This is a genomic window from Streptomyces sp. NPDC012827 (assembly GCF_042900905.1).
Lineage (GTDB): Bacteria > Actinomycetota > Actinomycetes > Streptomycetales > Streptomycetaceae > Streptomyces > Streptomyces gulbargensis.
Genome location: NZ_JBIBBY010000002.1, coordinates 341,763 through 452,765 on the forward strand (window position 1 = coordinate 341,763; position 111,003 = coordinate 452,765).

Genomic DNA, 111,003 nt, shown 5'->3' on the forward strand with positions numbered 1-111,003 from the left:
GAGCGGCTCGCCCTGCACCCGTACGACGTGCTCGTCCTCGACCGCGACCTGCCCCGCGTGCACGGTGACGAGGTGGCGCGGCGGCTGGTCGCCGGCGGGTCGGCCACCGGCATTCTCATGCTGACGGCCGCCACCACCACGGACGACCGCGTCACAGGCCTCGACCTCGGCGCCGACGACTACCTGGGCAAGCCCTTCGAGTTCCCCGAGCTCGTCTCCCGCGTCCGCGCCCTGCGCCGCCGTTCCGCCCGCGCGCCCCTGCCCCCGCTGCTGCACCGGGGCGGCCTCGTCATGGACACCGTCCGCCGTACCGCCTGCCGCGACGGCCGCCCGCTCGACCTGACGCCCAAGGAGTTCTCCGTCCTCCAGATCCTCCTGGAGGCGGACGGCGCCGCCGTCTCCGCCGAGGAACTCCTCGCCCGCGCCTGGGACGAACACGCCGACCCCTTCACCGGCGCCGTCCGCGTCTGCCTGAGCAAGCTCCGCGCCAAACTGGGCGATCCGTCCCCCATCCGCACCGTCCAGGGCGTGGGGTACCAGCTGTGATCGGCGCCGGTTCCACGATCCGTACCCGCATCGCCCTCGTGTACGGGGGCGTCTTCCTGGTCCTCGGCGGGTCGCTGCTGCTGATCGTGAACCTGCTCGTCCGGGCCGGGACGGACGTCGAGACCGCCGAGGTCGTGGCCCGCGCCGACGACCTGGCCGTCGTCGAGGCCGCCCGCATCGGCGACGACGTCAGCCGCGCCGCGGGCGACCAGATGCTCATGTGGTCCGGCCTCGGCCTGCTCGTCATGGCCTGCTGCGCCGTCGTCGTCGGCTGGTGGACGGCCGGCCGCGTCCTGCGGCCCGTCCACGAGATGACCGCCCGCGCCCGGCGCCTCTCCGAGCGGACCCTGCACGAACGCCTCGCCGTCCGCGGCCCCGACGACGAACTGAAGGAGCTCGGCGACACCGTCGACGCCCTCCTCGGACGCCTGGAGACGGCCTTCGACAGCCAGCGCCGGTTCATCGCCAACGCCTCCCACGAACTGCGCACCCCGCTCGCCACCCAGCGCGCCGCCCTCCAGATCGGGGTCGACGACACCTGCGAGGTCAAGCAGATCCTCCTCGACACCAACCGGCACAGCGAGCGCCTCATCGACGGCCTGCTGCTCCTCGCCCGGGGCGAACGGGGCCTCGCCGAGCGGGAGGACGTGCGCCTCGGCGAGGTCGCCCGCGAGGAGTACGAGGACACCGTCGTCGTCACGGACGGGGTCGTCAGCGGCAGCCGCGTGCTCCTCGGGCAGCTCGTACGCAACCTCGTCGCCAACGCCCGCGCCTACAACGTGCCCGGCGGCCTCGTCGACGTCCGCGTCGACGGCGGCGTCCTCACCGTGACCAACACCGGCCCCGTCGTCCCCGAAGCCGACGTCCCCGGTCTCTTCGAACCCTTCCGGCGCGGTGAGGGACGCGACCGGACCGGCCCCGGAGCCGGCCTCGGCCTCTCCATCGTCCGGTCCGTCGCCCACGCCCACGGCGGCCACGTCACCGCCCGCGCCCGCGACGCGGCGGACGGCGGCGGCCTGGTGGTGACGATGACCCTTCCGGTCACCGTCACCCCTCCTACAGCTCCGTGAGGTCCGCCAGCAGCTTCCGGTAGAACGTGGTGTGGGCGGTGGCGGACGGTTCCGGGCCGGCGAAGTACGTGGCCGTACGGGGCGACTCCAGCTTGCGCAGGTAGTCGAAGGCCTTGTTGTCCTCCTCGCCCCAGGCCACGAACCGCCAGTGCAGCGGGCGGTCCGCCGCCGCGGCCAGGGCCTCCGTGGCGGCCGTCTTCGACTCCGGCGCGCCGTCCGTCTGGAAGATCACCAGGGCCGGGGCGGCCGGGTCCGTCTTCCCGTGGTGCGCGAGCACCTCCTCGACGGCCCGGTGGTAGTTCGTACGGCCCAGGCGGCCGAGCGTCCCGTTGATCTCCTCCACGCGGGTGGGGGAGGTGGTGGCGGGCGTCAGTTCCACCGTGCCGTCGACGTCCGTCGAGAAGAACACGGCCGTCACGGTCGCCTCCTCGTCCAGGTGCGCGGCGAGCGCGACCGCCTGCTCGGCGAGGCGCTGAACCGACCCGTCCTTGAAGTAGCCGCGCATCGACCCGGAACGGTCCACGACCAGGTACACCCGCGTCCGGGCCCCGGCCAGCCCCTGCTTGCGCAGGACGCCACCCGCCGCCTTGTACGCGTCCGTGAGGTGCGGCGCCGCGGCCTTCACCTTCGCCAGGGTCATGGCGGGACCCGCCTCGCGCGGGGCCGCGGCGGGCGCGTCGTCCCCGGCCTCCGAGCTCGCCGGGGCCTGCTCCTCGGCCGCCCCGGTGTCCTCCGCCGCTTCCGGCGCCTCCGGCTGCCGCTCCTCGGCCGCTGCCGGCTCCTCGGGCGCTGACGGTTCCTCGGCCGCCTCGGTGTCCTCCGTCGCTTCCGGCGCCTCCGGCTGCCGCTCCTCCGCCTCGGCCTTCTCCTCGGCCCGCTCCCGCTCCTCTTCCTGAGCCTGCGGTGCGGCCTCCGCCGGTACGTCCGCCTCGGCCTGCGGCTCCTCGGCCGCGGCCGGAGCCGGGGCCTCGTCCCCCGCCGGTGTCCCGTCCTTCGCCGTGGTGTCGGTCTCCGCCGCCGCGGTGGTCTCCAGCGGCTCCTCGGCCGCCTCCGGCTCCTCCGGCCGCTCCTCCTGCCGCGGGCCGGGGACCCCCGCCTCACCCTCCGGTTCCGGCTGCGTCGCAGCGGGCTCCGCGCTCTCCTGCGTCTCCCCGTCGACCGTCCGCGCCTTCGGGATCTGCGGGTTGTCGAAGGCCGCGGCCACCAGGTCGTCGGCCGACCGGCGGGCCGCCTCCTCCGGGGGCTGGGGGGCGGGACCCGCGCCGGGAGCCACGGGCTCCGTGACGCGCTCCTCCGCGGGGGCGGTCACGGCGGCGGGCTCGCGGGTCTGGGGCGGGACGGAGGGCGCCGTGGTCTCCTCGTGGTCGCGGTCGCGGCCGAACACCTTGCGCAGCAAGCTCCGAATACCCATGGGCGAACCCTTTCGCATGAGTTGGTGCGGTATGCGTCCTTCATCCCTGGCCAGGGCGGACACGTAAGGTTAGCGGCCCGCGGCCCCCGATTCCGGAACCCCGGGCTCCTCGGTTTCCGCGCATTCATCGGGCGTTCACTCCTACGCCTCCCTCGTGCAGAGGTGCGCACATAGCGTCACGGTCGAACGAATTCCCGACAGCTTGTCGGCGCACTGCTGCGCCGGAGGAGGACGAAGTGCGCAAACTGCTGCCGCTGCTGAGCTCGAACCCGCACGGAGGCGGCCGTTCCGCTCTCACCTGCCGGTTCCGCTGCGGTGACGCCTGTTTCCACGAGGTGCCGAACACCAGCGACAACGAGTACGTCGGCGACGTCATCGCCGGTGCCCTCTCGCGCCGCTCGGTGATGCGCGCCGCCGCCGTGGTCACCGTCGCGTCCGCCGTGGGCGGGGCCGCCGTGCTCGGTGACGCGCCGGCCGCCGAGGCCCGCCTGTACCCCGGCGGCAAGGCGGACGGCGCCCGCGGTCTGCGCTTCACGCCGGTCGCGCCGAACACGGCCGACCAGGTGACCGTCCCGGCCGGGTACGCGCAGGACGTCGTCATCCGCTGGGGCGAGCCGATCCTCCGCGGCGCGCCCGCCTTCGACGCCGACAAGCAGACGGCCAGGGCGCAGGCCGGGCAGTTCGGCTACAACAACGACTTCCTCTCCCTGCTGCCGCTGCGCGGGGAGCCGGGCCGGCAGGTGCTCGTGGCGAACCACGAGTACACCGACGAGGTCCTGATGTTCCGCGGCTACGACGCGGAGAACCCGACCCGCGAGCAGGTCGAGATCGCGTGGGCCGCGCACGGCCTCTCGGTGGTCGTGGTCCAGGAGGAGCACCGCTCAGGGCGTCTCACCCTGGTCACCCGCCACCCCCTCAACCGGCGCCTGCACACCACCAGCGAGTTCGAGCTGACCGGCCCGGCCGCCGGCAGCGACCTGGTGCGGACGAGCGCCGACCCCGAGGGCCGTACCGTCCTCGGCACGCTCAACAACTGCGCCGGCGGCACCACCCCGTGGGGCACCACGCTCCACGGCGAGGAGAACTTCAACCAGTACTTCGCGTACGGGAGTTCCGCGACCGACAAGCGGTACGGCATCGGCACCGGCGCCTCCGAGCGCAAGTGGGAGCGGTTCGACAAGCGCTTCGACCTGCGCCAGGAGCCGAACGAGGCGCACCGCCAGGGCTGGGTCGTGGAGCTCGACCCGTACGACCCGGACTCGACGCCCCGCAAGCGCACCGCGCTCGGCCGGTTCAAGCACGAGGCGGCGCAGCCGCGCCTGACCGCCGACGGCCGCCCGGTCGTCTACATGGGCGACGACGAGCGCTTCGACTACTTCTACAAGTTCGTCTCCTCGAAGCGGATGATGAAGGGCTCCTCGCGCAAGGCGCGGGAGCACAACCTGACCCTCCTCGACGAGGGCACCCTCTACGTCGCCAAGCTGACCGGGGACTCGCCGGCCGCCGAGATCGACGGCAGCGGGAAGCGCCCGGTGGACGGCGAGTTCGACGGTTCGGGCGTGTGGATCCCGCTCGCCACGGCCGGTGCGGACGGGGCCGTCTCGCACGTGCCGGGCATGAGCGCCGAGGAGGTGTTCGTCTTCACCCGGCTCGCCGGTGACAAGGTCGGCGCCACGAAGATGGACCGCCCGGAGGACGTCGAGCCCTCCCCGCGCACCGGCCGCGTGTACGTCGCGCTGACCAACAACTCCAACCGCGGCAAGGGCACCAACCCCGGCGCCGACGAGGCCAACCCGCGCAACCTCAACAAGCACGGGCAGGTCCTGGAGCTGGCCGAGCACTGGGACGACCCGGCCTCCGACGGCTTCGCCTGGCGTCTGTTCCTCGTCGCCGGCGACCCCGGCGACCCGGCGACGTACTACGCGGGTTACCCGAAGGAGAAGGTCTCGCCGATCTCCTGCCCCGACAACATCGCCTTCGACCCGCACGGCAACCTGTGGCTGTCCACCGACGGAAACGCCCTCGGCTCGCACGACGGCCTGTTCGGCGTGGCCACGCACGGCGAGCGGCGCGGTGAGCTGAAGCAGTTCCTGACCGTGCCGAAGGGCGCCGAGACCTGCGGTCCGATCATCCAGGACCGGCGCGTCCTGGTGGCCGTGCAGCACCCGGGTGAGGTGGACGGCGCCTCCGTGGAGAAGCCGGCGTCGGTCTGGCCCGACGGGCCCGGCCGGATCGTACGGCCCGCCGTCGTCGCCGTCTGGCGCAAGGACGGCCGGGACATCGGCGTCTGACCCGAGGGCGGAGCGGGGCGCCCGGGGCGGGTCTCCGGGCGACCGGCCGAGCCGGGGCGTCCGGAGGGGCGGCGGGGGTGCCAGGCGCGGCCCGTCAGGCCATCCCCAGGCCCTCCCGGAAGCGGAGGAACTGTTCCTCCGGGTCCCCGGTGTACGCCCACGGCACCCACGCCGCCCGGGCGCCCAGCATGCCGAGGAGTTCCCGGGCCAGTTCCGCCTGGCCTGCGTGACAGGCGGCGTGCGCGAGGAAGTTGAGGTCCGCGACCTCCTCGGGGGCGACCGGGCGGCCCGGGTCCCGGCCGCCGATCCAGCGGGCGTGGGTGCGGCGCAGTTCGGTCACCGCCAGCTCGTGCTTCCAGTGCTGGTCGAAGCCGCGCACCGGGCCACGGCCGAGCGCCCCGTCCGCGATGTACCGGTACTCCTCGACCCGGGCGACCTGCACGAGGACCGGCAGCGGGGTGCCGGGCGGTGCCACACCGGCCGCGTCGCGCGCGAAGTCGTACATGCTGCCGTGGGTGCCGTGCCAGCGCGCCGACAGGTAGCGCAGGACCTGGACGTGGCCCTCGGTGTTGTACGGGTCGCGGCGCCGCAGCTCGTCGAACCAGTGGCGCAGTTCGCGGCGCGGCACCCCGCCCTCGTACAGCCGGGCGACGGACAGCAGCGACACCCACGGCATGGGGTCCTCGGGCGCGGCGTCGGCGGCGGCGCGGCAGGCGTCGACGGCGGCGTCGATCCGGCCGCGTTCGAGCGCGGCGCCCCGGCCGGCGGCGATGGCCGCGTCGAAGACGCGGACCACCTCGGTGGCGGCCCGCAGCACGGCCGCGTCGGGGTTGCCGGGTTCGGCGGCCCGCCAGGTCTCGACGGTGGAGCTGCCGGCGGCGGCGTGCGAGAGGAGCCGGAGCCGGTGGGTGCGGCGGGCCCAGTCGTCACCGGTGGCGGCGAGCAGGTCGCGGACGCCCTGCCAGCGGCCGATGACGATGTCGTGGCGGGCCTCGGTGAGGGCCCGGTCGCCGAAGTCCGGGTCGAAGTCGGGGACGAAGCGCTCCGGGCGGGACGACCGGCCCGTCCGTCGGGCGCGGCGGCGTACGGCCATCGGGGCCTCCTTCGGGGCTGTGCGGGGTCCTTGCGGGGTCCTTCGGTACGGCGGCGGGGTGTCTGTGCGTCGGTCTGTGCGGGTGCCTCGGGCGGAGGCCGGGACGGGGGCGGGAGGGGCCGGTGGTGCCGCGCCCGGGGAGGGTCAGAAGTCGGTGGCGTAACTCTTGTCGCGGAAGCGCGCTCCCGGCCCGGCCGGGGCCGACTCCTCCGTCGCCGCCAGGACCCGCGCCGCGTCCAGACGGGCCGGGCGCCGGTAGTAGTCGGTGCCCTTGCGCCAGTAGACGAGGAGCGGGACGAGGCCGAGGAGCAGACCGCCGAGACCGATGGTGAGGGCGGTGGAGGAGAGTTCGCCGAGCGATTCGACGAAGGCCCACAGCATGAAGGCGGAGCCGAGCGCCGGCCACACCCCGCCCAGGAGCAGGTTCCGTACGGAGCGCAGGAGCAGCGACTTGTAGGCGACGACGGCGGCGATGCCGGCGAGGCCGTAGTAGAAGGCGATCTGGAGCCCGATCGCGGCGACCGCGTCGTTGAGGACCCCCTGGACGGTGCCGGCGGCGGCCGCGCCCGCGAACATCAGGAGCGCCGCGCCGCCGACGGCGGCGATCGCCACCCACGGGGTGTTCCAGCGGCGGTGCACGCTGCCGAGGGCGGCGGGCAGGGTCCGGTCCCGGCCCATCGCGAAGAGGGAGCGGGTGACCTGGATGAGGGTGGTCTCCAGGGTGGCGACGGTGGACAGGAGCACGGCGGCGACGAGGAGCTTTCCGCCGACGCCGGGCCAGATCTCGTGGCCGAGGACGGCGAGCACGTTCGGCCCGGCGGCCCGGATCTCGTCCGCGCTGAGCAGCACGTTCACGGCGACGGTGAAGGCCTCGAAGAGGAGGAAGACGAGCCCGACCCCGACGAGCGCGGCGAGCCCGGCGGTGCGGCGGCTGTCGCGGGTCTCCTCACTGAGGTTGCTGGTGACGTCCCAGCCCCAGTAGTAGAAGGCGGCGATCAGGGCGCCGGCGGCGAATCCCTCGGGGCCGGCGAAGTGGCCGAGGCCGAACCAGGACCAGTCGAAGGCGGTGGCGTGCCCCCGGTGCAGCACGGCGGCCAGGACGAAGACGGCGAGGACGAGCATCTCCACGCCCGTCATGAGGAGTTGGGCGCGTACGGTGAGCCGGGCGCCGCCCAGGACGACGAGCAGCATGACGAGGAACCAGCAGGCGCCGACGGCGGCGGCGAGCGGGGTCTCGTCGGCGAGGTCCTGGTCGATCAGGGCGAGGGTGAGGGATCCGGCGGGGAGCGAGCCGGCGACCATGAAGACGGTGGCGGCGAAGACCAGCGCCCAGCCGGAGAGGAAACCGAGGAAGGGGTGGAGGGTGCGGCCCACCCACGAGTAGCCGGCGCCCGCGTTGACGTCGATCCGGCCGAGGCGGGCGTAGGCGAGGACGATGCCGAGCATCGGGACGGCGCAGTAGAGGAGGGCGGCGGGCCCCGCGAGGCCGACCGCGCCGAAGAGGACGGCGGTGGTCGCGGCGAGCGAGTAGGCGGGTGCGCTGCCGGCGACGGCCATCACGATCGTGTCGAACGTGCCGAGGACATTGGGCTGGAGCCCTCTGCCCGGGGTGGTGGTGCGCATGGCGTGTCCTCGGGGCGCGGGGGGTGGGGCAGGACGAAGTGCCCGCGCCGCCGGGCCGGTTGCGGACGGTGGCGGGTGCGAACACGGTGAATCGAGGCGCATCGTAGTCGCACCGGTGGATTCCGGTAACGGCGGTGGGAGGGTTCCGTTCCGTGACCGCCGGTAAGTCCGCCCGTACGCCCCCCGGCGGGGGTTTAGCCCAGGTCGGGACCGGCGATGGCGCGGGCCGCGCGCACCTCGTGGCGCAGCGGCGCCAGGACTCCGTTCTCGTCGCCGGGAAGGTCGCTGCGGACCTCCACGAGCGTCTCGGAGGAGCGCAGCCCCTCGGCGAACTCCCGCAACTCCCGTTCGACCGCGGCCACCTCGGCCGGGTCCGGGGGCGGTGCGCCGTGGTCGACCCGGATGCGGGCGGCGGTCGTGGCGTCCACGATCCTTTCGACGGCGACGACCAGCGGCCACCAGGCGGAGGCGCGGGTGCCGGTGGGCGGCGGCTCGGTCAGGGCCCGCTGGAACTCGGAGCGTACGGTCGACAGGTCGCGGTACAGCGCGCGCCGGGCCCGCAGCCGCGCCCCCCGGTCGCCGCCCACCGCGGTCGCCCCCGTCCCCGGCCGCGCCGTCGCGGCCTTCCGCTCCGGCGTTCCGGCGGGGGCGAAGGCGAGGGCCACGTACGCGGCGGTGTCGGCGACCGCGGCCGCGAGGCGGTCCCCGATGCGGGCGTGCCAGGACTCGGGCCAGAGCAGGTAGCCGGCGACCAGGGCGATGCCGCAGCCGATGAGCGAGTCGTACAGGCGGGGCAGGACCAGGCCGAAGCCCTGGTGGTTGAGGAGGTCGGAGAGCAGCAGGATCACGGGGGTGATGGCCGCCGTCTGGAAGACGTACCCCTTCGCGGAGAAGGCCGGGATGAGGGCGGCGAGCAGCATCATCACCGGGATGTCCCACCAGCCGCGCGGCACTTCGGAGAGGACCAGGGCGGCCAGCACGAGGCCGAGGGCGGTGCCGAGGGCGCGGAGCACGGCGCGGGAGAAGACCGAGCCGAAGTCGGGCTTCATGACGAAGGTGACGGTGAGCGCCACCCAGTACGAGCGGGGCACGGCGATCAGGGACACCAGGGCCTGGGCGAGGCCGATGCAGAGCGCGAGGCGCAGCCCGTACCGCCAGGACGCCCCGGAGAAGAGGACCGCGCGGGCGGTGCGCCGGACGCGGACGCGCAGGGCGGCGGGCCTGCCGAGCCGGTCGTCGACGTTGTACGGGTCGGGCTCGGCCTCGTGGACGACGTCGGCGGCGTGGCGCAGGGCGTGGTCGACGGCCTTCTCGGAGGGCCGCCGCGGGGCGGGGAGGTCCAGGTCCGGGCTGCCGGTGCGGCCCTCCTCGACGGCGGCGGCGAGTTCGCGCACGGCGGCCGGGACGGAGGGGTGGACCGGGCCGTGGTGGCGGGCCCGGAGATGGGCGGCGGGGGCGGCCTCGACGAGCGGGATGAGGACGTTGAGCTGGGCCAGGAGGCGGACTTGGGTGGGCGCCCTGCCGTGCTCGCGGGCCCGGCGGGCGAGGACGAGGTCGTAGGACTGGTTCAGGGAGGCGGTCACGGCCTGGCGCTGTTCGTCGTACGCGTCGGTGCCGGCCGCCTCGTACAGCGCGGCGGCCGCCCGGTAGGCGGCGGCCACGGCGGTGCGTTCGGGTGCGGCGCGGCGCAGCGGCCAGCCCAGGAGCGTGAGGGCGAGGACGAACAGCCCGCCGAGGGTGAGCAGCAGGGGCGCCTTCCACCACGGGCCGGGCATGGGGAGTCCGGCGCCGACCACCGCGTTGAGGAGGAGCAGCAGTCCGGAGACGGAGGCGACCGCGCCGATCGAGGAGATCATCCCGGAGACGAGTGCGACGAGGGTCAGGGCGGCGACGGCGGCCCAGCCGTGGCCGAAGGCGAGGGTGCCGAGGGTGACGCCGAGGGCGCCGAAGAGTTGCGGGACGGCGATGTTGAAGATCCGCATCCGGTAGGAGTCGGCCGTGTCGCCGATGACTCCGGAGAGGGCGCCCATGGAGACGAGCGCGCCGTAGGCGGGCTGCCCGGCGGCGAGCCCCGCGGCGAGCGGCGCGGACAGGGCCACGGAGGCGCGGGCGACGGCCGCCCACGGGATCGGCGCGGACGCGGGCCGCAGCCCGGCGGTCAGCCAGGCGGGCGGAACGAGCCGTGAGGGGCCCGGCCGTGAGGGTCCTGCGGGGTGCGTCGCCATGCCTCCCAACGTAGCGGCCGGGCCGCGCGGCGGCGGGGGCGGTCACGGGGCCTGGGCGTGGCTGCGGGCCGGGCCGGGGCGGGGCTTCGGCGCGGTGAGGGCCGGGGCCGGGGCGCGTACGGGCTCTGCGGGTGCCGGGGCGCGCCCCGCGCGACCGTCCGCCGACGGGCGTACGGCACCGCCCGGGCGCGCGTGTTCCGGCGCCGGACAGGGCCTGTCGGCACCCCGGCCCGGTGCTTCGCCGTGCTCAGCTGCGGTACGACTCCACCTGGGCCGCCGGGCGGACCGCCGCGCTGTCCGGGTCCTCACCGAACTCGGCCTTGGCCCGCCGCTGCCGCAGCAGGTCCCAGCACTGGTCGAGCCGTACTTCCAGTTCGGCGAGGCGTTCGCGCTCCTCGGGAAGGAGCCCGCCGGTGCGCTGCCGCAGGGCGCGCTCCTCCTCGACGAGGGCGCCGATGTCGTCCAGGATCTCCTCGTTGTCCATGCCTTCCAGCGTGGCCGATCAGCGCCCGTCGTGCAGGTCGAGATCGGTGAGGACGGCCCGGTGGTCGGAACCGGCGAGCCCGGGGAAGCGGACGGCGCGCACGGTGAAGCCGTCGCTGACGAGCACGTGGTCGATCTGCACGTAGGGCGGCAGCGGCCCCTCGGCGGGCCACGTCGGGGTGCGGCTCGCGCCGGCCAGCCGGGCGGCGTCCTGGAGGTGCCCGGCGTCGAGGATCCGGCGGAAGGCGGCATGGTCCTGGGAGGCGTTGAAGTCCCCGGCGACGATCCGGTGGGGGCCGTGGGCGGGTCGTGCCACCGCGTCCCTGATCCGGCCGAGCTCCTCCTTCCACAGGCCGGTCCGCCCGGGCAGCGGCGGCATCGGGTGGGCGAGCTGGAGGTCCACGGGCCGTCCGGCGATGACGGCGGTGGCGCCCGGCATGCCCATCGTGCCGGGGACGACCCGCCGGTCGCGCAGCGGATGGGCGCTGAGCAGGACCGACCCGGCGGAGCCGTCGGCCTCGACGGAGGCGTGGTGGGGCAGCTCGGCGGCGAACGTGGTGGTGAGGGTGCGTCCGCAGGCGCGGTCGCACTCGGAGACGTACACGAGGGTGGGCCGCTCGCGCCGGATCGTCGCGACGAGCGCCCCGGTGGCCTCGCCGAACTCGACGTTGGCGGCGAGGACCCGGACCCGGGCCTCGGGCGGGGCGACGAGGGTGACCGGGTCGGGGACGTACGGCAGGGAGGCCCAGGCGGTGGTGCCGAGGACGGTCACGGCCACGAAGGAGAGGACGCGGCGGCGGGCGGCGGCGGCCAGGAGCACGGCGAGCCCGGCGGGCACGGTGAGCCACGGCAGGAAGGACAGCAGCTGCGGTACGGGCGTGACGGCGTCCGTGTCGAGGGCCCGGCAGGCGGCGACGACGGCGGGGACGGCCAGGAGCAGCACGGCGGCCCGGGCGGCGGGGCGCCGCACGGGCCGGAGGGGTGGCGGCCCGGCGGGCGCCGGGCCGGAGTCGCCGGAAGGGGGGAGGGGCGGGGTCGCCCGGGGCTGCGGTTCGGATGCTGCGGCAGGGGCTCGGTCCACGCCGCTCAGTGTCGCACCGGGCGGTGACGCGGGGCCGGGGCCCCTCGGTGCCGCCGGGAGCGCCCGTGGTGCCGGACGGCTCAGTGCCGCAGGGCGCGGGTGACCTCCGCGGTGGTGCCCCCGGGGAGCGAGCGGTTGCTGCGGGCGGTCCCGGTCTTCGCCTGCTTCGGGGGGACCGCGTCGAGGGTGACGACGACGGTGTCGACGACGTTCCCTTCGCCGTCGTGGAAGGTGACCATGACGGTGTAGTCGGCGGCGGAGTCCTTGGGGTTGGTCGCGGTGACGTCGGCGGCGGTCCGGTCGCCGTCGGCACGGGCCTTCCCGGCCTTGACGTCACCGGTGGCGTTCACCCCGTCCTTGACCTCGTTCATCTTCTCCTGGGCGGCGGAGGCGACCGCGGCGGTGGCGGAGGAGACGATGTCGCCGGCCGCGTCCTTCGCCGCCTCGCAGCCGGTGAGGGCGAGGAGCGCGGCGGCCGTCGCGAGGGCCGTGCGGTGCGGTCCCATGGGCGCCTCAGAACGTCTCGCCGGGGCGGCGGTCCCCGTCCGAGGCGAGCGCCCAGATCACGAAGATCGACACGGCCATGGAGAAGAGGGCCCACCACGGCTGGTAGGGCAGGAAGAGGAACTGCGCCAGGATGTTGAGGGAGGCGAGGGCGATGCCCGCGACGCGGCCCCACTCGGCGCCCTTGAGGATGCCGTAACCGGTGACGGCCACGAGGACGCCGAGGACGAGGTGGATCCAGCCCCAGGTGGTGAGGTCGAACTCGTAGACGTAGTCGCCGACGCGGGCGTAGATGTCGTTCTCGGCGATGCCGGCGATGCCCTGGAAGATGTCCATCAGGCCGGTGACGAGCATGAGGACGCCGGCGAAGAGGGTGCCGCCGGCGGCCCAGGCGCCGGACGTCCCTGCCTTGCGGGGTGCGGTGTGCTGGCTCATGGGCCCATCGTCGGCCGGTTCGCGCCGGTGCGAACGCCGGACTGCGCCGGGCGGGTGAGCGGCCGCCGGCCCGGGGCGTCCACCCGGGCCGTACTGGGCCGTCCACCCGGGCCGTACCGGGCCGTCCGCCCGGGCCGTACCGGTGCGGCCGCGTCGGGGCGGACGGCGGCCGGGGCCCGGTCCGGTTGCGGCCACCGGCGCGGGGGTGTGCCCTGGAGGGTGCGGACACGGTCGCGGGGGGCGAGAGACGAAGGAGCTCCTGCGATGGGCGCACACGCAGCGGTACCCGCCCGGCGCCGGCGCCGGGCCGCCACGGGCGGGCACGGAGGGGCACTCCCCCTCGTCCTCGGCGTCGTCTACGGCCTGTACGCGTCGACCGTCGAACGCCACGGTGGCCCGCTCAGCTGGGGCCAGCTCTGGCTCGGCCTGATCTCGGCGGTGGTCCTGGCCGGGGCGGTGCACGGGCTCCGCCGGACCGGCCGCGCCCTGCCGCGCGAGCCACGGGCCGCCGCCTGGGGCGCGCTGGCCGGGCTCGCGGTCGGGTTCCTCTTCAGCCTCTCCGGCGCCAGTGTCCTGTCGGCGGCGGTGCTGGGCCTGGTGGTCGCCGCCGCCGTCTCCTGCGCCGCCTTCTACCTCTTCTACACGCACGAGGACGCCGCCGGGCGCCCCGCGCCCTACTGACCGAGGGCGCCGGCCCGCGCGCCCGGTGCGGTGTGGCGGCGCCGGTGGTCCACGGCCACGGCGGCGAGCAGCACCGGCCAGGCGAGCAGCGGCGCGTAGCAGACGAGCACCAGCGCCTCCTGCGCCGGTGAGGCCGGTATCCCGGGCCCGAGGCCGGCGGCGGAGGCGTAGACCCCCCAGGCGGCGAGCGCGCACAGGCCCGCGACCCCGGCGAACGCGGCCCGCCACGCGAGCGCCGGGTTCACCCGCCGGCCGCCGAGGAACGGGATCCGGCGCGGGAGGACCTCGCCCCACGGGCGGACGAGCCCCAGGGTGAGGAAGGCCAGCAGTTCGGACACGACGCTCAGGGAGACCACGTACACCGCCTCCGCGGTGCTCATCACCCCGCCCGGACCGTGGTGCCAGGCGTCCTGGGTGACCGGCAGGCCGGCGACGAGCGCGAGGCGCCACAGGCCGGACGGCAGAGTGAGGAGGGGCACGGCGTGGGCGGCGAGGACGGCCCAACGGGGCACGCCCGCAAGGGCCTTGATGCTCATCATGGGATCAGGTTCGGCCGGGCCCGGGGTACGGGTCGTCGCCCCGGCGTACGGTCCGCCTCCGCCGCGCGGCGGAGCCGTCGTACACCCTCCGCGCCGCCGTCCGGCGGCGGTGGCGGGCCGGCGGCTCCCGCAGCAGACTGGGAGGAGCGCCCCTCGGGGCCCCCGCGCCACGGCGCGCCGCGCGACCGGCCCGGAGGCGCGGCGGAAGCCGGAGGACACGGCAGGACGGACCGGCACGAGGACACGGCATGACCGACGACCACGAGCGAACCGCGCGGACCGGCGGCCGGAAGCGGCCGGTCCGAAACGGCCGGCACGCCACCCGTCGTCCCCCCACCGGCCGCCGCCGCACGGAGCCGGACGGCCCGCCCGGCGCGGACGGCGGGGGCGCGGCATGAGCGGCGGCGGGCTCGCCGTCGAGACCGAGGGCCTGGTCAAGGTCTTCGGCACCAACCGCGCCGTCGACGGCGTCGACCTGAGGATCCCCGCCGGCACCGTCTACGGGGTCCTCGGCCCCAACGGCGCCGGCAAGACCACGACCGTCAAGGTCCTGGCGACCCTGCTGCGCCCGGACGGCGGCCGCGCCCGTGTGTTCGGCCGCGACGTGGTCACCGACGCGGACGCGGTACGCGGCCGGGTCAGCCTCACCGGCCAGTACGCCTCGGTCGACGAGGACCTGACCGGCACCGAGAACCTGGTGCTGCTCGCGCGCCTGCTCGGGCACACGCGGGCGGCCTCGCGGGACCGGGCCGCGCGGCTCCTGGCCGCTTTCGGGCTGTCGGAGGCGGCGGGCCGGCAGGTGAAGACCTACTCGGGCGGCATGCGGCGCCGGATCGACATCGCGGCCTCCCTGCTCAACACCCCGGACCTGCTGTTCCTGGACGAGCCGACCACCGGTCTCGACCCGCGCAGCCGGAACCAGGTGTGGGACATCGTGCGCGCGGTCGTCGAGCAGGGCACGACCGTGCTGCTCACCACGCAGTACCTCGACGAGGCGGACCGGCTGGCCTCCCGCATCGCCGTCATCGACCACGGCCGGGTGATCGCCGAGGGCACCAAGGGCGAGCTGAAGGCCTCGGTGGGCGCCGGTTCCGTGCACGTACGGCTCCGGGACCCGGCGCGGCGCGCGGACGCCGAACGGGTCCTCGCCGGCGCCCTGCGCACCTCCGTCCAGCTCGACGCGGACCCGGTGGCCCTCACCGCGACGGTCGACGGGCGGGGTACGGAGCGGGGTGCGGCGGAGCAGGCGGCGCGGGCGCTGGCGGAGCTGTCGCGGGCGGGGATCGCCGTGGACGACTTCGCGCTCGGGCAGCCGAGCCTGGACGAGGTGTTCCTCGCCCTGACGGAACGGAAGGGACCGCCGGCATGACCACCGTCACCACGGGCAAGGACAAGGACCCGGCGGCCGGTCCGGCCGGGGCCGCCGACGCCACGGACTTCGTCGCCCCGCGCGCCGAGGACCTCGCGGAGTTCCTCGCGGGCCGCGACCGGCCGCCCCGCCCCAGCGCGCTCGGCGCCTCCCTGACCTTCGGCCGGCGGGCCATGTTGAAGATCAAGCACGTGCCGGAGCAGCTGTTCGACGTGACCGCGTTCCCGATCATGATGGTGCTGATGTACACGTACCTCTTCGGGGGCGCGCTGGCCGGATCGGTCTCCTCGTACGTGCAGTTCCTGCTGCCGGGCATCCTCGTGATGAGCGTCGTGATGATCACGATGTACACGGGCGTCTCCGTCAACACCGACATCGACAAGGGCGTCTTCGACCGCTTCCGCACCCTGCCGGTGTGGCGGCCTGCCCCGATGGTCGGCTACCTGCTCGGTGACGTCGTCCGCTACCTGATCGCCTCGGCCGTGATGATCGGCGTGGGCCTCGCCATCGGCTACCGCCCGGCCGGCGGCCCGGTCGGTGTGGTCCTCGGGGTGGTGCTGCTCATGGTCTTCTCGTTCGCGTTCTCGTGGATCTGGACCATGTTCGGCCTGCTGCTGCGCAGCGAGAAGTCGGTGATGGGCGTCTCGATGATGGTCATCTTCCCGCTCACCTTCCTCTCCAACGTCTTCGTCGACCCCCGCACCATGCCGGGCTGGCTCCAGGCCTTCGTCAACAACAACCCGGTCACCCACCTGGCGACGGCGGTCCGCGAGCTGATGGCCGGCCACCGGCCGGCGGCGGACATCGGCTGGACGCTGGGATGGTCGGCGCTGTTCGTGCTCGTCTTCGGCTGGGTCACGATGCGTCTCTACAACCGGAAGTGACGCGGCGGGGGCGTCCGCCCCGCCCCGTCGTGCCCCCGAGCCGCCCCGCCCCTGGGCCGTCAGCCGAGGCGCAGGTCCGCCCACTGCTTCTCGAAGGGGACGAGGCCGTCGTCGTCGCCGCCGTCGCGGGCGGGCCGGGCGGCCACGGTGTCGGCGAACTCCTGGCCGGCCCGGGTGATCCGGGCGGGCAGCCCGTCGGTGTACTCGTCGCCGCCGGAGCCCCAGTCCTCCGAGGCCGCGTAGACGGCGGTCGGGACGACGAGGGCCCGCAGGTAGGCGAAGAGGGGCCGCAGGGCGTGGTCGAGGACGAGCGAGTGGCGGGCGGTGCCGCCGGTCGCGCCGAGGAGGACGGGCGTGCCGGTCAGCGCGGCCGGGTCGACCAGGTCGAAGAAGGACTTGAACAGGCCGCTGTACGAGGCCGTGAAGACGGGCGTGACGGCGATGACGCCGTCGGCGCCCGTCACCGTGTCGATCGCTTCCCGGAGCGCCGGGGAGGGGAAGCCGGTGACGAGGTTCTTGGCGATGTCGACGGCCAGGTCGCGCAGTTCGACGACCTGGACGTCGACCGCGTACTCCTGTTCGGCCAGCCGGTGCCGGGCCGCCTGGAGGAGGCGGTCGGCGAGCAGCCGGGTGGAGGAGGGGGAGCTGAGGCCGGCGGAGACCGCGACCAGTTTCGTCGTCCGCATGGCGTCAGACCTCCCGGGTGGCGAGGACGGCGGGGTGGAGCGGGGCGGTGGCGGGGACGCCGGCCGGGCGCAGGGCGGCGAATTCCTTGCGCAGGACCGGGACGACCTCCTCGCCGAGGATGTCGAGCTGCTCGAGGACGGTCTTGAGCGGCAGTCCGGCGTGGTCGATCAGGAACAGCTGGCGCTGGTAGTCGCCCACGTAGTCGCGGAAGGACAGGGTGCGCTCGATGACCTCCTGCGGGGAGCCGACGGTCAGCGGGGTCTCGCGGCTGAACTCCTCCAGGGAGGGGCCGTGGCCGTAGACCGGCGCGTTGTCGAAGTACGGGCGGAACTCCCGTACCGCGTCCTGCGAGTTCTTCCGCATGAACACCTGGCCGCCGAGGCCGACGATCGCCTGTTCGGGGGTGCCGTGCCCGTAGTGGGCGTAGCGCTGCCGGTAGAGGCGGACCATCTTCTCGGTGTGCTGCTTGGGCCAGAAGATGTGGTTCGCGAAGAAGCCGTCGCCGTAGTAGGCGGCCTGTTCGGCGATCTCGGGGGAGCGGATGGAGCCGTGCCAGACGAAGGGCGGGACGCCGTCGAGCGGGCGCGGGGTGGCGGTGAAGCCCTGCAGGGCGGTGCGGAACTTCCCCTCCCAGTCGACCACGTCCTGTCTCCACAGCTTGTGGAGGAGCGCGTAGTTCTCGATGGCGAGCGGGATGCCCTGGCGGATGTCCTGTCCGAACCACGGGTAGACCGGGCCGGTGTTGCCGCGGCCCGTCATCAGGTCGACGCGGCCGTCGGCGAGGTGCTGGAGGGTCGCGTAGTCCTCGGCGATCTTCACCGGGTCGTTGGTGGTGATCAGCGTCGTGGAGGTGGAGAGGATCAGCTTCTCCGTGCGGGCGGCGATGTGCCCGAGGAGGGTGGTGGGGGAGGAGGGGACGAACGGCGGGTTGTGGTGCTCGCCCGTCGCGAAGACGTCCAGGCCGACCTCCTCGGCCTTGAGCGCGAGGGCGACGGTGTTCTTGATCCGCTCGTGCTCGGTCGGGGCGCGGCCGGTGGTGGGGTCGGTCGTCACGTCGCCGACGGTGAAGATCCCGAACTGCATCGTGCTCACCTCTCGCGGGGGTGCTCCGGGGGCGCCGCCCCGAAGCTCTTGGTTGAATCTTAAACCATCCTGTGCAACGGCGCACCCCTCCCGGTTGTTCCCCCGTGGTCCGGGCCCGCCGTCCGCTCCCCTGCCCCGGGACACCCTCCGACCGGTCCCGCGGCCTCCGTCCCGGGCGGGCGCGGGCCGGAAGGAGCCCCTCCCGTAGAGTCCCCGACGTGAACGCTGCGATATCGGTCGTCGGAATCGGCGCGGACGGCTGGGACGGGCTCCCCGAGACCTCCCGCCGCGTCCTGCGCGCCGCCGAGGTGCTCATCGGCGGCCCCCGCCAGCTCGGCCTGCTGCCCGCCGCCGACTGCCCCGGCGAGCGCGTCCCCTGGCCCTCGCCGCTCCGCCCCGCCGTGCCCGGCCTGCTCGCCGCCCACGAGGGCCGCGCCGTCGCCGTCCTCGCCAGCGGGGACCCCTCCTTCCACGGCATCGCCCGCACCCTCGCCGAGACCGTCGGCGCGGACCGCCTGCGCGTCCTGCCGCACCCGTCCTCCGTCTCGTACGCCTGCGCCCGGCTCGGCTGGCCCCTGGAAGCCGTCGAGACCGTCTCCCTCGTCGCCCGGCCGCCCGCCGCGCTCGCCGCCGCCCTCCACCACGGCCGGCGGATCCTCGTCCTCAGCGAGGGCGCGGCCACCCCGGAGCGGGTCGCCGCCCTGCTGCGCGACCGGGGGTACGGGCCCAGCCGGCTGCGCGTCCTCGAACAGCTCGGCTCCGACCGCGAGCGCCTGCTCGACGGCACCGCCGACACCTGGGCGCACGCCCCCGGCGACCCGCTCAACGTGATCGCCGTCGACTGCGTCCGCGCCCCCGGCGCCCTCCGCCTCGGCGCCGCGCCCGGCCTGCCCGACGACGCCTACGAGCACGACGGCCAGCTCACCAAGCGGTACGTCCGCGCCGCCACCCTCGCCGCGCTCGCCCCCGCCCCCGGCGAACTGCTCTGGGACATCGGCGGCGGCTCCGGCTCCATCGGCATCGAATGGATGCGGACCCACCGCTCCTGCCGCGCCGTCGCCGTCGAGAAGTCCCCCGAACGGGCCGAGCGGATCACCCGCAACGCCGACCGGCTCGGCGTGCCCGGCCTGAGCGTCGTCACCGGGCCCGCGCCCGCGGCCCTCGCCGGGCTGCCCGTCCCCGACGCCGTCTTCATCGGCGGCGGGCTCACCGCCCCCGGCCTGGTCGACGCCTGCTGGGACGCCCTGCCCGCCGGCGGCCGGCTCGTCGCCAACACCGTGACCCTGGAGTCCGAGGCGCTGCTCGCCGAACGCCACCGCCGCCACGGCGGCGAACTGATCCGGCTCTCCGTCTCCGCCGCCGTACCCGTCGGCGGCTTCACCGGCTGGCGCCCGGCCATGCCCGTCACCCAGTGGTCCGTCACGAAAGGTTCCGAAGAGGGATGACCGTCTATTTCATCGGCGCGGGCCCCGGCGCCGCCGACCTCATCACCGTGCGCGGCGCGCGGACGCTGGCGAAGTGCGGCGTCTGCCTCTACGCGGGCTCGCTCGTCCCCACCGAACTGCTCGCCGAGTGCCCGCCGGACGCGCGGCTCGTCGACACGGCCCGGATGGACCTGGACCAGATCGTCGCCGAGATCACCGCCGCCCACGAGGCGGGGCAGGACGTGGCCCGGCTGCACTCCGGCGACCCGTCCGTCTTCAGCGCCGTCGCCGAGCAGATGCGCCGCCTGGACGCGGCCGGCGTCCCGTACGAGGTCGTGCCGGGCGTCCCGGCCTTCGCCGCGGCCGCGGCGGCGCTCAAGCGGGAACTGACCGTGCCGACCGTCGGCCAGACCGTCATCCTCACCCGCGTCGCCCAGCAGGCCACCCCCATGCCGGAGGGCGAGGACCTCGCCACCCTCGGCCGCAGCGGCGCCCTGCTCGTCCTCCACCTCGGTGCCCGTTACGTCGACCGGATCGTCTCCGAACTCGTCCCCCACTACGGCGCGGACTGCCCCGCCGCCGTGGTCGCCATGGCCAGCCGCCCCGACGAGGTCATCCTGCGCGGCACCCTGGAGGACATCGCCGGCCAGGTGAAGGCGGCCGGGATCACGAAGACCGCCGTCATCCTCGTGGGCCGCACGCTCGCCGCGTCCGAGTTCCGCGACAGTCACCTGTACGACCCGGCGCGGGACCGCCACACCTGCTGACGGCCCCGCGCGGCCACCACGAGGCCCCGGGACGGGCGTCCCCGGGGCCCGCCCTCAGGTGTTGGGGCGCTTGCCGTGGTTCGCGCCCTTCTTCTTCCGCGCCCTGCGCTTGTTGCCTCGCTTCGACATGGCGTCTCCTCCCGGTTCGTGAGGGTATGTGCCCTGTCGAGCCTAGGGCGCGGGGCGGTGGCCCGCACGGTGGTCGTCCGATATCGGCATGTCGGTAGTGACACGTACTACATGGAAACCACGGCTCGAGAGTTCAACCGGAAGTCGTCGCAGGTCCTGGCTGCGGCCGCTGCCGGTGAGACCGTCACGGTGACGAAGAACGGCGTCGCCGTCGCACGCGTGGTCCCGATCGGGTCGGACGTCCCCCCGTACCCCTCCGATCCGATGGGCGAGATAGACCTGCCCGTCCTCGACCTTCCCGATCTCGACAACGACGAGATCGATGACGTCCTCGGGGAAATGGGAGGGGCGGAGTGATCGCTGTCGCCGACACCAACGCCCTCTACCGCTTGCTCGCCCCCGCCTCACGGGCCACGACGAGCACGGGAAGGCACTGGGCGCGATCAGCCATCTCGTGATCTCCCCACTGGTGCTGGCCGAACTCGACCACCTGATCTCGGCGCGTGCCGGGGCCCGCAAGGCGCTGGCGGCGGCCCGGTTCGTCGAGCGGTACACCGCCACCCGCCGGTTCGAGGTGCCTCCGGTCGCCGCGCACCTGTCCACGGCGATCGCCGTGGCCGAGGGCTACGCGGACGCCGACGGAGGGAAGGGCGTCGGGATGAGGGACGCCATGAACGTCGCCCTGGCCGCCGCATACGGCACCGACGTCCTGTTCACGACCGACCGGCACTTCCGCATGATCAGGCCGCTGACGGGCCACCCGGCCTTCCGGTTGCTGCCCGACGACCTCTGAGGCGGCACCGGGTCGCCACCGGCCGGGGCCCGCCCGCCTCACACCCCCGGCCCCGCCACCGCCGACCGCCCCACCACGACCCCCGCCCGGTCGACGCAGACCACGTCCACCGCCACCGGGGCGCCCCGCAGGACCGTGAGGGCCTCGTCGCGGGCACGGGCGGCGACGAGGTCGCCCAGGGGGACGCCCGCGGCTTCGCAGAGGCGGAGGGCGGCGAGGCCCGTGTTGGCGCCGGCGATCTCGGCCGTCAGGTCCTCGGTGGCGCCGCCCGTGCGGGCGAGTCCGGCGAGGAAGGCCTTGTCGACCTGGGAGCGGGCCGAGTGCAGGTCCAGGTGGCCCGCGGCCAGCTTGGAGAGCTTGGCGAAGCCGCCGCAGACGGTGAGCCGGTCCACCGGGTGGCGGCGGAGGTACTTGAGGACGGCGCCCGCGAAGTCGCCCATGTCGAGCAGGGCGATCTCCGGCAGGTCGTAGAGCTCCGTGACCGTCCGCTCGGAGGTGGAGCCCGTGCAGCCCGCGACGTGGGTGAGGCCGCCGGCACGGGCCACGTCGACGCCCCGGCGGATGGAGTCGATCCAGGCCGAGCAGGAGTACGGCACGACGATCCCGGTCGTGCCGAGGATCGACAGGCCGCCGAGGATGCCGATCCGCGGGTTCCAGGTGGAACGGGCGATCTCGGCGCCGTTGTCGACGGAGACGGTGATCTCCACGTCCCCGGTGCCGCCGTGCGCCGCCGCGACCTCGGCCACGTGCGCGCGCATCAGCTGCCGGGGCACCGGGTTGATCGCGGGCTCCCCCACGTCGAGCGGCAGCCCCGGCAGGGTGACCGTGCCGACGCCCTCGCCCGCGCGGAAGACGACACCGGAGCCGGGCGGCAGGAGCCGTACCGTCGAGCGGATCACCGCCCCGTGGGTGACGTCCGGGTCGTCGCCCGCGTCCTTCACCACGGCGGCCATGGCGGCCCCGGCCGTCAAGGACTCCGCCGCCAGCGCGAAGGACGGGGTGTGGCCCTTCGGCAGGGTGATCGTCACGGGGTCCGGGAAGTCCCCGGTGAGCAGCGCGGTGTACGCGGCGGTGGTCGCCGCCGTCGCGCAGGCGCCGGTCGTCCAGCCCGGGCGCAGACCGGTGTGCTTGAGTTGGGCCTCGCGCCCGCCGCCGGAACTCATGTAAGGACTCCCATGCACGTACTCATCCTCGGGGGTACCGCCGAGGCCCGCGCCCTGGCCGGGCTGCTGCACGGGCGGGTCCGGGTCACCAGCTCCCTCGCGGGGCGGGTGGCGAACCCCCGGCTGCCCGCCGGTGAGGTGCGGATCGGCGGGTTCGGCGGCGCGGACGGCCTCGCCGCCTGGCTGCGGGAGCACGGCGCGGACGCGGTCATCGACGCCACCCATCCCTTCGCCGCGCGGATCAGCTTCAACGCGGCCCGGGCGGCCGCCGACGCCCATGTTCCCCTGCTGGCCCTGCGCCGCCCCGGCTGGGTCCCTGAGGAGGGCGACGACTGGCGCCCGGTCGACTCCCTGGAGGAGGCCGCGGCGGCCCTGGACGGCCTCGGCGACCGGGTCTTCCTCACGACCGGGCGGATGGGCCTCGCGGCCTTCGCGGACCGCCCGGAGTGGTTCCTGGTCCGCTCGGTCGACGCCCCGGAGGCCCCGATGCCCGCACGCACAGAGGTCCTCCTGGACCGAGGCCCGTTCACCGTGGAGAGCGAGCGGGAGCTGCTCGCCCGCCACGGCATCGACGTCCTCGTCACCAAGGACAGCGGCGCCGCCGCCACCGCCCCGAAACTGACCGCCGCCCGCGAGGCCGGCGTCCCGGTCGTGATCGTCCGCCGCCCCCCGGTCCCGCCCGGCGTCCCGGTGGCGGCGACCCCGGAGGAGGCCGCCGCCTGGGTGCGGGAGCGCTGAGGACCGCCGCGGGCCCGGGCGCCGCTCAGCCGTAGCGGCGCGGCGTCCAGGTGATCGTGCGGCCGTCGGCGCGCTCGACCGCGCGGGTCTGGGTCGAGCCGATCAGGAGGAGGGTGCGCATGTCGACCTCCGCCGGGTCCAGGGTCTTCAGGGTGACGACCCGGACCGACTGCTCCGGGCCGCCGACGTCGCGGGCGACGACCACCGGGGTGTCGGGCGAGCGGACCTCCAGGAGCAGGTCCCGGGCGGCGGCGACCTGGTGGGTGCGGGACTTCGAGCCTGGGTTGTAGAGGGCGAGGACGAGGTCGGCCTCCGCCGCGGCGCGCAGCCGCCGGGAGATGACGTCCCAGGGCTTGAGCCGGTCGGAGAGCGAGATCGTCGCGTAGTCGTGGCCCAGCGGGGCGCCCGCCGCCGCGGCGGCCGCGTTGGCGGCGGTCACGCCCGGCAGGACCCGTACGGGCACGTCCGTGTAGGCCGGTTCGCAGGCCACCTCCAGGACCGCCGTCGCCATGGCGAAGACGCCCGGGTCGCCGCCGGAGACGACCGCGACCCGCCGGCCGCGCCGGGCCAGGTCGAGCGCGAACTCGGCCCGCTCGGACTCCACCTTGTTGTCGGAGCCGTGGCGCCGCTGCCCGGGGCGCAGGACCGGCACCCGGTCCAGGTAGGTGGTGTAGCCGACGAGGTCGTCGGCGCCCTGGAGCGCGCCGCGCGACTCGGGGGTCAGCCAGGGCGCCCCGGCCGGTCCGGTGCCGACGACGACGACCTCGCCGCCGGTCTCCCGGGACTCGGGAACGACGGCGTCGATCCGGGAGGGCAGGACGGCGACGGAGAAGTACGGGACGGTCGACGGGTCCACGCCGGCCAGCGTCTCCGTCCGCTCGCCGGGCATGAACGCCCGCTCCACGTACCGCGCGTCCTCCAGGCGTCCGGCCCGCTCCAGGGCGCGGCGCACGGTGGGGAAGGTGCGGCCGAGCTTCATCACGACCGCCGAGTCGGTGCCCGCGAGGCGGGCCGCCAGCTCGTCCTCCGGCAGGGTGCCGGGGATGATCGTGAGGACCTCCTCGGCCTCGCACAGGGGCGTGCCGAGCCGGGCCGCGGCGGCGCTGACCGAGGTGACGCCGGGGATGACGGTGGTGTCGTAGCGGTCCGCGAGCCGCTTGTGCATGTGCTGGTACGAGCCGTAGAACAGCGGGTCGCCCTCGGCGAGGACGGCGACCGTGCGGCCCGCGTCGAGGTGGGCGGCGAGGCGCGCCGCGGCCTCCTCGTAGAAGTCGTCCAGGGCGCCCCGGTAGCCGCCCGGGTGGTCGGTGGTCTCCACGGTGAGCGGGTACATGAGCCGCTCCTCGACGTGGTCCTCGCGGATGTGCTCGGCGGCGATGGAGCGGGCGATGGACCGGCCGTGGCGGGCCGAGTGGTAGGCGATGACGTCGGCCTCGGCGATGGCCTTCACGGCGGCGAGGGTCAGGAGGTTCGGGTCGCCGGGGCCGAGGCCGACCCCGTACAGCTTGCCGGTGGTGGTGCCGCTCATGCCTGGATCTCCGCTTCGTGCGCGAGCGCGTTGAGGGCGGCGGCGGTCATGGCGCTGCCGCCGCGCCGGCCCCGGACGACGAGGTACTCGAGGCCGAGGGTGTTCTCCGCGAGGGCGTCCTTGGACTCGGCCGCGCCGATGAAGCCGACCGGTATGCCGAGGACGGCGGCGGGCTTCGGCGCGCCCTTCGCGATCATCTCCAGGAGGTGGAAGAGGGCGGTGGGCGCGTTGCCGATGGCGACGACGGAGCCTTCGAGGCGGTCGCGCCAGAGTTCGAGGGCGGCGGCGGAGCGGGTGGTGCCGAGTTCGGCGGCGAGCCCCGGCACGGCCGGGTCGGAGAGGGCGCAGATCACCTCGTTGTCGGCGGGCAGCCGCTTGCGGGTGACGCCGCTGGCGACCATCTGCGCGTCGCAGAGGATCGGCGCGCCGGCGCGCAGGGCCTCGCGGGCGCGGGAGACGGCCCGGGGCGAGAAGGCGATGTCGCGGACGAGGTCGGTCATGCCGCAGGCGTGGATCATCCGGACCGCGACCTGCGCGACGTCGGCGGGCAGCCCCGCGAGGTCCGCCTCGGCGCGGATCGTGGCAAAGGACCGGCGGTAGATCTCCGTCCCGTCCTTCTCGTAGTCGAACATCCTGGTGCTCTCGCTCATCTCGTGGTCGTCGTCGGGGTCGGGGTCGTGCGGGCCGTGGCGACCGCGCCGGGCAGGGAGGTACGGGGGGTGGGGGCGCCGTTCACCCGGTAGGCGTCGTCACCGGTGGCGAGCACGTCCACCCAGGTGCCGCGCGGGTGCCCGCACCGGCGCTCGCAGCCGGAGAAGTGGACGGGGAGGAGGGGGCCGGGGGAGCCGGCGCGCGCCTCGCCGGTGCCGGGGGAGCCGGCGTGCGCCTCGCCGGTGCCGGGCGCCGCACCCGCACCGGGCTCCGGGGCCGCGGCCGTCCCCGCCGTCGCGTCCCCCCGTACGTCCGCCAGGGACTTGGCGCAGCCGGGGCGGCCCGTGCAGGCCGTGACGCCCGCCCACGGGGAGTCGGGACGGGTGATCAGCCCGAGGGCCGCGAGGGCCGGGAGCCGGTCGGCGGCGCGGTCGGCCGTCCGGTCGGTGACGACGACGGCGCCGCGCCAGGGCGTGAGCCGCACCTCGGCGGCGCCGTCCGCGAGGCCCCGCAGCTGCGCGGCGGTGAGCCGGCCGAGCGGCGCCAGGACGTACAGGCCGTGGTCGCCGAGCGGCCCCGGCGCGGGCGGTGCCCCGTGCGGGAGGGCGGGAGCGGGTACGGGCTCCGCCGGGATCCCGGCCCGGGCGAGTGCGCCGGCCACGTCGGGGGTGTGGCCGGGCGGCAGCTCGGCCACCCGCCAGGCACCGGTCCCGGCGGCCCGGGCGGCGGCCAGGAACGCCCCGGCGGCGGCGACCGCGGCCCGGGGCGCGTCCGCCCCGGCGACCCGGAGGGCCTGCCCGCCGGACCACAGGAGGGCGCCCCGGGGCGCTCCGTCCGCCACTGCGACCAAGGTCACATCCGCGCCGAGCCCGGTCATGTCCCCGCGGCCGTCGTCGAGGGCGAAGAGGAACCGGCCCGAGAGGGCGGCCGTCCACGGCTCCGCGCAGAGCAGCGTGTCCAGTTCGCGCGCCCACAACTGGGCGTCGGCGGTGCCGAGTCCGTCCAGGCCGGCGGCGGGGGAGGCCACGATGTTGCGGATCCGCTCGTGGCGGGGGGAGGGCAGCAGACCCGCCCCTGTCAGGAGTGCGGCGAGCTCCGTGCCGCAGCCCTCGCCCAGGCCCCGCAGCTCGGCGTTGCCGCGCGAGGTGACGCTGATCCGCCCGTCGCCCAGGCGCTCCGCCGCGTCGGCCAGCACGGCGGCCTGACGGACCGTCAAACGTCCTGCGGGCAGCCGGAGCCGGGCCAGGCGGCCGTCGTCGGCCGGATGCAGGCGCAGCGCTCCGGGGCAGGCGTCGCCACGGTCCCGTACGCGGGTTTCACCCGGTCCGGGCGCCGGGGGTGGGGTGGGCGGCATGGCGGCGAGCATACCCACGGCGCACCGCCCGGCCACGTGGTGTGATCGGGCCGACTCCGCCGCCCCCTCGGCCGCCCCGGCGGCACGATCTAGGATGCGAAGCGGCATGGGGTCCCAGGACCCCGGGGAGGAAGCCCGGTGAGAATCCGGCGCGGTCCCGCCACTGTGAGCCCGTACCGGCGACGGAACGGGTGAGTCAGGAACTCCCTTCCCCTCGCTCCCGGCTCCGTCCGGGCAGGGGAGGCCCCCACCCACACGACCACCCGGGGCGCGGACAACCCCGAGGAAGGCCTGAGCTCGCCATGCTCCTGCTGCTGTCGCACTCCGACACCGACCTGCTCAGCGCCCGGGCGGCCAACGCCGCCGCGCCCGACGGCCCGGTCGCGTACCGCTTCGCCAACCCCTCCCGCCTGCCGCTGGACGAGCTGCCCGCCCTCCTCGACGGCGCCGACCTGGTCGTCGTCCGCCTCCTCGGCGGTGTCCGTTCCTGGCAGGAGGGCCTGGACGCGGTCCTCGCCGCCGGGAAGCCGGTGGTCGTCCTCAGCGGCGAACAGGCCCCCGACGCCCAGCTGATGGCCACCTCCACCGTGCCGATCGGCGTGGCCACCGAGGCCCACGCCTACCTCGCGCACGGTGGCCCGGCCAACCTGGAGCAGCTGGCCCGCTTCCTCTCCGACACCGTCCTGCTCACGGGCCACGGCTTCGAGGCCCCGGCCGCCGCCCCCACCTGGGGCCCGCTGGAGCGGACCGCGCGGAACGCGGCCGGCCCGGTCGTCGCGGTGCTCTACTACCGCGCCCACCACATGAGCGGGAACACCGCCTTCGTCGGCGCCCTGTGCGACGCGATCGAGGACGCCGGCGGCCGGCCGCTGCCGCTGTACGTGGCCTCGCTGCGCGCCCCCGAGCCGGAGCTGATCGACACCCTCCGTACCGCCGACGCGATCGTCACCACCGTCCTGGCCGCGGGCGGCACCAAGCCCGCCGAGGCGCAGGCGGGCGGCGACGAGGAGGCGTGGGACGCGGGCGCGCTGGCCGCGCTCGACGTGCCGATCCTCCAGGCGCTGTGCCTGACCGGTTCGCGTGCCGCGTGGGAGGAGAACGACGAGGGCCTGTCGCCGCTGGACGCGGCCGGGCAGGTGGCCGTGCCCGAGTTCGACGGCCGCCTCATCACCGTCCCGTTCTCCTTCAAGGAGATCGACGCCGACGGCCTGCCCGCGTACGTCGCCGACACCGAGCGCGCGGCCCGCGTCGCCGGCATCGCCGTCCGGCACGCCCGCCTCCGGCACATCCCGAACGCCGAGAAGAAGCTGGCGCTCGTGCTGTCCGCGTACCCGACGAAGCACTCCCGCATCGGCAACGCGGTCGGCCTGGACACCCCGGCCTCGGCCGTGGCCCTGCTGCGCCGCCTGATGGCCGAGGGCTACGACTTCGGGCCCGAGGACGAGATCCCCGGCGTGGTCTCGGGTGACGGCGACGAGCTGATCCGCGCCCTGATCGAGGCCGGCGGCCACGACCAGGACTGGCTGACCGAGGAGCAGCTCGCCAGGAACCCGGTCCGCATTCCGGCCGCCGACTACCGGCGCTGGTACGCGACCCTCCCCGAGGAACTGCGGTCGCACGTCGAGGAGCACTGGGGCCCGCCGCCCGGCGAGATGTTCCTCGACCGGTCGCGGAACCCGGAGGGCGACATCGTCCTCGCCGCCCTGCGCCGCGGGAACCTGCTGATCCTCATCCAGCCGCCGCGCGGCTTCGGCGAGAACCCGATCGCGATCTACCACGACCCCGATCTGCCGCCGTCCCACCACTACCTCGCCGCCTACCGGTGGATCGCCGCCCGCGCCGACGACGGGGGCTTCGGCGCCGACGCCATGGTGCACCTGGGCAAGCACGGCAACCTGGAGTGGCTGCCCGGCAAGAACGCCGGCCTGTCCGCCGCCTGCGGCCCCGACGCGGCCCTCGGGGACCTGCCGCTCGTCTACCCGTTCCTCGTCAACGACCCGGGCGAGGGCACGCAGGCCAAGCGGCGCGCCCACGCCACGCTCGTCGACCACCTGGTGCCGCCGATGGCCCGCGCCGACTCGTACGGAGACATCGCGCGCCTGGAGCAGCTGCTCGACGAGTACGCGCAGATCTCGTCCATGGACCCGGCGAAGCTGCCGGCGATCCGCGCCCAGATCTGGACGCTGATCCAGGCCGCCAAGCTGGACCACGACCTGGGCCTGGAGGAGCGGCCGGAGGACGACGGCTTCGACGACTTCCTGCTGCACGTCGACGGCTGGCTGTGCGAGGTCAAGGACGCCCAGATCCGTGACGGTCTGCACGTCCTCGGCGGCGCGCCCGCCGGCCCGGAGCGGGTCAACCTGGTGCTGTCCATCCTGCGCGCCCGCCAGATCTGGGGCGGTACGCAGGCGCTGCCGGGCCTGCGCGAGGCGCTCGGCCTGGACGAGTCGGCCGCGACCCGGGTCACCGCCGACGAGGCGGAGGCGAAGGCGCGCGAGCTGGTCGAGGCGATGGAGGCGGCGGACTGGTCCGTGGACGCGGTCGAGAGGGTCGCCGCCGGTCACGGCCCCGACGTGGCCGCCGTGCTGCGCTTCGCCTGCGAGCAGGTCGTGCCGCGCCTGGCCGCCACGACGGACGAGCTGACGCACGCGGTGCACGCCCTGAACGGCGGCTTCGTGCCGGCCGGTCCGTCCGGTTCGCCGCTGCGCGGCCTGGTCAACGTCCTGCCGACCGGCCGGAACTTCTACTCGGTCGACCCGAAGGCGGTGCCGTCCCGCCTCGCCTGGGAGACGGGGCAGGCGCTCGCCGACTCCCTCCTGGAGCGCTACCGCACGGACAACGGCGACTGGCCGACCTCCGTGGGCCTGTCCCTGTGGGGGACGAGCGCGATGCGGACGGCCGGTGACGACGTGGCCGAGGCGCTCGCGCTGCTCGGCGTGCGCCCGCTCTGGGACGAGGCCTCGCGCCGCGTGAACGGCCTGGAGCCGATCCCGCTGGAGGAGCTGGGCCGCCCGCGCATCGACGTCACCCTGCGCATCTCGGGCTTCTTCCGTGACGCCTTCCCGCACGTCATCGGTCTGCTGGACGACGCGGTACGGCTCGTGGCGGGTCTCGACGAGCCGGCCGACCAGAACTACGTGCGGGCGCACGCGCAGGCCGACCTGGCCGAGCACGGCGACGAGCGGCGTGCCACGACCCGTATCTTCGGGTCGCGGCCGGGCACGTACGGCGCGGGCATCCTCCAGCTGATCGACTCGCGCGACTGGCGGACGGACGCGGACCTCGCCGAGGTGTACACGGTCTGGGGCGGTTTCGCGTACGGGCGCGGCCTGGGCGGCCGTCCGGCGCGGGCCGAGATGGAGACGGCGTACAAGCGGATCGCGGTCGCGGCGAAGAACACGGACACGCGTGAGCACGACATCGCGGACTCCGACGACTACTTCCAGTACCACGGCGGCATGGTGGCGACCGTCCGCGCGCTGAAGGGCACGGCCCCGGAGGCGTACATCGGCGACTCCACCCGCCCGGAGACGGTCCGCACCCGCACGCTGGTCGAGGAGACGTCGCGGGTCTTCCGGGCGCGGGTGGTCAACCCGCGCTGGATCGAGGCGATGCGGCGCCACGGCTACAAGGGCGCGTTCGAGCTGGCGGCGACGGTGGACTACCTCTTCGGGTACGACGCCACGACCGGCGTGGTCGCCGACTGGATGTACGACAAGCTGACGCAGGAGTACGTGCTCGACCCGGAGAACCAGGCCTTCCTCAAGGAGGCCAACCCGTGGGCGCTGCACGGCATCGCGGAGCGTCTCCTGGAGGCGGAGTCGCGCGGCATGTGGGAGAAGCCGGACCCGGAGACGCTGGCCGCCCTCCGCCAGGTGTTCCTGGAGACCGAGGGTGACCTGGAGGGTTCGGGGGACGAGGCGTAGGCCGGCCGGGCCGGGACCGGGAGCGGCGCGGTGTGCGCGCGTCCCGGTGCCCGGCCGGCGTCCTCGCGCGGGACCGGGTCCCGGCTCACCGGTGGGTGAGGGTGCGGTCCGGTGACAGGGCGAGCCGGCGGCCCGGGAAGGACGCCCGCAGCCGGCGGTCGTGGGTGACCACGACCAGCGTGCCCCGGTAGGCCGCGAGCGCGGCCTCGAACTCCTCCACCAGTCCCGGTGACAGGTGGTTCGTGGGCTCGTCCAGGAGCAGCAGGTCGGCCGGTTCCGTCACCAGGCGGGCCAGCTCCAGCCTGCGGCGCTGTCCGGCCGACAGGAGCCGGACCGGGGTCGCGAGGTCCCGGGCGGGGAACAGGCCGAGGCGGAGCAGCTCCTCCTCGCGGCCCTCTCCGAAGGCCTCGCTCACCGTACGGGGGTCGGTGGGCGGGGCCGTGTCCTGCCGCAGCAGTCCCACCCGGCCGGGTGCGCGCACCGTGCCCGCGTCCGGGGTGATCTCGCCCGCGAGGACTTTCAGGAGGGTGGTCTTGCCGGCGCCGTTGGGGCCGGTGACGAGGAGCCGTTCGCCCGGTTCGAGGTGGAGGGCGTCGAGCCGGAGCCGGCCGTTCACCCGTACCCCGGTCAGGTCGACGGCCGCGCCCTCGCCGGTCAGGTCCGCGTGGAAGCGCAGCGGGTCCGGGGGCGGCGGCACGGGGTCGGCGGTGAGCCGGGCGAGCCGTTCGCGGGCGGCGCGGATGCGGCTCATCGCGCCGTGCGCCCGGGACCGGGCCCGGAAGGCGCCCGCCCCGCTGAAGGAGGCGGGGGCCTTGCGGGGGATCGCCGAGAACCGGTCGATGTGGGTGTCCGCGAGCGCGGTGTGGCGGGCCAGTTCGGCCTTCCACTCCTCGTACGCGCGCTGCCGGCGGGTGCGTTCGGCGGCGCGGCCGGTGAGGTAGCCGGCGTAGCCGTCGCCGTAGCGGCGGACGGTGTGGCGGTCCTCGTCCACCTCCAGGACGGCGGTGGTGACCCGTTCGAGGAACGTCCGGTCGTGGGAGACGGCCACGACCGTGCCCCGGTGGGCGCGCAGCCGTTCCTCCAGCCAGCCGACGGCCTCGTCGTCCAGGTCGTTGGTGGGTTCGTCGAGCAGCAGGAGTTCGGGTTCGGCGGCGAGGACGCCGGCGAGCGCGAGGCGGGAGCGCTGCCCGCCGGAGAGGGTGCCCAGGGTGCGGGCGCGGTCGAGGGGGGCGGGTTCGCCGAGGCGTCGCAGGACGGTTTCGACGCGCCGGTCGGCACCGGCGCCGCCCCGCGCCTCGTAGGCGGCGAGGAGCCGGGCGTAGCCGTCGAGGTCGCCGGTGTCGCCGAGGGCGGCCTCGGCGGTACGGATGGCCCGCTCCAGTTCCCGTACCTCCGCGAGCGCGTGGTCGACGGCCTCGCCGACGGTGGCGGTGGGCGGGAGGTCGAGGGTCTGGGCGAGGTGGCCGAGGCCGCCGGGGGCGTCGACGGTCACCGTGCCGTCGGTGGGGGTGTCGAGTCCGGCGAGGAGCCGCAGGAGCGTCGACTTCCCGGAGCCGTTGTCCCCGACGACGCCGAGCCGTTCGCCGGCGCGGACGGTGAGGGAGACCCGGTCGAGGACGGTGCGGTGGTGGACGTCCCGGTCGTCGAAGCGCCGGGTGACGTCGGTGAGTTGTGCACGGAACAAGGGCGCCTCCCGGGCCGTAGAATACGAGACGAGACGTCTCGTCTTTTTGAGAGTACGGGAAGGTCCACGCCCGGGCAAGACGCTTCGTCTCGTCGGCGGGTGTCCGTCCTCCGTGGAGGAGGGCCGGTTCGTGGAGTGGGTTGCCCGTCGAGCTTGTTCTAGTAGAGTGCAAACAAGTGGAACAGGTGCCCGGGCCGTCCGGTCCGGAGGAGGGGGAGACCATGACCCACGACACGACCGAACCGAGCCGCCCCGCCCGCACGGGAGCACGCCTCCGGGGCAGCCGGCCCTGGGCCGCCCTGCCCTTCCTGCTCGCCCTCGCCGGGTACGCGGTGGCCCTCGCGCTCTGGTGGGAGCGGCTGCCGGACCCCGTGGCCACGCACTTCTCCGGGGCGGACGGCCGCGCCGACGGCTGGACCTCCCGCACCGGCACGGCCGTGACCGGCGCGGTCCTGCTGGCCGTGGCGGGCGCGGCCTGGACGGCGTTCGTCCGCGGGCCCGCGCTCGCCGGCGCCTGGGCGACGGCCGGATTCCTCGGCGCGCTGCCCGTCCTGATGCTCCGCGCCAACCTGGACGCGACCGGTCCGGACCCCGCCACCCTGCCCCCCGGCCACCTGGTGGCCGGCGCGGCCGTCGCCGGCCTCGCCGCGCTCGCCGGGTGGGCGGTGAGCCGGCTCGTGGTCGACGAGGAGCGGCCGGGTGCACCCGCCCCGGAGGGCGAGCCGTACGAGCGGCTGCCGCTCGGCCCGGGCGAGGTGGCCGGCTGGTCCCGCCACACCGGCTCCCCGGCGCTGACCGTGCTCGGCGCGGGCCTGGCCCTGGCGGGCCCGGCCGTCCTGACCGCCGGGTGGTGGCCGGTGGCGCCGTTCCTGGTGGCGGCCGGTGCGGCGGGGCTCGGGCTCGCCCGCGTCCGGGTCACGGCCGACCGGCGCGGCCTGACCGTCGCGCCCGCCGTGACCGGCCGGCCCCGCCTCCGTGTCCCGCTCGACGAGATCGAGGGCGCGGACGCGCGGGACGTGCGCGCGGTGGCCGACTTCGGTGGCTGGGGATACCGGGTCCGGGCCCACCGCACCGCTCTGGTGCTGCGCTCCGGCGAGGCCCTGGTGGTCCGGCGCGCGGGCGGTCGCGAGTTCGCGGTCACCGTGCCCGACGCGCGGACCGCCGCCGCCCTGCTCAACACGCTCACCGCACGGCATGGGAAGGTCTGACGGTGCTTTTCCGGGTCGATCCAGCCTCCTCCGTCCCCCTCGGCGACCAGATCGCCGCCTGCGTCCGCGGCGCGCTCGCCGACGGCTCCGCGGCGCCCGGCGAGCGCCTCCCGGCCGCCCGCGACCTCGCCGACTCCCTCGGCGTCAACGTCCACACCGTCCTGCGCGGCTACCAGCGGCTGCGGGAGGAGGGCCTGATCGAACTCCGCCGGGGCCGCGGCGCCGTCATCGTCCCCGGCGCCACCGCCCCCGACCGCGCCCGCCTGCTCGGCCGCCTCCGCGAGGCGGCGGCGGAGGCCCGCGAACTGGGCCTCAGCGAGGCGGAATTCCTCGAACTGGCCCGGACCTCACTGGCGTGACCCGCCCGCCCGGCGGATTTTGCCGAACGGTCGACCCGTCGCCGCCCCGGCTCCCGTAGCGTCCTCGGCGTATCCGTCGACACGCACCGCGGGCGGCCTCCCACCCGGGCGGGCCGGGCCGCCGGGGAGGTATGCCATGCACCAGCTCGACCTGCCGGCGACGGCGTCCGCGCTGCCGGACGCCTGGAGCTCCCACCTGCTGGCGCGGGTGGGAACGGCCGGGGTGAAGGTCCTCCGCATGGACGGGCGCCCCCTCCCGGCCGAGACCCACAGCGCCCCCGAGGTGCTCCTGGTGCTGGACGGCCGCCTCGAACTGCTGGTGGACGACACCGCGGTGACGGTGGCCCCCGGCGGCATGTACCGGGTGCCGGCGGGCACCCGCCACGCCGTCCGCCCCGGCAGCCACGGCACGCTGGTGATCGTCGAGGCACCGGAGGGGTGACGGCTCCGGCGGCCACGGGCGCCCGGCGGGTCCCGTACCGGGCGAACCGCCCCGCCCCGCCGGCGACCGCACGACGGCCCCCGCCCCCGTACCCATAGAATTTGACCCTGCTGTCGGAACGACCACGGCATCGCACCCCACTGGAATGGAGCATCCCAGGATGGCTCGACACCTTGTCACCAGCGCACTTCCCTACATCAACGGGATCAAGCACCTGGGCAACATGGTCGGGTCGATGCTCCCGGCGGACGTGTACTCCCGGTACCTCCGCCAGCGCGGTCACGACGTCCTGTACATCTGCGCCACCGACGAGCACGGCACCCCCGCCGAGCTGGCCGCCAAGGAGCAGGGTCTGCCCGTCGACGAGTTCTGCGCCCGCGCCCACGACGCGCAGAAGGCCGTGTACGACGGCTTCGCGCTGGCCTTCGACTACTTCGGCCGCAGCTCCTCGCCGCAGAACGCCGAGATCACGCAGCACTTCGCGCGGAAGCTGTACGAGAACGGCTTCATCGAGGAGCGGGCGATCCGCCAGGTCTACTCGCCCGTCGACGGCCGCTTCCTGCCCGACCGGTACGTGGAAGGCACCTGCCCCCACTGCGGTTACGACAAGGCCCGCGGCGACCAGTGCGAGAACTGCACCCGCGTCCTCGACCCCACCGACCTGATCGAGCCCCGTTCGGCGATCAGCGGCTCCACGGAGCTGGAGGTCCGCGAGACCAAGCACCTCTTCCTCCTGCAGTCGAAGCTCCAGCACGAGGTCGAGGCGTGGATCGACCGCGTCAGCCCCGAGTGGCCGCACCTGTCCACCTCCATCGCCCGCAAGTGGCTGACCGAGGGCCTGAACGACCGCGCCATCACGCGGGACCTGGACTGGGGCGTGCCGGTGCCGGCCGACACCTGGCCGGAGCTCGCCGCCGAGGGCAAGGTCTTCTACGTCTGGTTCGACGCGCCCATCGAGTACATCGCCGCCACCAAGGAGTGGGCCGACGCCGCCCCCGACGGCGAGACGCGCGACTGGAAGTCGTGGTGGTACGAGGCCGACGACACCGTCCGCTACACCCAGTTCATGGCCAAGGACAACGTCCCGTTCCACACGGTGATGTTCCCCGCCACCGAGCTCGGCGTGCGCGAGCCGTGGAAGAAGGTCGACCTGGTCAAGGGCTTCAACTGGCTCACGTACTACGGCGGCAAGTTCTCCACCTCCCAGAAGCGCGGCGTCTTCACCGACACCGCCCTCTCCCTGCTGCCCGCCGACTACTGGCGCTACTTCCTCGTCGCCAACGCGCCCGAGTCGGACGACTCCTCCTTCACCTGGGAGCACTTCACCGCCACGGTGAACAAGGACCTCGCCGACACCCTCGGCAACTTCGTCAACCGGGTCCTGTCCTTCTCCCGCAAGCGCTTCGGCGACGAGGTCCCGGCGGGCCACGCGGCCGGCGAGGCGGAGGCGAGGCTCGGCGAGGAGATCGCGCGGCTGCTCGCCGAGTACGAGGAGCACATGGAGGCCCTCCAGTTCCGCAAGGCCGCGGCCGCGCTGCGCGCCCTGTGGTCCGCGGGCAACTCCTACCTGGAGGAGAAGGCCCCCTGGCTGGAGATCAAGACGGACGCCGACGGCGCCGCCCTGACCCTGCGCACGGCGATGAACCTCATCCACCTGTACGCCGTGGTCTCCGAGCCCTTCATCCCGGCCTCGGCCGCCGCCATGCGCGGCGCCTTCACCCTGGCCGGGGACACCGCGACCTGGGTGACCGCCGAGCAGGCCAGGGCCCTGGACGCGGTCCCGGCGGGCACGCCGTTCACGGTGCCGCCGGTCCTCTTCGCGAAGATCACGGAGGAGGACATGGAGTCCTACCGCGAGCGCTTCGGCGGCGGCGCGCCCACGGCCTGACCCGACCGCGCCCGGCGCGCGACCGGCCTGCGGCGGCGGGGCCCACGGCCCGTCGCCCCGGGCCGCCGGCCGGCCGCGACGGCCTGAGCGGGGGGCCGGGGACCGGTGTCCCCGGCCCCCCGCCGTACCCGGGCCCGCCCGGAGCCGTCCGTACGTCTGCGGGCCGCGCCCGGTCAGGCGTCGCGGAGCTCCCGCACCGCGTCCTTCGTGAGGCTCACGCGGACGAGAGCGGCGGCGAGCCGGGCCAGGTCGTCACCCGGCACGAGCTCCGCCAGGCCGGCCGGGGTCGTGGGCAGGCCGAGGTCCCCGGCCGCCGCCCGTGAGCGCGCGTCGAAGAAGGGCCGCACCTCCGGCCACACCGCCTGCGCCTCCCGGCAGAAGATGTCCGCGCCGACGGGCCCGATCCGGGGCACCTCCCGCACCAGCGCGCGCAGCGCCGCCGTGTCGCCGGCCGCCTCGGTGCGGAGCCGGCGCAGGTCCCCGTGGAAGCGGTCGAGCACCATCCGGGCGCCCTCGCCGAGCGCGGTCGCGGTGCTCTCGTCGTACCGGACGTACCGTGCCCGGCCCAGCGCGTCCACCCGCTCCCGCCAGGCGGAGGCGGCCATCGCCCGGGGGGTGCGCAGGCCCGCCGCCCACAGCTCGCGGGCGGCGGCGGTCGCCGTCCCGGCCCTGATCCGCACCGAGAGGAGGACGGTGAGGACGAGCAGCCGGTACAGCGGCGCGGGCTTGTCGTGGAGGGCGATCCCGGCCTCCTCGGCGTAGGTGCGGCCGTGCGCGCGGAGCAGCCTGCCGACGAGCCGGTCGGTGTCCATGGAGCTGGTCTCCCGGTGGTGGGGGGGCGGTGGGGCTCGCGTTCAGTCGGTGTACGACTCCAGGGTGCCGCGCCGCCGCAGGTCGAGCGTCGCGCAGTGGAAGGAGCCGCCGAAGGGCGCGTAGTGCATCAGGTCGCACGGGACCGGTTCGAAGCCCCAGGACTCCAGGGCGCGGAGCATGCCGGTGTGGTGGCGTTCCGCGACGACCCGGCGCTCGTCGAGCATGAGGACGTTCATGCTGAGCCACGTGCCGCACATGGAGGTGACCTTGAGCAGCCGGTCGTGGATCGGGTCGGGCGGCGGGGCGACCAGGATGTCCCAGTTGCGCAGCACGTCCGGCAGCCGGTCGACGTCGACGTACTCCGGATTCACCAGCACCCGGCCGGGCGCCAGCGGCATGAACGTGGTGTCGATGTGCATGGGGGTGCGGCAGCGGCTCTCGATCTCGTGGATGCGGTAGCCGGGGCCGAGGTGGCGGCGCAGCCACTCGATGCCGCTGAGGTTGGTGACGTTGCTGCGCGTCACGAAGAGGTCGCGCCCGGCCCGGACGAAGTCGGCCGCGTCGAAGACCGGCTCGAACTCGGTCAGCAGGTAGCGCATCGGCTCACCGGGCCGGGGGATCCGGAAGTCCGGGTCGAACAGCTCGTCGGTGAGCTGCGGCCTCGGCGCCGCCGTCCAGCGGGCGCCGCGCCGGAAGCAGTCCTTCAGGAGCGTGCGGTAGGCGTGGGTCTCGAAGTAGCGGCAGGGCCAGGCCATCGGCGTCTCGATGATCTCGTCGCCGACGACGAGCATGCAGTCCCGGGGGCATGCGGTGCAGAAGCCGTGCGAGGACCAGTCGGGGGTGCTGAACCGGCGCCGGTGGTCGACCGGGTCCGGCCGCCGTACGGTCACGCCGGCCTCCTCCAGGAGGGCGATGAAGCCGTCGAGCTCCTCCTGCGCCCGGTCGAGCAGTGCCCGGGGGTAGCGGAAGCCCGCCGCGAGTCCCTGGAGCCTGGCCGCGAAGCGCGGAATGTTGCAGCTCACGGCGGGGTGGCGGGAGGGGATGGTGGCACCGTCGAGACGGCCGACGACGACCTCCTCCAGCGGGTCCCACTCGTTGTGCGACCGGACGGGCGGTGCGGCGGTCGCGGCGGCCGGGCTGCCGGCGGAGCCGGTGCCGGCCGGGCTGTGGGGGGTGCTCGGGGTGGTCGTGCGGCCCCCGGGGTCCGTGGTGGGCGCGGTGGCCGGGGGCGCGGACGTCGCGACGGCGAGGGACGGCTCACTCCGGAAGCGGGGCACGGTTGCCTCCTGCTGCGGTCGGCGGCGGAACACCGCGCGAGTGCCCCCCTCGCGGCCCCCGCATGCGCGGGCCGCGTGCCGGGGGTCCCCTCCCGCATCGGTCAGGATTCGAGAAGCGCAGGCCGGGGGGCCGCGCCTAACGTTTCCGTCATGGACCTCACCATTCACACCACCGCCCTCCCGCACACCGACCCGGACGCCTCCCTGGCCTTCTACCGGGACGTTCTCGGCTTCGAGGTGCGCAGCGACGTCGGCCAGGGCGCGATGCGCTGGATCACCGTCGGCCCCGCGGGCCGGCCCGGCACGTCGATCCTCCTGGCCCCGCCGGCCGTCGACCCCGGCATCACCGAGGCCGAGCGCCGCACCATCACCGAGATGATGGCCAAGGGCACCTACGGCTGGATCCTGCTGGCCACCCCCGACCTGGACGGCACCTTCGAGAAGATCCAGGCCACCGACGCCGAGGTCGTCCAGGAGCCGACCGAGCAGCCGTACGGCATCCGGGACTGCGCCTTCCGCGACCCCGCGGGCAACCTGATCCGCATCCAGGAGCTGCGCTGATGTGCCTTCCCGGATGGGCGCGCGCCCGCACCGAGGCGCACCTGACCGCCTTGCGTGCCCGAGAGGTACGTGACGTCCCCGCACCCCGCACCGAGTCGTACGAGAGGGAACCCGCCATGGCCGGCACCGCGAGCACCACGAACACGCCGAGGACCACCGCCGCGAAGAAGGCGGGGACGAAGACCGCGGGGAAGACGGCGTCGTACGACGGCTTCACGGAGGAGGAGCGGGAGGCGATGAAGGAGCGCGCGAAGGAGCTGAAGGCCTCCTCGCGCCGCACCTCCCGCGCCGCCAAGGCCGCCGAGGCGGAAGCCGGCGTCCTCGCAAAGATCGCCGAGATGCCGGACGAGGACCGGGTGCTCGCCGAGCGGATCCACGCCCTCGTGAAGGAGAACGCCCCGGAGCTGGAGCCGAAGCTCTGGTACGGCATGCCGGCCTACGCGAGGGACGGCAAGGTCGTCTGCTTCTTCCAGAGCGCCCAGAAGTTCAAGACGCGGTACGCGACGCTCGGCTTCAGCGACCTGGCGCGGCTCGACGACGGTGCGATGTGGCCGGCCGCCTACGCGCTGACCCGCCTGACCCCCGCGGACGAGGCCCGCATCGCCGAACTGGTGCGCAAGGCCGTCGCCTGAGACGCGGGCCCCGGACGGCCGGTGCCCGCCGCCCGGCGGGGGCGGATGACCGAAAGCGGTCCACCGCCGGCGCGGGCCGCATACGGTGGGACGGTCGGTGATCATCCGTACCTCCCGCGTGAAAGGGCTCCTCGCATGACGGACAGCGGTACTCCCGAGCCGGTCGTCACGACCCCGGTCGGCCGGGTGGTCGGCGGGCGCGCCGACGTCCTGGACGACGCGTGGGGCGGGGTGGCGGCGGTGATCCGGCTGGACGACCGGTTCGGCCCGGACGCCCTCGCGGGCCTGGACGCCTTCTCGCACGTGGAGGTCGTCTACCACTTCGACCGCGTACCGGTGGAGAAGGTGGAGACCGGGGCCCGGCATCCGCGCGGCAACGCCGGCTGGCCGCTCGTCGGCATCTTCGCCCAGCGCGGCAAGAACCGCCCCAACCGCCTCGGCGTCTCCCGCTGCCGTCTCCTGCGGGTCGACGGCCGGGAACTCCACGTCGAGGGCCTGGACGCGGTCGACGGCACCCCCGTCCTGGACATCAAGCCCTACATGTCCGAGTTCGGCCCCCGCGGCCCGGTCACGCAGCCGGAATGGGCCACCGAGATCATGAGCCGGTACTACTGACCAGCCCTCTTCCGCCCGGAAGACTGTGCCGAATGGAGAAACGATCAAGCAGTGACAGGGCGGACGAGCACGGCGGGAAGGACGCGCCGCGCGGACACGGGCCGGTCCTGCGGACGGAGAACGGTCCCGTACGGGGCCGGGAGGCCGCCGGCGGTGTCACCGCCGTCCTGGGCATTCCCTACGCGGCCCCGCCCTTCGGCGCCCGCCGGTTCGGTGCGCCGGAGCCGGCGGCGCCCTGGGACGGCGTCCGGGACTGCACGGCCTTCGGCCCCGTCGCCCCGCAGTCGGCGGAGCTGCCGGGCGCGCCGGTGTGGCGTCCCGGGGACGAGGACGTCCTCACCGTCAACGTATGGGCACCCGAGGACGCGGCCACCGGCCCCGGGCCGCTGCCGGTGTTCTTCTGGATCCACGGCGGCGCCAACACCTTCGGCTCCTCCGCCCAGCCCGACTTCGACGGTACGGCCCTGGCCCGCGCCGGGCTGGTCGTCGTCAGCTGCAACTTCCGCGTCGGCTTCGAGGGCTTCGGCCATGTCCCCGGCCACCCCGACAACCGGGGGCTCCTGGACCAGGCCGCCGCGCTGCGCTGGGTCCGTGACAACATCGCTGCCTTCGGCGGGGACCCGGGGAACGTCACCGTCGCCGGGCACTCGTCCGGGGCCGGTGCGGTGGTCTGCCTGATGGCCATGGAACGGGCCCGGGGCCTGTTCCGGCGGGCCGTCGCCCACAGCGTGCCCAGCGCCTTCCACTCGGTCGCGCTCGCCACGGCGGTCACCGGGAGGATCGCCGCCGCCGCGGGGGTCGCCCCGACGGCCGAGGGCCTGCGGTCGGCATCGCCCGGTGCGCTGGTCGCCGCCTCCGACGCGGTGTCCGCCGCGTGTGCCACCGACCCCGTCGCCGCCGTCCACGCCTTCGAATCCGTGATCTTCCAACCCGTGGTGGACGGCGAGGTGCTGCCCGCCGACCCGCTGCGCGCCCTCGCCTCGGGGGCGGCGCGGGACATCGACCTGCTGCTGTGCCACGCGGAGGAGGAGTACTGGTTCCTGCACACGGTCGGGGCCGTACGGGAGGTCACCACCGAGTCGGAGCTCGGCGAGCTGACCCGGGCCCTGGGCCTGCCGGACGGGTTGGCCGACGCCTACCGGGCGGTGATGCCGGGCGCGCCCGTGCTCGACCGCGCCCTCGCCGTCCTCGGGGACGCGAAGTTCGGCGCGTACACCACCCGGCTGGCCGAGACCCACGCGCGGGCCGGCGGCCGTGCCCACCTGGCCCGCTTCGCCCGTGCCCGTACGGGGGTCAGGCCCTGGCACACCGCGGACGTGCCGTTCGCCTTCGGCAACCTGGACGTGCCCGGCGCGGACTTCCTCCTCGGGGGCGCGCCCGACGAGGAGGACCGCGCCCTCTCCCGCCGTATGCTCCGCGCCTGGGCGGACTTCGCGGCCGGCGGCGAACCGGGCTGGCCGCCGGTCACCGCCACCGCCACCCCGGCCCGCGTCTGGGCGGTCCCGGCCGACCGGCTCGCCGACGTGACCGCGTCCCCGGTCCACGGTCTGTGGCGCTCCGTCCCGTTCGGCCTCCTGCGTCCCCTGCGCGGCCCGGACGCCTGACGCCCGGGCCGGAGGGGGGCCGGCCGGGGCGTCGGTGCGCGCGGGGGTCAGGCCGAGGCCTCGGCGCGGGCGGCGGTACGGGTGGCCGGGGCCGGGCGCGGGACGAGGCGGCGCCGGCGGGTCGGGAGGCCCGCGGTGGGGTGGGCGACACCCCAGGCGGCGCCCTTGCAGATCAGCTCCTTGTAGTGGAACGCCAGGCGGCCGGTGAGGACGCTGTCCCGGGCCCGGTCGTCGGCGGTGACGAACTGGATGAGGCCCTCGGAGCGGCCCAGGGAGACGCACTGCTGGAAGTAACGGATGGTCATGGAGGGGACCTTGGTGCCGGTGAGGCGGGCCGCGATGGCGTCGGCCGCCTGCCAGGCCATCGGCACCCCCGAGGCGCAGGACATGCGCAGCGGCCTGCCGCCGGGGCCGAGGGCGTGGGCGGCGTCACCGATCGCGTACACGTCGGGGTGCGAGTGCGAGCGCATCGAGGCGTCCACGGTGATCTGTCCGTGGTCGGTGGTGTGCAGGGTCGTCGCCCGTGCCAGCGGGTGGACGGCGAAGCCGGTGGTCCAGACGGTGGCGTCGGAGGACAGGGTGCCGCCCCCGGCGGTGGTGACGCCGTCCGCCGTGACGGCGGTGACGGTGGTGTGCTCGTGCACGGCGATACCGAGCCTGTCGGTCACCGTGCGCAGGTGGGCGCGGCCCTTGTCGGAGAGCCAGTCGCCGAGGACGCGGGGCGTGGCCAGGGTGACGCGGAGGTCGGGGCGGGCCTCGGCGATCTCGGTGGCGGCCTCCAGACCGGTGAGCCCGCCACCCACGACGACCACGGGCCGGCCGGCGCCGAGCGCGGCCAGGCGCTCCCGGAGGCGGAGGGCGCCGGGACGGCTGGAGACCTCGTGGGCGTGTTCGGCGGCGCCGGGGACCCCGCCGTCGTTCCAGGTGCTGCCGAGGGCGTACACGAGGGTGTCGTACTCCAGCACCTCCGCGCCGCCCGCCGGGGCGGCACCGGCGGGGCCGGTGGGCGTGACCGTGACGGTGCGGCGGTCCACGTCCACACCGGTGACGCGGGCGAGCTTCAGCGTGACGCCCGTGCCCGCGAAGATCTCCTCGAACGGCCGGGGCTTCAGTTCCTGTCCGACGGCGAGCTGGTGGAGCCGGACGCGCTCGACGAAGTCGGGCTCGGGGTTGACGAGGGTGATGGTGACGTCCGCGCGGTGCAGCCGCCGGGCGAGGCGGCCGGCCGCGACGGCTCCGGTGTAGCCGGCTCCGAGGACGACGATGCGGTGCTGCATGTGCCTGCTCCTGTCTGCGAGGTTCGGCCGCTGTCTGCGCGGTGTCGCCTCTTGAACCGGACAGCCCGCCGATCCCTGACAGAAGCAGTATGTGACCCGCGTCACATCGCCTCAGAGGGTGTGGAGCGGCTCCTCCTTGATCGTCCGGGCCGCCCACCGCTCGGTCGCGCGGACGAGCTTGTCCGGGTTGACCTGGCTGCGGACGGCCACGATGCCCTCCGGCGTGACCTCCAGGCAGGTGACCGCGACGACCCGCCCGTCCACGACCACCACGAACGCCGGCTCGCCGTTGGCCGTCGAGGCGTAGACGTCGGGCGTCCCGCCGACGAGCTTCCGCTTCGCGTCCCCGGGCTTGAACAGACCCCGCAGGAACGTGGCGACCGCGACCGCCCCCTCGAACGCCTTCGCCCGGGCCGGCACCTTCCCGCCGCCGTCGCCCACCGCGACGGCGTCCTGCGTGAGCAGCCGGACGAGAGGCTCCGTACGGCCGCTGGTCGCCGCCGCCAAGAACTCCTCCACGATCCGCCGGGCCGCCGCCCCGTCGATCTCGGTGCGCGCCCTGCCGTCCGCGACGTGCTTCTTCGCCCGGTGCAGGATCTGCTGGCTGGCGGCCTCGCTGATGTCGAGGATCTCGGCGATCTCCCGGTGCGGATAGTCGAACGCCTCGCGCAGCACGTACACCGCCCGCTCGTTGGGCGTCAGCCGCTCCAGCACGACGAGGACGGCGTACGAGACGGACTCGCGCTGCTCGGCCGTGTCGGCCGGGCCGAGCATCGGGTCCCCCGCGAGCAGCGGCTCGGGCAGCCATCTCCCCACATACGTCTCGCGCCGCGCGCGGGCCGAGGAGAGCTGGTTGAGGCAGTAGTTGGTGAGGACCTTCGTCAGCCAGGCCTCGGGTATCTCGATCCGCCCCGCGTCGGCCGCCTGCCAGCGCAGGTACGTCTCCTGCACGGCGTCCTCCGCCTCGCTCGCCGAGCCGAGCAGCCGGTAGGCGATGGCCTCCAGCCGGGGCCGCGCGGCCTCGAACCGGTCGGTGTCACTCGTGATCAGCGCCATGCCGCGATCCTAGAGGCGCCGTGTCCGTGCCGTCAGGGCCCGGTGGATTTCTCAGGGCAGCCTCCGGGGCGGCCCCCGGGGGGTGGACCCTTGCGGGCGTCAGACGATCAGGGAACGCCCGGTGGGGGCGAGGCGCAGCAGCCTGGTCGGGGCGGTCCGTTCCCGGGCGAGGCCCGGCAGGATCTCCGCGCGGGCGTGGGGATCGGCCCGGACGGCGGCGGCGTGCCGGTGGTGGGCGTCCTCGTCGGCGTAGGAGAGGAGGACGACGGCCACGTTCTCGCCGGTCCGGACGGGCAGCCGGGTGAAGGTGTTCGGGGCGTCCTCGGTGGAGAGCAGGGCGAGCGGTTCGGGCCCGGTCGCGCGGAGCACCGGCAGGAGTCCGTCCCGGAGCAGTTCGACGCCGTGGTCCCGCCCCGGGGGGAACGACCACAGCACGGCGGCCACGAACCGGTCCGGCGCCGGTGCCCCGACCGGCGGCCGCGCGGCGGGGGAGGCGGGGAAGCCGCTCCCGGCGGCGCGGGGCCGCAGCAGGAGGACGTCGTCGGAGTCGGCCATGGTGGCGTTCGCCCGGGGCCCGTGCGCGGCCCAGACCGGCCCGCCGTAGAAGTCGGTCAGCGCCCGGTGCCGCACGGCCATGTCGGGAAACCCCCGGAGCCATACGAAGCGGTCGGGGTCGTCCAGGTCCCGGAACTGCCCGAGGACACTCATCCCCACCGCCTCCTGCGTCTCGGTGAACTCCCGCTCGAACAGCGCGATCAGCTCCTCGCGCCGGCCGGGACGCAGCGTGTAACGGCGCAGCTCGATCACGGCGGGCGGCGGGACGGGAGCGGGGGAGGACGGCACGGCGGGGCTCCTGGGACTCGTGGCATCAGCGGGTGCGTACGGCCGACGGTAGGACCACCGTGTGCCAGATGCTGTCAGGGTTTCCGAGGAGAATGCGCGCATGTCTGCCACCCGCCTGCTGTCGGTCCTGCTGTTGCTGCAAGCACGGGGCCGGATGTCGGCCCGGGCGGTCGCCGAGGAGCTGGAGGTGTCGGTCCGCACCGCCTACCGGGACCTGGCCCGCCTCCAGGCGGCGGGCGTCCCGGTCTGCGCGGAGCCCGGCCGCGGCGGCGGCTACCGCCTCCTCGACGGCTACCGCACCCGCCTCACCGGCATGACCGGGGGCGAGGCGCGGGCCCTCCTCTTCGCGGGCCTGCCCGGACCCGCCGCCGAACTGGGCCTCGCCGAGGAGACGGCGGCGGCCCGGCTGAAGCTCCTCGCCGCGCTGCCGGACGGCCCGCGCGAGGAGGCGGCGCGGGCCGCGGCGGTCTTCCACCTGGACGCGCCCGGCTGGTACCGGGACCCCGAGCCGGCCCCGTACCTCCCCCTCCTCGTCGACGCGGTGCTCGCCCGCCGCCCGCTCGACGTGCGCTACCGCCGCTGGCGCGCCCCGCAGGAGGTGCGCCGCCGCCTCCACCCGTACGGCCTGGTCCTCAAGTCCGGCACCTGGTACCTGGTGGCGGCGACGGCCGACGCATCCGACCGCCCGGGTCCCGCCACGTACCGCGTGACGCAGCTCCTCGACGCCGTACCGGCCCCGCCCGGCGCACTCTTCACCCGCCCCCGGGACTTCGACCTCGCCGCGTACTGGACGGCCTACCTCGCCGACTTCTCGTCCCGCCGCTTCACCGGCACCGCCACCGTCCGCCTCTCCCCGCGGGGGCGCGGCCGTCTCCCCGACAACCTCCCTCCGGAGGTGGTCCGCGCGGTCGAGGCGACCGCGACCCCCGCCGGCGACGACGGCTGGGTGGAGGCGGTCATCCCGGTCGAGAGCACGGACCACGCCTGCGGCGAACTCCTCCGCCTGGGCCCGGACGTCGAGGTCCTCGGCCCGCCGGCGCTCCGGACGGCCATGACGACCGCGGTGCGGGCCCTGGCCGGGTTCTACGGGACGTGAGGAGGCCGGGGCTCAGCCGGCCACCGGCGGTCCGCCGGAGGGAGACCCCCCGGTCGGGGACCCACCGCCCGCGGGCCGCTGTTCGGCCGCCGCGCGACGGTACTCGGCGTTGATGCGCTGCGCCTCCTCGAGCTGGTCCTCCAGGATGATGATGCGGCAGGCGGCCTCGATGGGGGTGCCCTGGTCGACGAGTTCGCGGGCTCGGGCGGCGATGCGCAGCTGGTAGCGGGAGTAGCGCCGGTGACCGCCCTCGGAGCGCAGCGGGGTGATCAGGCGGGCCTCGCCGATGGCGCGGAGGAACCCGGGGGTGGTGCCGAGCATCTCGGCGGCCCGCCCCATCGTGTACGCGGGATAGTCGTCGTCCTCGAGCCGGCCGATCGGATCGTCCGCTGTCATTCTCACCTCTGCCGTGTCCGTCACGCCCCGTCCCCTGAAACCATAGTGCCGTCACGGGGGCGGCCCGGCGCGCACACGAGGGGGGCGCCGTTCCCGGTCACCGGGGGCCCGCGGCCGTGACGGCCGGATGGACGGCGGCTAGAGTCGATCTCATGTCGAAGCTTGACGAATTGCTCGTTGACATCGCCGCCAAGGTGGAATCCGGGCAGAGCAATCAGATGTCCCTGACCGTGGTCACCGGCGGGGCCGTCCTCACCGGCCGCTTGGCTCCCGAAGCGGTCTGGCGCCAGCGGGTGACGGAGGTGCTGACGGACTCCGCGAACCTGGGCGAGTTCGCCGACGTCTTCGCGAAGCCGTCCGCGCAGGCCGGGCCGCCGACGCATCTGCACTTCCACGTGGCCCGGATCATCCAGGGCACCATGGCCATCCCGGAGACCGGCGGGATGTACCGGGTGCCCATCGCCGATGTGAGCGCCTGGACGGTGGGGGACGTCAGCTACTCCGACCACTGACCGGGACCGTGTACGAGGAGGGCCCGACCGGCACATGCCGGTCGGGCCCTCCTCGTACGGTTCCCTCGGGACTCAGGCGGCCGTCAGACCGCCGGAGACGCTGCCGAGCAGGGCGGAGGCCCGCTCGACCGGGCCGGCGGAGACCACGGGCGGCGCCTCGTCGACGGTGTTGCACGTGAAACCGAGCCGGGTCATGGCCTGGACGACCTCACGGGCGGTGAAGTCGCGCGGGTCCTGGCGGGTGACGACCCGCCCCACCTGCTTGGCCGGGTAGCGGCGGCGACCGATGGTGACGTACGCGCCGGCGGTGACCGGTTCGGGCTTCACGTCCTTCATCGTGTCCAGCACGCCGTTCTTCGTCAGTTCGAACGGATAACGGGCGATGACGCAGCGCATGGGACCTCCAAGGTGCCGTGAGCGAATGGTGCGGGGGGAAGAGGGCGGGGTCGGGGCGGGGTCACGACGTCCGGACGGCGGCGGCGCGCAGGCGCCGGCCGAGGAGGTCGCGGAGCCGTACCCGGTCCGTGTAGGCCGCGGTGGCGCGGAAGGCGGCGAGCTGGGCGCGGGTGACGAGGCCGGTGCGGCGGCCGTCGCCGTCGCGGATGACCAGGTGTCCGGCGCGGGCGCTCGCCATGACCGAGAGGGCCACTTCGACGGTCATGTCGTCCCAGACCTGAGGCTCGGCCTCGGGGACGGTGCGGACGGCGGTCACGCCGTCCGCGGGGGTGCTGCTCGGCGGGCGGGGCTGTGTCCCGGCGGATGTCACATGGGCCTCCTGCGGCGGGTGGACGGGCGCGGGGCCGCGACGCGGACGGGAATGCCCGTCGGGGGCCGCGCGCCGGTGATGCGGTTCAGTTCGGGCTCGCCGGGGCGGACCCGCGTGATCTGCGGGTGGATGCTCGCCTTCGTCAGGAGGCGGGACATGCCGCGGCGCTGGTTCGGGGTGACGAGGGTGACGACGCTCCCGGACTCCCCGGCACGGGCGGTGCGGCCGCTGCGGTGCAGGTAGTCCTTGGGGTCGCTGGGCGGGTCGACGTTGACCACGAGGTCGAGGCTGTCGACGTGGATGCCGCGGGCGGCCACGTTCGTCGCGACCAGCGCGGTGACCTGCCCGGAGCGGAATCCGGCCAGGGTGCGGGTGCGCTCGGCCTGCGACTTGCCGCCGTGCAGCGCGGCCGCCCGTACGCCGCAGGCGAGCAGGGCCTCGGCGAGCCGGTCGGCGGCGTGCTGCGTCTCCAGGAACATGATCACGCGGCCCTCGCGGGCGGCGATCTCCGCCGTGGTGGCGTGCTTGTCGTCGGCGTGGACGTACAGCAGGTGGTGCTCAAGGGCGGCGTCGTCCCCGGCCGGGGTGTCCACGGTGTGGACGACGGGGTCGGTCAGATAGCGGCGGACCAGCTGGTCGACGGTGTGGTCGAGGGTGGCGGAGAACATCATCCGCTGCCCGTCGGCCGGCACCAGGTCGAGCAGCTCGGTCACCTGGGGGGTGAAGCCCAGGTCGGCCATCTGGTCGGCCTCGTCCAGGACGGTGACCGCGACCCGGTCCAGCCGGCAGTCGCCGCGCTCGACGAGATCCCTGAGCCGTCCCGGCGTGGCGACGACGACCTCGGCGCCGCTCCGGAGGGCGTACGCCTGCCGGGCGATCGGCAGCCCGCCGACGACGGTGAGGGTGCGCAGCTGGACGGCGCGGGCGTACGGGGCGAGGGCGTCGGTCACCTGCTGGGCCAGTTCCCGGGTGGGGACGAGGACCAGCGCGAGCGGTCGCCGGGGATCGGCGCGCCGCCCGGCGGTGCGGGCCAGCAGCGCGAGTCCGTACGCGAGCGTCTTGCCGGAACCGGTCCGGCCGCGGCCCAGGACGTCCCGGCCCGCGAGGGAGTTCGGCAGGGTCGCGCCCTGGATCGGGAAGGGCACGGTCACGCCTTCGGCGGCGAGAGCGGCCCGCATCCGGTCGGGCAGGGCGAGATCGGCGAACGCCGCGACGGCGGGGAGCGAGTCGGGGGTCTGTGTGCTGTTCATGCGGAACCTCCTTGGTGCGGCGCGCATCAAGGAATCCCCGCAGAGAAAAGAAAAGCGGTGCGTGGGGAATTTCTGGACGGAGCCGAATGGGGCACGGAGCGCGGGCCGCCGGATGATGGATCACCGGGCGCCGGCGTACGAGTTATGCCACCGAGAATCGTTTCCGCGAGATCCCCGCGGAAAACGCATGCAGCTGGGGCCCGCACCCCGAAGGATGCGGGCCCCAGCTACGTCGTGCGCGTCAGCGTCAGGCGGGAACGATGTTCTCGGCCGTCGGGCCCTTCTGGCCCTGCGCGATGTCGAAGTTCACCTTCTGGCCCTCCTGCAGCTCGCGGAAGCCCTGGGCGGCGATGTTCGAGTAGTGGGCGAACACGTCAGGGCCGCCACCGTCCTGCTCGATGAAGCCGAAACCCTTTTCCGCGTTGAACCACTTGACGGTACCAGTAGTCATGCATATCTCCTGTGGGGCAATTCGGCATCCGCACTTCACGGATGCGCTTGTCGCCGTGATGATTACCCCGCCGGAATACGACACCGAAGTTTCGGGAACCACAACTGCAACTGAGATCGACAGTAGCACGCCCTGACGCCCGGCGCGGGATTTCCTGTCCTACTCTTTTTCAACGCCAAAAACCCTCGCCGCGCGGCTTCCCCATTTCTCATCCGGCCGCCACAGATAATGCGCGGCGACGGTGGGTGATCCCGTGCGCACGCCGGGCGACCGTGCGGCCGGGTCGGTGAGCGCCGACGGCCCGAGGCGCGCGTACCCCCTGTGACCCACCGCACACCGGCCGACCGATCACTCCGCTCCGCGAGCCCGGTCCTACAGGCGACACGTTCGAGCGAGAAAGGCCCACCATGACCGACAGTAGCGTGAAGGGTCCTGCCAGTTACTTCCCGTCCATCGAGAAGAAGTACGGCCGTCCGATCGGCGAGTGGAAGGAACTCATCCGTTCTTCGCCGCTGACCAGGCACATGGAGTTGGTGACCTGGCTGAAGACCGAACACGGCCTGGGCCACGGCCACGCCAACGCCCTGGTCGCCGACACCCTGGCGGAGGCCGGAAGCAGGTAACGGCCCGGGACGCCGGACCACTCCAGAAGTACGGAATTGGACCTTACCGACGGCCCCTCGCGTCCGTAGGTTCGTCGCGTGACCAGAAGGAGCAACTCCCCAGCGCACGACGCCGATACGACCTGAACACCTCCGCGACGAGGCCGGCCCCAGGGGCACGGCCTCCCTACGAACGAACAGGAACGCACATGACCAGCACCACCATGACCGTGGCCGTCCTCGGACCCGGCGGGGTCGGCGGCCTGATCGGCGCGCTGCTGGCCCGCGACGGACACCGCGTCATCTGCCTCGCCGGCGAGGAGACCGCCGCTGTGCTGCGGCGTGACGGTCTGAGCGTCCGGAGCGAGCGGTACGGCGACTTCACCACACCGGTCGAGGCCGACACCGAGCTGCGCGAACCGGCCGACGTCACCTTCGTGACCGTCAAACAGACCAGCCTGGCCGCCGCCCTCGACCGTGTTCCGCCGCGGGCCGTCGGCGACGGCGTCGTCATCCCGCTGCTCAACGGAATCGACCACGTCGCGGCGCTGCGCCAGGAGTACCCGGCCGCCCGGGTCGTGGCCGGCACCATCCGGGTCGAGGCCACCCGCACGTCCCCCGGACACATCACGCACACCAGTCCTTTCAACGCCCTCGACCTGGCCGCCCCGCTCGACGGCATCGCCTCCCACCTCCGCCGCGCCGGCATCGACGTGAACCTGCGCACCGACGAGAGCGCGATGCTCTGGGACAAGCTCTCCTTCCTCGCCCCGTTCGCCCTGCTGACCACGCGCCACCGGGCCACCGTGGGCGTCATCCGGGACGAGCGGCGGCCCGAACTGCTCGCCGTCCTCGACGAGATCACGGCCGTGGCCCGCGCCGCGGGCGCCCCCGTGACCGCCGAGTCCGTGCTCTCCTTCTTCGACCGCGTCCCCGCCACGATGAAGTCCTCGATGCAGCGCGACGCGGAGAACGGCCGCCCGATCGAGCTCGACGCCATCGGCGGAGCCGTCCTCCGAGCCGCCGCCGCACACGGAATCGACGCCCCGGCGACCGCGCGCCTCGTCGCGGAGCTGGATTCCCCGGCGACCGCGGAGACGCGGCCGTAACGGCCCTCCAGGTACCCGGGACGACGGCGCTTCGAGCGCGGCGCCGGCCCGTGCCGTACGTCAGGTGCTCGCGGCGGCTTCCAGAGGGCTCAGTGCGGCTGCCCGGCGGGCCGGGACGGCGGCCGCGAGGACGCCGATCGCCAGGGAGAACAGGCACACCATGAGCAAGGTGCCCCAGGGCAGGGCCAAGGCGTACTGATCGATGGCGCCGTTGGCGAGGGAGCCGACCGCCCAGGCGCAGAACAGGCCGCCCGCCAGGCCGAGGACGGTGCCGAAGCCGGCGACGGCCAGGGCCTCCAGGCGGATCATGCGGCGGACTCCGGCGCGGTCCATGCCGAGGGCACGCAGCGCACCGATCTCGCGGGTGCGTTCGGCGACCGACATGGCCAGCGTGTTCACGATGCCGAGGGCGCTGATGACGACGCCGATGCCGAGCATGCCGTACATCACGTTCAGCAGGTCGCCCATGGTGCCGGCGGCCTCGCGGACGAGCTGGTCGCGGTCCTGCACGGTGAGGAGGGGGTTGTTGCCGACGGCGGTGCGCAGCCGGTTCTCCAGTGCGGCCGTCGCCGGGCCGTCGGTGCGCAGGAGTACGCGCTGGACGGAGCCGGGCAGGAAGCTGTCGGCTGCGACCTCGGCGCGGCTGCCGAGTGCGTCGCGGGCGATGGGGTTGTCCTTGTAGACGCCCACGACCTGGTACGGGGTGGGCTTCCCCGCGCGGCCCATCTGGACGTTCAACCGGCCGCCGGTGGTCACCCCGTTCTCCCGGGCGAGGGTGGTGGAGACGGCGATCCGGCCCGGTGCCAGGTCGTCGGCGGAGCCGGAGACGAAGTCGAGCTTCATGGTGTCGCGGACGGTGGCGGGGTCGACGCCGGAGATCTGCCGGACGCCGGTGCCGGTGAACAGGGTGGAGTCGGTGATCGGGTGCGCGGCGCGCACGCCGGGGGTCCCGGCCAGCCGTCGTACGGCGGCCGGGTCGATGCCCGTCATGGTGGAGCGGGTGCTGACGACGTGGTCGGCGCCGAGCCCGGCCGCGGCCTGGCGGTCGAGTGCCTGGCCGGTGGAGTGTCCGATGACGGCGAGGCCGGTGACGAGGCCGGTGCTGATCAGCAGGGTGGCGGCGGTGGCCGCCGTGCGGCGCGGGTCGCGCAGGGCGTTCTCCCGGGCGAGGCGGCCGGTGACGCCGAACCGCCCGGTCAGCCGCCCCGTCAGCCGGATCACCGGGGCGGCGAGCAGCGGCGCGAGCACGATCAGGCCGGCGGCGAACAGGGCGCAGCCGGCCATGGCGTCGCGCAGGTTCTCCTCGGAGGCTTCCTGTGCGCCGCTGAGGGAGATCAGCCGGCCGGCGCCGAGTGCGAGGAGGCCCAGGCCCAGCGCGCCGCGCAGTCGGAACCGCTGGGCCGCGGGCGGCTGTTCCGCCGTCCGCATGGCCTCCATGGGCGAGGTCCGGGCGGCCAGGCGGGAGGGCAGCCACGCGGCGAGCACGGTGACGCCGACGCCCACGCCGAGCGCCGCCACGACCGAGCGCGGGCCGATCACCAGGGGGCCGCCGGGCAGGGCGCTGTCGCCGCCGACGACGTGCGGCAGCACCGCCGCGATCCCCAGCCCGAGCAGGAAGCCGGTCACCGAGGCGGCCAGACCGACCACCAGGGCCTCCAGGAGGACGGAGCGCGACACCTGGCGGCGCGAGGCACCGATCGCCCGGAGCAGCGCGGTCTCACGGGTACGCCGCTTCACCAGCATGGTGAAGGTGTTGACGATGAGGAACGAACCAATGAAGAGCGAGACCCCGGCGAAGACCATCGGCACCTTCTCGTAGCCGCGGGTCAGGGTGTCGACGAGGACGGCCTGCTGGGCCGCCTGGGCCTGGCCCGTGGTGGCCTCGGCACGGTCGGCGGGCAGCACGGCCGTGACCCGGTCGGCGAGTTCGTACGCGGAGATGCCGACTGCGGCGGTCAGGTCGATGCCCGTGTAGTGGCCAGGGGTTGAGAACAGCTTCTGGGCGGTCGCCTTGTCGAAGAGGACGAGGGTGCCGCCGGCGGTGACCCGGGTGTCGTCCGTCGTCACGGTGCCGACGAGGCGCGCGGTCATGACCGGCCCGTCCGTGGCCAGGGTCACCGTGTCGCCGAGCCGGAAACCACCCGCGGCGGCGGTGCCGCGGTCCACGGCGATCTCGCCGCTGCGCGCGGGCGCACGGCCCTCGGCCAGGGGATGGCGGCTGTCCTCGCCGTCCTTGCCCGGCACGTACGCGCCGGCCAGGTTCGACCAGGCGCGGCCGGCCCGCAAGGGGCTGCCGTCCGCCGCGTTCAGGGTCGCCGTGCCGTCGGCCGACGGGCGTACGGCGGCGACGCCGGGCACCCGGGCCAGTCGGGCGGCGAGCGCGTCGTCGAGCACACCGGCCCGCGGACCGGAGTCCGTACCGGGTTCGGGAGCCCTCTCGGTCACGGTGACGTCGATACCGGCGAAGGTCTTCGACGCGGCGGCACGGTGGGCGGCGGCGGTGGAGTCCGCGAAGACGAGGGTGCCGCTGACGAACGCGACGCCGAGGCAGACGGCGATGACGGTCATGGCCAGTCGGGCCTTGTGGGCGAGGAGGTTGCGCAGGGCTGTTCTCAGCATGGGGTTTCCGGGCTTTCCGAGGGGTTCCGAGGAGGTCGGGGACTTCCGGGGACGGGGCGGTACGGGATGGCGGCGGGGTGCGGCTCAGCCGTCGTGGGAGTGGGAGCCCAGGCTTTTCATCAGGTCGAGGACGCGGTCCGGGGTCGGCCGGGCCATCTCCTCGACGAGGCGCCCGTCGGAGAGGAAGACGACGCGGTCGGCGTACCCGGCGGCCACCGGGTCGTGGGTGACCATGACCACGGTCTGGCCCAGCTCGCGCACCGAGTCCCGCAGGAAGCCGAGGACCTCGGCGCCGGAGCGCGAGTCGAGGTTGCCGGTGGGCTCGTCGCCGAAGACGATCGCCGGGCGGGAGGCCAGGGCGCGGGCGACGGCGACGCGCTGCTGCTGGCCGCCGGACAGCTGGGCGGGCCGGTGGCCCAGGCGGTCGGCGAGACCGACCATGGCGACGATCCGGTCCAGCCACGCGCGGTCGGGCCGGCGGCCGGCGATGTCCATCGGCAGGGTGATGTTCTCCAGCGCGGTCAGCGTCGGCAGCAGGTTGAACGCCTGGAAGACGAACCCGATGCGGTCCCGGCGCAGTTGGGTGAGCTGCCGGTCCCCGAGGCGGGCGAGTTCGGTGGTGCCCACGCGTACCGACCCGGAGGTGGGCGTGTCGAGTCCGGCGGCGCAGTGCATCAGGGTCGACTTGCCGCAGCCCGACGGGCCCATGATCGCGGTGAACTCGCCCTCCCGGAAGGCGATGCTGACCCGGTCCAGGGCGACCACCCTGGTGTCGCCGCCGCCGTAGACCTTGGAGAGGTCGGTGGTGGCGGCCGCGATGCCGGTCGTCGGGTGCGGTGGCAGGAGGTCGGCGGTCATGGGACTCCTCTTCTCGTACGGAAAGCGCACGTGAAGGGTGTCCGGGGAACGTATCGGGGCCCGGGCCGCCGTGTATCGGCATCCGCTCGGGCGTGCGGCGAACGTGTAGCGGGCCGGGTACGCGCAGGGACCTCCCCGCGGTGGCCGCACGTCGGGAGCGCGGGCGGCGGGGAGGCCCTGAAGGGGAGCGCCTCTACCGGTGTTCGCCCAGTGCGACGATCTTGCGGGCGAGCGCGCCGACGGCCAGGAGCGTCCCGCCGAGGAACAGGCCGATCACGCCGAGCACTCCGGCGGGCTGCCCCGTCTCGCCCGCCGCGGTGTTCGCGGTGAGCCCGCCGACGACGAGCAGCAGGGACAGGACGGCGATGAGGGCGCCGGCGCCCAGGGCGCCGCGGGACAGGGCGGTGGTGCGGAAGGACGGGTTCATGGTGGTCTCCTCGACAGTGGGTTCCGCGCCGGGGTCCGACACGGGACGCGGCGTCCTGTGAAGGGTGACGGAGCGACGTATCGGGCCGTGAACCGCCGTGTATCGGCGTCCGCTCCACCGTGTACCGGCCGTACGGCCGCCGTCCGTCACGCGGGCAGCCGCAAGGTGGCGACGGCCCCGCCGTCCGGGGCGTCGGCCAGCGACAGCTCGGCGCCGAGGACCCGGGCCTGGCCGAAGGCGATGGTGAGCCCCAGGCCGTGGCCCGAGCCGCGTTCCCGGGCACCGGTGTGGAAGCGCCGCGGGCCGTGGAGCAGCAGGTCGTCCGGGAAGCCGGGGCCGTGGTCGCGGACGACGACCGTCGGTCCGTCGACGGTGACCCGGACCGGGCCGGCCCCGTGGCGGTGGGCGTTGACGACGAGGTTGGCGACGATCCGCTCCAGGCGGCGCGGGTCGGTCTCCACCGTCTGCGCGCTGCCGTCGTCGGTGATCCCGGTGTCGAGGCCGGTACGGGCGACGGCCTCGGCGACCACGGCGCCGAGCGGCACCCGGACACGGACCGGTTCCTCGGCCCCGGCGTCCAGGCGGGAGATCTCAAGGAGGTCCTCGACGAGGTCGCGCAGATCGCGCACCCTGGCCCGCAGCAGGTCCTCGGTCTCGCCGGGAGGCAGGAGGTCGACGGCGGCGAGCAGCCCGCCGACGGGCGTGCGCAGCTCATGGGCCACGTCCGCGGTGAACCGGCGTTCGGTGCGCAGCCGCAGCGCGAGGCTGTCGGCCATCCGGTCGACGGTCGCGGCGATGTCCGCGACCTCGTCACGGCCCTTCGTGGGCCCCGTACGGGCGTCCAGGTCCCCGGCCGAGATCCGCACCGCCGTCTCGGCGACCCGGCCCAGCCTTCGGGACAGGAGCCCCGCACCGTAGACGGCCAGGGGCACGGCGGTGGCGAGCGCGACGAGCGAGGCGACGGCCATGGCCGCGTCGAGGCGCGCCAGGTTGGCGTGGTCCGGGCCCAGGTTGATCTGGACGGCGAGGACCGGGCTGCCCGGACCGCCGGTGCGCTGGGCCGCCCAGACGCTCGGTCCGACGTTTCCCTCGACGTGCCCGTCGTGGACGTGGTGCCGTGCGCCGTCGGCCGGGTCCCGCAGCGCCGCCGGCAGGTCGGCGGGGTCGAGCTCGGCGCCGTCGGTGAGGACGCCGGTGCGGCGGTGGACGTCCATGGCGGCGTACAGCGTGTTCACCGCCCGCGCCTCGCCGCGGGCGCGGATGTCCTGCGCGGTCCACAGGTGCACCAGGACGCCGACCGCCGCCACGACGAACAGGGCCGTGACCGCGGCGAGCGCGGCGATCTTCCGGCGCAGCGAGGTACGGCCCGACCACGGCCCGCGGAGGGGACGCACGGTCACCGCCGGAACTTGTATCCGAAGCCCCGGACCGTCTCGATCCGGTCGCGGCCCACCTTCCGGCGCAGCCGCTGCACGCACAGGTCCACGACGCGGCTGTCGCCGTCCCAGCCGTACTCCCACACGTTCCGCAGGAGGGTGTGCCGCTCCAGCACGATCCCGGGGTGGGCGGCGAACTCCAGCAGGAGCTTGAGCTCCGTCGGGGTCAGCGCCACGGGCCTCCCGGCGAGGGACACCTCCATTCCGGCGGTGTCGATCCTCAGGTCTCCGAACTCCAGCGCGTCCTCGTCGCCCGGCCGGCTCCCGGCCGGGCCCGGTCCGTTCGGGGGCACGGGCGCGTACGTGGCACGGCGCAGCAGCGAACGCATGCGGGCCACCAGGACGTACGTCTCCACCGGTTTGACGACGTAGTCGTCGGCCCCGGCCTCCAGCCCGGCGACCACGTCGAGCCCGTCGCCGCGGGCGGACATCATCAGAACCGGCACCAGGCTGGTCTCCCGGACCCTGCGGCACAGTCCGATCCCGTCGAGGCCGGGCAGCATGACGTCGAGGATCAGCAGGTCGAAGTCCTCCTCGCGGAAGGCCTCGAGCCCGCTGAGCCCGTCGGCCACCGCCCGCACCTCGTAGCCGTAGCGATCCAGGGCGACGGAGAACGACCGGCGCATCAGGTCGTCGTCCTCGACCAGCAGCACCCGGGCGGTCTGCGCGGAGGAGGCGGGCGAGGACAAAGGGGGCTCCTGTTCCAGGCGGCGGACGGGCGGGCCGACTGCACGGCCCTGACGTGCGGGTGACCACGCCGCATGCGGAACGATACGGCAGACAACGGACGGGCGGCGCCCCGCGCGGACCCCCCGAAGCCGTGGGGCCACCCTCCTCGCAACCGAAGAAACCGCAGGTCACGACCCTGCCGACCGTCAGGCGAGTCCCCGGTCGGGCAGCCCGGCGACTCGCCGGGCACTGCGGTCCGATACCGGCCCGAGCCCTCTCCGACACACCCCGGACACAAAGGCCCCGGGCTGCCCGCCCGCGGAACTGCTCCGGCAGCACGCATGCATGACCGTTCCGCCCCCCACGTCGTGGCCCTAGTCTCGTTGAGTGGACGCGATAGCGGTTGAACTCCTCATGGCCCTCGCCGGTGGTACCGCCGGGGCCGCCGGACAGGGCGCGTGGCAGTCGCTGTGCGCACTGGTGCGGCGGCGGCCCGCCGGGAGCGGTGACGGGGACGGGTACGAGGACGGACAGGGCGCGGCCGGGCAGCGGGAGCTGGAGGAGCTGCGGGCCGCACCCGGCGACACCGCGAGGGCACGTGCGCTCGCGGAGGCGCTGACGGTACGGGTGGGGCAGGACGCGGAATTCGGCCGGGAGCTGGAAGGCTGGCTGAGCCGACATGGGGGAGGCGGCGTGCACATGGGGATCTACGGCGGCACCCAGGGGACCGTGGTGCAGTCCCAGCACATCGGGACGCTGAACCTCGGCGGGTCCCAGCGGCCGGCGGCGGAGGACAGGCCCTGACGGAGAGGAGCGGGAGTGCTCCGTGGCAGGCCGCCCCGTGGGGTGCGCCAAGGGGTGTACGGGGGGCGGCAGGAGACGGTCGTCCAGGCCGGGGTGATCGAGCGGCTGACCCTCTACGTGCGGGTCGGCGCGCCGGGGCTGCTTGCGGCGTTCGGGGCCGTACTGCTGCTGTCAGGGCCCGGGGCGCAGCTCTCCCCCGGGTGGGGGATCGGCCCGGTGGCGGCGGGGTGGCTCTGCCTGGGGGCCGCTCCGGTCCTGGCGGCGGGGACGTGGGCGTGGCGCGCGCTGAGGCGGCGCAGGGAGGCGGTCTGGGAGTCGGCGCGGGTGCTGGACCGTGCGGCGGCCGCTGTCGCGGAGGCGCTGCTGCGGCGGTACGAGCATGACGAACGGCTGCGGCAGGCCGGCGACCCGCGGATGCTCGACGTGCTGTGGCGGGGGCCGGGGGACGAGGCGGGAACGCACGGGGGGTCCGTCGTCGACGCGTTCGAGGATCCCGGGGCGGTGCCCGACCGGAGACTGGTCGTCCTCGGAGCCGCCGGGGCCGGGAAGTCCGTGCTCGCCCTGCGACTCGCCCGGGACCTGCTGCGACGCGGCGCCGCGCGCGGTGAGGCCGTGCCCGTACCCGTCGTGGTGCCGCTGGCTGCCTGGAACACCCGGCAAGGGCTCGAGAGCTGGGCGGCCGGGCAGCTCGCCGCCGACCACCCGGAGGCGTGCACGCCGGTGCCGGGGGTGCCGCCGGAACGGGTGGCCGCGCATCTCGTGGACACCGAGCGGGTGCTGCTCGTCCTCGACGGCTTCGACGAACTGCCGCAGGCCGCCCGGAAAGCGGCCTTCGACGACCTGCTCGCTCTGCCCGCGTCACGGCCCTTCGTGCTGACCAGCCGCCCCGAGGAGTACGCGGAACAGATACCCGTCGACTCCGACTTCCTGCGCACGGAGATCAGGCTGGAACCGCTGTCCGCGCGGGCGATCGGCGACTACCTGAGCGCGGGCGGACGCAGGGCACGCTGGCGGAACGTGGTCGGCCGGCTGATCGAGGCCGAGGTCGAGGCAGACCGCTCGTCCGAGGGGCGGATGCTGTTACGGGCCCTGGACGTACCGCTGATGGTGGGGCTCGCACGGGCCGCGTACGGCGGTCACGGCGCGGACCGGCACCCGGACGAACTGATCGAACCCGGTCGGTTCGGCGCCGCGGAGGAGCTGCGGGGCCATTTGTACGCCGCCTACCTCGACGCCGTCTACAGCGCCTCGCGGTCCCGGCGGGAACTGCACGGCGGCAGTTCGTCGGAGGAGGCCCGCAAGTGGGCCGGATTCCTGGCGGCGCGGATGCGGGCGGCGGGGCGGACGCAGTTCGCCTGGTGGCACCTCGACCGGGAGGTGCCGTGGTGGGTGCGGACGCTCGGGCTCGTGCCCGCGGTCGTGGGGATCGGGGCCGTACTGGGTCTCGCGGGCTTCGGGGAGCCGTGGTGGCGGAGCGGGGTCGATGTGTCGCTGCTCGGCGGTTATGCCGTCGTGGCAGCGCTTGCCCTGGGCTCCGCCGGGGTGGCGGGGGCCCAGGGGCGGGACCGGTGGCTGACGCCGCCGTACCTGCTGGCCGGGCTGTCCGTCCGTCGGCTGCGTGCGGCGTTCCGGAAGCGGGCGACCTGGTGGGGGTGGGGGCTGGTCGGTGGTGTGCTGCTCGCGGGCTGGTGGGCGGTTCTGAGAGGTGGCTCCGCATCCTCTGTGCTGGTCATGGCGCTCCTGAGCGCGGGCGCGCTGCTGGCGGAGGCGAGGCGGCTGACCGGTGCCGTGTGGCGGCCCGCCGATACGGCCCTGGCCGGGTCACCGGCCGGGCTGCTGCGGGCCGACCGGCGCGGCGTACTCGTCATGGGGATGTTCGCCCCGCTGCGGCACGAGTTGATTGGCGGGGCGTACCTGTTGGTGCTGCCCGCGCCGATGCTGCTGTGGTGGCAGTTGCACGGAGTCGGGCGGCACCACGTCTCCGTACGGGACTGGGTCGTCGTCGTGGGCGGGTCGCTGTTGAGCACGCTGCTGTACAACGTCGCGGTCTCCGCCTGGGGCCGGTACACGGTGGCGCGGCTCGCGCTCGCGGCGGCCGGGAAGGTGCCGTGGCGGTTCATGGAGTTCCTGCACGACGCTCACCGGCGCGGGGTGCTGCGGCAGTCCGGGGGGTTCTACGAGTTCCGGCACATCGAGCTGCGGGACCGGCTCGCCGAGGACGCCTCCGCGGGGGACACCGGCCGTGACGGCGGCCGTGGCGGGCGGCGTGGAAGCGTGGCGGACGGGCGGCGCGCGAGGGTTCTCTCCGGCGTGCTCTCGGTGTGGGAGGTGGGGGCGCTGCTGGTGGGCAGCAGTGTGGTGGGGATGACCCCCGCGCTGCCGGTGCGGACGCTGCCCGAGGCGTGCGCGCTGCTCGGCGCGCGGGAGTTGCGGCAGCTCACGTCCGACGGCGTCGAGCACGGGTACGACGCTCTCCTGGGGACGGCATGCGCGGCCGCCGAGCAGTCGCCCTTCGCCCCGGAGGTACGGATCCGCATCACGACCGCGCTGTACGGGTCGGACCAGAGGCGCAACGGCGTCCAGTCGGCCGCGTACGTCCTCGACGCCGTCGCACGCGATGCACGGCGAAGCGGGGACGCCGAGGTGCGGAGGCTGGACGGCCTCGGAGACGAGGCGTACGCCGTCATGGAACGGAAGCACTACCTTCAGCTGTCGGAGTTCATGGAGGTGGCGCCGCCACGGGCCAGGCTGCTCGCGCGCTACGGCAATGCCACGATCACCGTCGAGTACGCGGAGGAGTTCGCGACCGAGAAGCGCACCGCAGCGGTCGCCGAGATCCTGTTCCGCAAGGCGCTGCGCGCGGCGGGACCGCAGTGGATCACGGACGCGGCGGGCGCCGACGGACTCCTGTCCGACCTGCCGAAGACCCGGATCCCGGACCGAACCCCGCACCGCTTCGCCTCCTACCACCGTGAGTGGCAGGAGTCGGTCCACGGTGCGACCTGGAAGGGCCGGGAGCGTTCGTACTTGTGGCTGCAGCCGGGATTCCCGTTCGCCTTCCGGGCACCGAAGTGGATCGTGTGTACCTATGCGGCCGGTTCGGCCGACGTCAAGACCGACGGGCTCACCGTGCGCGCCTGCGGGCCCCGGGAGGAGAGCGAAACGCTCGGCGTCACCCCGCCCGACCTCCGCATCGACCTCGCTCTGCTCTCCTGCGGCCCGTCCTGCGACCGTGAGGAGGCCGGAGTCGTGCTGCGGAGCGGGCGCGAGAGCCGTTCGCGGGGGCTCGACCGGAAGCAGACCGACGGCTCGTCGTGGTACGCCGTACGCGAGGATGCGGGCAAGGACGGCCGCCGCTACGAGATGCTGCTGTGGCGGCACTTCGGCTACCAGGACGACGGAGGGAAGCGGCACGCCTTCCTGCTGTGGGCCGCCGTGGAAACCGCCGAGAAGGAGAAGGAACTGGCGCAGAAGATCGTCAACGACATCTTCACCCAGACCGGCGGAAACAGGAAGGGGCCCGCGGTTTGATCACGGCCGCGGCCACGGCCGCGATCAGGGCCGGTCCTCCCACGCGCCGTGACGGATCGGAGTCGTACCGCACGGGGCTGGTCGACGCACTCGCCGTGGAGGGAAACGGAAACGGTGCGCCGCGTGGCCCGGTGCCGAAGCCGTCGTCACGCGTGGGAGCTAGCCTGCCTCGCGTCGAGCCGCACCCGTGCCAGAGGCGGACGCTTGCCCGTCCTCGTCGAGCAGGAAGGCGTCGATCTCCCCGAAGTCGGGCGCCTGGAAGGGCTGTGTGGTGGGATGCGGTGCTGCTGCGGCGGCGCCGCGGGACGCCTCTTCCGGCGCGGAGAACGGCGAGGTCAGGTCGATGAGAGGGGGCCTCTTCCTTGTGGGTCCGCGAACGGATCTGGTGTGCCGTGACCGGGCACGGTGGTCCTACAGCTTGCTCATCTTGGCGTACGGACTGGGGATCCGCTCTCGCGCCGAGCCGAAATCCACGACCGCCGCGATCCCTTCCTCGATGCCGATGACCCGGCCGAGGCCGTGCACGTCGTGGGTGACCTGGTCGCCCACGGCGAACTGCTTGGGAGGCGGCGTGACCGGGGCTTTGAAGGGGCTGGTGGGCAGGATGCGCTTCGGTGCACTTGGCTTAGTCATTGCTTCCAGTATGCGCCCCACGTCGATGCGCTGCGCCGTTCACGTCCGCAGCGTGCGGGAGCCGAGAAGGGTCCCGCCGAGAGGCACCGACCCCAGGTCGGGAGACACCCCCTGGTCCTTGCCAGGCAGCCAGGACCGGAATCGTGATGCGACTGTGAACAGGCCATGTGCGACGAGGTGGGCCGCTGGTAGCCAACTCGGGCCGGTTCCTGGCATGTGCGCATGGTTGCCGGAGAAGCTCAGCGGTCCGTCTCGGGACGGGATGCGGTGGCCCGGGACGGCGCCGAAGTGACCTGTCCCGCTTCCCCGCCGGCGGGAGAAGGAGGGGAGTCCGTGGTGGAGCGGGCGGCCGATCTGGTGGAGCCGATCAAGCCGAGGCTGCGTGGCTGGCTTCACGCCGGCATGGTTCCCGCGTCGCTGGCAGCGGGCATCGTTCTCCTCTGCCTGGCAGGGACACCGCAGGCCGTGTGGGCCTGCGCGGTGTACTCCGTGGCGGCCTGGCTGCTGTTCGGGACGAGTGCCGTCTACCACCTCGGCACCTGGGGACCCCTGGGTGAGGCTGTTCTGCGCCGCCTCGACCACGCCAACATCTTCCTGATCATCGCCGGCACATGCACCCCACTCGCCGTGATTCTGCTCTCCCGCGACAAGTGGTCCTTCCTGCTGTGGATCGTGTGGGCGGGTGCTGTGGTCGGCATCGCCTTTCGCGTCCTGTGGGTGGGAGCTCCCCGCTGGCTCTACACCCCCTGCTACCTGGCCCTGGGTTGGGCACCCGTGCGGTACCTGCCCGACTTCCTGCACAGCGGCGGGGTGGCCGTGGTCTCCCTGATCGTGACCGGCGGGCTTCTCTACAGCGTGGGCGCGGTCGTGTACGCCCTCCAGCGCCCCAACCCCTCGCCCCGCTGGTTCGGCTTCCACGAGGTCTTCCACGCACTGACCGTCGCGGCCTTCACAGCTCACTACATCGCGATCTTCCTCGCCGCCTACTGACCACGACGAGCGGGCGTCATGGTTGAGTGATCCGAGGTCCTCGCGGCATGAGCCACCCGCGGCTACCGGGCTGCGCAGGAGCAGGAAGACGGAACTCGTCAGTGCTCCGCGCGGTCAGGGCGTACTGCACCGACCGGGCCACTCGCGGTGCCGGCGTGGCGGCGAACCTCGTGCGAGCAACTGCTCGTGATCGATCCTCCGTCGAGCCCGCGGTGGCGCATCGCGTGTTCGGCTTCGTCGTGGTCGGGGGCGAGGCGAACGGCCCTCGGTCGCCGGGGCGCGCCCTGGCCGTCACGGCCAGGGCCACCCCGACCGTCATGTCATGGCTTCTGCGCAGATGGGGATGTCCCGATCGGGTGGTTCTCAGGCCGTCGCCGCGGCGAGGGCGGGCCGACGGGCGCCGGCGCGCCGGGCGGCCGAGGCGGGGCCGCGGCGGCCGCGGGAGGAGGATGTGCTGCGCTTGGGGCGCTCGGACGCCGGTGCCGTGATGGTGACCGGGATGCCGGAGGGGGCTTGGGCGCCGGTGATCCGGCTCAGCTCTGCCTCACCCGAGCGGATCTGGCTGGTCTCGGGCACGATGCCTGCGTCCTGCATGAGACGGTTCATGCCGCGGCGCTGCTGGGGTGTGACGAGGGTGACGACGCTGCCGGACTCGCCGGCCCGGGCGGTACGGCCGCCGCGGTGGAGGTAGTCCTTGTGATCGGTCGGCGGATCCACGTTGACCACGAGGTCGAGGTTGTCGACGTGGATTCCGCGCGCCGCCACGTTCGTGGCGACCAGAACGGTGACGTGTCCGGTCTTGAACCAGGCCAGGGTGCGGGCGCGCTGCGGCTGCGTCTTCCCGCCGTGCAGGGCGGCGGCCCGCACGCCGCTGCGGAGGAGGTCCTCGGTGAGGCGGTCCACGGCGTGCTTGGTGTCCAGGAACATGATGACCCGGCCGTCGCGCGCCGCGATCTCGGTCGTCAGCCGGTGCTTGTCGGTGCCCTGCACGTGAAGGACGTGGTGCTCCATGGTCGTGACCGCGCCCTGGGAGGGGTCGACGGAGTGGACGACGGGGTCGGTGAGGTAACGGCGGACCAGGAGGTCGACGTTGCGGTCCAGGGTCGCGGAGAACAGCATCCGCTGGCCCTCGGGACGGACCTGGTTCAGCAGTGCGGTGACCTGCGGCATGAAGCCCATGTCGGCCATCTGGTCGGCCTCGTCCAGCACGGTGATCGCGACCTGGTTCAGCCGGCAGTCGCCGCGCTCGATGAGGTCCTTCAGGCGGCCGGGGGTGGCCACGACGACTTCGACGCCGCTCCGCAGCGCGTTCGCCTGCCGGCCGATCGGCATGCCGCCGACGACGGTGGCCACGCGCAGCTTCACGGCGCGGGCGTAGGGGGTGAGGGCGTCCGTGACCTGCTGGGCGAGCTCCCGGGTGGGGACCAGGACCAGGGCGAGCGGCTGACGGGGCTCGGCGACCTGTCCGGCGGTGCGGGCGAGGAGGGGCAGGCCGAAGGCGAGGGTCTTGCCGGAGCCCGTACGACCACGCCCCAGAACGTCACGGCCCGCCAGGGAGTTCGGCAGCGTCGCCCCCTGGATCGGGAACGGGACGGACACGCCCTGCGCGGTGAGCGCGGCCTGCAGGGCCTTCGGCAGGTCGAGATCGGCGAACGCCTCGACGGCGGGCAGCGCCGGAGTGATCGTCTTCGGCAGGGCGAACTCGCCCTGCACCGGGGCGGGCCGTCGGCCCTGACCTCCCGAGCGGCGGGGAGCACCCGAACGGCTCGGGGCGGACGGCACACCGAAGCGACCGCCCCGGGGCGAGCCGGAGGAGGAGCCGAAAGCGGGAGCGCTGGTGCGGCGGGTGCGGGAAGAGCGGCTGTTCGTACGTGTGGGGTTCATTCAGAACCTTCCTTGATACGGCACGCATCAAGGAGGTCCGCAGCGGGAGAGCAGCATGCGGAATCACAGGTACGGACCGGATGGAATTCGAGAAGCGAATGCGGACGTGGCGCACGGATAATCCGTGGCGGCACGAACGGAAAGAGAATGCGCGCGGAAGGGAATCCGGGGCGTCGAAGGGTACGGCTCCGAGGGGGGCGCGTACCCTGAAGTGGTGTTCCGGCAGGGCACATCACTGCGGAAATGCATGCAGCTGGGGCCCGCACCCCGAGGGATGCGGGCCCCAGCTGCAAGACGTCGGTGTCAGACGGTGACGATGTTCTCGGCCGTCGGGCCCTTCTGGCCCTGCGCGATGTCGAAGGTGACCTTCTGGCCTTCCTGCAGCTCGCGGAAGCCCTGGGCGGCGATGTTCGAGAAGTGGGCGAACACGTCAGCGCCGCCACCGTCCTGCTCGATGAAGCCGAAACCCTTTTCCGCGTTGAACCACTTCACGGTGCCAGCAGCCATGTCATATCTCCTTGGGGCAGTACACCGGCCATCCGTACCGTACGGATGCCGTGTCGCCGCGATGATGCCCTGCCCGGAAGATACCGGAAATGTAAAGCACTTCCGAGCGGCACATGGCCGACGGGAGCGCTCGAAGTTTTTTGGGTACCAAAACTGCAACTAGGACAGACAGTAGCACGTCCCCGTGGTCTTCGTGCGTCGAATACTTCCCCTTGGGTGTCGCCGGCAAATACTCTCTCCGCGATGGTCGTCAAAAACTCAGACCGCGAGCACAGGTATTCATGCGAATGCGGTGTTTCGGAGAAGAGGGCCGGCAGGCCGGACGGTGACGGGCCGCTGCCCCGGACCGCGTTCCGTCGGCCGGAAGTGGTGTGCGTCGTGGCGAAGTGGCGCACCATGATGAGACAGGCTTGGACGACGAAGAAGGCCCAGGTCGCTGACCTGGGCCTTCTTGGAAGAGCGGATGACGGGAATCGAACCCGCGCTATAAGCTTGGGAATCACCGTCGCCTTGAGAGGTGATGTGGCACCTGACCTGCGGATATGCCAGTCGCCGCAGGTGTTTCGGAAGTCATCTGAGAACCCCTGTTGACCGCTGTTCACCGCTCCGAAGGGCACGGCTGGGGCACGGTGCCGCGGCGATAGGCGCGAGGCGAAGCGTGTGCGTGTGGATGGGCGGCACAGGGCGGACACAGCCCGCTCGTCGAGGTGAACCCACCCCGCCGTGTCTCTCTCCAGGACGGTGCGATCAACTCGGCACGCTGTCGAAGGCGAACAGACCTGCGCTCTCGGGAGTAGTGCCGTCGCTGAGCGTGCCGAAGCTGAGGATGTTGCCGTACGAGTTGTGCTTCAGGGGCATCAGGAACGTCCGGGTGATCGAGTTGTCCCCTTGGCGCCAGACGCGGCCCTGACGGTCCTGCTGCCACGGATTGGCCGTAGGTTCGCGGTGCTTGCACAACTTCGCGATGAGAGACTCGTTCTCCAGGCACTCGCCGGTGGCCACGCTCTTGATGCCGTTGCCGTTCGCGGTGCTCTTCCAGTGCTGGCTGGCGTCTTCCTTGTCGCAGGGGACAAGCGTCCAAGCCAGTTCCTTCTTCGTGGAGGACACGCAGAGCATCGTCCCGTCGAACGCGGTCTTGAGCTGGAACACGGTGCCGGCGGCGGGGATGTCTGCCCGGGCGGGGACGGCTGCGACCGCGACGAGCGCGGCGGTGGCAGCAGCGGACAGGACCCAGCGCGGCGCAACAGGCTTCCGGACGGTCAAGACTGCCTCATTCCTTGATCAGTTTGCACAGTTCGCCTCATCAACGTGCGTACCGTCGGATAGGACACGTCTGATACCCCCTCGCCATGCCGGCCCTGGGGCTGATGAGGGCAACGCGGGAAAACGAGCAGGAGTTGCCCCACCGGCGGTGACACCGCGGAGAGGTGGCCGCGCCCGACGCGAGCGCGGGGCCCGCTGTGAAGCAGGGAGGCGTAACCGGGTGGGTGGGAGAAACGTTAGGGCAAGCATGAAGATCACCAAGGCGCGAGCCGCCATTGTCATCGCCTCTGCCGGTGTTGCCGCACTTCTCGCTTCGCCCTCGGCCTGGGCCGCCGATGACTCTGGCACGGCGAACCCTGTCCCCGCGAAGCCCAAGGCCAATGGGGACCTCATCGCCGAGATCGGAGAACTCGAACTCGACCTCGCGGCACTGATCCCAAGCTTCAGCCCCAAGTCCTGATTCGCCCAACCGCATCTGAACGGGAGCCTCCTGCCGACCTGCACCGTCGCCGACAGAGCCTCCGACTCTCCAGCGGTCTCACCGTCGTCGAGGCCCCCTGAAAGCACAGTGCCCCGCTGTGGATATCGCTGTCGGCCGCCTCGGTGAAAGTGCCGAGCCCAGGTGAAAACGGCATTCTGAAACCCCAGACCCCCTGCCCCGGCGACGCCGGGGCAGGGGGGCTTCTCACGGCCTGATCGCTCGCTGCCTGGGAGCCGACGGGTCAGGAGCAGAGCTTCACTGCGGTCTCGCGGAAGTTCTCAGCCCGATAGACGGCGCCGAACCCATCCGATTCGAGGCACATGTCATCGACCTTCACCTCGTTGAGCGCAACGACCGCGGTGGCGCCGGGGGCGAGGTCGCCCAGCGCGCAGACCATCGCACCCCACCGGTCCACTGCGCAGCGGGAGTCGCTGGTCACGTCCGCCTCGACGTTCATGCCCATGCCGCTGAGTTCGACCACCACCGACCTTGCGGGCATGTTGCCGTTGTTCGTCACCGTCACCGCGTACGGGTCACGGCCCAGCTTCCCCTGCAGACGCGGACCATCGGCGACGGGTTCGGTCAGCGAGACGGTGCGCGTCATCGTGCCGCCGGCGTCCAGGTTGGAAGTTCCGCCGCTGCCGTCGCTCTGGAACGCCCGCGCGTCCACCAACGCGACGAGAGTGTAGGTGCCCGGGCCCGCGTACAGCACGCTCTGGCCGAGGTCGCCCTCGCTCACCACGTCCTCACCTTTGAGCAACCGCCAGCTTCCGCTGACCCTGCATGCGTCGTACCGGCTCATGCCCCAGCCCGAGTAGCAGTCGGCCGAGCCGCGGACCGTGACGTTGGTGCCGTCGGTGTCCACGCACAGCCGGACATCGGCCTTCTTCCCTGGCTGCCGGCTGTCCCAGAAGGTGTCCGTATCCGTACACGTCGTCTCCTGCGCCGCCTGGGGCGCAGCAGCAGAGCTCACTGGCGCGATGCCCGCGAGCGCCATCACCGTCACGCCCGCCGCAAGCCCTGCCCTGGCCCGGATCATCTTCTTCACAAGCCCGCCTCTACCTTGTCAAAAGTGACGATTCTTTATGATCAACGGTTCGTGCATTCGCAGGTCACGGATCTTCGGACGTCGCTTCACCCGGTGAGTCGTCGGTGCTGAGGAGACGGGTGGCGATGGCCGTGAAGGGGACGAGGCAGTAGGCCACTCGCCCCGTTGGCCGGGCGCTGAAGACCACGGCCAACGGGGCATGAGCGGCAGGGCTGCCCGGGGAAGCCGCAAGGCCCCAGCCGTCGCCGGTGCGGATCAGGTCGGGCATCCACGCTCACGTACGGGAGGGGAAGTACACCCGTACGCGTGTGTCCGTGGCCGGCCCCGGACCGGCTCCTGACTGCTCTCGCTCCAGGCTCCTAGAGCACGCACGCCCGTCGGGGGTCCTACTCGGCGGGGACCTTGGCAGCCACGTTGATCGTGACTTTCCAGTCGAGGACGGGGTCCGGGCACGCTGCAGTGGCGCCCTCGCTCGCGACGCACGTGGCTGGAGCAGTGATGTCGGCGGTGGCTGCTTCCGCCGCGCCTGTGACGCGGAAATTCCCCGGGTTTTCAGCGATCGGTGCGACGGCAGCTTCGTCGGAGGAGGCCGGGTCGCCAAACGTATACGTCAGCCCATCCTCAGTGGTGTACGCGTCGAGTCGCACGACCACGAGTTCACCGTCGCGGACATCCTTGGACGTCCCATTGTCTGCCACCCCGAGCGGGATGCTATCCGCCGGGACCGCAGCAGAGGCAGAGACCCCCGTCAGTGCCATGCCCAGGGCGAGCGGAACGATCAGATACCTGAGTGCCTTCACAACCTTCTCCTTTGAATATTGAATCTCACGGCGTCCCACACCCCCGGCACACGCCAAGATCGGAACGTACAACCAGATCTGCACCGGCAGTCGGAGGCCAGCCCGCTCCAACGTCCGAAGTGCCTTCCTGGGTGATCAAGTTCGAATGATCTCTTCGGCCAGAAGGGTGGGTCATCGGACTGGAATCCCAGTGCGCCAGGCCATCACCCCTGCGTCATGTCATGGCCGCATGAGGAACGGTTGGAAGGCAGATTCCGGAATGCGCCGGTACGTGCCGCAGTCCGCGACGGAGGTCGTCGACCTCTGCGCTGGTTCTCACAATCGACCCTTTACCGGAGCAAGATCGGAAGGTCGGGAGCGGCCCGGACCCCGGTTTCACTGTCAGAACTCGTTCTCACTCAAAGGTGGAACGGGAATGGTTTGTGACGCGATCCGAGATCATGACGGACCCTCAAACCGCACAGGCGAGCGACGCGGACGATGTCGAGCGCCGCCCCTACCCGCGCTGTCACGCACAGCCAGGCTCACCCTGCCGCTCGCGCTCCGCAGCGGTCGCCGGGACTTATCACACCAGCCAATGGCGTGTCGGTCGTCTGCTGTCGCACCGCCCCTGCAGGCGGGGGCGCCAGACCTCGCGGCCCTCATGCTGCCGACGGTGTACTCGCAGCTCGGCAGGCGGCGCATCTCGTTCCGGCCGATACTTGATCGCGTGGACGGATCACCAGCAGGCAGGTCGAAGCGGCTCGGCAGCCGTGAATCGGTCGTGGTTCGGTCGTTCGCCGAGGGTGACTCCGTTGCGCACCTGACGCGTCTGCTTCACCGCGCCTACTCCGCTCATGCTGCCGAAGGCCGAGTCTTCTTTGCCTCGTATCAGTCGGTGGAGGACACGGCCTACAGGTTGGGCATGGGCGAGTGCTGGTTGGCTCTGCGAGCGGGTGAATTGGTGGGCACCGTGACGGTGGCGGTTCCGTATGAGGCCCCTGACGGGTACCCCGCTCCAGCGGGATCGGGGTCGTTCTGGCAGCTGGCGGTGGACCCTTCGTATCGAGGGACGGGACTGGGGCAGCGGCTGCTGGCCTTGGCGGAGGAACGTATCGCCGAGCTCGGATCCGCGCAGGTGGTGATCGACACGTCGGCCCAAGCGGTTGACCTGGTCGGCTGGTATCGCAGGCGCGGCTACGTGCCGGTCGGGTCCTGGTCGTGGGGCGTGACGAACTACGAGAGTGTTGTGCTCCTGAAGGAGCTGACGCCGGGCGGACACGACCGGTAATCGAGGTTGCCGGTGCCGCGTGCTGCGGCACCGGCAAGAGGTTGGCTACTGGTCGAGAGCGCCGGCGGCGTCCCGGGCGGCGATCGCGAGCGCCTCGTCGAGGGCGTCGGTGTGGCGTCCGCCGGCGCTGGCGACCGGACCGTTGCCGCCGGCGCCGCCGCCGACGGTACGCGCGGCCGGGAGGAGGATGCGGCTGGCCTCGGTGCCGGTGCCGTGGAGACTGCGGGTGATCGCGGCGGCCAGGAGGGCCTTGCCGTCGTGCTCGGTGCCGAGGACGACGATGGCATGGCCAGTGTCGAGGAGGCCCGCGGTGTGGTGGGCCAGCGTGCGGAGCTCGTCCGGGCCGAGGCCGGTCACCTTCTCGGTGACGACCCGGCCGCCGGCGACGGTGCGGGCGGAGGCGGCGAGCTGCTGGGCGCGGTCTCGCAGCTCGGCCTCGCGGAGGCGGCCGAGTTCCCGCTCGGCGGAGGCGAGGGAGTCGAGGCGCTTGCGGAGGGCGTCGGGGGCGTCCTGGGGTCGGGTGCCGAGGAGGGCGGAGAGTTCTTCGAGGAGGCGGCGCTCGGTGTCGTAGTAGTTAAGGGCGTCGCGGCCGGTGAGGGCTTCGATGCGGCGGAGGTTGGAGCCGATGGAGGCTGCGCCGACGATGCGGACGGGGCCGGCGTTGGAGCCGTGGCCGATGTGGGTTCCGCCGCAGAGTTCGCGGGAGAAGTCGCCGATGTCGACGATGCGGACGTGGTCGCCGTACTTCTCGCCGAACAGGGCGGTCGCGCCGGCGGCCTCGGCCTCGGCGCGCGAGGCGTGCCAGACGCGTACCTCGGGGTCGGCGAGGAGGTTGTCGTTGACGAGGGTCTCGATGACGGCGAGTTGGGGGCGGTCGACGGCGGAGAAGTGGGCGAAGTCGAAGCGGAGGCGGCCGGCGTCGACGAGGGAGCCGTGCTGGCGGGCGTGGTCGCCGAGCGTGCGGCGGAGCATGGCGTGCAGCACGTGGGTGGCCGAGTGGGAGCGGGCGACGGCCTCGCGGCGGGCGCCGTCCACGAGGGCCTCGACCTGCTCGGCGACCCGGATCTCGCCTTCGGTGACGCGCACGGTGTGGACGTGGAAGCCCTCCAAGCCGGGCTTGGTGTCCAGGACCTCAAGGAGTGCGCCGTCGGTGGTGCGGATGGTGCCGGTGTCGCCGACTTGGCCGCCGGATTCGGCATAGAACGGGCTGCGGTCCAGGACCAGTTCGAGGGTGGTTCCCTGGTCGGCGCCGGGCACGACGGTGCCGTCAGAGATGAGGCCGAGGACGGTGGCTTCGGCGTCGAGGCGGTCGTAGCCGACGAAGTCGGTACGGCCGTGGCGGGCGGACAGCTCGCGGTAGGCGTCCTGGCGTCGCAGGGCCTCGGCGGTCTTGGCCTTGCCGCCGGCCTTGGCGCGGCGCTGCTGCTCGGCGAGCAGGTCGGTAAAGCGGTCCTCGTCGACGGTGAGGCCGGCGTCGCGGGCGGCCTCGATGGTCAGCTCGACGGGGAAGCCGAAGGTGTCGTGCAGCTCGAAGGCGGTGTCGCCGGCCAGAGTCGTGGACCGGCTCTCGCGGCTGCGGGTGATGGCGGCGCTCAGCAGCCGGGTGCCCTGGGCGAGGGTGCGGGTGAACGACTCCTCTTCGGCGGTGACGACCTGCTCGATGAGGGCGGCCTGGGCGGTCAGCTCGGGCCAGACGGTGCCGAGGTTGGCGATGACGCTGCTGGTGGCCGGGGCGAGGACGGGCTGGTCGATGCCGAGGAGGCGAGCGTGGCGGATCGCGCGGCGCATCAGGCGGCGCAGGACGTAGCCGCGGCCGTCCTTGGCGGGCAGGACGCCGTCGGCGATCAAGTAGGCGATGGAGCGGGCGTGCTCGGTGACGACCTGGAAGGAGATCTTCTCCTCGCCGCTGCCGGGGTAGTCGCGGCCGGCGAGCTCCTGGACGGTCGTGAGGGTGGGGCGGAGGAGGTCGGTGCCGCAGACGTTCTCGACGTCCTGGAGGATCGCGGCGAGCCGGTCGAGGCCGAGGCCGGTGTCGATGCTCTGCTGGGCGAGGTCGCCGAGGATCGGGAAGTCGCCCTTCTTGTCGCCCTCGCCGCGCTGGTACTGCATGAAGACGAGGTTCCAGATCTCCACGTACCGCTCGCCGTCGACGGCCGGTCCGCCTTCGCGGCCGAAGGCCGGCCCCCGGTCGTAGTTGACCTCCGCGCAGGGGCCACAGGGGCCGGGGACGCCCATGGACCAGAAGTTGTCCTCCATGCCCAGGCGCTGGATGCGTTCGGCGGGGACGCCGATCTTGCGCCAGAGCCGCTCGGCCTCGTCGTCGTCCTGGTAGACGGTGATCCAGAGGCGGTCCTTCTCCAGATGGAAGTCCTGGGTGAGGAGTTCCCAGGCGTAGGCGATGGCGTCGGACTTGAAGTAGTCGCCGAAGGAGAAGTTGCCCATCATCTCGAAGAACGTGGCGTGCCGGTTCGTACGGCCGACGTTGTCGATGTCGGAGGTGCGCGCGCACTTCTGGATGGTCGTGGCGCGGGAGAACTCCGGGGTGACCTCCCCCAGGAAATACGGCTTGAACTGGTTCATGCCGGCATTGGCCAGCAGCAGGGTCGGATCCGAGGGGATGAGCGGGCTGGACGGGACCTGGCGGTGGCCGCGGGAGGTGAAGAAGTCCAGGAAAGTGGAGCGGATCTGCGTCGAGCGCATGGTGGTGTGGCCCTCACGGAAGAGTCGTGGAGAGATGGGGGTCGATCACACGCCGAGCCGGGCCGAGAACAGGGACTGAGAGGTTCTCAGTTCTCCAGCTCGACGCAGATAGCTCGCGCCCCCACGGTGTAGACCATGACTCCAGATCCGTCGTTTGAGGTGGCGCAGCCGCCATCGGACGCAACGATCCGCTGCGACTGTGCCACCAAGCGTAGCGGGCCTGGAGTCAAGATCGCTTGGATTACGTGCCTCGTGCCCGTCGCCCGGTGCCCGTCAGGGACAGGAGCGTCTCGGCGAGGTCGTCGGCGTAGGGGAGTACGACGGCGGCGCCGGCCCGGGTGAGCGTCGACGGGTCGGAGAAGCCCCAGCCGGAACCGATCGGGGTCACGCCGGCGGCTCTCGCCGCGTGCATGTCGGACTCCATGTCGCCGACGAACACGGCGTCGCCGGGCCCCACGCAGAGCTTGTCGAGAGCGAGCAGAAGACCGTCCGGCGCGGGCTTCGGTGCCGCGTCCTCGTAGCAGATGACGACGTCGATCAGATCGAGGATGCCGGGAGGCAGGAGCCAGTTGACCCGTTGGCGGCTTCGCAGGGTCACGATGCCGGTGCCGACCTGGGCGGCGCGGAGCGCGGCGAGAGTGTCGACGACGAACGGGAACACCTCGGCGGTGAGGGTGGCGGTGGCCGTCGCCGCGTCCCAGCCGTCCTTGCTGATCACTCCCGCGTAACCCAGCTCGGCGAGCACGTGCTCCCGCGGGGTGGTCGCGGCCTCGGCCGGCAGGTCGGCGACGGTGACGCGTCGGCCGAGAACCGAGGTCGCGAAGCCCGCCAGGGTGGCGAGTTGGGCCTGGCGGCTGTCGAGGAGGACGCCGTCGAGGTCGAACAGCACGGCCCTCTTCACTCGGACTCACCCCTCCGGGGCGATTCCGGCAGGTCGGACTCGGTGAGCAGGGGGTGGAGCGCGACGTTGTGCTCGGTCAGCAGCGTTCGGCCGCCGAGCGGGCGCTCAAGGACGCACAGCGCGTCGCTGACCGGGGCGCCGGCGATCCGCAGGATGCGGGCCATGGCGAGCAGCTGTCCGCCGGAGCGGACCACGTCGTCGACGAGGACGGTCCGGCGGCCGGCGAAGGGCGCTCCTTCGATCTGCCGACGGGAGCCGTATCCCTTCGGGCGGCGGCGCAAGAAGACGGCAGGCAGGCCGGTGGCGGCGGACAGGGCGACGACCAGGGGGACGCCGCCGAGTTCGATGCCGGCGAGGAGCTGGGCGTCGCCGGGTACGAGGGTGGCCATGGCGGCAGCGGTGTCGCGCAGGAGCTCGGGGTCGGCAGCCAGACGGTACTCGTCGAAGTAGCTGTCGAGCTTCGCGCCGTCGGCGAGATGGAAGGGGGACCTGACGAGGGCGGTTTCGGCGAGCCGGACGGTGAGGTCGGACAGCCGGGTGCTGGTGGTCATGCTCCTCCGATCGGTGCCGTGTCGAACGCGTCGAGAGCGGCGAGGCGGTCGCGGAAGGCGTCGGCGGACTCGGCGGTGCGGAGGAAGCCGAGGGGCCGGGTCGGGGTCTCGTACAACCACTTCTCCTCGCGCAGGAAGGCGAGCAGGCGCAGCGCGGAGGCCCCGGCGAGGAAGATCGGTACGGGCCGGATGGTGGTCGCGTAGTACATGGCGGCGGTCAGCTCGTGGAGGGTGCCGATGCCTCCGCCCATGGCGACGACGAGGTCGGCGTGGTCCAAGTAGTGGTTGAGCCGGGCGCCGAGGTCGGGCAGGTGGACGGACATGGAGGCGTGCGGGTTGAACGGTCCCCATTCCTCGTGCTTGCTGATCAGGGTGACCGCGGTGACCAGGGCTCCTTTGGACGCGGCCCCGCGTGCGGCGGCTTCCATCAGACCGTTGTAGCCGCCGTGCAGGAGGGAGTAGCCGGCCTGGGCCAGGGCCCGGCCGATCTCCTCGGCCAGCTTCTCCTCATCGCCGGAGGCGGTACGGACCCCGCCGAAGAAAACGGCGGTCAGACCCTCGCGGGCCCGGTCGGAGGCCGGGCCCGCGAGGTGGAGCGCGTTCACATCAGCTCCAGGTAGGTGCGATACGCGGCGATCGGGCTCTCCAGCCCGCTCAGCGCCTCGGGACAGGCCCGCTCGACCAGGGCGAGCGTCCGCTCGACGGCGGCGTCCACGTCAGCGGCGAGCGGGACCGCCGGTCCGCTGATCGCCGCCTCCAGGTCGCCGAGGCAGGCCCGGCCGATCGGGGTGACGGCGATCTCCTCGCGCAGCTGGTACCAACCCCAGTACCGCGAGGTGGGCGCCAGAGCCGTCTTGATCAGGTCCTTCGTCGCGGTGTGGAGGCGGTGCCACTCGGAGTACGCGACGAACCGCTGGCCGCGCTTGATGCGCTTGTGCAGCAGTACGGCCAGCACCAGGTGCTCGATGAGCAGCTCGGCGCAGGTACGGGGCCGGGCGAGGAACTCGGCCGCGAAGCGCGCGGCCACCACACTCTCCTCCGCGGTGGAAGGTGCCGGCTCACGGTCGAGGAGTAAGGCCGTGGGTACCGTTGCCCGCAGGCCCGGGACACGCGAGGCGGGCACGAGGTACATGTCGATCTGGTGCAGGCGTCCGTCGTCCGGCACGAGGAAGACCATGCCCACACCGCCGAGGTCGGCGACGATCGTGTCGCGCCAGCCGGGCAGCAGGGCTCCGGCCTCGATGGACATCAGGTCGTCCAGGGCCTCGACGAATGTGGGCAGCTGGGCGTCGTGGACGCCGACGACGAAGTCGACGTCCGAGAGGCGGTCGGCGGTGCCGCAGGCCAGCGACCCGCGCACCATCAGGTGCGTGACCGCCGGCGAGGTGGCCAAGATGTCGGCGAGCCGGGACAGCAGTGGGAGTTGGGACGGGCGGTTGGCGAAGGTGAGTTCCGCCAGGTGCAGGGTGGGCACGTGCGTCCTCCGATCGGATTTCGGCGTGTGGGCCGTGGCGGTCAGGCCGTGAGGGCGAGGAGGCGGCGCTTGGCCGACGTCCAGCGCGTGGCAGCCTCCTCGTCGCCGAGCGAGGTGTGCAGCCCGGCGATCAGGTCGTAGACCGTGCCCTCGGGCAGGGCGTAGGTGTAGAAGAGCCGCAGGAGCATCCGCTCGGCCGCGTCGGTGTAGCCGAGGCCGGCCATGCCACGGGCGGCCTGGAGTCGCTCGGCGAGCACCGCCTGGTCGGCCGAGGGCAGCGGTTCGGCGGAGCCGGGGTGCAGCGTGGGTCGGCGGGCGAGGCGCCGGTAGGCGTCGTCGGCGTACACGTCGGCGATCAGGTGGATCCGGTCCGGGCCCAGCAGGTTGCACACGCCGTGGGCGTACGTCGGCGTCAGACGCCAGATCCGCCCGCCGGTCATGTGCACCTTGGCGCCGCCGGTGACGAGGAATGCCGACGCGTTGGTGTGCAGGGGGATGTGCAGACGGTGCCGCTCGACCTGGTCGAGCTCGTCATAGTCGCGGTGTTCCCACAGGAAGGCGTTGGCCTCCAGCCGGGCGAGCCGCACCCACATGTAGTTCAGGCCCAGCTCGGCCAGAAGCGCGGCGGTGGCCGGCATCTGCGACAGCAGGTCGGTCGGCCGGGCGGCGCAGTCGCCGATCGTCACATCGTCGGCGTCGCCGGAGGCGTTCATCAGCGAGGTCGTCCACCAGCCCCCGGACTGGTAGGCGCTGTACTCCTCCTTCCAGGGGGCGCGGGCCGTCAGGGCCTCGTGGCGCATCCGCTCCAGCTGAGCGGGGTCGACGGCGTCGAGCTGGGCGATCTGCCCGGCAAGGGCGGTCAGGGTGTCCATCGGTTCCCTCCCGTCACCGGCCCGACGAAGAGAGGGACCGGTGGGTACGCGGTGCTGGATGGGGTGATCAGGCGGAGCCGCTGCCTCGGGCTCCCGGTCTGACGCCTCGCGGTCGGAGCACCCGCCAGGCGAAGTGGCGCTCAGCATGGGCGTGGGCGGTGCGACATCGATACGACGTCGTCGCCGTCACGGGACCGCCCTCACAACCGACCCGCAGACCGGCCCGCGCCCGCCCGGTGTCCGACTCGCGTCATCCTGCGTCATGACCACCGTCATGGCCGCCGTCATCTCGGCTCTGGAGCCGTCCGAACAGGTCCCCTGCCGATCGGCCGGGGCTATCGTCGGTTGCAGACGAACGGGGACGGAGAGGATCCGCTGTGGCTGAAACTCCCACGCTCTTACGGGTCTTGACGCTCCGGCGGCACTGGCAGGTCTACGAGACCTTCCGCCTCCGGTTCGAGGCGACGGCGAGCTCGATCGCCGAGAACGAGAACGATCCCCGGCTCCGGGGCCTGTCGGTCTCGAAGCGGCAGTTCGAGCGCTGGTACGGCGGCGCGGTGAAGACCCGCCCCTACCCCGATCAGTGCCGGGTGCTGGAAGCGATGTTCGGCGTCAGCGTCGATCTCCTTCTCGCTCCCGCACCGCCGGCCGCTCCACGGACCGCCCCCGCGTCCGATCCTCCGCTCGTCGTCCCGCCGCCACGGCCGGCCCCTGCCCTTCTCCCCACCGAGCAGGCAGCGGCACTGCCTGCCGGCGGCCCTTTCAACAGCGAGCCCCGTCTCGACGCGGGCACCACGGAATTGGAAAGGCAGGTCGCGATGGCGGCTCGTCGTGCGCTTCGGTTCACCGCGATGGCGGAGGGCAGCAGCATCGGCCCGGAGACCCTGGGCCAGATCCATGAGGAAGTGCGGCGCCTCACCGCCGCGTACCCGAGGCTGGCGTTGCCGACATTGCTCGGCGACCTGGTCGACGTGCAGGACCTCACCTTCCGGCTCCTGGAGCACGGCCGGGTCAAGCCCCTCCAGGCCCGCGAGCTGTACCTGCTCGCCGGGATCACCTCCGGCATGCTCGCCAAGGCCAGCCACGACCTGGGCAACCCGAGCGCCGCGATGATGCAGGCCCGTACCGCCTTCGTGTGCGCCGACAACGCCGACCACCACGCCATGCGCGCCTGGGTCCGCTCCCTGCAGTCCCTCATCTCCTACTGGGCCGGCCGCCCCGCCGAGGCCGCCGACTACGCCACCCTCGGCCAGAGCACGGCCGGCAACGTGCGCGGCACGACCGGCGTCTGGCTCGCCTGTCTCTCCGCCCGCGCCCACGCCCTGATCGGCGACGCCGACGCCACCCGCACCGCCATCCAGCAGGCGGAGGACGCCCGCGCGGCCGTCGAGCCCGACGACCTCGACGCCTTCGGCGGCATCATGACCTTCCCGGTACCCAGGCAGCTGTACTACGTCGCGGAGGCTACCGTGCACCTCGGCCAGGACCCGGCGCTCGGCGAGAGCCGCTCGGAGGCCGCCGTCAGTGCGTACCGAGACGCCGCCGAAGACGAGTGGGCCTTCGGCGATGAGGCCGGCGCGCAGACCGACCTCGCCCTCGCCCGCATCGCCCGCGGCGAGATCGAGGGCGCCGCCGAGGCCGTACGACCCGTGCTCGACCTCCCCATCGGACAGCGGAACTTCGGCATCACCAGCAGCGCCCAGCGTGTCCACGCCGCTCTGCACGCCGACGGGCGCCGGAACGTCGGCGTGGCGGCCGGTCTGCGGGAGGAGATCGAAGCCTTCACTTCTACTCCGACCTCCGTCCTCGTCCGATGAAGCCGCAGGTAGGCTCCGCGCCCATGACCCCAGTCCACCTGGCTGGCCACCGCCTGGCCCTGCGCGAAGTCGAAACCGAGGACGCCGACGCCCTCCTGGCCATCTACGGCGACCCCGAGGCCACCCGTCACCTCAGCTTCGAGCCCCGCACTCCCGAGCAGGTACAGGCGATCGTCGACCGGTCCATCGCCTCCGCCACGGACACCCCGAGAACCGAGTACTGCCTCGCCATCACCCGGCGCGACGACCACCGCCTGATCGGCTACGCGCGCCTGGCGACCGAACCGCAGCAGGCGGCCACCATCGGCTTCGCCCTGCACCCGGCCGAGTGGGGCAAGGGCCTGGGCACGGAAACCGTCCACCTGCTGTGCGCGCTCGGCTTCCAGACGCTCGGCCTGCACCGCATCTGGGCGGCTCGCTCGCCTCTCAACGAGGCGTCCGCGCGGACCCTGCTGCGGGCGGGCATGACCGAGGACGGCCGCATCCGCGACCATGTTTTCGTCCACGGAGCGTGGCGGGACTCGATCACGTACTCGATCCTGGAGCACGAGTGGACGCCCATCGAGGGCGTGGACTCCGGAAGTCGGCCATCCACGATCTTGCCTGACGCGGCCCGTGGACAGGAGAGGTGAGCCGGTGATCACCGAGACGGGCTTACGGCACCATCTGGTGATCCCCGGCATCGCCGAGTTCGCGCGTGGCGGCCTGCCTGACCCACCGGCCACCGACGACGGCAATGACTGGGTCGACGGCGACTGCTGGCTCTACTGCGGGCAGCAGCAGACCAGGGTCCTGTGGATCGGACCGGCCACCGTCGCCGGGGCCCAGGCACCCATGTACGCCTGCGGCGCCTGCATCAAAGAACTCCAGGCACGCATCTGGCACTCCCTCCGGACGCATGACTCGTCCGCTCGCCCCGAGCCGTCTCCAGGGCACGGTCCCGAGCACCGCTCTGGGGCGAGGGGACGGGGCCGCCACCGCCGTAGTCGCTGATTTATGGGCCGCCTGAGAAGCGTCCCATTCGGAGGAGGTAAGCCTCTTGGGGCCGGCGCATGTGACGCCGGCCCCAAGGAGTGTGTGCCGTATCAAGCCAGGGCGATCAGGGCCTGGGCGAGGAAGCGGGCTTCGGGCGCCAGGCCGTCGAGAACGTCCTGGACGTAGACGGTGTCGGGTCGAGCGGCGAGGTCCTGGACGGCGGTCCAGTGTTCGGCGATGAGATGGAGAGCCTGCCTGGATCGCTGGATGGTGTCCCGTCGGCGAACGGTGAACTCCTCGGCACGCTGGTACGCCTCGGGCCAGGTGATGTCTCCCCGTTCGACGAGTTCGGTCAGGTGCGGGGTGGTGTCGCCATCGGCCTGGCGGACGGTATCGGTGTCGATCACGTACTGCCGGAGTCGTTCTGTCTCCAGCCGCTGGTTCAGCGCGGCTGTGGCGTCGACGAGGGTGATCTGGCCTTCGGTGACCTGTTCGGCGAGGTCGGGGGCGTGCTCGCGGAGGCGGTCGTACTGCTCCTGGAGGGCGGCGGCCCGGGCTCTGTCCTCGGAGACGGTGTTGTAGGCGTTGTCGAGACTGAGCACGCCGATTCGAACCTGTTCGGCGAGGTCAAGGGAGTGCTTGAGGACGACGTTGGCGGCGGACAGGCGGCTGCGGCTGAGTCCGTGGATCTTGGCCAGGTCCCGCAGGGAGTGTCCCGAAACGGAACAAGCCATGGCGGTGATCATTGCCTGCTGACCCTTGCTGATGTGCCGGCGGGACACGTTGTTGGACAAGATCATTGCCGTGGGGTTGCTGCCGGTGTAGGTGGTGAAGCGGGGTTCGACGCCGGCGATCTCGCAGGCGGCGAGGCGGTTGCGGCCGTCGAGGAGGACGCCGTCGGCGTCGAGGACGATGTCCTTGTGCTGGCCCTCGGTCTTGATCGACTCGGCGAGGTCGAGCAGCTCGTCCTGGCCGAGCATCGGGAACATGCTGGCGATGGGGTGGATCTTCAGGGTGTGCTCCGTGTCGGATGGCGGGACGGGGTTCAGCGCGTGTGGCGCTGCTGGTCGGTGCGGACGGGACGGTAGGGAGCCGACTGGGGTGCCGGGGCACGGCTGGTGGTGCGTTGCGACAGGTCGGCGAGGCGGTGCAGCCGCCAGATGAGGACTTCACTGACGCTGGTGGCGGTGTCGAGTTCTCGCCTGGCGGTGGCTTCGGTGAGGAGGGCGGCGGGATTGTGGCCGGCGGCGCCGGCTTGGGCGAGGGTGGCAGCGAGAGCGGGCCAGCCGGACTCGGCGAGGATCTGGTCGGCCTGTTCCGGGAGCGCTCGGCGCACGGTCGCCGCCTGCTGGAGACGAATCCACTCGGGCAGCTCGGTTCCTCGCTGGTGCATCACGGCCAGCGGCTCGGCTGCCGCGGCCTGGTACGCGGTCCGGAGGTGCTCGGCTGCCTGGCGTGCGGCCTCCGCCTGTTGGGTGTGGCCGCGGGTGCGGTGCCAGTGCTGCGCGGCCACGGCCGCCAGCAGAACGGCGTCGAGGAGGACCGCGAGGAAGGCTCCGTCCTTCGGGGTGGGTTCACGCAGGATCGCCTTGACTGCCCGGCGGGTGGCCTGAGCCTGCTGGTGCTGGGCGCGGATGCGGGAGCGGCTGGCCCGCTCGAAGGCGGTGGCTGCCTGCAGGAGCTCGGGCCGCAGGGCCGGAGGGGCGGCGAGGGGCAGGATGTCGAGGGTTTCGGCGAGGACGGCGATGTGCGCCTGCCCGGCCTCGTCCTCGCCGTAGTTGAGGAGCTCGGGCACCTGGTCGGTGGCTCGGGCGAGGCGACGCCAGGCACGGGGCTCCGATGGTGCTGCTGGGCTGGTGTCGGTGGCGGTGAGGCGTTCACGGATCTTGGGGTAGGAGAGGTCGGGGGCGAGGGTGGAGCCGGAGAACCAGACCGGTTGCCCGTCCTTGTTGGTGTCGTCTGCGAGGGCGATCTTGTAGCCGCGGATGTCGCCTGAGGGGAATCGCTGGATCTCCACGAGAACCCCGGAGCCTTCGAGGAGGCGGAAGAACTCCTCCGGGTTCGTGGCTGCAGCGAGGACGGTGCGGGCGGTGGTGCGCAGGTGCTCGCGGGAGGTCCGCGCCTTGCTCGTGCGGCTGGCCTTCTCCTGTTCGGCCCGGGTGGGGCGTTTGGCGGCGGTGCGGTCGCCGCGTGGGACTTGGTGGAGCCCGTACTCCTTCTCGATGGCGACGAGTTCCTTGTCGGCGCGCAGGAAGTCGTTCCAGTTCCGTGGTGGGCGGAGGTCTCCGCGGACTTTGGTGGCGACGATGTGGATGTGGTCGTCGGCGTGGCGGACGGCGACCCAGCGGCAGGCGTCGGGGTCTCCGGCAGGGGCGATGCCGGTGGCGTTCAGCACGCGGCGGGCGATGGTGGCCCACTCCTCGTCGGTCAGGTGGCGGTCCTCGGGGGCGGCGCGGATCGAGCAGTGCCAGACGTGGTTCTTCGGCGCCTTCGGGCCGGCCTGCTTGACGCGCAGGTCGAGGACGGTGGCGAGCTGGGCGAGGGTGGCGTCGGGGTCGCGTCCGGGGTCGGGTGCGAAGCCGTCGAAGGAGGCGACGAGGTGGGGGTCGGCGTGTTCGTTGGCGCGGCCGGGCCCGTAGAGGTAGTTGAGGACGCCTCGGGTCTTGTGGCCGGGTTTGACGATGTTCGCGATCAATCAGGCCGGCCGGTGGTTCGTGGCGGCCACATCCGCGGCGGCGTCGACCGCCACGACCGCCTGCTTCACCGCCGCCACGAGCTGGCGGGCCTCGGCGAGCACGGCAGCGTCCACAGGGTGTGCCTCGCCGTCGGCGTTGAGACGGTGGGCGATCTGGTTCGCGTTCGTGCCGATCCTGGCGAGCTGGGTACGCAGCGCGGCGTACTCGTCGATCAGGTCGTCGGCAGCGGTGCGCTGGTCGGGCAGGGCGAGGTCGCCGTTGAGGTGGGCCATGACGATGGCGCCAACGAGGTGCGCGCCGGCCAGGCCGAGTCGACGGGCTTCGGCGAGGATCACGATCTTCTCGGCGGTGCTGTAGCGGACGTCGACCCGCTCCTTGCGCTGCACGTCCTGGCGGGCGCGGCGGCGGGCGACACGGTGCAGCGCGGCCTCGTCGGCGGCTCGCACGGCCCCTATCCCCGGTGCGCCCTCGTGCCGGGGACCCGCCTCCGCCACCCCCGGGGCGGAGGCTTCTGCGTGGGACCGGCCCTTGGACGGTCCAACGCCATACCTTGCTCCGCCCGGGGCTGAGGTGGTGGTCGGCTGCTGGACGGCGTATGGGGTGTCGGGGAGGGACTGTTCGTGCATGCGCGGGCTCTCTGATCAGGGGGACTGCGGAAGCGGTCTCGCCCCGGAGGGATTCCGGGGCGAGCGTCCGGGGGAAGGGCTCTGGCCCTACGCGGCGACCTTGGTGGAGGACTGATCGCGCTCGGCCTGGAGCAAGGACTTGGCCTTCTCCAAGCGTTCGCGGCGGCCGGGCCTCAGGCCCTGCTCGCGTATGGCCGTTTCCATGTGGCGGCGGGAGACGCGGCCGTCACGTCCTAGCGGAGCGGCACGTCCTATCTCGACCACCTGGTCCCACGTGGCCATCGGTCGCTGATCGCCACGTTTGGCGGTCGGCTTCCCGGACTGGGCCACTTGCTCGGGCGCCTCCTCGGGCTCCTCGGCCACGTTGTCGTCTGACGGCGGCTCATTGGCGGCTGCTGCCGCGCCACCTTCCGAGGCGGTGGCCGCCTCGATGTGGCGGCCTTCGTCGCGAGGCTCTGCCTGGGCGGGGCGGCGCTGGACGAGGAGGTAGAGGTGGACGGCGCCGGCGAGGGCGAGGGGGGCGATGGCGGAGATGGCGCCGACGGTGATGTCGTCGAGGGCGAGTCCGCCCGGGCGGGTCTGCTGGTTGAGGCGGATGGCGTGCAGGACGTTGGCCCAGATGCTGGTGACGGTGGCGATGCCGACCAGGGCCGAGACGTACAGGCGGGGCCTCAGCGGCGCGCTGCGCAGGACGAGTAGGGCGCCGATGCCGATGGCGATGAAGCCGTCGATGACGAGAGGGAAGGCATAGGTGAGCAGCCAGTGGATGTGGCTGGCGGCGGCCATCTGACGCAGGGCGTCGTAGGAGAGCGCGAAGGCGGCCAGCGCCAGGAGGGCTACGGCGGTGCGTATGGCGAGAGCCAGGGGCGCCGGCACGGAGACGGCGGGGGTGGGCGGGGTCAAGCGGTGTGCTCCAGGGGATGGGTATGGCCGCCGGGGCGTGGGTGGCCATGAGTGCTGGGACTCGTCCCACTCGTCCCGTGGCTGGTCAGGGCAGGTACGGGTGGGGCGGTGATGTCGAGTCGACTCGTTGCGGGTCGGTGACTCGTCCCCGCGCTGACCTGCGCGGGGACGGGTGGGACGAGTCGGGGAGGGTCAGGCGCCGGGTGCGACGGCGAGGGTGGGGGCTGCCTCGGGCGGGCAGTAGCGGGTCCAGGCGTCGGCGAACTGGGCGCGGGTGAAGCCCTTGGCCTGGTGTCCGCCGGGGAAGCGGCGGTTGGCCGACTTGATGCCGTAGTCCTGGAGGAGGATCTGCAGGCCGCGCGGGGTGAGGCCGTTGGGGCTGTGTTCGGCCCAGGGCGCCTCGGGGTCGGCATTGAGGATCTCCAGGAGGCGGCCGGTGCGGATCGCCGGCTGGTCGCCCTCGGAGGCGAAGGCGCGGCGGATGTCAGCGAGGATGCGGATCTTGAGCCCGCCGTCCTCGTCGCGCCCTGCCTCGTAGTCGGTCATGGCGGTGCAGGCGGTGCGGGCCAGGACGGGCCAGTGTCCGCCCGCGAGGTCGGCGACGCTGACCAGTGGCGCCCAGGTGTCGGCGGCGCGGTCCTCGACCGGCATCTTCGGTTCCAGGGCGAGTGCCTTCTCGCGTACGGAGGCCAGCCAGGCCGCCAGACGCGTCCGGATCTCGCGTACGGCCAGGTCGTCGCGGCCGTAGCGCCAGGCGCTGACCTTCTCGGTCTCGGCTCGGCGGCGCATGCGGATGACGACCGACCGGTCCATGATCGTGTCGGGCAGGTCGCCGATGCCGGCGAGGGCGGCCATGGCGAAGGTGTCGAACTTGACCACCTCGTGGTTGGGGCCGGTGACCCGCAGGGTGGGCCGGTTGCGCTGGTGGCCGGCGTTGAGCAGGCCGCGCATCTCCTCGTTCTTCTCCGCGACCTTTGCGCTGCCGAAGATGGTGTCGACCTCGTCCACGAGGAGTGTGGGCGGGTTGCCCTCCCCGATCGACCGGAAGATCGCGGCGGCGGATGCGTTGACCGTGATGAGCGGCTCGTGGACGGCTTCGATCAGGACTTCGAGGAGCCGGGACTTCCCGCAGCGCTTGGCCGGGCCGACCACCGCCAGGCGCGGCGCGTGCTGCCACACGGTCTGAAGGTGGGTCGCCGCCGCCCACAGCGTGGTCGCGGTCAGGGCTTCGTCGCTCGGCATGACGACGTAGCGCCGGATGGCGTCCCGGAGCAGGTTCAGGACCTCTACGCCCTCGGGGTCTGTGGCGGGTGAGAGGGCGGTCGGCTGGCCGGGGATGGCGGTCGGCGGCCACTCGACGGGAGGCGATGGCGTGTTCGGGGTGGCTTCGTCCATACTGGACATCGAGCTCCTCAATCTGCGGGCCATACGGGACGGCAATCCCGGCCATGCAGCTAGTCGTTCAGGGATGGGCGGCGTGAGGTTTGCGCTTTGAGCCCCTCGGTGTCGCAAGCACTGGGGGGCTTTTTGCATGTCTGGCGAGGTGCTGGCGGTCTCCTGCGGACAGCAGCGGTCCAGCACAACAACCATGCCACACGCAGAGCACCTATGCAAGCGGCAGAACATGATGTACTGTTTAGGCTGTGCGAATTGCAGGGACATGCTGCGAAAGGAAGGAGGGGGTAATGCCCGACGACGACCGCGATGACCACGAGGACGCGCCCGAGGGCGTCCTGCTCAAGGGCGAGGACAACGCCGCCAAGCGGATCAAGGCCGAGCGCGAAAACCGTGGCTGGAGCACCACCACGCTCTCGGACCGTCTCAACGAGGCCGGCTATGAGATGAACCCGTCGGCGGTGTGGCGGATCGAGAACGGCAAGCGCCGCATCAATCTCGACGAGGCCATCGGCTTCGCCGAGGTCTTCGGGGTGTCGCTGTCCAACCTCGTCGGCCCGCCGGCCCTGGCCGCCGCCGGCCGCGCCATGGAGCTGATCGACACCGTCGTGGCCGCCAGCGCGGCTGCCCAGCGCGCCCAGCACGCGTACCGCCGGGTCAACGCCGAACTCATCGCCTACCTCGATGAGCACCCGGACATCCGTGAGGAGGCCAACGCGGTGGTCAGCAACGCCATCGCCGAGAGCACCATGAAGATCAACCAGGAGGAGTTCGGCCTGCCGCCCGAGCCGTAGCCCGCTCCTCCGGCCGCCCTGGACCGCAAACCCCAGGCCACGGCCCGCGCCACACGCCCATCCCATCCCTGAACGACACGGCCCGGCCGGGGTTGCCGCCCCATCAGCCGAGGCCAGGAGAGGACCCTGCTTGCGCCAGACGGCGATACCCCATGCCTCCGCCCAGTCCCGCACGGCGAAGGAGGTGAACGACAACGACCGTCTGCTCACGGTCGACGAGGCCGCCGAACGCCTCGGCACCGGTGTCCGCTTCGTCCGCCGGCTCATCGCCGAACGCCGGATCCGCTACGTGAAGCTCGGCAAGCACGTCCGCATCGCCCACAGCGTGCTGACCGCGTACGTCGAGGAGCGCACCGTCCCCACGATCCGCGAAGCGCGCTCCCGCTTCGGGAAGGCGGCCTGATGGCGGGCCGCAAGCCGCAGCGGCGGCGCGAGTTCGGCACCGTACGCCAGCTTCCTTCCGGACGCTGGCAGGCGCGCTACTGGGCGCCGGATGGCTCCCGTCGCACCGCGCCGGAGACGTTCGAGACGAGGACGGACGCCCAGGACTGGCTGACCCTCACCAAGGCAGACATCCAGCGGAACGTCTGGGTGGACCCGGAGGTCGGGGCGGTCAACTTCGAGGAGTACGCCTTGAAGTGGGTGGTGGAGCGCGGCCTGTCCGCCACGACGGACGAGCTGTATCGCCGCCTCCTGCGACTCCACATCCTGCCGTTCCTCGGTGGGCTGGACCTCGACGAGATCACCCCGCCCACGGTGCGGACCTGGCGGGCTGAGCGTCTCGCCGCCACCGGGGCCACCACCGTCGCCAAGTCCTACCGCCTGCTCAAGGCGATCATGGAGACGGCGGCGGACGACGAGCTGATCCGCCGCAACCCGTGCCGGATCCGGGGCGCTGGCAGCGAGAAGGCCAAGGAGCGCACGACGGCCACCGTCGAGCAGGTCGACGCCCTTGCCGAGGCCATCGGGATCCGCTGGCGGCTGATGGTGTACCTCGGTGCCTACGGTCCGATGCGTCCGGAGGAGCTGGCAGCTCTGCGCCGGAGCTCGATCACCCTCGACCCGCTCGCCGTGCGGGTCACGGAGGCCGCTCCGGAACTGAACACCGGACGTCGCGTCGAGGGCGACACCAAATCTGCGGCCGGTGTCAGGACCATCCACCTGCCGGCCTTCCTCTACATCGAGGTCAAGCGGCACCTGGACTGGTTCGCGGAGAAGGAGCCCGACGGACTCCTGTTCGTGGGGGAGAAGGGAGCGCCCTTCCGGCGGACCACCTTCGGCCGGAAGTGGGCGAAGGCCCGCGCGAAGGTCGGCCTGCCGAAGGACTTCCGCTTCTACGACCTCCGGCACACGGGCCACACCCTCTCCACCCAGTCCGGCGCCACCCTCAAGGACACGATGGTCCGCGCCGGCCAGTCCTCGGAGAAGGCCGCGATGATCTACCAGCACTCCGACGACACCCGCCAGCAGGAGGTCGCCGGAGGCATCGACGCCAAGGTCCGCGAGCTGCGCGGACGTGCGACGGGCGCCGAGCCCGCCTGATCCGTTACGTCCCCGGTCAGACCGGTTGAACACCAGCTCTGACCGGGGATGGCCGAACCTTGGAAGCCTACTGACCAGCGGCGCTTCTTGATTTCCTCCCTCGAATGAGGGAGGATTTCCGGAAATCGCACTCCGTGGTCAGGGGCTGAATATGGCAGTCATGCACGTTGAGGACTCACGCGGCCAGAGCCGTCTCGCGGACCTGGGGCTCTCGGCCGAAACCATCGAGAACGTGCTGCGGCGCGCCGAGGCGGAACGCAACTTCTGCACGCCTCTCGACCCGGTCTCGCTCCCGGGCAACATCTTCTGGGGCCGGACTATCCGCTTCCTGCGCGAGGCGTACATCCCTGACGGATGGCGCAGCGTGAGCCCCCACAACGTCTCGCTCCTGCTGTCGCCGGAAGAGGACTTCGCCATCACCGCCTCCAGCGGCAACAAGGCCACCGGCTACGCCGCGCTCACTCCTGCCACCCGCTACTCGAAGGGCACGGCGGTCATCCGCCGGGTTGAGACCAATCGACAGCTGGTGTTCCCTGGCTACGAGGCCGAACCCGAGTCTCAGGGAGTCGCAGAGGGAATCCCGACCTGGTTCCTCCTGTACCAGCACGTGAACACCCTGACGGGCACGCGGCTCTACTACGAGCTGTCGCTGCCGACCAACCCGGGAAGCCGTGGCAAGATCGACAGCTGGCACGAGCGGATCATCTTCCCCTACATCGACTTCGAGGGCTTCAACCCGTTCCCGAACGACGACGACGGCGAAGGCGGCATCGACATCCCGATCGAGCGTCTGGGCTGATCGTCCACCCCACAACCCATTGGCACTCCCATGACCACCGCATCCCGGCTCGTCCTGGCGCGCAAGCGCCGCGGGCTCACCGTCACCCGTCTCGCCCAGATGGTCGGACTCACCGCCCGCCGGTTGTCCGACTACGAGAACGGCCGGGCCTACCCTCCCCCGGCCTCCCTGGCCAGCCTTGCTGAGGCTCTGGAGTTCCCGGAGTCCTTCTTCCTTGCCGAAGAGGTCGCCGACCTGCCTGTCGAGTCGGTCAGCTTCAGGGCGCTCAGCAAGATGACGGCCTCACAACGGGACATCGCCCTGAGCAGTGGTCGCCTCGCCCGGATCTTGCAGGACTGGATCCGGGCTCGCTTCAAGCTGCCGGCGCCAGATCTTCCGTCCTTGACCTCGTTCAGCCGTCTCGGCAGCGACGACGAACCGGTGTTTCCCGGCGAGGCCGGGGCCGAGAACTGTCCCGCCGAGCGCGCAGCTGAACTGGTCCGCACTCGGTGGGGGTTGGGAGTGGCCCCGATCCCCAACATGGTTCACCTGCTCGAAGCGCACGGGGTGCGCGTGTTCTCGCTGTCCAGGGACTGCCCGGAAGTGGACGCCTTCTCCTTCTGGGACCGCGGCGTTCCGTTCGTACTGCTGAACACAGAGAAGACCGCCGAGCGCGGACGCTTCGACGCCGCACACGAGCTGGGGCACCTGGTTCTGCACGGTGAGGAGCAGGTGCCCCACGGGCCCCAGGCCGAAGGCGAAGCACACCGCTTCGCTGCGGCCCTGCTCATGCCGGCGGCAGACGTTCTGGCACACGCCCCTCGGAACCCGAGCACCACCTGGATCCTGCAGGCGAAGCGACGCTGGAAAGTCGCCGCCATGGCACTCGCTCACCGCCTGCACGAACTCAACCTCACCACCGAATGGCAGTACCGCACGCACTGTGTCGATCTCAGTCGCATGGGCTACCGGAAGTCGGAGCCCCAGAGCACGCTCACGCGGGAAACTTCCCAGGTGCTGGGCAAGGTCTTCGCCGCTCTCCGAGCGGAAGGCACCCCGCTGGCGGAAATCGCACGTGATCTCGACCTGAGGCCGGCGGACCTCAGTGACCTGATCTTCGGCTTGGTGGTCATCGCCCAGGAGGGCGGGCGCGGCGGCGCCCGTACGACTGCCTCCCGTAGACCGCAGCTCTCCGTCGTGCGCTGACACTCGCCTTTGCGTGTGCGGAGGAACGTTCCTCCGGTCGGAAGTGGCGCGAGTCACAGCAAACTCGCGCTCGCATTCTGAGACCGGTCTGCCCCCGCACCACCTAGGTGGTGCGGGGGCAGACCGGTCTCAGGGCATATCCCCGAGTTGGGGCACGCGGAGGGCACGGCAGCCCCCGACAGGTCTAGACAACGAAGAAGGCCCAGGTCGCTGACCTGGGCCTTCTCTCGCGAGCGGATGACGGGAATCGAACCCGCGCTATAAGCTTGGGAAGCTCATGTTCTACCATTAAACTACATCCGCGCAGCGGCCCGATGATCTGTGCCGCATCGTTGCACACTGTACCCCATGTGCCAGGTGAGGCGAAGCTCACCGGATCGGCGGGAGCCGTGGTGTCGCGGCGGGGCTCGTGGGTGGTGTCCCGTTGATCCCCTAATGTGGCTGTCTCGTCCACCACGTGTGTAGGGGAAGGGACTTGATGGTTCCGATGGAGCGCACCGTCGTCCGTTGTGCCGAGGGGCACGTGTTCAGTACCGCGTCGTTCCCGCTGCAACAGCTCGGGGCCGGGCGGATCGGGCCCGGGCGGCTCGTGCGGTGTCCGCGGTGCGCGCGGTTGCGGCATGCCGTGCCGGTGACCGCGGCCCTGGAGGCTGAGCAGCGCTGACGCGCGGTGGGGCGTGCGGCCTTCCCGATTGGGGGCGGCCCGCGCCCTCTGCGTATCGTGGGGGGGTGCTTCTCTCAGACAAGGACATCCGGGCCGAGATCGATGCCGGGCGGGTGCGCATCGACCCGTACGACGAATCCATGGTGCAGCCGTCGAGCATCGACGTGCGTCTCGACCGCTTTTTCCGGGTGTTCGAGAATCACCGCCACCCCCACATCGACCCCGCCGTCGAGCAGCACGACCTGACGCGGCAGGTCGAGCCGGAGGGGGACGAGGCGTTCATCCTGCACCCGGGCGAGTTCGTGCTGGCGTCGACCTACGAGGTCATCACCCTGCCGGACGACATCGCGTCCCGGCTGGAGGGGAAGAGTTCCCTGGGGCGGTTGGGTCTGGTGACCCACTCGACCGCGGGGTTCATCGACCCGGGTTTCTCGGGGCACGTCACCCTGGAGCTGTCGAACCTGGCCACCCTGCCGATCAAGCTCTGGCCGGGGATGAAGATCGGGCAGCTGTGCATGTTCCGGCTCAGCTCGCCCGCCGAGTTCCCGTACGGGAGCGAGCGGTACGGCTCCCGGTACCAGGGACAGCGGGGGCCCACGGCCTCCCGCTCGTACATGAACTTCCATCGGACCCAGGTGTGAGGCGGTCGCAGGCATGAGTGAAGTACGCGAGAACCTGACGTACGAGGGGTTCGGCCGCGCGATCCGCGAGCTGGCGCAGACCATCGCCGACGACGGCTACGAGCCCGACGTCGTGCTGTCCATCGCCCGTGGCGGCGTCTTCGTCGCCGGCGGTCTGGCCTACGCCCTGGACTGCAAGAACATCCACCTGGTGAACGTCGAGTTCTACACGGGTGTGGGCACGACGCTGGAGATGCCGGTCATGCTGGCGCCGGTGCCCAACGCGATCGACTTCTCCGACAAGAAGGTCCTGATCGCCGACGACGTCGCCGACACCGGCAAGACGCTCAAGCTGGTCCACGACTTCTGTGTCGACCACGTCGCCGAGGTCCGTTCGGCCGTGATCTACGAGAAGTCGCACTCGCTGGTGAAGTGCGAGTACGTGTGGAAGAAGACCGACGAGTGGATCAACTTCCCCTGGTCGGTCGAGCCGCCCGTCGTGAAGCGCGAGGGCCAGGTCCTCGACGCCTGACCGGCGCGCACGCAGGAGTACGGAGGAAGGGCCCCCGCCGGCGACCCGGCGGGGGCCCTTCCTCCGTGTACGGGGCCGGGCTACAGCGTGCCCAGCTTGATCAGGCTCAGCAGCGCCACCAGCTGGATCGCGGAGGCACCCAGGGCCTTGGGCCACGGGAGGTCGTGGGAGCGGCTCACCATGACCGTGAAGAGGGCGCCGGCCGCCAGCCAGGTGAGCCAGCCGACGACCTGCACGAGGCCGTTCTCGCCGCCCAGGAAGAGGGCGAGGACCAGGCGCGGGGCGTCCGTGAGCGACATGATCAGCATGGACAGGCCGACGGTCGGCTGCCAGGCGCCGTCGCCGCCGAGCTGGCGGGCGAGGGTGTGGGTGACGGCGCCCAGGATCAGACCGCCGAGGACGAAGCCGAGGGCGGTCATGAGGACGTACGGGATCGCGGTCGAGAGGGTGGCGTTGATCGCCTCCTCGCGGGCCTGGTCGAAGCCGAAGATCGCGAGCAGCCCGTAGAGGAAGGTCACGACCAGCGCCGGGCCCCAGACGGCGTGGTCGCGCATCCGGAGGAAGGTGTCCGCCGGGCGCAGCACGATGCCGCTCAGGAGGGCCTTCCAGGGCAGCCGGGGGCCGGCGGCGGCCGGCGCGCCCTGGTGGTACGTCTCCGGCCGGCCGTACGGGTCGTCCACGCTGAACATCTGGGTGTGGCCCGGGTTGTTCGCCGCCGCCGCGTTCCGGTGGTGCTGCGGGTCGCCGAAGTACTCCGGCTCGCCGTACGGCTGCTGGGGCTGCTGCTGTGGCTGTTGCTGCCACTGCTGCTGCGGGTACGGCGGCGGGGCCGCGTCGTACCCGTACGGCGCCTGCTGCGGTCGATGCTGTTGCGGGGGGCGGTTGTCCCTGCCGCGTCCGTTCCTGAATCCAGCCACGTCATCGAACGTACCCGCTTCCGGGCCGCCCTCGCGCCATTGCGGCTGACCTGTGACATCCCCTAGGGGGCACCCGGAGGGGGTGAGGGCGGTCCGGGACACGGCGGAGGGCCGCCCCGCGCTTCCGCGCGGAACGGCCCTCCGGCCCTGCTGTACGCCCCTGGGGGCCTCTACGAGGCCGGCTCGGGCTCCGGTTCCGACTGCTCGGCCGGCTCCGGGTCGGCCGGGGTCTTCACCGAGTCGAGCAGCAGCTGCGCCACGTCGACGACCTGCAGGCTCTCCTTGGCCTTGCCGTCGTTCTTCTTGCCGTTGACCGAGTCGGTCAGCATGACGAGGCAGAACGGGCAGGCGGTGGAGACGATGTCCGGGTTGAGGGACAGGGCCTCGTCGACGCGCTCGGTGTTGATGCGCTTGCCGATCCGCTCCTCCATCCACATCCGGGCACCACCGGCACCGCAGCAGAAGCCGCGCTCCTTGTGGCGGTGCATCTCCTGCTGGCGCAGGCCGGGGACGGCGGACATGATCTCGCGCGGCGGCGTGTAGACCTTGTTGTGCCGGCCCAGGTAGCAGGGGTCGTGGTAGGTGATGAGGCCGTCGACCGGGGTCACCGGGATCAGCTTGCCCTCGTCGATGAGGTGCTGGAGCAGCTGGGTGTGGTGGATGACCTCGTACTCGCCGCCGAGCTGCGGGTACTCGTTGGCGATGGTGTTGAAGCAGTGCGGGCAGGTCGAGACGATCTTCTTCGCCGACTTCGGCTTCTTCGTCCCGGGGTCCTCGTCGTCCTCGCCGAACGCCATGTTCAGCATGGCCACGTTCTCCTGGCCGAGCTGCTGGAACAGCGGCTCGTTGCCGAGGCGGCGCGGGGAGTCACCGGTGCACTTCTCCTCGCCGCCCATGATCGCGAACTTGACGCCCGCGATGTGCAGCAGCTCGGCGAAGGCCTTGGTGGTCTTCTTGGCGCGGTCCTCCAGGGCGCCGGCGCAGCCGACCCAGTAGAGGTAGTCGACCTCGGTGAGGTCCTCGACGTCCTTGCCGACGATCGGGACCTCGAAGTCGACCTCCTTGGTCCACTCGACGCGCTGCTTCTTCGCCAGGCCCCAGGGGTTGCCCTTCTTCTCCAGGTTCTTGAGCATCGTGCCCGCCTCGGACGGGAACGCGCTCTCGATCATCACCTGGTAGCGGCGCATGTCGACGATGTGGTCGATGTGCTCGATGTCGACCGGGCACTGCTCGACGCAGGCGCCGCAGGTGGTGCAGGACCACAGGACGTCCGGGTCGATGACGCCGTTCTCCTCGGCGGTGCCGATCAGCGGGCGCTCCGCCTCGGCGAGCGCGGCGGCCGGGACGTCCTTGAGGGCCTCGGCGGACGCCTTCTCCTCGCCCTCCATGGTCTTGCCGCCGCCGGCGAGCAGGTAGGGCGCCTTGGCGTAGGCGTGGTCGCGGAGCGACATGATGAGGAGCTTCGGGGACAGCGGCTTGCCGGTGTTCCAGGCGGGGCACTGCGACTGGCAGCGGCCGCACTCGGTGCAGGTGGAGAAGTCGAGGATGCCCTTCCAGGAGAACTGCTCGACCTGGGAGACGCCGTAGACGTCGTCCTCGCCCGGGTCCTCGAAGTCGATCGGCTCGCCGCCCGAGGTCATCGGCTGGAGCGCGCCGAGGGCGGTCTCGCCGGTGGCGTTGCGCTTGAAGAAGATGTTCGGGAAACCGAGGAAGCGGTGCCAGGCGACACCCATGTTGGTGTTCAGGGAGACCGTGATCATCCAGATCAGCGAGGTGCTGATCTTGATCATGGCGGTCAGGTAGACCAGCGTCTGGAGGGTGGGGACCGACAGGCCCTTGAAGGCCAGGACGAGCGGGTACGAGGCGAAGTACGCGGCCTCGTAGTGCTCGACGTGGTGGATCGCGCCCTCCAGGCCGCGCAGCACGTAGATCGCGAGGCCGATGGTGAGGATCACGTACTCGACGAAGTACGCCTGCCAGGCCTTGGAGCCGGCGAAGCGGGACTTGCGGCCGGCCCGCGAGGGCAGGCTGAGCAGGCGGATGACGATCAGGGCGGCGATGCCGAGGATCGTCATGACGCCGATGAACTCGATGTAGAGCTCGAACGGCAGGAAGCCGCCGAGCACCGGGAGGGTGTACTCGGCGTTGAACAGCTGGCCGTAGGCCTGGGCGAGCGTGGGCGGCAGGGTCAGGAAGCCGACCGCGACGAACCAGTGGGCGAAGCCGACGATGCCCCAGCGGTTCATGCGCGTGTGACCGAGGAACTCCCGGACGACGGTGACCGTGCGGGCCTTCCAGTCGTTCGTACGGCTGCCCTTGGGGACGGGCTGGCCGAGCTTCACGAACCGGTAGATCTGCGCGATGGCTCGCGCGAAGAGGGCAACGCCGACCACGGTCAGCGTCAGCGACACGATGATCGCGGCGAGTTGCATGACGGGCTCCTCGAGCGGGCCACGGGCTCGGGCCTACTAAGCGGTAACTTATTTAGTCCGTGCTGAGATTACCCGTTCGGGGCCGCGCACTGTAGCGGACCTCGCGGTGATCTGTGTCGCTCAGGCAACCCTTGCCGCGCGGCCGGGACGGTCCTCGGGGCCGGTACGGCCGGTGCGGCCCGTACGACCCGTGTGGTCCGCGCGGCCGGTGCGGCCCGTGCGTCCTGCGCGACGTCTGCGCACTGCTGGAAGCGTACGCGCCAGAATCGCCAGATCCATCCCCAGCCAGTGGTGGTCCACATAGTGGAGGTCGAGGAGCTCGCGCTCCTCCCAGGGCAGCTCCGAGCGCCCGCTGATCTGCCACGGACCGGTGAGTCCCGGGCGCACGGAGAGCCGCCGGCGCCCCTCGCCGGCGCACTCGCGGTGGCCGGGCGCCAGCGGGCACGGGCCCACCAGGGACATCTGCCCCCGGACGACGTGCAGCAGCAGGGGCAGCGCGGCCAGCGGGCCGCGGGTGCGGAAGGTCAGCATCGTGAAGGGCCGGCCGTGCAGGCCGGCCACGGTCCTGCGGCGCAGCACCCCGCCGCCGGGCGTCCCCGAGCCGACGGCGACGGAGACCGCGACGGCGGCGAGGAGCGGGGAGAGGGCGGTGAGCAGCGCGAGGCCGCCCAGGAGGTCGAGTGCGCGCTTGGCCGTCATGCGCCGGACCCCTTCGTCGTGCGATCTTCGTGGGATGTTCGGGGGATATGCCTGCTTTGCCCCTGGCGGGGCATGCGGACTCTCTCATCCATGCGTCCCGGGGGCCGGGAATGACGCGCCCCGCCCGCTCCTTTGAGTGGGAGCGTCGACGAAGAGTTGAGTCGCCCCCGCTCAGGTCTGTTGACGCGCACCACCCCGTCGTGCATCCTTGAGTCAGTTCCACTCAAGTCAGTCAGCTGGAGGAATCGAAATGGCACGTGCGGTCGGCATCGACCTGGGCACGACTAACTCCGTCGTCAGCGTTCTGGAAGGCGGCGAGCCCACCGTCATCACCAACGCCGAGGGCGCCAGGACCACGCCGTCCGTCGTCGCCTTCGCGAAGAACGGCGAGGTGCTCGTCGGCGAGGTGGCCAAGCGCCAGGCCGTCACCAACGTCGACAGGACCATCCGGTCGGTCAAGCGCCACATGGGCACCGACTGGAAGATCGACATCGACGGCAAGAGCTTCAACCCGCAGCAGATGAGCGCCTTCATCCTGCAGAAGCTCAAGCGCGACGCCGAGGCCTACCTGGGCGAGAAGGTCGTCGACGCGGTCATCACCGTCCCGGCGTACTTCAACGACTCCGAGCGCCAGGCGACCAAGGAGGCCGGTGAGATCGCGGGCCTCAACGTCCTGCGCATCGTCAACGAGCCGACCGCCGCCGCCCTGGCCTACGGCCTCGACAAGGACGACCAGACGATCCTCGTCTTCGACCTCGGTGGCGGCACCTTCGACGTGTCCCTCCTGGAGATCGGCGACGGCGTCGTCGAGGTGAAGGCCACCAACGGTGACAACCACCTCGGTGGTGACGACTGGGACCAGCGCGTCGTCGACTACCTGGTGACCCAGTTCCAGAACGGCCACGGCGTGGACCTGGCCAAGGACAAGATGGCCCTCCAGCGTCTGCGCGAGGCCGCCGAGAAGGCGAAGATCGAGCTGTCCTCCTCCACGGAGACCTCGATCAACCTGCCGTACATCACCGCCTCCGCCGAGGGCCCGCTGCACCTGGACGAGAAGCTCACGCGCGCCCAGTTCCAGCAGCTGACCGCGGACCTCCTGGAGCGCTGCAAGACGCCGTTCCACAACGTCATCAAGGACGCGGGCATCTCCATCAACGAGATCGACCACGTCGTCCTCGTCGGTGGCTCCACCCGCATGCCGGCCGTCGCCGAGCTCGTCAAGGAGCTGACCGGCGGCAAGGAGGCCAACAAGGGTGTGAACCCGGACGAGGTCGTCGCCATCGGCGCCTCGCTCCAGGCCGGTGTCCTCAAGGGTGAGGTCAAGGACGTCCTGCTCCTCGACGTGACCCCGCTGTCCCTCGGCATCGAGACCAAGGGCGGCATCATGACCAAGCTCATCGAGCGCAACACCACGATCCCGACCAAGCGGTCCGAGATCTTCACGACGGCCGAGGACAACCAGCCGTCCGTGCAGATCCAGGTCTACCAGGGCGAGCGCGAGATCGCGGCGTACAACAAGAAGCTCGGCATGTTCGAGCTGACCGGCCTCCCGCCGGCCCCGCGCGGCGTCCCGCAGATCGAGGTCTCCTTCGACATCGACGCCAACGGCATCATGCACGTGACCGCGAAGGACCTGGGCACGGGCAAGGAGCAGAAGATGACCGTCACCGGCGGCTCCTCGCTGCCGAAGGACGAGGTCGACCGGATGCGCCAGGAGGCCGAGCAGTACGCGGAGGAGGACCACCGCCGCCGCGAGGCCGCCGAGTCCCGCAACCAGGGCGAGCAGCTCGTCTACCAGACGGAGAAGTTCCTCAAGGACAACGAGGACAAGGTCCCCGGTGACGTCAAGGCCGAGGTCGAGGCCGCGCTCGGCGAGCTGAAGGAGAAGCTCAAGGGCGAGGACACCGCCGAGATCCGCACGGCCACCGAGAAGGTCGCGGCCGTCTCGCAGAAGCTCGGCCAGGCCCTCTACGCCGACGCCCAGGCCGCCCAGGCCGCGGGCGGCGACGCCGGCCAGGCTCAGGGCCAGGACGACGACGTCGTCGACGCCGAGATCGTCGACGAGGACAAGCCGAAGGGTGGCCAGGCGTGACCGAGGAGACTCCGGGCTTCGAGGAGAAGCCCGACGTCCCCTCCGGCGCCACCCCTGAGGACGCCGCCGAGGCCGCCGAGTCCCCCGAGGACGCGGCGGCCCCGGCCGGGGACGCGAAGAGCGAGCAGCCGGAGGAGGCCGTCGGCCTCACCGCCGAGCTGGACCAGGCCCGCGCCGCGCTCACCGAGCGCACGGCGGACCTCCAGCGCCTCCAGGCGGAGTACCAGAACTACCGTCGCCGGGTGGAGCGGGACCGCGTCACGGTCAAGGAGATCGCCGTCGCGAGCCTCCTGACCGAGCTGCTCCCGACGCTGGACGACATCGGCCGCGCGCGGGAGCACGGCGAACTGGTCGGCGGCTTCAAGTCGGTGGCCGAGTCGCTGGAGACGGTCGTCGCCAAGATGGGCCTCCAGCAGTTCGGCAAGGAGGGCGAGCCCTTCGACCCGACGATCCACGAGGCCCTGATGCACAGCTACGCGCCGGACGTCACCGAGACGACCTGCGTGGCGATCCTGCAGCCGGGGTACCGGATCGGCGAGCGGACCATCCGGCCCGCGCGTGTCGCCGTCGCCGAGCCCCAGCCGGGCGCGGCGGGCACGGCCGGCACGTCGGGTGCCAAGGACGAGAAGAAGGCGTCCGACGAGGAGAGCGGTGCCCCCGACGAGGGGTGACGCCATGAGTGCCGGAGCAGTCCGGAAGGAGGGACGTCGATGAGCACGAAGGACTTCGTCGAGAAGGACTACTACAAGGTCCTCGGCGTCCCCAAGGACGCCACCGAGGCCGAGATCAAGAAGGCGTACCGGAAGCTCGCCCGCGAGAACCACCCGGACGCCAACAAGGGTGACGTCAAGGCCGAGGAGCGCTTCAAGGAGATCTCCGAGGCCAACGACATCCTCGGTGACCCCAAGAAGCGCAAGGAGTACGACGAGGCGCGCGCCCTCTTCGGGAACGGCGGCTTCCGGGCCGGCGGCCCGGGCGGCGGTTCGTTCAACTTCGACCTGGGCGACCTCTTCGGGGGCGCCCAGGGCGGTCCCGCCGGGGCCGGCGGCTTCGGCGGCGGCCTCGGGGACGTCTTCGGCGGGCTGTTCAACCGCGGCGGCGCGGGTGCCCGCACCCAGCCCCGCCGCGGCGCGGACATCGAGTCCGAGGTGACGCTCAGCTTCACCGAGGCCATCGAGGGCGCGACCGTACCGCTGCGGATGTCCAGCCAGCAGCCGTGCGCGGCGTGTTCGGGCACCGGCGACAAGAACGGCACCCCCCGGGTGTGCCCGACCTGCGTCGGCACCGGGCAGGTCTCGCGCGGCAGCGGCGGCGGTTTCTCGCTCACCGACCCGTGCGTGGACTGCAAGGGCCGCGGCCTGATCGCCGAGAACCCGTGCGAGGTCTGCAAGGGCAGCGGGCGGGCCAAGTCCTCCCGCACCATGCAGGTCCGCATCCCGGCGGGCGTGTCCGACGGCCAGAAGATCCGGCTGCGGGGCAAGGGCGCGCCGGGCGAGCGCGGCGGGCCCAACGGCGACCTGTTCGTCGTGGTGCACGTCGACGCCCACCCGGTCTTCGGCCGCAAGGACGACAACCTGACCGTCACGGTGCCGGTCTCCTTCGCGGAGGCGGCGCTCGGCGGCGAGATCAAGGTGCCGACGCTCGGCGGCCCCGCGGTCACCCTCAAGCTGCCCGCGGGCACTCCGAACGGCCGCACCATGCGCGCCCGTGGCAAGGGCGCGGTCCGCAAGGACGGCACCCGCGGCGACCTCCTCGTCACGATCGAGGTCGCGGTGCCGAAGGAGCTGGACGACAAGGCCCGTGAGGCCCTGGAGACCTACCGCGAGGCGACGGCCTCGGAGGACCCGAGGGCGGAGCTGTTCCAGGCAGCGAAGGGAGCGTGACCCGGTGGAAGGGCGCCGACGCAATCCGTACGAACTGACCGACGAGACCCCGGTGTACGTCATCTCGGTGGCGGCCCAGCTCTCGGGTCTGCACCCGCAGACCCTGCGGCAGTACGACCGCCTCGGTCTGGTCTCCCCGGACCGTACGGCGGGCCGCGGGCGGCGCTACTCGGCCCGGGACATCGAACTGCTCCGCCAGGTGCAGCAGTTGTCGCAGGACGAGGGCATCAATCTGGCCGGAATCAAGCGCATCATCGAGCTGGAGAACCAGGTCGCGGCGCTGCAGAACCGGGTCGCGGAGCTGACCGCCGCGGTCGAGGGCGCGGCGGCGGCGATCCGGCAGCGCGAGGCGCAGGTCCACGCCTCGTACCGGCGGGATCTGGTGCCCTATCAGGACGTGCAGCAGGCGAGCGCGCTGGTGGTCTGGCGGCCCAAGCGCGGCGACTGACCTCGCCCGCTGCCGGTTGAACCGAGAGGCCCCTCCACGGGTGTGGAGGGGCCTCTCGCCGTCGCGGGGTCCGGGGGTCAGGGGATCAGCTCGGAGACGATGTCGCCGACGGTCTCGAACCAGGGCGCGGCCCCGGTGCCGAAGGCGGCGGCCAGGGCGGTGCCGACGGCGATGTCCCGGGGCGTCGCGCCGTCCTCCCAGGTGTCGATGACCCGCCCGTCCCCGGAGCAGATCAGGCTGCCGGCCCGCTGCCCGTCGCGGGTCAGCCGGCTGGAGTCGTAGGAGGTCGGTACGAGCCGGTAGCGGCTGCCGCCGGTGCGTACGTCCACCCGGTAGGAGCGCCGCAGCAGCCGCCCACGGGCCGGCCGGATGACGGCGGGCTCCCCGTCCACGGTGAGCCGCAGCAGGGCCGCCTTGCGGGTGCCGATGGGCGTGTGGGCGTCGGGTTCGGTCCCGGGCGCGCGCACCAGCTCCACGGTGGGCAGGCCGTGCCCGGAGACCCGGAGGGTGCCGGCGGGGCCGTCGAGGTCGATCTGTACGTACATGGGGTGAGGGATCCAGGGGTTTCGGGCGTCCCGGTCGCGGCGTCCGGGGGTCAGGCGTCCTGGTCGAGGATGCCGGAGCGGGCGATGAGGTAGCCGAGCTGGGCGCGGCTGCCGCTGCCGAGGGCGGCGGCGAGTTTGGCGATGTGCGCGCGGCAGGTCCGGACGTTCATGCCGAGCCGGCGGGCGATGGCCTCGTCGACGTGGCCTTCGACGAGGAGGCGGGCGATGGAGCGCTGCACACCGCTGATGTCGTCGGTCTTGATGTCGTAGGGGATCTCCTCGCGGATCGGCACGGCCAGCTGCCAGAACTGGTCGAAGACGCCGCCGAGGTAGGCGACGAGGCCGGGGTGGCGGAGTTCCAGGGCGACCTGGCGGTCACTGCGGGCCGGGATGAAGGCCACCTCGCGGTCCACGATGATGAGCCGGTCGATGATCTGCTCCAGCGTGCGGACCTGGACTTCGGGGCCGACGTGTTCCAGGTAGGCCAGGGTGAGTTCGGTGTGGCGCGCGGTGTGCTGGTAGAGCGTGCGCATGTCGATGCCGCGGCCGAGGAGCGGGGAGACCCGCTGGAGTGCCTCGCTCAGGGCGTGGGCGGGACGGCCGCCACCGGGCTGGACGGTGAGGAGTTCCTTGCGGCAGTTGGCGACGACCCGGTCGAGGGTGGTGTTGATCCGGTCGATGCCTTCGAGCACGGTGATGGCGTGGGTGTTCGCCGAGTCGAGGGCGCTGATGGCCATGAACGGCTCGAACGCGTCGGAGAGGGCGACCGTGAGCCGCCGGCGTTCGAGGATCTCGCGCTCGATGGGCTGCAGAAGCTGTGCCAGCGCGGCGGAGGGCGGAACCGGCCGGAGCCACTGGGCGTCGTCCGGGTCGGGGTGGAGCAGGGAGAGGTCGAGGAGGCAGGGCGCCGCGACCGCTTCTGACCGGGGTATTCGTCCGGTCCGGAGGGCGGACGCGTACAGCTCGGAGCCCGCGTCACAGAGCTCCGCATGCGAATGAGGGTGACCGGTTTCGTCCGCTTGTTTCCGCATATGTACACCCCCAGGCTCCTGCATCTCAGGAACATGATGCCTGGGTTTGGTGGTGCAGGCGCAGAGAGTAAGTCATCGTCTTGTCTCGCGGGGGTCGGAAAGAGACGTTGTGAGAGACGTTGTCTTCAAGTGAGGTTGTTCGGTGATGATGAAGAAGCTCATAAGCGCAGTGGCCGGAGTCGCCTTCATCGCGGCTGCCGCAGTGGGCGTGGTGGGGGGAACGCAGGACCCCGGCTGGAACTCGGCCCCGGCGGGCGTACTGGCCGCCGACCCGGGCTGGCATCTCGCACCCGCCGACGTGACGACCGCCCTTGACGACCCGGGCTGGCACGTCGCGCCGGCCGAGCTCGACGACCCCGGCTGGAGCTAAGCGGGCACATGAACGTTCCCGACGACCCCAGGTTCCGACGCGAGATGGCGAGCGCCTACCGCTCGGGGTGGCACTTCATCGATCTCGTCACCGCGGTGCCGCACCGTGGCGAGTCGTTGATGGTCACCCTCTTCGGTGAGCCCATCCTCGTGAGGCGCGAGGACGACGAGGACATCCGCGCCTACCGCTGTCTGCGCCGTCCCCGCGGCGCCCCGCAGCCCATCCGCTGTGCCATCCGGTACGGCATGATCTTCGTCAATCTCGACCAGCGGGACCACCAGCTGATCGAGGCCGAGACCATCACCGCCACCCCCCGCAGTGCCTGAGCGATTCCCCCGTCGTTACAAGTCGCTCAGGCACTTCCCCCACACAGCGGCGCCATCGCGGACCTGAAACGCGATGGCGCCGCTGTGCTGCGCCCGCGCATTCCCGCCCGCCCGCGCTCCGCGCACCGGGCGTCAGGCGCGGCCCATCGCCCGGGTGAGGGCGATCTCGATGACGACCCGGCCCGGGTTCGGGCCGGGCGTGCGTCCGTAGCGCTCGGTGTAGCGGGCGACCGCGTCCGCGACCGTCTCCGCGTCCGTGCGGATGCGCGCGACGCCCTCCAGGGTGGCCCAGCGCCTCTTGTCGACCTGGCAGACCGCCACGCGCGCCCCGTCCGCGCCGGCCGCCAGGACGTTGGCCACCTTCCGGCTGTTCCTGTCGGTGATGACCCGCGCGATGCCCTTCTCGCCGCCCTCCGGGTCGTACGTGACACCGACCGCGACCACGTGCGGGGAGCCGTCCGGGCGGGGTGTGGTGAGCGTGCACATGTGGTACTCGCGCCAGAAGGCGAGATACGAGTCGCTGGGGTTGCGCGGGTCGGTGGCCATGCCCCGGAAACTACCCCCGGCGCGGGACTCCCAGCAGCACCTTGAGTGGAATAGACTCAACTTTGTGTACGTTGGAAGGGTCAGATAAGAGGGACACCCCCCCAGGACCCACGACGTCGAGGAGGAGCACCGCACCGTGGACGCCGAACTGACCAACAGGAGCCGGGACGCGATCAACGCGGCCACGAGCCGCGCCGTGTCCGACGGACACCCGGATCTGACCCCCGCCCATCTCCTGCTCGCCCTGCTGGCAGGTCAGGACAACGAGAACATCACCGACCTGCTCGCCGCCGTCGAGGCCGACCAGGCCGCCGTCCGCGCGGGCGCCGAGCGGCTTCTCGCCGCCCAGCCCAGCGTCACCGGGTCCACGGTCGCGCCTCCGCAGCCCAACCGCGACTTCCTCGCCGTCATCGCCGACGCCGACCGCCGGGCCAAGGAGCTCGGGGACGACTACCTGTCGACGGAGCACCTGCTCATCGGCATCGCCGCCAAGGGCGGGCCGGCGGGTGAGATCCTCGACCGGCAGGGCGCGAGCGCGTCCAAGCTGCTCGACGCGTTCGAGAAGACCAGGGGAGGACGCCGGGTGACCACTCCCGACCCGGAGGGCCAGTACAAGGCGCTGGAGAAGTTCGGTACGGACTTCACGGCCGCCGCGCGCGAGGGCCGGCTCGACCCGGTCATCGGCCGCGACCACGAGATCCGGCGGGTCGTGCAGGTGCTGTCCCGCCGCACCAAGAACAACCCCGTCCTCATCGGTGAGCCCGGCGTCGGCAAGACCGCCGTCGTCGAGGGCCTCGCCCAGCGCATCGTGAAGGGCGACGTGCCCGAGTCGCTGAAGAACAAGCGGCTGGTCTCCCTGGACCTCGGCGCGATGGTCGCGGGCGCCAAGTACCGCGGCGAGTTCGAGGAGCGCCTGAAGACGGTCCTCTCCGAGATCAAGGAGAGCGACGGCCAAATCATCACGTTCATCGACGAGCTGCACACGGTCGTCGGCGCGGGCGCCGGCGGCGACTCCGCCATGGACGCCGGCAACATGCTGAAGCCGATGCTGGCCCGTGGCGAGCTGCGCATGGTCGGCGCGACCACGCTCGACGAGTACCGCGAGCGGATCGAGAAGGACCCCGCCCTGGAGCGCCGCTTCCAGCAGGTCCTGGTGGCCGAGCCCTCGGTCGAGGACACCATCGCGATCCTCCGCGGTCTCAAGGGCCGGTACGAGGCCCACCACAAGGTGCAGATCAACGACTCCGCCCTGGTGGCCGCCGCGACCCTCTCCGACCGGTACATCACCTCCCGCTTCCTGCCGGACAAGGCCATCGACCTGGTGGACGAGGCCGCCTCCCGGCTCCGTATGGAGATCGACTCCTCGCCCGTCGAGATCGACGAGCTGCAGCGCTCGGTCGACCGGCTCCGCATGGAGGAGCTGGCCCTGAAGAACGAGACGGACGAGGGCAGCAAGCAGCGCCTGGAGAAGCTGCGCCGCGACCTCGCCGACCGCGAGGAGGAGCTGCGCGGCCTGACCGCCCGCTGGGAGAAGGAGAAGCAGTCCCTCAACCGGGTCGGTGAGCTGAAGGAGCGGCTGGACGAGGCCCGGGGCCGCGCCGAGCGCGCCCAGCGCGACGGCGACTTCGACACCGCCTCCAAGCTGCTGTACGGCGAGATCCCCGCCCTGGAGCGGGAGCTGGAGGAGGCCAGCGAGGCCGAGGCCCAGCAGGAGGCGTCGAAGGACACCATGGTCAAGGAGGAGGTCGGCCCGGACGACATCGCGGACGTGGTGGGCGCCTGGACCGGCATTCCCGCCGGCCGTCTCCTGGAGGGCGAGACGCAGAAGCTCCTGCGCATGGAGGACGAGCTCGGCAAGCGGCTGATCGGCCAGACCGAGGCCGTACGGGCCGTCTCCGACGCCGTGCGCCGCACCCGCGCGGGCATCGCGGACCCCGACCGGCCGACGGGCTCCTTCCTCTTCCTCGGCCCGACGGGCGTCGGCAAGACGGAGCTGGCGAAGGCGCTCGCGGACTTCCTCTTCGACGACGAGCGGGCCATGGTCCGCATCGACATGTCGGAGTACTCCGAGAAGCACTCGGTCGCCCGGCTCGTCGGCGCGCCCCCCGGCTACGTCGGCTACGAGGAGGGCGGTCAGCTCACGGAGGCCGTGCGGCGGCGCCCGTACAGCGTGGTGCTCCTGGACGAGGTGGAGAAGGCGCACCCGGAGGTCTTCGACATCCTGCTCCAGGTCCTGGACGACGGCCGTCTCACCGACGGGCAGGGCCGGACCGTGGACTTCCGCAACACGATCCTGATCCTCACCTCGAACCTGGGCAGCCAGTACCTCGTGGACCCGCTGTCCTCCGCCGAGGAGAAGAAGGAGCAGGTCCTGGAGGTCGTGCGGGCGAGCTTCAAGCCGGAGTTCCTCAACCGGCTGGACGACCTGGTGGTCTTCTCCGCGCTCGACAAGACCGAGCTGGGCCGGATCGCGCAGCTCCAGATCGGCCGCCTCGCCAAGCGGCTGGCCGAGCGCCGGCTGACCCTGGACGTCACGCCCGCGGCCCTGGAGTGGCTGGCCGACGAGGGCAACGACCCGGCGTACGGTGCCCGGCCGCTGCGCCGGCTGATCCAGACGGCGATCGGGGACCGGCTCGCCAGGGAGATCCTGGCGGGCGAGGTCCGCGACGGCGACACGGTCCGTGTCGACCGCTTCGAGGACGGCCTGATCGTCGGCCCGGTCACGGCCTGAGCCCGCCGCCCGGGCCCCCGCGCGGGGGCCCGGGCGCCCCCACGCGGGCGAGATCGTGTCAGCCGGGAGCGGATCTCGGCGGATGTCGCGTGGCGGGGCTTGCCACCGACCGCCCGGCATGGGGGAGGATGGCGGGCATCCGTACGAAGGGAAATACACGGTGAGCATCGACCCGTCCTCGATTCCGAATTTCGGGGGCCAGCCGCAGCCTCAGGCCGCAGGACCGGCGGGCCCCGTCGTCCCCGACCAGGACCTGGTCAAGCAGCTCCTCGACCAGATGGAGCTGAAGTACGTCGTCGACGACGAGGGTGACCTCGCGGCGCCGTGGGAGGAATTCCGCACGTACTTCATGTTCCGCGGAGAGGACGAGCAGCAGGTCTTCTCGGTGCGGACGTTCTACGACCGCCCGCACTCGGCCGACGACCGCGCCAAGATCCTGGACGCGATCGACGACTGGAACCGCCGCACCCTGTGGCCCAAGGTCTACACGCACCTCCACGAGGACGAGGACGGCTCCGCCACCCTCCGCCTCATCGGCGAGGCCCAGATGCTGATCGGCACCGGCGTCGCCCTGGAGCACTTCGTGTCCTCCACGGTGAGCTGGGTCCGCGCCTCGATCGAGTTCGACAAGTGGATCGTGGAGCAGTTCGGCCTCGCCTCCCCGGAGGACAAGGCCGAGGGCGACCAGTAGGTTCCCCGGCACCACGGAACGGAGCCCGGCCCCCGCGAGGGGGGCCGGGCTCCGTCGTGCTTCCCCGGCCTCGTCAGGCGAGGCGCTTGAGACGGGTGACGGCCTCCTCCAGGACCTCGGTCCGCTTGCAGAAGGCGAAGCGGACGAAGGGGGCGCCCTGGTCGCGGTGATCGTAGAAGACGGCGTTGGGGATGGCGACGACGCCCGCGCGTTCGGGGAGGGAGCGGCAGAAGGCGAAGCCGTCGGTGGCCCCGAGGGGGCGGATGTCGGTGGTGACGAAGTAGGTGCCGGCCGGGCGGTAGACCTCGAAGCCGGCCTGGGCGAGCCCCTCGCACAGCAGGTCCCGCTTGGCGCTCAGGTCCGCGCGGAGGCCGTCGAAGTAGGCGGCGGGGAGGCGCAGGGCCTCGGCGACCGCGTACTGGAACGGCCCGGAGGACACGTACGTGAGGAACTGCTTCGCGGAGCGGACGGCGGCGGTCAGCTCGGGGCTCGCGGTGATCCAGCCGACCTTCCAGCCGGTGAAGGAGAACGTCTTGCCGGCGGAGCCGATGGTGACGGTCCGCTCCCGCATGCCGGGCAGGGTCGCGATCGGCACGTGCTCGGCCCCGTCGAAGACCAGGTGCTCGTAGACCTCGTCGGTGACGACGAGCAGGTCCCGCTCGACGGCCAGCTCGGCGATCGCCGTCAGCTCGGCCCGGGTGAGGACGGTGCCGGTGGGGTTGTGCGGGGTGTTGAGGAGGATCAGCCGGGTGCGGTCGGTGACGGCCGCCCGGAGTTCGTCCAGGTCGAGGACGTAGGCGCCCTCGTGGGGCCGGAGGGTGACGGGGACGCGGGTCCCGCCGGCCATGGCGACACAGGCCGCGTACGAGTCGTAGTACGGCTCCAGGGCGACGACCTCGTCCCCCGGTTCGACCAGCGCCAGCAGCGCCGCGGCGATGGCCTCGGTCGCGCCGGCCGTGACCAGGACCTCGGTGTCGGGGTCGTACACCAGGCCGTACCGCTCGCGCTGGTGGTCGCCGACGGCGGTCCGCAGTTCGGGGACGCCGGGACCGGGCGGGTACTGGTTCCCGCGGCCCTCCCGCAGCGCGCGGACCGCGGCCTCCCGGATCTCCTCCGGGCCGTCGGTGTCGGGGAAGCCCTGACCGAGGTTGATCGAACCGGTCCGGGCGGCGAGCGCGGACATCTCGGCGAAGATCGTCGTGCCGAACTCGGCGAGGCGGCGGTTGAGCGGCGGTCGTGTCATGACCGTCATCCTGGGGGGAAGCTCTGGAGTTGCTCAAGTGCGCTTTGGCACGGGTCCCGTGAGGGGATCGCCCTGGCATGAACATCGCACTGTTCGTCCTCGGCATCGCGCTGGTGCTCGGGGCCGTCGTGGGGGTCGTGGCCCGGGGGCTGCGCACCACCGTCCACACGCGCGGCGGGGACAGCTGGTGGGCGGGCCCGGCCGGTGCCTCCGGCGGGACGTCCTCCACCTCGTCCTCGTCGTCCTCGTGCGGGTCGGGGGACCCGGCCGCCGCGTCGTGCTCCTCCTCTTCCTCCTGCTCCTCCTGCTCGTCCTCGTGCTCCAGCTCGTCCTCCTCGTGCAGCTGAAAGGTGTGTGGCTCCCATGGGTGCTCTCGTCGCGATCTTCGGTCTGATCATCCTCGTCGGCGTGGTCTCCACCGTCCGTCACCGCTTCTCCGGCCCGAGGCGCAAGCACCGCGGCTGGGCGGACGGCGGCGGGGGCGGTGGTTGCGGCGGCTCCTGGAGCTGCGGCGGTGGCGGCGGCTGCGGAGGAGGGGGCGGTGGTGGCGGCGGCTGCGGAGGAGGGGGCGGAGGTGACTGAGACACCGGCGACGAGTGATCGGCCGGAGGCTCAGGACTGGTCGGAGACGATCGATTCCGATTGAACAATTGAACTGAGATGTCCCCGAAGGGGTTGGAAAACACAGCAAGTTGGGTAAAAACGCTGCGAGTCGTCCGGCGTCCGTGATTCTCTCGCTCCTGACAGAGACAGCCCTCGGACCGTGTGTGGACCCGAGCCGGCGATCCCCCACTCCCGTTGAAACCCTTCTCCGGGGCGCCCCCGGCCCACCCGTCAAACCGTGTTTGCGGAGCCGACCCATGCTCACGACCCTGAAGACCTCCTACACCGATACGCGCGCCGCCGATCTGGCCTGGGCGCTCGGGCGGGAGCCGCTGCCCGCCCTCGCCGTGCTCGATCTCGAACTCTCCGGCGCCAAGCTCCAGTTGAGACTGCTCGGCGCCTCCCATCAGGTCCTCCTGGAGGAGGAGGGACGGACGTGTTCGGAGACCGTCGCATGTATGCCGGGCAGCAGCACACCTCTCCCGCTCGGCGTCTCCAAGCGCGTCGGTGAGTGGGAGTACGAATTCGCCGCCCGCGTCGAGACGCTCTCGCACGGCTCCTTCGCGGGCCGTGCGCAGGAGTTGCTCGCCCTGGTGGCCGACCACCCCCACGGCCTCGCGGGGACCTTCCCCGGCTCCCCGCACGCCTTCACGGCGATGCTGGCGCAGCGTCACGAAGGGCAGCTGCGCTGGCGGACCTGGCACGCCTACCCGCAGGAAGGACAGTTGGTGGTCACCAGGACCCGGATCGGCGTGCGTATGCCGGCAACACTCTGATGCGCCCTCCTGGCGCTCCAGATGCACTCGTGTGGGTGACAAAGGGCGCAGAGGGCGTGACGTAGCGTTACGGCCATGATCGAGCCGACCGTGACCATGCCACGCACGAGGGTGCGGCGGCGGCCGCCCGTGCGGCCGCGCGACACGGTGCGGTACCCGGTCCTGGCCGTGGTCTTCGTCTGCGCCGCCTGCGGGCTGGTCTACGAGCTCGAACTCGTCGCCCTGGCCTCCTACTTGATCGGTGACTCGGTCACCCAGGCCTCCGTCGTGCTCTCCGTGATGGTCTTCGCGATGGGGGTGGGTTCGCTCCTCGCCAAGCGGTTGCGCTGCCGTGCCGCCGTCGGCTTCGGCCTGGTGGAGGGCGGGCTCGCGCTCATCGGCGGCTGCTCGGCCATGGCGCTGTACGCGGCCTTCGCCTGGCTCGGCGAGTCACGCTACGTGCTGGTCGCGTTCTCGCTCGCCATCGGTGTGCTCATCGGCGCCGAGATCCCGCTGCTCATGTCCCTCCTGCAGCGGGATCCCGGCCGGGCGGCCGGCCCGGCGGCGGGGCGCGCGGGACGCCCGGCCGGCGGGCGCGGGTCCGGGGCGCCCGGGGAGCCGGACGACGCGGCGGGGACCGTCGCCGACCTGTTCGCCGCCGACTACGTGGGCGCCCTCGTCGGCGGGCTCGCCTTCCCCTTCCTCCTGCTGCCCTGGCTCGGGCAGCTCACCGGCGCCCTCGTGACCGGCGCGGTCAACGTGATCGCGGGCGGCGGGCTCGTCCTGTGGTTCTTCCGGCGCGAACTGACCGCCCGTTCCCGCACCCTGCTGCTCACCGTCAATCTCGCCGTGCTCGCCGTCCTCGCCACCGCCACGGCGCTGGTCGGCGACTTCGAGGAGGCCGCGCGCCGGGCGGTGTACGGGGACGCGGTGCGGGTCGCCGTCCACACCGACCTGCAGGAGGTCGTGCTGACCGGGGCCCCGGGGGGACCGCCCGACCTGTTCCTCGACGGCCGGCTGCGGGTCTCCGGCCGCGACGAGTACCGCTACCACGAGGCGCTCGTCCACCCGGTGATGAACGGCCCGCACGCGCGCGTCCTGATCGTCGGCGGCGGGGACGGGCTCGCCGCCCGCGAGGTGCTGCGCTACCCCGGGGTCCGGTCCGTGACCGTCGTGGAGCTCGACCCCGGCGTCGTACGGCTCGCGCGCACCGACCCGGCCCTCGCCCGCCTCAACGGGTACGCCTACCGGGACCCGCGGGTGCGGGTGGTCCACGAGGACGCCTTCCACTGGCTGCGGCAGGCCGCCGACCGCGCGCGGGAGCGGTACGACGTGCTGATCTCCGACCTCCCCGACCCCGGCATCACCCCCAGCACCAAGCTGTACGCGCAGGAGTTCTACGGACTCGCGGCCCGGTCGCTCGCCCCCTCCGGGCGGCTCGTCGTCCACGCCGGTTCGGTCACCGACCGGCCCCGCGCCTACTGGACCGTGGACGCCACCCTGCGCGCCGCCGGGTACGCCACCCGGCCCTACAGCGCCGGGGGCCGCAGGCCCGGTTTCGCCGCGGGGCCCGACCGCGCCGACCGGACCAGCGGGACCGGGCGCGGGTCGGGGGACTGGGGGTTCGTCCTGGCCGTCCCCGGACCGCGCCCGCCCGTCCTCGCACTCGCGCCCGGCGCGCCCCGGCTCCGCTCCCTGGGGCCCGGCACCCTCGCGGCGGCGGCGCACCGGGCGGAGCGGACCCGGTGGACCGGGCTGCCGCCGTCGACCCTGGTGCATCCCCGGTACGGCGGCTGAACGCGAACCGGACGGCGCCGCCCGGCGCGAACAGGCGACTGGGCGCCGCGCTCTGAGTAGGCTCGGCTCCCATGGAGCATGAGGTGTTCGTCCCGGTCCCGGCCGAAGCCCTGCGCGCGACGCTCACGGATCCCGCGCGGGTGGCGCGCTGCGTACCCGGACTCCAGCGGGACGCCGACGCGGAGGCGGACCCGCTGTCGGGCCGGCTCAAGGTCCGCGTGGGCGGCCACACCATCACGTACCGGGGGTCGCTGCGCATCGTCGAGCGGGACGGTGCCCTCACGTACGAGGGCAGCGGCACGGAGGTGCGCGGCACGGGGACGGCCGAGGTCTCGCTCACCGTCGTCCTCACCCGGCTGGCCGAGGGCACCGGTCTCGCCTTCACCGGCGCCCTGGAGGCGACCGGCCGGCTGGCCGAGGCCACGGAGCAGGCGCGGGCCACGGCGGGCGCCCGCGTCCTCGACCGGTTCGTGGAGTCCCTCACCGCTCTGGCGGGCGACGCACGGCCGGAAGCGGAAGCAGCAGCGGCAGCGGACGTGGTGCCGGAGGCGGCGGAGGACCGGCCCGGCACCGCCGGGGAGCCGAGGACGCCCGCCGACCCGGGCCTCGAGGCCGACAGCGACGACGACGGCGTGGACGACGGGATCGAGGAGCCGGGGCGGCCCTCCGTCTTCGACACCCCCGTCCCGCCCCCCGGGCTCGACCCGTT

The 111,003-nt window shown here is 72.7% G+C and carries 108 protein-coding genes, 1 tRNA gene and 1 riboswitch (2 of these 110 running past the window's edge); of the genes, 52 read left to right on the top strand and 57 right to left on the bottom strand.

From position 1 onward, the window contains the following. Positions 1-546, top strand: partial view of a response regulator transcription factor gene (locus ACFY60_RS04960; RefSeq protein ID WP_388609711.1) — the 3' portion only. The gene continues 111 nt to the left of window position 1, outside the view; only the last 546 of its 657 coding nucleotides appear in the window; its start codon lies off the left edge, out of view; its stop codon occupies positions 544-546. Then, positions 543-1,616 carry a sensor histidine kinase gene (locus ACFY60_RS04965; protein WP_388609709.1) on the top strand — a complete coding sequence of 358 codons (1,074 nt, stop codon included), beginning with the start codon at positions 543-545 and terminating at the stop codon, positions 1,614-1,616. Before ACFY60_RS04960 ends, ACFY60_RS04965 begins: the two co-directional genes overlap by 4 nt. Here the strand turns inward: ACFY60_RS04965 and ACFY60_RS04970 are convergent. After that, positions 1,603-3,027, bottom strand: coding sequence for a VWA domain-containing protein (locus ACFY60_RS04970; RefSeq protein WP_389457343.1), 1,425 nt, complete (start codon positions 3,025-3,027; stop codon positions 1,603-1,605). The genes ACFY60_RS04965 and ACFY60_RS04970 overlap by 14 nt on opposite strands. Before the next feature lie 236 nt (positions 3,028-3,263). Between ACFY60_RS04970 and ACFY60_RS04975 the strand changes: the two genes are divergently transcribed. After that, the gene (locus ACFY60_RS04975) at positions 3,264-5,318 is read left to right on the top strand and encodes a PhoX family protein (protein ID WP_388609706.1); all 2,055 of its coding nucleotides are present in this window, start codon (positions 3,264-3,266) and stop codon (positions 5,316-5,318) included. A 94-nt stretch (positions 5,319-5,412) separates the two neighbouring features. Here the strand turns inward: ACFY60_RS04975 and ACFY60_RS04980 are convergent, their stop codons facing one another. The 7 genes from ACFY60_RS04980 to ACFY60_RS05010 form a co-directional block, all read right to left on the bottom strand. After that, positions 5,413-6,411: a hypothetical protein gene (locus ACFY60_RS04980; protein WP_388609704.1), complete on the bottom strand. Its 999-nt coding sequence runs from the start codon at positions 6,409-6,411 to the stop codon at positions 5,413-5,415. Between the two features lie 144 nt (positions 6,412-6,555). Beyond that, entirely contained in the window at positions 6,556-8,034 is a 1,479-nt protein-coding gene (locus ACFY60_RS04985; protein ID WP_388609703.1) for an APC family permease, read from the bottom strand. Positions 8,035-8,228: 194 nt separating this feature from the next. Next, positions 8,229-10,259 carry an FUSC family protein gene (locus ACFY60_RS04990; protein ID WP_388609702.1) on the bottom strand — a complete coding sequence of 677 codons (2,031 nt, stop codon included), beginning with the start codon at positions 10,257-10,259 and terminating at the stop codon, positions 8,229-8,231. Positions 10,260-10,506: 247 nt separating this feature from the next. Further along, complete coding sequence (locus ACFY60_RS04995) at positions 10,507-10,743, bottom strand: DUF2630 family protein (protein WP_309051459.1); 237 nt, start codon at positions 10,741-10,743, stop codon at positions 10,507-10,509. A gap of 18 nt (positions 10,744-10,761) precedes the next feature. After that, complete coding sequence (locus tag ACFY60_RS05000; protein ID WP_388609700.1) at positions 10,762-11,712, bottom strand: endonuclease/exonuclease/phosphatase family protein; 951 nt, start codon at positions 11,710-11,712, stop codon at positions 10,762-10,764. 191 nt (positions 11,713-11,903) lie between these two features. Next, on the bottom strand, positions 11,904-12,329 hold the full coding sequence (locus ACFY60_RS05005; protein ID WP_388609697.1) for a hypothetical protein: 426 nt from the start codon (positions 12,327-12,329) through the stop codon (positions 11,904-11,906). Between the two features lie 7 nt (positions 12,330-12,336). Further along, on the bottom strand, positions 12,337-12,762 hold the full coding sequence (locus ACFY60_RS05010; RefSeq protein WP_388609696.1) for a hypothetical protein: 426 nt from the start codon (positions 12,760-12,762) through the stop codon (positions 12,337-12,339). 264 nt (positions 12,763-13,026) lie between these two features. Here ACFY60_RS05010 and ACFY60_RS05015 point away from each other — a divergent pair, with 264 nt between their 5' ends. Further along, entirely contained in the window at positions 13,027-13,443 is a 417-nt protein-coding gene (locus ACFY60_RS05015) for a hypothetical protein (protein WP_388609693.1), read from the top strand. Here the strand turns inward: ACFY60_RS05015 and ACFY60_RS05020 are convergent. Continuing rightward, a complete protein-coding gene (locus tag ACFY60_RS05020; RefSeq protein WP_388609692.1) occupies positions 13,437-13,982 on the bottom strand; it encodes a hypothetical protein in 546 nt (181 codons plus the stop codon). The two genes, ACFY60_RS05015 and ACFY60_RS05020, sit on opposite strands and share 7 nt — an antisense overlap. A 394-nt stretch (positions 13,983-14,376) precedes the next feature. On the opposite strand from ACFY60_RS05020, the gene ACFY60_RS05025 reads away from it, so the two are divergent. After that, positions 14,377-15,351, top strand: a complete 975-nt coding sequence (locus ACFY60_RS05025) for an ATP-binding cassette domain-containing protein (protein WP_388609690.1) — start codon at positions 14,377-14,379, stop codon at positions 15,349-15,351. Further along, a complete protein-coding gene (locus ACFY60_RS05030) occupies positions 15,348-16,235 on the top strand; it encodes an ABC transporter permease (protein WP_388609687.1) in 888 nt (295 codons plus the stop codon). The genes ACFY60_RS05025 and ACFY60_RS05030 overlap by 4 nt, the downstream gene beginning before the upstream one ends. Positions 16,236-16,294: 59 nt before the next feature. Here ACFY60_RS05030 and ACFY60_RS05035 read toward each other — a convergent pair whose 3' ends face one another. Beyond that, entirely contained in the window at positions 16,295-16,921 is a 627-nt protein-coding gene (locus ACFY60_RS05035) for an FMN reductase (RefSeq protein ID WP_388609685.1), read from the bottom strand. 4 nt (positions 16,922-16,925) lie between these two features. Then, positions 16,926-18,005 (bottom strand): LLM class flavin-dependent oxidoreductase, encoded by a 1,080-nt coding sequence (locus ACFY60_RS05040; RefSeq protein WP_388609683.1) that lies wholly within the window; start codon positions 18,003-18,005, stop codon positions 16,926-16,928. A gap of 218 nt (positions 18,006-18,223) precedes the next feature. Between ACFY60_RS05040 and cbiE the strand changes: the two genes are divergently transcribed. Both cbiE and cobM read left to right on the top strand, forming a co-directional pair. Further along, entirely contained in the window at positions 18,224-19,450 is a 1,227-nt protein-coding gene (cbiE, locus tag ACFY60_RS05045) for a precorrin-6y C5,15-methyltransferase (decarboxylating) subunit CbiE (RefSeq protein ID WP_388609681.1), read from the top strand. Then, the gene (gene cobM, locus ACFY60_RS05050) at positions 19,447-20,196 is read left to right on the top strand and encodes a precorrin-4 C(11)-methyltransferase (protein ID WP_309050024.1); all 750 of its coding nucleotides are present in this window, start codon (positions 19,447-19,449) and stop codon (positions 20,194-20,196) included. The genes cbiE and cobM overlap by 4 nt, the downstream gene beginning before the upstream one ends. Before the next feature lie 54 nt (positions 20,197-20,250). Here the strand turns inward: cobM and ACFY60_RS05055 are convergent, their stop codons facing one another. Continuing rightward, complete coding sequence (locus ACFY60_RS05055) at positions 20,251-20,325, bottom strand: 50S ribosomal protein bL37 (RefSeq protein ID WP_372460710.1); 75 nt, start codon at positions 20,323-20,325, stop codon at positions 20,251-20,253. Between the two features lie 111 nt (positions 20,326-20,436). On the opposite strand from ACFY60_RS05055, the gene ACFY60_RS05060 reads away from it, so the two are divergent. Next, positions 20,437-20,682: a type II toxin-antitoxin system Phd/YefM family antitoxin gene (locus ACFY60_RS05060; RefSeq protein ID WP_388609680.1), complete on the top strand. Its 246-nt coding sequence runs from the start codon at positions 20,437-20,439 to the stop codon at positions 20,680-20,682. Positions 20,683-20,779: 97 nt separating this feature from the next. Further along, complete coding sequence (locus ACFY60_RS05065) at positions 20,780-21,118, top strand: PIN domain-containing protein (protein ID WP_388609677.1); 339 nt, start codon at positions 20,780-20,782, stop codon at positions 21,116-21,118. A 38-nt stretch (positions 21,119-21,156) separates the two neighbouring features. On the opposite strand, the gene ACFY60_RS05070 is transcribed toward ACFY60_RS05065, so the two are convergent. Continuing rightward, positions 21,157-22,281, bottom strand: coding sequence for a cobalt-precorrin-5B (C(1))-methyltransferase (locus ACFY60_RS05070; protein ID WP_388609675.1), 1,125 nt, complete (start codon positions 22,279-22,281; stop codon positions 21,157-21,159). A gap of 12 nt (positions 22,282-22,293) precedes the next feature. Here ACFY60_RS05070 and ACFY60_RS05075 point away from each other — a divergent pair, with 12 nt between their 5' ends. After that, the gene (locus ACFY60_RS05075) at positions 22,294-23,019 is read left to right on the top strand and encodes a cobalt-precorrin-6A reductase (protein ID WP_388609674.1); all 726 of its coding nucleotides are present in this window, start codon (positions 22,294-22,296) and stop codon (positions 23,017-23,019) included. Positions 23,020-23,044: 25 nt separating this feature from the next. Here the strand turns inward: ACFY60_RS05075 and ACFY60_RS05080 are convergent, their stop codons facing one another. Genes ACFY60_RS05080 through ACFY60_RS05090 form a run of 3 tightly spaced genes read right to left on the bottom strand, consistent with a single transcriptional unit; the run spans position 23,045 to position 26,564 of the window. Beyond that, entirely contained in the window at positions 23,045-24,547 is a 1,503-nt protein-coding gene (locus tag ACFY60_RS05080) for a precorrin-2 C(20)-methyltransferase (protein WP_388609672.1), read from the bottom strand. Further along, positions 24,544-25,179 (bottom strand): precorrin-8X methylmutase, encoded by a 636-nt coding sequence (locus ACFY60_RS05085; RefSeq protein ID WP_388610212.1) that lies wholly within the window; start codon positions 25,177-25,179, stop codon positions 24,544-24,546. Before ACFY60_RS05085 ends, ACFY60_RS05080 begins: the two co-directional genes overlap by 4 nt. Before the next feature lie 14 nt (positions 25,180-25,193). Continuing rightward, positions 25,194-26,564, bottom strand: a complete 1,371-nt coding sequence (locus ACFY60_RS05090) for a cobalamin biosynthesis protein CobG (protein ID WP_388610211.1) — start codon at positions 26,562-26,564, stop codon at positions 25,194-25,196. A 79-nt stretch (positions 26,565-26,643) separates the two neighbouring features. After that, a riboswitch (cobalamin riboswitch) is annotated at positions 26,644-26,777 on the top strand. Between the two features lie 77 nt (positions 26,778-26,854). Here ACFY60_RS05090 and cobN point away from each other — a divergent pair. After that, complete coding sequence (cobN, locus tag ACFY60_RS05095) at positions 26,855-30,478, top strand: cobaltochelatase subunit CobN (RefSeq protein WP_388609669.1); 3,624 nt, start codon at positions 26,855-26,857, stop codon at positions 30,476-30,478. Between the two features lie 85 nt (positions 30,479-30,563). On the opposite strand, the gene ACFY60_RS05100 is transcribed toward cobN, so the two are convergent. Further along, a complete protein-coding gene (locus tag ACFY60_RS05100; RefSeq protein ID WP_388609668.1) occupies positions 30,564-32,162 on the bottom strand; it encodes an ABC-F family ATP-binding cassette domain-containing protein in 1,599 nt (532 codons plus the stop codon). A 221-nt stretch (positions 32,163-32,383) separates the two neighbouring features. Between ACFY60_RS05100 and ACFY60_RS05105 the strand changes: the two genes are divergently transcribed. From ACFY60_RS05105 to metG, 4 genes are all read left to right on the top strand, one after another. Then, positions 32,384-33,370, top strand: a complete 987-nt coding sequence (locus ACFY60_RS05105; protein WP_388609666.1) for a DUF1648 domain-containing protein — start codon at positions 32,384-32,386, stop codon at positions 33,368-33,370. Positions 33,371-33,372: 2 nt separating this feature from the next. Further along, a complete protein-coding gene (locus ACFY60_RS05110) occupies positions 33,373-33,729 on the top strand; it encodes a GntR family transcriptional regulator (protein WP_388609664.1) in 357 nt (118 codons plus the stop codon). A 136-nt stretch (positions 33,730-33,865) separates the two neighbouring features. Next, positions 33,866-34,171 carry a cupin domain-containing protein gene (locus ACFY60_RS05115; protein WP_388609662.1) on the top strand — a complete coding sequence of 102 codons (306 nt, stop codon included), beginning with the start codon at positions 33,866-33,868 and terminating at the stop codon, positions 34,169-34,171. A gap of 160 nt (positions 34,172-34,331) precedes the next feature. Further along, complete coding sequence (metG, locus tag ACFY60_RS05120) at positions 34,332-36,059, top strand: methionine--tRNA ligase (RefSeq protein ID WP_388609659.1); 1,728 nt, start codon at positions 34,332-34,334, stop codon at positions 36,057-36,059. Between the two features lie 173 nt (positions 36,060-36,232). On the opposite strand, the gene ACFY60_RS05125 is transcribed toward metG, so the two are convergent. Continuing rightward, positions 36,233-36,871: an endonuclease gene (locus ACFY60_RS05125; protein WP_388609657.1), complete on the bottom strand. Its 639-nt coding sequence runs from the start codon at positions 36,869-36,871 to the stop codon at positions 36,233-36,235. A gap of 42 nt (positions 36,872-36,913) precedes the next feature. Continuing rightward, positions 36,914-37,954 carry an amidinotransferase gene (locus ACFY60_RS05130; RefSeq protein ID WP_388610209.1) on the bottom strand — a complete coding sequence of 347 codons (1,041 nt, stop codon included), beginning with the start codon at positions 37,952-37,954 and terminating at the stop codon, positions 36,914-36,916. A gap of 345 nt (positions 37,955-38,299) precedes the next feature. On the opposite strand from ACFY60_RS05130, the gene ACFY60_RS05135 reads away from it, so the two are divergent. The 4 genes from ACFY60_RS05135 to ACFY60_RS05150 all read left to right on the top strand — a co-directional run bounded on the left by ACFY60_RS05135 (position 38,300) and on the right by ACFY60_RS05150 (position 41,561). Next, positions 38,300-38,710 carry a VOC family protein gene (locus ACFY60_RS05135; protein WP_309052533.1) on the top strand — a complete coding sequence of 137 codons (411 nt, stop codon included), beginning with the start codon at positions 38,300-38,302 and terminating at the stop codon, positions 38,708-38,710. Positions 38,711-38,946: 236 nt separating this feature from the next. Further along, positions 38,947-39,342, top strand: a complete 396-nt coding sequence (locus ACFY60_RS05140) for an iron chaperone (RefSeq protein ID WP_388610208.1) — start codon at positions 38,947-38,949, stop codon at positions 39,340-39,342. A 135-nt stretch (positions 39,343-39,477) separates the two neighbouring features. Beyond that, positions 39,478-39,957 (top strand): SAM-dependent methyltransferase, encoded by a 480-nt coding sequence (locus ACFY60_RS05145; protein ID WP_388609656.1) that lies wholly within the window; start codon positions 39,478-39,480, stop codon positions 39,955-39,957. A 32-nt stretch (positions 39,958-39,989) separates the two neighbouring features. Then, positions 39,990-41,561 carry a carboxylesterase/lipase family protein gene (locus ACFY60_RS05150; RefSeq protein ID WP_388609654.1) on the top strand — a complete coding sequence of 524 codons (1,572 nt, stop codon included), beginning with the start codon at positions 39,990-39,992 and terminating at the stop codon, positions 41,559-41,561. 47 nt (positions 41,562-41,608) lie between these two features. On the opposite strand, the gene ACFY60_RS05155 is transcribed toward ACFY60_RS05150, so the two are convergent. From ACFY60_RS05155 to ACFY60_RS05165, 3 genes are all read right to left on the bottom strand, one after another. Further along, on the bottom strand, positions 41,609-42,838 hold the full coding sequence (locus ACFY60_RS05155) for an NAD(P)/FAD-dependent oxidoreductase (protein ID WP_388609653.1): 1,230 nt from the start codon (positions 42,836-42,838) through the stop codon (positions 41,609-41,611). 111 nt (positions 42,839-42,949) lie between these two features. Further along, positions 42,950-43,894: an RNA polymerase sigma-70 factor gene (locus ACFY60_RS05160; RefSeq protein WP_388609652.1), complete on the bottom strand. Its 945-nt coding sequence runs from the start codon at positions 43,892-43,894 to the stop codon at positions 42,950-42,952. Positions 43,895-43,993: 99 nt separating this feature from the next. After that, positions 43,994-44,737 carry an NIPSNAP family protein gene (locus ACFY60_RS05165; RefSeq protein WP_388609650.1) on the bottom strand — a complete coding sequence of 248 codons (744 nt, stop codon included), beginning with the start codon at positions 44,735-44,737 and terminating at the stop codon, positions 43,994-43,996. Between the two features lie 100 nt (positions 44,738-44,837). On the opposite strand from ACFY60_RS05165, the gene ACFY60_RS05170 reads away from it, so the two are divergent. Continuing rightward, positions 44,838-45,833, top strand: coding sequence for a helix-turn-helix transcriptional regulator (locus tag ACFY60_RS05170; protein WP_388609649.1), 996 nt, complete (start codon positions 44,838-44,840; stop codon positions 45,831-45,833). Between the two features lie 12 nt (positions 45,834-45,845). Here the strand turns inward: ACFY60_RS05170 and ACFY60_RS05175 are convergent, their stop codons facing one another. After that, positions 45,846-46,229 (bottom strand): MerR family transcriptional regulator, encoded by a 384-nt coding sequence (locus tag ACFY60_RS05175; protein ID WP_388609648.1) that lies wholly within the window; start codon positions 46,227-46,229, stop codon positions 45,846-45,848. 152 nt (positions 46,230-46,381) lie between these two features. On the opposite strand from ACFY60_RS05175, the gene ACFY60_RS05180 reads away from it, so the two are divergent. Then, the gene (locus tag ACFY60_RS05180) at positions 46,382-46,741 is read left to right on the top strand and encodes a hypothetical protein (protein ID WP_352058021.1); all 360 of its coding nucleotides are present in this window, start codon (positions 46,382-46,384) and stop codon (positions 46,739-46,741) included. Between the two features lie 72 nt (positions 46,742-46,813). Here ACFY60_RS05180 and ACFY60_RS05185 read toward each other — a convergent pair whose 3' ends face one another. The 4 genes from ACFY60_RS05185 to ACFY60_RS05200 all read right to left on the bottom strand — a co-directional run bounded on the left by ACFY60_RS05185 (position 46,814) and on the right by ACFY60_RS05200 (position 49,208). Further along, positions 46,814-47,137, bottom strand: a complete 324-nt coding sequence (locus ACFY60_RS05185) for an SCO5918 family protein (RefSeq protein ID WP_388609646.1) — start codon at positions 47,135-47,137, stop codon at positions 46,814-46,816. Positions 47,138-47,198: 61 nt separating this feature from the next. Continuing rightward, entirely contained in the window at positions 47,199-47,507 is a 309-nt protein-coding gene (locus ACFY60_RS05190; RefSeq protein WP_388609645.1) for a CBS domain-containing protein, read from the bottom strand. Then, entirely contained in the window at positions 47,504-48,757 is a 1,254-nt protein-coding gene (locus tag ACFY60_RS05195) for a DEAD/DEAH box helicase (RefSeq protein ID WP_388609642.1), read from the bottom strand. The genes ACFY60_RS05190 and ACFY60_RS05195 overlap by 4 nt, the downstream gene beginning before the upstream one ends. A 247-nt stretch (positions 48,758-49,004) precedes the next feature. Next, the gene (locus tag ACFY60_RS05200) at positions 49,005-49,208 is read right to left on the bottom strand and encodes a cold-shock protein (RefSeq protein WP_158991800.1); all 204 of its coding nucleotides are present in this window, start codon (positions 49,206-49,208) and stop codon (positions 49,005-49,007) included. 407 nt (positions 49,209-49,615) lie between these two features. Between ACFY60_RS05200 and ACFY60_RS05205 the strand changes: the two genes are divergently transcribed. Next, complete coding sequence (locus ACFY60_RS05205; protein WP_388609640.1) at positions 49,616-49,831, top strand: DUF4287 domain-containing protein; 216 nt, start codon at positions 49,616-49,618, stop codon at positions 49,829-49,831. Between the two features lie 188 nt (positions 49,832-50,019). After that, entirely contained in the window at positions 50,020-50,919 is a 900-nt protein-coding gene (locus ACFY60_RS05210; RefSeq protein ID WP_388609638.1) for a ketopantoate reductase family protein, read from the top strand. Between the two features lie 60 nt (positions 50,920-50,979). On the opposite strand, the gene ACFY60_RS05215 is transcribed toward ACFY60_RS05210, so the two are convergent. From ACFY60_RS05215 to cseB, 5 genes are all read right to left on the bottom strand, one after another. Then, positions 50,980-53,538, bottom strand: coding sequence for an ABC transporter permease (locus ACFY60_RS05215; protein ID WP_388609636.1), 2,559 nt, complete (start codon positions 53,536-53,538; stop codon positions 50,980-50,982). A gap of 84 nt (positions 53,539-53,622) precedes the next feature. Next, complete coding sequence (locus ACFY60_RS05220; protein ID WP_388609635.1) at positions 53,623-54,396, bottom strand: ABC transporter ATP-binding protein; 774 nt, start codon at positions 54,394-54,396, stop codon at positions 53,623-53,625. Positions 54,397-54,589: 193 nt separating this feature from the next. After that, positions 54,590-54,823, bottom strand: a complete 234-nt coding sequence (locus ACFY60_RS05225) for a hypothetical protein (protein WP_388609633.1) — start codon at positions 54,821-54,823, stop codon at positions 54,590-54,592. 146 nt (positions 54,824-54,969) lie between these two features. Next, the gene (locus ACFY60_RS05230; RefSeq protein ID WP_388609631.1) at positions 54,970-56,223 is read right to left on the bottom strand and encodes a sensor histidine kinase; all 1,254 of its coding nucleotides are present in this window, start codon (positions 56,221-56,223) and stop codon (positions 54,970-54,972) included. Beyond that, positions 56,220-56,885, bottom strand: coding sequence for a two-component system response regulator CseB (cseB, locus tag ACFY60_RS05235; RefSeq protein ID WP_388610206.1), 666 nt, complete (start codon positions 56,883-56,885; stop codon positions 56,220-56,222). The genes ACFY60_RS05230 and cseB overlap by 4 nt, the downstream gene beginning before the upstream one ends. A gap of 430 nt (positions 56,886-57,315) precedes the next feature. Here cseB and ACFY60_RS05240 point away from each other — a divergent pair, with 430 nt between their 5' ends. Both ACFY60_RS05240 and ACFY60_RS05245 read left to right on the top strand, forming a co-directional pair. Then, positions 57,316-57,732 (top strand): hypothetical protein, encoded by a 417-nt coding sequence (locus tag ACFY60_RS05240; RefSeq protein WP_388609629.1) that lies wholly within the window; start codon positions 57,316-57,318, stop codon positions 57,730-57,732. A gap of 15 nt (positions 57,733-57,747) precedes the next feature. After that, a complete protein-coding gene (locus ACFY60_RS05245) occupies positions 57,748-61,263 on the top strand; it encodes an NACHT domain-containing protein (RefSeq protein ID WP_388609627.1) in 3,516 nt (1,171 codons plus the stop codon). 411 nt (positions 61,264-61,674) lie between these two features. Here the strand turns inward: ACFY60_RS05245 and ACFY60_RS05250 are convergent, their stop codons facing one another. Beyond that, the gene (locus tag ACFY60_RS05250; protein ID WP_388609624.1) at positions 61,675-61,896 is read right to left on the bottom strand and encodes a hypothetical protein; all 222 of its coding nucleotides are present in this window, start codon (positions 61,894-61,896) and stop codon (positions 61,675-61,677) included. Between the two features lie 336 nt (positions 61,897-62,232). Here ACFY60_RS05250 and ACFY60_RS05255 point away from each other — a divergent pair, with 336 nt between their 5' ends. Continuing rightward, positions 62,233-62,886, top strand: coding sequence for a hemolysin III family protein (locus tag ACFY60_RS05255; protein WP_388610204.1), 654 nt, complete (start codon positions 62,233-62,235; stop codon positions 62,884-62,886). A 363-nt stretch (positions 62,887-63,249) separates the two neighbouring features. Here the strand turns inward: ACFY60_RS05255 and ACFY60_RS05260 are convergent, their stop codons facing one another. The 3 genes from ACFY60_RS05260 to ACFY60_RS05270 form a co-directional block, all read right to left on the bottom strand. After that, entirely contained in the window at positions 63,250-64,770 is a 1,521-nt protein-coding gene (locus tag ACFY60_RS05260; protein ID WP_388609623.1) for a DEAD/DEAH box helicase, read from the bottom strand. 303 nt (positions 64,771-65,073) lie between these two features. Then, positions 65,074-65,277 carry a cold-shock protein gene (locus ACFY60_RS05265; RefSeq protein ID WP_200430022.1) on the bottom strand — a complete coding sequence of 68 codons (204 nt, stop codon included), beginning with the start codon at positions 65,275-65,277 and terminating at the stop codon, positions 65,074-65,076. 747 nt (positions 65,278-66,024) lie between these two features. Next, positions 66,025-66,540, bottom strand: a complete 516-nt coding sequence (locus tag ACFY60_RS05270; protein ID WP_388609621.1) for a hypothetical protein — start codon at positions 66,538-66,540, stop codon at positions 66,025-66,027. 247 nt (positions 66,541-66,787) lie between these two features. Between ACFY60_RS05270 and ACFY60_RS05275 the strand changes: the two genes are divergently transcribed. Continuing rightward, positions 66,788-67,000: a hypothetical protein gene (locus ACFY60_RS05275; RefSeq protein ID WP_388609619.1), complete on the top strand. Its 213-nt coding sequence runs from the start codon at positions 66,788-66,790 to the stop codon at positions 66,998-67,000. Between the two features lie 262 nt (positions 67,001-67,262). On the opposite strand, the gene ACFY60_RS05280 is transcribed toward ACFY60_RS05275, so the two are convergent. Together ACFY60_RS05280 and ACFY60_RS05285 are read right to left on the bottom strand one after the other, a co-directional pair. Next, entirely contained in the window at positions 67,263-68,069 is an 807-nt protein-coding gene (locus tag ACFY60_RS05280; protein WP_388609617.1) for a hypothetical protein, read from the bottom strand. Between the two features lie 386 nt (positions 68,070-68,455). Next, the gene (locus ACFY60_RS05285; protein WP_388609615.1) at positions 68,456-68,869 is read right to left on the bottom strand and encodes a hypothetical protein; all 414 of its coding nucleotides are present in this window, start codon (positions 68,867-68,869) and stop codon (positions 68,456-68,458) included. 655 nt (positions 68,870-69,524) lie between these two features. Between ACFY60_RS05285 and ACFY60_RS05290 the strand changes: the two genes are divergently transcribed. Further along, entirely contained in the window at positions 69,525-70,139 is a 615-nt protein-coding gene (locus ACFY60_RS05290) for a GNAT family N-acetyltransferase (RefSeq protein ID WP_388609613.1), read from the top strand. 45 nt (positions 70,140-70,184) lie between these two features. Here ACFY60_RS05290 and alaS read toward each other — a convergent pair whose 3' ends face one another. The 6 genes from alaS to ACFY60_RS05320 all read right to left on the bottom strand — a co-directional run bounded on the left by alaS (position 70,185) and on the right by ACFY60_RS05320 (position 76,637). Beyond that, the gene (alaS, locus tag ACFY60_RS05295; RefSeq protein ID WP_388609611.1) at positions 70,185-72,839 is read right to left on the bottom strand and encodes an alanine--tRNA ligase; all 2,655 of its coding nucleotides are present in this window, start codon (positions 72,837-72,839) and stop codon (positions 70,185-70,187) included. Positions 72,840-73,080: 241 nt separating this feature from the next. Further along, a complete protein-coding gene (locus ACFY60_RS05300) occupies positions 73,081-73,740 on the bottom strand; it encodes an HAD family hydrolase (RefSeq protein WP_388609609.1) in 660 nt (219 codons plus the stop codon). Next, entirely contained in the window at positions 73,737-74,291 is a 555-nt protein-coding gene (locus tag ACFY60_RS05305) for an orotate phosphoribosyltransferase (protein WP_388609606.1), read from the bottom strand. The genes ACFY60_RS05300 and ACFY60_RS05305 overlap by 4 nt, the downstream gene beginning before the upstream one ends. Continuing rightward, positions 74,288-74,896, bottom strand: coding sequence for an LOG family protein (locus ACFY60_RS05310; protein ID WP_388609604.1), 609 nt, complete (start codon positions 74,894-74,896; stop codon positions 74,288-74,290). The genes ACFY60_RS05305 and ACFY60_RS05310 overlap by 4 nt, the downstream gene beginning before the upstream one ends. Continuing rightward, positions 74,893-75,765 (bottom strand): hypothetical protein, encoded by an 873-nt coding sequence (locus ACFY60_RS05315; protein ID WP_388609602.1) that lies wholly within the window; start codon positions 75,763-75,765, stop codon positions 74,893-74,895. Before ACFY60_RS05315 ends, ACFY60_RS05310 begins: the two co-directional genes overlap by 4 nt. Before the next feature lie 41 nt (positions 75,766-75,806). Continuing rightward, entirely contained in the window at positions 75,807-76,637 is an 831-nt protein-coding gene (locus ACFY60_RS05320; protein WP_388609600.1) for an aspartyl/asparaginyl beta-hydroxylase domain-containing protein, read from the bottom strand. A 407-nt stretch (positions 76,638-77,044) separates the two neighbouring features. Between ACFY60_RS05320 and ACFY60_RS05325 the strand changes: the two genes are divergently transcribed. Beyond that, positions 77,045-78,454, top strand: coding sequence for a hypothetical protein (locus ACFY60_RS05325; RefSeq protein ID WP_388609599.1), 1,410 nt, complete (start codon positions 77,045-77,047; stop codon positions 78,452-78,454). Between the two features lie 23 nt (positions 78,455-78,477). Continuing rightward, entirely contained in the window at positions 78,478-79,086 is a 609-nt protein-coding gene (locus tag ACFY60_RS05330) for a GNAT family N-acetyltransferase (RefSeq protein WP_388609597.1), read from the top strand. A 453-nt stretch (positions 79,087-79,539) separates the two neighbouring features. On the opposite strand, the gene ACFY60_RS05335 is transcribed toward ACFY60_RS05330, so the two are convergent. The 5 genes from ACFY60_RS05335 to ACFY60_RS05355 form a co-directional block, all read right to left on the bottom strand. Then, positions 79,540-80,418: a plasmid replication/partition related protein gene (locus ACFY60_RS05335; protein ID WP_388609595.1), complete on the bottom strand. Its 879-nt coding sequence runs from the start codon at positions 80,416-80,418 to the stop codon at positions 79,540-79,542. Positions 80,419-80,474: 56 nt separating this feature from the next. Then, positions 80,475-82,124, bottom strand: coding sequence for a relaxase/mobilization nuclease domain-containing protein (locus ACFY60_RS05340; protein WP_388609593.1), 1,650 nt, complete (start codon positions 82,122-82,124; stop codon positions 80,475-80,477). Further along, positions 82,125-82,571 (bottom strand): plasmid mobilization relaxosome protein MobC, encoded by a 447-nt coding sequence (mobC, locus tag ACFY60_RS05345; RefSeq protein WP_388609591.1) that lies wholly within the window; start codon positions 82,569-82,571, stop codon positions 82,125-82,127. It abuts the gene before it with no gap. 267 nt (positions 82,572-82,838) lie between these two features. After that, the gene (locus ACFY60_RS05350) at positions 82,839-83,654 is read right to left on the bottom strand and encodes a DUF2637 domain-containing protein (RefSeq protein ID WP_388609589.1); all 816 of its coding nucleotides are present in this window, start codon (positions 83,652-83,654) and stop codon (positions 82,839-82,841) included. A gap of 192 nt (positions 83,655-83,846) precedes the next feature. After that, positions 83,847-85,049, bottom strand: a complete 1,203-nt coding sequence (locus tag ACFY60_RS05355) for a DUF3631 domain-containing protein (protein ID WP_388610202.1) — start codon at positions 85,047-85,049, stop codon at positions 83,847-83,849. Positions 85,050-85,339: 290 nt separating this feature from the next. On the opposite strand from ACFY60_RS05355, the gene ACFY60_RS05360 reads away from it, so the two are divergent. The 5 genes from ACFY60_RS05360 to ACFY60_RS05380 all read left to right on the top strand — a co-directional run bounded on the left by ACFY60_RS05360 (position 85,340) and on the right by ACFY60_RS05380 (position 89,369). Beyond that, the gene (locus ACFY60_RS05360) at positions 85,340-85,843 is read left to right on the top strand and encodes a helix-turn-helix domain-containing protein (RefSeq protein WP_388609587.1); all 504 of its coding nucleotides are present in this window, start codon (positions 85,340-85,342) and stop codon (positions 85,841-85,843) included. A gap of 184 nt (positions 85,844-86,027) precedes the next feature. Next, positions 86,028-86,246 carry an excisionase family DNA-binding protein gene (locus tag ACFY60_RS05365; protein ID WP_388610201.1) on the top strand — a complete coding sequence of 73 codons (219 nt, stop codon included), beginning with the start codon at positions 86,028-86,030 and terminating at the stop codon, positions 86,244-86,246. Further along, entirely contained in the window at positions 86,246-87,385 is a 1,140-nt protein-coding gene (locus ACFY60_RS05370; protein WP_388609585.1) for a tyrosine-type recombinase/integrase, read from the top strand. The genes ACFY60_RS05365 and ACFY60_RS05370 overlap by 1 nt, the downstream gene beginning before the upstream one ends. Before the next feature lie 151 nt (positions 87,386-87,536). Continuing rightward, positions 87,537-88,184, top strand: a complete 648-nt coding sequence (locus tag ACFY60_RS05375; protein ID WP_389457380.1) for a hypothetical protein — start codon at positions 87,537-87,539, stop codon at positions 88,182-88,184. Between the two features lie 30 nt (positions 88,185-88,214). Then, positions 88,215-89,369: a helix-turn-helix domain-containing protein gene (locus tag ACFY60_RS05380; RefSeq protein ID WP_388609581.1), complete on the top strand. Its 1,155-nt coding sequence runs from the start codon at positions 88,215-88,217 to the stop codon at positions 89,367-89,369. A 232-nt stretch (positions 89,370-89,601) separates the two neighbouring features. On the opposite strand, the gene ACFY60_RS05385 is transcribed toward ACFY60_RS05380, so the two are convergent. After that, a tRNA-Gly gene (locus ACFY60_RS05385) sits at positions 89,602-89,672 on the bottom strand. 175 nt (positions 89,673-89,847) lie between these two features. Here ACFY60_RS05385 and ACFY60_RS05390 point away from each other — a divergent pair. The 3 genes from ACFY60_RS05390 to ACFY60_RS05400 all read left to right on the top strand — a co-directional run bounded on the left by ACFY60_RS05390 (position 89,848) and on the right by ACFY60_RS05400 (position 91,185). After that, positions 89,848-90,033, top strand: a complete 186-nt coding sequence (locus ACFY60_RS05390) for a hypothetical protein (protein WP_309032518.1) — start codon at positions 89,848-89,850, stop codon at positions 90,031-90,033. A gap of 65 nt (positions 90,034-90,098) precedes the next feature. Then, complete coding sequence (gene dcd / locus ACFY60_RS05395) at positions 90,099-90,674, top strand: dCTP deaminase (RefSeq protein ID WP_309032517.1); 576 nt, start codon at positions 90,099-90,101, stop codon at positions 90,672-90,674. A gap of 13 nt (positions 90,675-90,687) precedes the next feature. Next, positions 90,688-91,185, top strand: a complete 498-nt coding sequence (locus tag ACFY60_RS05400) for a phosphoribosyltransferase (RefSeq protein WP_137988411.1) — start codon at positions 90,688-90,690, stop codon at positions 91,183-91,185. Between the two features lie 80 nt (positions 91,186-91,265). On the opposite strand, the gene ACFY60_RS05405 is transcribed toward ACFY60_RS05400, so the two are convergent. From ACFY60_RS05405 to ACFY60_RS05415, 3 genes are all read right to left on the bottom strand, one after another. After that, complete coding sequence (locus tag ACFY60_RS05405) at positions 91,266-92,102, bottom strand: Yip1 family protein (RefSeq protein WP_388609579.1); 837 nt, start codon at positions 92,100-92,102, stop codon at positions 91,266-91,268. Positions 92,103-92,272: 170 nt separating this feature from the next. Further along, positions 92,273-94,534: a (Fe-S)-binding protein gene (locus ACFY60_RS05410; protein WP_388609578.1), complete on the bottom strand. Its 2,262-nt coding sequence runs from the start codon at positions 94,532-94,534 to the stop codon at positions 92,273-92,275. A gap of 120 nt (positions 94,535-94,654) precedes the next feature. Next, entirely contained in the window at positions 94,655-95,233 is a 579-nt protein-coding gene (locus tag ACFY60_RS05415) for a sugar transferase (RefSeq protein WP_388609576.1), read from the bottom strand. Between the two features lie 250 nt (positions 95,234-95,483). Here ACFY60_RS05415 and dnaK point away from each other — a divergent pair, with 250 nt between their 5' ends. Genes dnaK through ACFY60_RS05435 form a run of 4 tightly spaced genes read left to right on the top strand, consistent with a single transcriptional unit; the run spans position 95,484 to position 99,656 of the window. Beyond that, on the top strand, positions 95,484-97,325 hold the full coding sequence (dnaK, locus tag ACFY60_RS05420; protein WP_388609574.1) for a molecular chaperone DnaK: 1,842 nt from the start codon (positions 95,484-95,486) through the stop codon (positions 97,323-97,325). After that, the gene (gene grpE, locus ACFY60_RS05425; RefSeq protein ID WP_388609573.1) at positions 97,322-97,996 is read left to right on the top strand and encodes a nucleotide exchange factor GrpE; all 675 of its coding nucleotides are present in this window, start codon (positions 97,322-97,324) and stop codon (positions 97,994-97,996) included. Before dnaK ends, grpE begins: the two co-directional genes overlap by 4 nt. Positions 97,997-98,035: 39 nt before the next feature. Beyond that, positions 98,036-99,208, top strand: coding sequence for a molecular chaperone DnaJ (gene dnaJ, locus ACFY60_RS05430; RefSeq protein WP_345280047.1), 1,173 nt, complete (start codon positions 98,036-98,038; stop codon positions 99,206-99,208). A 4-nt stretch (positions 99,209-99,212) separates the two neighbouring features. Beyond that, positions 99,213-99,656 carry a heat shock protein transcriptional repressor HspR gene (locus ACFY60_RS05435; protein WP_388609571.1) on the top strand — a complete coding sequence of 148 codons (444 nt, stop codon included), beginning with the start codon at positions 99,213-99,215 and terminating at the stop codon, positions 99,654-99,656. Positions 99,657-99,733: 77 nt separating this feature from the next. Here ACFY60_RS05435 and ACFY60_RS05440 read toward each other — a convergent pair whose 3' ends face one another. After that, positions 99,734-100,201, bottom strand: a complete 468-nt coding sequence (locus tag ACFY60_RS05440; RefSeq protein ID WP_388609570.1) for a hypothetical protein — start codon at positions 100,199-100,201, stop codon at positions 99,734-99,736. Between the two features lie 50 nt (positions 100,202-100,251). Further along, positions 100,252-101,232: a helix-turn-helix transcriptional regulator gene (locus tag ACFY60_RS05445; protein ID WP_388609568.1), complete on the bottom strand. Its 981-nt coding sequence runs from the start codon at positions 101,230-101,232 to the stop codon at positions 100,252-100,254. Positions 101,233-101,380: 148 nt separating this feature from the next. Here ACFY60_RS05445 and ACFY60_RS05450 point away from each other — a divergent pair, with 148 nt between their 5' ends. Together ACFY60_RS05450 and ACFY60_RS05455 are read left to right on the top strand one after the other, a co-directional pair. Then, positions 101,381-101,602 (top strand): hypothetical protein, encoded by a 222-nt coding sequence (locus tag ACFY60_RS05450; protein ID WP_388609565.1) that lies wholly within the window; start codon positions 101,381-101,383, stop codon positions 101,600-101,602. Between the two features lie 8 nt (positions 101,603-101,610). Next, the gene (locus ACFY60_RS05455; protein ID WP_309056039.1) at positions 101,611-101,928 is read left to right on the top strand and encodes a (2Fe-2S)-binding protein; all 318 of its coding nucleotides are present in this window, start codon (positions 101,611-101,613) and stop codon (positions 101,926-101,928) included. Positions 101,929-102,060: 132 nt separating this feature from the next. On the opposite strand, the gene ACFY60_RS05460 is transcribed toward ACFY60_RS05455, so the two are convergent. After that, on the bottom strand, positions 102,061-102,474 hold the full coding sequence (locus ACFY60_RS05460) for a pyridoxamine 5'-phosphate oxidase family protein (RefSeq protein ID WP_388609564.1): 414 nt from the start codon (positions 102,472-102,474) through the stop codon (positions 102,061-102,063). Positions 102,475-102,610: 136 nt separating this feature from the next. On the opposite strand from ACFY60_RS05460, the gene clpB reads away from it, so the two are divergent. Both clpB and ACFY60_RS05470 read left to right on the top strand, forming a co-directional pair. After that, complete coding sequence (gene clpB / locus ACFY60_RS05465; protein WP_388609562.1) at positions 102,611-105,205, top strand: ATP-dependent chaperone ClpB; 2,595 nt, start codon at positions 102,611-102,613, stop codon at positions 105,203-105,205. A 160-nt stretch (positions 105,206-105,365) separates the two neighbouring features. After that, positions 105,366-105,896, top strand: coding sequence for a YbjN domain-containing protein (locus ACFY60_RS05470; protein ID WP_309053460.1), 531 nt, complete (start codon positions 105,366-105,368; stop codon positions 105,894-105,896). A gap of 73 nt (positions 105,897-105,969) precedes the next feature. Here the strand turns inward: ACFY60_RS05470 and ACFY60_RS05475 are convergent, their stop codons facing one another. Next, a complete protein-coding gene (locus tag ACFY60_RS05475; protein ID WP_388609561.1) occupies positions 105,970-107,139 on the bottom strand; it encodes a pyridoxal phosphate-dependent aminotransferase in 1,170 nt (389 codons plus the stop codon). Between the two features lie 77 nt (positions 107,140-107,216). Between ACFY60_RS05475 and ACFY60_RS05480 the strand changes: the two genes are divergently transcribed. From ACFY60_RS05480 to ACFY60_RS05500, 5 genes are all read left to right on the top strand, one after another. Next, positions 107,217-107,486 carry a hypothetical protein gene (locus ACFY60_RS05480; protein ID WP_388609559.1) on the top strand — a complete coding sequence of 90 codons (270 nt, stop codon included), beginning with the start codon at positions 107,217-107,219 and terminating at the stop codon, positions 107,484-107,486. Between the two features lie 16 nt (positions 107,487-107,502). After that, on the top strand, positions 107,503-107,721 hold the full coding sequence (locus ACFY60_RS05485; RefSeq protein ID WP_388609557.1) for a hypothetical protein: 219 nt from the start codon (positions 107,503-107,505) through the stop codon (positions 107,719-107,721). 278 nt (positions 107,722-107,999) lie between these two features. Next, a complete protein-coding gene (locus tag ACFY60_RS05490) occupies positions 108,000-108,518 on the top strand; it encodes a DUF2617 family protein (protein WP_388609556.1) in 519 nt (172 codons plus the stop codon). A gap of 75 nt (positions 108,519-108,593) precedes the next feature. Further along, positions 108,594-110,294, top strand: coding sequence for a polyamine aminopropyltransferase (locus ACFY60_RS05495; protein ID WP_388609554.1), 1,701 nt, complete (start codon positions 108,594-108,596; stop codon positions 110,292-110,294). Positions 110,295-110,365: 71 nt separating this feature from the next. Then, on the top strand, positions 110,366-111,003 hold the 5' portion of the coding sequence (locus ACFY60_RS05500) for an SRPBCC domain-containing protein (RefSeq protein ID WP_388609552.1). The gene runs 295 nt beyond the window's last position; only the first 638 of its 933 coding nucleotides appear in the window; the start codon lies at positions 110,366-110,368; the stop codon falls past the right edge of the window.

Excerpts from the sequence above, each read along its gene's own strand:
- ACFY60_RS05070 (WP_388609675.1), bottom strand. The coding sequence starts at position 22,281 with ATGAGTTCCGGCGGCGGGCGCGAGGCCCAACTCAAGCACACCGGTCTG.
- ACFY60_RS05090 (WP_388610211.1), bottom strand. The coding sequence starts at position 26,564 with ATGCTCGCCGCCATGCCGCCCACCCCACCCCCGGCGCCCGGACCGGGT.
- ACFY60_RS05210 (WP_388609638.1), top strand. The coding sequence starts at position 50,020 with ATGACCAGCACCACCATGACCGTGGCCGTCCTCGGACCCGGCGGGGTC.
- ACFY60_RS05440 (WP_388609570.1), bottom strand. The coding sequence starts at position 100,201 with ATGTACGTACAGATCGACCTCGACGGCCCCGCCGGCACCCTCCGGGTC.
- ACFY60_RS05360 (WP_388609587.1), top strand. The coding sequence starts at position 85,340 with ATGCCCGACGACGACCGCGATGACCACGAGGACGCGCCCGAGGGCGTC.
- dnaJ (WP_345280047.1), top strand. The coding sequence starts at position 98,036 with ATGAGCACGAAGGACTTCGTCGAGAAGGACTACTACAAGGTCCTCGGC.
- ACFY60_RS05370 (WP_388609585.1), top strand. The coding sequence starts at position 86,246 with ATGGCGGGCCGCAAGCCGCAGCGGCGGCGCGAGTTCGGCACCGTACGC.
- metG (WP_388609659.1), top strand. The coding sequence starts at position 34,332 with ATGGCTCGACACCTTGTCACCAGCGCACTTCCCTACATCAACGGGATC.
- ACFY60_RS05080 (WP_388609672.1), bottom strand. The coding sequence starts at position 24,547 with ATGAGCGGCACCACCACCGGCAAGCTGTACGGGGTCGGCCTCGGCCCC.
- ACFY60_RS04990 (WP_388609702.1), bottom strand. The coding sequence starts at position 10,259 with ATGGCGACGCACCCCGCAGGACCCTCACGGCCGGGCCCCTCACGGCTC.
- ACFY60_RS05170 (WP_388609649.1), top strand. The coding sequence starts at position 44,838 with ATGTCTGCCACCCGCCTGCTGTCGGTCCTGCTGTTGCTGCAAGCACGG.
- ACFY60_RS05105 (WP_388609666.1), top strand. The coding sequence starts at position 32,384 with ATGACCCACGACACGACCGAACCGAGCCGCCCCGCCCGCACGGGAGCA.
- ACFY60_RS05220 (WP_388609635.1), bottom strand. The coding sequence starts at position 54,396 with ATGACCGCCGACCTCCTGCCACCGCACCCGACGACCGGCATCGCGGCC.
- cobM (WP_309050024.1), top strand. The coding sequence starts at position 19,447 with ATGACCGTCTATTTCATCGGCGCGGGCCCCGGCGCCGCCGACCTCATC.
- ACFY60_RS05140 (WP_388610208.1), top strand. The coding sequence starts at position 38,947 with ATGAAGGAGCGCGCGAAGGAGCTGAAGGCCTCCTCGCGCCGCACCTCC.
- ACFY60_RS05185 (WP_388609646.1), bottom strand. The coding sequence starts at position 47,137 with ATGCGCTGCGTCATCGCCCGTTATCCGTTCGAACTGACGAAGAACGGC.
- alaS (WP_388609611.1), bottom strand. The coding sequence starts at position 72,839 with ATGCGCTCGACGCAGATCCGCTCCACTTTCCTGGACTTCTTCACCTCC.
- ACFY60_RS05415 (WP_388609576.1), bottom strand. The coding sequence starts at position 95,233 with ATGACGGCCAAGCGCGCACTCGACCTCCTGGGCGGCCTCGCGCTGCTC.
- ACFY60_RS05305 (WP_388609606.1), bottom strand. The coding sequence starts at position 74,291 with ATGACCACCAGCACCCGGCTGTCCGACCTCACCGTCCGGCTCGCCGAA.
- ACFY60_RS05460 (WP_388609564.1), bottom strand. The coding sequence starts at position 102,474 with ATGGCCACCGACCCGCGCAACCCCAGCGACTCGTATCTCGCCTTCTGG.
- ACFY60_RS05495 (WP_388609554.1), top strand. The coding sequence starts at position 108,594 with ATGATCGAGCCGACCGTGACCATGCCACGCACGAGGGTGCGGCGGCGG.
- ACFY60_RS05330 (WP_388609597.1), top strand. The coding sequence starts at position 78,478 with ATGACCCCAGTCCACCTGGCTGGCCACCGCCTGGCCCTGCGCGAAGTC.
- ACFY60_RS05215 (WP_388609636.1), bottom strand. The coding sequence starts at position 53,538 with ATGCTGAGAACAGCCCTGCGCAACCTCCTCGCCCACAAGGCCCGACTG.
- ACFY60_RS05390 (WP_309032518.1), top strand. The coding sequence starts at position 89,848 with ATGGTTCCGATGGAGCGCACCGTCGTCCGTTGTGCCGAGGGGCACGTG.
- ACFY60_RS05060 (WP_388609680.1), top strand. The coding sequence starts at position 20,437 with ATGGAAACCACGGCTCGAGAGTTCAACCGGAAGTCGTCGCAGGTCCTG.
- ACFY60_RS05375 (WP_389457380.1), top strand. The coding sequence starts at position 87,537 with ATGGCAGTCATGCACGTTGAGGACTCACGCGGCCAGAGCCGTCTCGCG.
- ACFY60_RS05025 (WP_388609690.1), top strand. The coding sequence starts at position 14,377 with ATGAGCGGCGGCGGGCTCGCCGTCGAGACCGAGGGCCTGGTCAAGGTC.
- ACFY60_RS04995 (WP_309051459.1), bottom strand. The coding sequence starts at position 10,743 with ATGGACAACGAGGAGATCCTGGACGACATCGGCGCCCTCGTCGAGGAG.
- ACFY60_RS05260 (WP_388609623.1), bottom strand. The coding sequence starts at position 64,770 with ATGAACCCCACACGTACGAACAGCCGCTCTTCCCGCACCCGCCGCACC.
- ACFY60_RS05225 (WP_388609633.1), bottom strand. The coding sequence starts at position 54,823 with ATGAACCCGTCCTTCCGCACCACCGCCCTGTCCCGCGGCGCCCTGGGC.
- ACFY60_RS05040 (WP_388609683.1), bottom strand. The coding sequence starts at position 18,005 with ATGCAGTTCGGGATCTTCACCGTCGGCGACGTGACGACCGACCCCACC.
- ACFY60_RS05085 (WP_388610212.1), bottom strand. The coding sequence starts at position 25,179 with ATGTTCGACTACGAGAAGGACGGGACGGAGATCTACCGCCGGTCCTTT.
- ACFY60_RS05250 (WP_388609624.1), bottom strand. The coding sequence starts at position 61,896 with ATGACTAAGCCAAGTGCACCGAAGCGCATCCTGCCCACCAGCCCCTTC.
- ACFY60_RS05205 (WP_388609640.1), top strand. The coding sequence starts at position 49,616 with ATGACCGACAGTAGCGTGAAGGGTCCTGCCAGTTACTTCCCGTCCATC.
- ACFY60_RS05265 (WP_200430022.1), bottom strand. The coding sequence starts at position 65,277 with ATGGCTGCTGGCACCGTGAAGTGGTTCAACGCGGAAAAGGGTTTCGGC.
- cseB (WP_388610206.1), bottom strand. The coding sequence starts at position 56,885 with ATGCGCCGGTCGTTCTCCGTCGCCCTGGATCGCTACGGCTACGAGGTG.
- ACFY60_RS04980 (WP_388609704.1), bottom strand. The coding sequence starts at position 6,411 with ATGGCCGTACGCCGCCGCGCCCGACGGACGGGCCGGTCGTCCCGCCCG.
- ACFY60_RS05480 (WP_388609559.1), top strand. The coding sequence starts at position 107,217 with ATGAACATCGCACTGTTCGTCCTCGGCATCGCGCTGGTGCTCGGGGCC.
- ACFY60_RS05195 (WP_388609642.1), bottom strand. The coding sequence starts at position 48,757 with ATGAACAGCACACAGACCCCCGACTCGCTCCCCGCCGTCGCGGCGTTC.
- ACFY60_RS05455 (WP_309056039.1), top strand. The coding sequence starts at position 101,611 with ATGAACGTTCCCGACGACCCCAGGTTCCGACGCGAGATGGCGAGCGCC.
- cobN (WP_388609669.1), top strand. The coding sequence starts at position 26,855 with ATGCTCCTGCTGCTGTCGCACTCCGACACCGACCTGCTCAGCGCCCGG.
- ACFY60_RS05400 (WP_137988411.1), top strand. The coding sequence starts at position 90,688 with ATGAGTGAAGTACGCGAGAACCTGACGTACGAGGGGTTCGGCCGCGCG.
- ACFY60_RS05075 (WP_388609674.1), top strand. The coding sequence starts at position 22,294 with ATGCACGTACTCATCCTCGGGGGTACCGCCGAGGCCCGCGCCCTGGCC.
- ACFY60_RS04985 (WP_388609703.1), bottom strand. The coding sequence starts at position 8,034 with ATGCGCACCACCACCCCGGGCAGAGGGCTCCAGCCCAATGTCCTCGGC.
- ACFY60_RS05335 (WP_388609595.1), bottom strand. The coding sequence starts at position 80,418 with ATGTTCCCGATGCTCGGCCAGGACGAGCTGCTCGACCTCGCCGAGTCG.
- ACFY60_RS05380 (WP_388609581.1), top strand. The coding sequence starts at position 88,215 with ATGACCACCGCATCCCGGCTCGTCCTGGCGCGCAAGCGCCGCGGGCTC.
- ACFY60_RS05030 (WP_388609687.1), top strand. The coding sequence starts at position 15,348 with ATGACCACCGTCACCACGGGCAAGGACAAGGACCCGGCGGCCGGTCCG.
- ACFY60_RS05020 (WP_388609692.1), bottom strand. The coding sequence starts at position 13,982 with ATGATGAGCATCAAGGCCCTTGCGGGCGTGCCCCGTTGGGCCGTCCTC.
- ACFY60_RS05320 (WP_388609600.1), bottom strand. The coding sequence starts at position 76,637 with ATGGACACCCTGACCGCCCTTGCCGGGCAGATCGCCCAGCTCGACGCC.
- ACFY60_RS05150 (WP_388609654.1), top strand. The coding sequence starts at position 39,990 with ATGGAGAAACGATCAAGCAGTGACAGGGCGGACGAGCACGGCGGGAAG.
- ACFY60_RS05410 (WP_388609578.1), bottom strand. The coding sequence starts at position 94,534 with ATGCAACTCGCCGCGATCATCGTGTCGCTGACGCTGACCGTGGTCGGC.
- ACFY60_RS05450 (WP_388609565.1), top strand. The coding sequence starts at position 101,381 with ATGAAGAAGCTCATAAGCGCAGTGGCCGGAGTCGCCTTCATCGCGGCT.
- ACFY60_RS05155 (WP_388609653.1), bottom strand. The coding sequence starts at position 42,838 with ATGCAGCACCGCATCGTCGTCCTCGGAGCCGGCTACACCGGAGCCGTC.
- ACFY60_RS05275 (WP_388609619.1), top strand. The coding sequence starts at position 66,788 with ATGAAGATCACCAAGGCGCGAGCCGCCATTGTCATCGCCTCTGCCGGT.
- ACFY60_RS05160 (WP_388609652.1), bottom strand. The coding sequence starts at position 43,894 with ATGGCGCTGATCACGAGTGACACCGACCGGTTCGAGGCCGCGCGGCCC.
- ACFY60_RS05175 (WP_388609648.1), bottom strand. The coding sequence starts at position 46,229 with ATGACAGCGGACGATCCGATCGGCCGGCTCGAGGACGACGACTATCCC.
- ACFY60_RS05485 (WP_388609557.1), top strand. The coding sequence starts at position 107,503 with ATGGGTGCTCTCGTCGCGATCTTCGGTCTGATCATCCTCGTCGGCGTG.
- ACFY60_RS05035 (WP_388609685.1), bottom strand. The coding sequence starts at position 16,921 with ATGCGGACGACGAAACTGGTCGCGGTCTCCGCCGGCCTCAGCTCCCCC.
- ACFY60_RS05355 (WP_388610202.1), bottom strand. The coding sequence starts at position 85,049 with ATGGACGAAGCCACCCCGAACACGCCATCGCCTCCCGTCGAGTGGCCG.
- ACFY60_RS05115 (WP_388609662.1), top strand. The coding sequence starts at position 33,866 with ATGCACCAGCTCGACCTGCCGGCGACGGCGTCCGCGCTGCCGGACGCC.
- ACFY60_RS05135 (WP_309052533.1), top strand. The coding sequence starts at position 38,300 with ATGGACCTCACCATTCACACCACCGCCCTCCCGCACACCGACCCGGAC.
- dnaK (WP_388609574.1), top strand. The coding sequence starts at position 95,484 with ATGGCACGTGCGGTCGGCATCGACCTGGGCACGACTAACTCCGTCGTC.
- ACFY60_RS05125 (WP_388609657.1), bottom strand. The coding sequence starts at position 36,871 with ATGGACACCGACCGGCTCGTCGGCAGGCTGCTCCGCGCGCACGGCCGC.
- ACFY60_RS05005 (WP_388609697.1), bottom strand. The coding sequence starts at position 12,329 with ATGGGACCGCACCGCACGGCCCTCGCGACGGCCGCCGCGCTCCTCGCC.
- ACFY60_RS05475 (WP_388609561.1), bottom strand. The coding sequence starts at position 107,139 with ATGACACGACCGCCGCTCAACCGCCGCCTCGCCGAGTTCGGCACGACG.
- ACFY60_RS05490 (WP_388609556.1), top strand. The coding sequence starts at position 108,000 with ATGCTCACGACCCTGAAGACCTCCTACACCGATACGCGCGCCGCCGAT.
- ACFY60_RS05445 (WP_388609568.1), bottom strand. The coding sequence starts at position 101,232 with ATGCGGAAACAAGCGGACGAAACCGGTCACCCTCATTCGCATGCGGAG.
- ACFY60_RS04970 (WP_389457343.1), bottom strand. The coding sequence starts at position 3,027 with ATGGGTATTCGGAGCTTGCTGCGCAAGGTGTTCGGCCGCGACCGCGAC.
- ACFY60_RS05015 (WP_388609693.1), top strand. The coding sequence starts at position 13,027 with ATGGGCGCACACGCAGCGGTACCCGCCCGGCGCCGGCGCCGGGCCGCC.
- ACFY60_RS05180 (WP_352058021.1), top strand. The coding sequence starts at position 46,382 with ATGTCGAAGCTTGACGAATTGCTCGTTGACATCGCCGCCAAGGTGGAA.
- ACFY60_RS05200 (WP_158991800.1), bottom strand. The coding sequence starts at position 49,208 with ATGACTACTGGTACCGTCAAGTGGTTCAACGCGGAAAAGGGTTTCGGC.
- ACFY60_RS05010 (WP_388609696.1), bottom strand. The coding sequence starts at position 12,762 with ATGAGCCAGCACACCGCACCCCGCAAGGCAGGGACGTCCGGCGCCTGG.
- ACFY60_RS05145 (WP_388609656.1), top strand. The coding sequence starts at position 39,478 with ATGACGGACAGCGGTACTCCCGAGCCGGTCGTCACGACCCCGGTCGGC.